Source organism: Streptomyces herbicida (assembly GCF_032656585.1).
Classification (GTDB): Bacteria; Actinomycetota; Actinomycetes; order Streptomycetales; family Streptomycetaceae; genus Streptomyces; species Streptomyces herbicida.
Window position 1 is genome coordinate 114,095 of the sequence record NZ_JAUYWJ010000016.1, and the last position, 113,051, is coordinate 227,145.

The 113,051-nt window shown below is 71.6% G+C and carries 97 protein-coding genes and 1 pseudogene (2 of these 98 running past the window's edge); 43 read left to right on the forward strand and 55 right to left on the reverse strand.

Annotation, left to right across the window (positions count from 1 at the left end; translation table 11 throughout):
- From Q8A52_RS31020 to Q8A52_RS31030, 3 genes are all read right to left on the reverse strand, one after another.
- Positions 1-600 carry the start of an NAD(P)/FAD-dependent oxidoreductase gene (locus tag Q8A52_RS31020; protein WP_316757433.1) on the reverse strand. Its footprint begins 666 nt before the window's first position, so the window shows 600 of its 1,266 coding nt (coding positions 1-600); its start codon is at positions 598-600; its stop codon lies beyond the left edge, outside the window.
- Positions 601-735: 135 nt separating this feature from the next.
- The gene (locus Q8A52_RS31025) at positions 736-2,055 is read right to left on the reverse strand and encodes a deoxyguanosinetriphosphate triphosphohydrolase (protein WP_316757434.1); all 1,320 of its coding nucleotides are present in this window, start codon (positions 2,053-2,055) and stop codon (positions 736-738) included.
- Positions 2,056-2,202: 147 nt separating this feature from the next.
- Entirely contained in the window at positions 2,203-3,057 is an 855-nt protein-coding gene (locus Q8A52_RS31030; RefSeq protein ID WP_316757436.1) for a sirohydrochlorin chelatase, read from the reverse strand.
- 159 nt (positions 3,058-3,216) lie between these two features.
- Here Q8A52_RS31030 and Q8A52_RS31035 point away from each other — a divergent pair, with 159 nt between their 5' ends.
- Both Q8A52_RS31035 and Q8A52_RS31040 read left to right on the forward strand, forming a co-directional pair.
- Positions 3,217-3,897, forward strand: coding sequence for a SanA/YdcF family protein (locus Q8A52_RS31035; protein WP_316757438.1), 681 nt, complete (start codon positions 3,217-3,219; stop codon positions 3,895-3,897).
- A gap of 118 nt (positions 3,898-4,015) precedes the next feature.
- Positions 4,016-6,181, forward strand: a complete 2,166-nt coding sequence (locus Q8A52_RS31040) for a molybdopterin oxidoreductase family protein (protein ID WP_316757440.1) — start codon at positions 4,016-4,018, stop codon at positions 6,179-6,181.
- 244 nt (positions 6,182-6,425) lie between these two features.
- Here Q8A52_RS31040 and Q8A52_RS31045 read toward each other — a convergent pair whose 3' ends face one another.
- From Q8A52_RS31045 to Q8A52_RS31065, 5 genes are all read right to left on the reverse strand, one after another.
- Positions 6,426-8,360: an SPFH domain-containing protein gene (locus Q8A52_RS31045; RefSeq protein ID WP_316757442.1), complete on the reverse strand. Its 1,935-nt coding sequence runs from the start codon at positions 8,358-8,360 to the stop codon at positions 6,426-6,428.
- The gene (locus Q8A52_RS31050) at positions 8,357-9,790 is read right to left on the reverse strand and encodes a TIR domain-containing protein (protein ID WP_316757444.1); all 1,434 of its coding nucleotides are present in this window, start codon (positions 9,788-9,790) and stop codon (positions 8,357-8,359) included. The genes Q8A52_RS31045 and Q8A52_RS31050 overlap by 4 nt, the downstream gene beginning before the upstream one ends.
- A gap of 124 nt (positions 9,791-9,914) precedes the next feature.
- Positions 9,915-10,988, reverse strand: coding sequence for a protein kinase domain-containing protein (locus tag Q8A52_RS31055; protein ID WP_316757447.1), 1,074 nt, complete (start codon positions 10,986-10,988; stop codon positions 9,915-9,917).
- 1 nt (position 10,989) lies between these two features.
- A complete protein-coding gene (locus Q8A52_RS31060; protein ID WP_316757449.1) occupies positions 10,990-11,577 on the reverse strand; it encodes a toll/interleukin-1 receptor domain-containing protein in 588 nt (195 codons plus the stop codon).
- A 47-nt stretch (positions 11,578-11,624) separates the two neighbouring features.
- Positions 11,625-12,038, reverse strand: a complete 414-nt coding sequence (locus tag Q8A52_RS31065) for a gamma-glutamylcyclotransferase family protein (protein ID WP_316757450.1) — start codon at positions 12,036-12,038, stop codon at positions 11,625-11,627.
- Between the two features lie 138 nt (positions 12,039-12,176).
- Here Q8A52_RS31065 and Q8A52_RS31070 point away from each other — a divergent pair, with 138 nt between their 5' ends.
- Positions 12,177-13,820 (forward strand): M4 family metallopeptidase, encoded by a 1,644-nt coding sequence (locus Q8A52_RS31070; RefSeq protein ID WP_316757452.1) that lies wholly within the window; start codon positions 12,177-12,179, stop codon positions 13,818-13,820.
- Between the two features lie 60 nt (positions 13,821-13,880).
- On the opposite strand, the gene Q8A52_RS31075 is transcribed toward Q8A52_RS31070, so the two are convergent.
- Positions 13,881-14,456 carry an MFS transporter gene (locus Q8A52_RS31075; protein WP_408649280.1) on the reverse strand — a complete coding sequence of 192 codons (576 nt, stop codon included), beginning with the start codon at positions 14,454-14,456 and terminating at the stop codon, positions 13,881-13,883.
- A gap of 399 nt (positions 14,457-14,855) precedes the next feature.
- On the opposite strand from Q8A52_RS31075, the gene Q8A52_RS31080 reads away from it, so the two are divergent.
- The 5 genes from Q8A52_RS31080 (at position 14,856) to nirD (ending at position 20,542) form a co-directional block, all read left to right on the forward strand.
- Positions 14,856-15,392 carry a hypothetical protein gene (locus Q8A52_RS31080; protein ID WP_316757454.1) on the forward strand — a complete coding sequence of 179 codons (537 nt, stop codon included), beginning with the start codon at positions 14,856-14,858 and terminating at the stop codon, positions 15,390-15,392.
- A gap of 109 nt (positions 15,393-15,501) precedes the next feature.
- Entirely contained in the window at positions 15,502-16,122 is a 621-nt protein-coding gene (locus tag Q8A52_RS31085; protein ID WP_316757456.1) for a class F sortase, read from the forward strand.
- Between the two features lie 243 nt (positions 16,123-16,365).
- The gene (locus tag Q8A52_RS31090; RefSeq protein ID WP_316757458.1) at positions 16,366-17,586 is read left to right on the forward strand and encodes an NAD(P)/FAD-dependent oxidoreductase; all 1,221 of its coding nucleotides are present in this window, start codon (positions 16,366-16,368) and stop codon (positions 17,584-17,586) included.
- Positions 17,586-20,195 carry a nitrite reductase large subunit NirB gene (gene nirB / locus Q8A52_RS31095; protein WP_316757460.1) on the forward strand — a complete coding sequence of 870 codons (2,610 nt, stop codon included), beginning with the start codon at positions 17,586-17,588 and terminating at the stop codon, positions 20,193-20,195. The genes Q8A52_RS31090 and nirB overlap by 1 nt, the downstream gene beginning before the upstream one ends.
- Positions 20,192-20,542 (forward strand): nitrite reductase small subunit NirD, encoded by a 351-nt coding sequence (gene nirD, locus Q8A52_RS31100; RefSeq protein ID WP_316757462.1) that lies wholly within the window; start codon positions 20,192-20,194, stop codon positions 20,540-20,542. The genes nirB and nirD overlap by 4 nt, the downstream gene beginning before the upstream one ends.
- Before the next feature lie 63 nt (positions 20,543-20,605).
- Here nirD and Q8A52_RS31105 read toward each other — a convergent pair whose 3' ends face one another.
- Positions 20,606-21,532 (reverse strand): oxidoreductase, encoded by a 927-nt coding sequence (locus Q8A52_RS31105; protein ID WP_316757465.1) that lies wholly within the window; start codon positions 21,530-21,532, stop codon positions 20,606-20,608.
- 108 nt (positions 21,533-21,640) lie between these two features.
- Here Q8A52_RS31105 and Q8A52_RS31110 point away from each other — a divergent pair.
- A pseudogene (locus Q8A52_RS31110) lies at positions 21,641-22,480 on the forward strand (sensor histidine kinase); the annotation flags it as partial.
- 42 nt (positions 22,481-22,522) lie between these two features.
- Complete coding sequence (locus Q8A52_RS31115; RefSeq protein WP_316757467.1) at positions 22,523-23,089, forward strand: DUF4232 domain-containing protein; 567 nt, start codon at positions 22,523-22,525, stop codon at positions 23,087-23,089.
- A 142-nt stretch (positions 23,090-23,231) separates the two neighbouring features.
- On the opposite strand, the gene ppdK is transcribed toward Q8A52_RS31115, so the two are convergent.
- Together ppdK and Q8A52_RS31125 are read right to left on the reverse strand one after the other, a co-directional pair.
- Positions 23,232-25,952 carry a pyruvate, phosphate dikinase gene (gene ppdK / locus Q8A52_RS31120; RefSeq protein ID WP_316757469.1) on the reverse strand — a complete coding sequence of 907 codons (2,721 nt, stop codon included), beginning with the start codon at positions 25,950-25,952 and terminating at the stop codon, positions 23,232-23,234.
- 435 nt (positions 25,953-26,387) lie between these two features.
- Positions 26,388-27,608, reverse strand: a complete 1,221-nt coding sequence (locus Q8A52_RS31125; RefSeq protein WP_316757471.1) for an ROK family protein — start codon at positions 27,606-27,608, stop codon at positions 26,388-26,390.
- Positions 27,609-27,731: 123 nt separating this feature from the next.
- On the opposite strand from Q8A52_RS31125, the gene Q8A52_RS31130 reads away from it, so the two are divergent.
- The 3 genes from Q8A52_RS31130 to Q8A52_RS31140 all read left to right on the forward strand — a co-directional run bounded on the left by Q8A52_RS31130 (position 27,732) and on the right by Q8A52_RS31140 (position 33,635).
- The gene (locus Q8A52_RS31130) at positions 27,732-29,210 is read left to right on the forward strand and encodes an MGH1-like glycoside hydrolase domain-containing protein (protein ID WP_316757473.1); all 1,479 of its coding nucleotides are present in this window, start codon (positions 27,732-27,734) and stop codon (positions 29,208-29,210) included.
- On the forward strand, positions 29,207-31,144 hold the full coding sequence (locus Q8A52_RS31135) for an amylo-alpha-1,6-glucosidase (RefSeq protein ID WP_316757476.1): 1,938 nt from the start codon (positions 29,207-29,209) through the stop codon (positions 31,142-31,144). Before Q8A52_RS31130 ends, Q8A52_RS31135 begins: the two co-directional genes overlap by 4 nt.
- Before the next feature lie 922 nt (positions 31,145-32,066).
- Positions 32,067-33,635, forward strand: a complete 1,569-nt coding sequence (locus tag Q8A52_RS31140) for a sulfatase-like hydrolase/transferase (protein WP_408649283.1) — start codon at positions 32,067-32,069, stop codon at positions 33,633-33,635.
- Here Q8A52_RS31140 and dusB read toward each other — a convergent pair whose 3' ends face one another.
- On the reverse strand, positions 33,636-34,802 hold the full coding sequence (gene dusB / locus Q8A52_RS31145) for a tRNA dihydrouridine synthase DusB (RefSeq protein WP_316757478.1): 1,167 nt from the start codon (positions 34,800-34,802) through the stop codon (positions 33,636-33,638).
- A gap of 131 nt (positions 34,803-34,933) precedes the next feature.
- Between dusB and Q8A52_RS31150 the strand changes: the two genes are divergently transcribed.
- The gene (locus Q8A52_RS31150) at positions 34,934-36,379 is read left to right on the forward strand and encodes an MFS transporter (RefSeq protein WP_316757480.1); all 1,446 of its coding nucleotides are present in this window, start codon (positions 34,934-34,936) and stop codon (positions 36,377-36,379) included.
- Here Q8A52_RS31150 and Q8A52_RS31155 read toward each other — a convergent pair.
- The gene (locus Q8A52_RS31155) at positions 36,337-37,257 is read right to left on the reverse strand and encodes a helix-turn-helix transcriptional regulator (protein WP_316757482.1); all 921 of its coding nucleotides are present in this window, start codon (positions 37,255-37,257) and stop codon (positions 36,337-36,339) included. The two genes, Q8A52_RS31150 and Q8A52_RS31155, sit on opposite strands and share 43 nt — an antisense overlap.
- 101 nt (positions 37,258-37,358) lie before the next feature.
- On the opposite strand from Q8A52_RS31155, the gene Q8A52_RS31160 reads away from it, so the two are divergent.
- The 3 genes from Q8A52_RS31160 (at position 37,359) to Q8A52_RS31170 (ending at position 40,335) form a co-directional block, all read left to right on the forward strand.
- Positions 37,359-38,786, forward strand: coding sequence for an MFS transporter (locus tag Q8A52_RS31160; RefSeq protein ID WP_316757484.1), 1,428 nt, complete (start codon positions 37,359-37,361; stop codon positions 38,784-38,786).
- 111 nt (positions 38,787-38,897) lie between these two features.
- Positions 38,898-39,116 (forward strand): hypothetical protein, encoded by a 219-nt coding sequence (locus Q8A52_RS31165; RefSeq protein WP_316757487.1) that lies wholly within the window; start codon positions 38,898-38,900, stop codon positions 39,114-39,116.
- A 58-nt stretch (positions 39,117-39,174) separates the two neighbouring features.
- On the forward strand, positions 39,175-40,335 hold the full coding sequence (locus Q8A52_RS31170) for a serine hydrolase domain-containing protein (protein ID WP_316757488.1): 1,161 nt from the start codon (positions 39,175-39,177) through the stop codon (positions 40,333-40,335).
- A 68-nt stretch (positions 40,336-40,403) separates the two neighbouring features.
- Here Q8A52_RS31170 and Q8A52_RS31175 read toward each other — a convergent pair whose 3' ends face one another.
- Positions 40,404-40,991, reverse strand: coding sequence for a TetR family transcriptional regulator (locus tag Q8A52_RS31175; protein WP_316757490.1), 588 nt, complete (start codon positions 40,989-40,991; stop codon positions 40,404-40,406).
- A gap of 29 nt (positions 40,992-41,020) precedes the next feature.
- The gene (locus tag Q8A52_RS31180) at positions 41,021-42,028 is read right to left on the reverse strand and encodes an aldo/keto reductase (protein WP_316757492.1); all 1,008 of its coding nucleotides are present in this window, start codon (positions 42,026-42,028) and stop codon (positions 41,021-41,023) included.
- A gap of 161 nt (positions 42,029-42,189) precedes the next feature.
- On the opposite strand from Q8A52_RS31180, the gene Q8A52_RS31185 reads away from it, so the two are divergent.
- Entirely contained in the window at positions 42,190-43,242 is a 1,053-nt protein-coding gene (locus Q8A52_RS31185; protein WP_316757495.1) for a chitinase, read from the forward strand.
- Between the two features lie 12 nt (positions 43,243-43,254).
- Here the strand turns inward: Q8A52_RS31185 and Q8A52_RS31190 are convergent, their stop codons facing one another.
- Together Q8A52_RS31190 and Q8A52_RS31195 are read right to left on the reverse strand one after the other, a co-directional pair.
- Complete coding sequence (locus Q8A52_RS31190; protein ID WP_316757497.1) at positions 43,255-43,866, reverse strand: LysE family translocator; 612 nt, start codon at positions 43,864-43,866, stop codon at positions 43,255-43,257.
- 126 nt (positions 43,867-43,992) lie between these two features.
- Positions 43,993-45,375, reverse strand: coding sequence for a glycine--tRNA ligase (locus Q8A52_RS31195; protein ID WP_316757499.1), 1,383 nt, complete (start codon positions 45,373-45,375; stop codon positions 43,993-43,995).
- Positions 45,376-45,536: 161 nt separating this feature from the next.
- Between Q8A52_RS31195 and Q8A52_RS31200 the strand changes: the two genes are divergently transcribed.
- From Q8A52_RS31200 to Q8A52_RS31215, 4 genes are all read left to right on the forward strand, one after another.
- Entirely contained in the window at positions 45,537-46,496 is a 960-nt protein-coding gene (locus tag Q8A52_RS31200; RefSeq protein WP_316757500.1) for a metal ABC transporter substrate-binding protein, read from the forward strand.
- Positions 46,497-46,516: 20 nt separating this feature from the next.
- On the forward strand, positions 46,517-47,281 hold the full coding sequence (locus Q8A52_RS31205) for a metal ABC transporter ATP-binding protein (protein ID WP_316757684.1): 765 nt from the start codon (positions 46,517-46,519) through the stop codon (positions 47,279-47,281).
- On the forward strand, positions 47,281-48,180 hold the full coding sequence (locus Q8A52_RS31210) for a metal ABC transporter permease (RefSeq protein WP_316757503.1): 900 nt from the start codon (positions 47,281-47,283) through the stop codon (positions 48,178-48,180). The genes Q8A52_RS31205 and Q8A52_RS31210 overlap by 1 nt, the downstream gene beginning before the upstream one ends.
- A gap of 80 nt (positions 48,181-48,260) precedes the next feature.
- Positions 48,261-48,671 (forward strand): Fur family transcriptional regulator, encoded by a 411-nt coding sequence (locus tag Q8A52_RS31215; protein WP_316757505.1) that lies wholly within the window; start codon positions 48,261-48,263, stop codon positions 48,669-48,671.
- A gap of 74 nt (positions 48,672-48,745) precedes the next feature.
- Here Q8A52_RS31215 and Q8A52_RS31220 read toward each other — a convergent pair whose 3' ends face one another.
- The 5 genes from Q8A52_RS31220 to Q8A52_RS31240 form a co-directional block, all read right to left on the reverse strand.
- Positions 48,746-50,071 (reverse strand): histidine-type phosphatase, encoded by a 1,326-nt coding sequence (locus tag Q8A52_RS31220; RefSeq protein ID WP_316757507.1) that lies wholly within the window; start codon positions 50,069-50,071, stop codon positions 48,746-48,748.
- Between the two features lie 37 nt (positions 50,072-50,108).
- A complete protein-coding gene (locus Q8A52_RS31225) occupies positions 50,109-50,945 on the reverse strand; it encodes an isoprenyl transferase (RefSeq protein ID WP_316757509.1) in 837 nt (278 codons plus the stop codon).
- Positions 50,946-50,975: 30 nt separating this feature from the next.
- Positions 50,976-51,722 (reverse strand): DNA repair protein RecO, encoded by a 747-nt coding sequence (gene recO, locus Q8A52_RS31230; RefSeq protein WP_316757511.1) that lies wholly within the window; start codon positions 51,720-51,722, stop codon positions 50,976-50,978.
- 123 nt (positions 51,723-51,845) lie between these two features.
- Complete coding sequence (locus Q8A52_RS31235) at positions 51,846-52,469, reverse strand: DUF1266 domain-containing protein (protein WP_316757513.1); 624 nt, start codon at positions 52,467-52,469, stop codon at positions 51,846-51,848.
- 16 nt (positions 52,470-52,485) lie between these two features.
- Complete coding sequence (locus Q8A52_RS31240; protein WP_316757686.1) at positions 52,486-52,701, reverse strand: hypothetical protein; 216 nt, start codon at positions 52,699-52,701, stop codon at positions 52,486-52,488.
- A 217-nt stretch (positions 52,702-52,918) separates the two neighbouring features.
- Here Q8A52_RS31240 and Q8A52_RS31245 point away from each other — a divergent pair, with 217 nt between their 5' ends.
- Both Q8A52_RS31245 and Q8A52_RS31250 read left to right on the forward strand, forming a co-directional pair.
- Positions 52,919-53,467, forward strand: coding sequence for a SigE family RNA polymerase sigma factor (locus Q8A52_RS31245; protein WP_316757515.1), 549 nt, complete (start codon positions 52,919-52,921; stop codon positions 53,465-53,467).
- A complete protein-coding gene (locus Q8A52_RS31250; RefSeq protein ID WP_316757517.1) occupies positions 53,464-54,393 on the forward strand; it encodes a hypothetical protein in 930 nt (309 codons plus the stop codon). Before Q8A52_RS31245 ends, Q8A52_RS31250 begins: the two co-directional genes overlap by 4 nt.
- A 12-nt stretch (positions 54,394-54,405) precedes the next feature.
- Here the strand turns inward: Q8A52_RS31250 and Q8A52_RS31255 are convergent, their stop codons facing one another.
- Positions 54,406-55,122, reverse strand: a complete 717-nt coding sequence (locus tag Q8A52_RS31255) for a FadR/GntR family transcriptional regulator (protein ID WP_316757519.1) — start codon at positions 55,120-55,122, stop codon at positions 54,406-54,408.
- Positions 55,123-55,337: 215 nt separating this feature from the next.
- On the opposite strand from Q8A52_RS31255, the gene Q8A52_RS31260 reads away from it, so the two are divergent.
- Genes Q8A52_RS31260 through Q8A52_RS31280 form a run of 5 tightly spaced genes read left to right on the forward strand, consistent with a single transcriptional unit; the run spans position 55,338 to position 61,863 of the window.
- Positions 55,338-56,972, forward strand: a complete 1,635-nt coding sequence (locus Q8A52_RS31260; protein WP_316757521.1) for an ABC transporter substrate-binding protein — start codon at positions 55,338-55,340, stop codon at positions 56,970-56,972.
- A gap of 4 nt (positions 56,973-56,976) precedes the next feature.
- Positions 56,977-57,936, forward strand: a complete 960-nt coding sequence (locus Q8A52_RS31265) for an ABC transporter permease (protein ID WP_316757523.1) — start codon at positions 56,977-56,979, stop codon at positions 57,934-57,936.
- Positions 57,936-59,915 carry a dipeptide/oligopeptide/nickel ABC transporter permease/ATP-binding protein gene (locus Q8A52_RS31270; RefSeq protein WP_316757525.1) on the forward strand — a complete coding sequence of 660 codons (1,980 nt, stop codon included), beginning with the start codon at positions 57,936-57,938 and terminating at the stop codon, positions 59,913-59,915. Before Q8A52_RS31265 ends, Q8A52_RS31270 begins: the two co-directional genes overlap by 1 nt.
- Positions 59,912-60,928, forward strand: coding sequence for an ABC transporter ATP-binding protein (locus tag Q8A52_RS31275; RefSeq protein WP_316757528.1), 1,017 nt, complete (start codon positions 59,912-59,914; stop codon positions 60,926-60,928). The genes Q8A52_RS31270 and Q8A52_RS31275 overlap by 4 nt, the downstream gene beginning before the upstream one ends.
- Entirely contained in the window at positions 60,928-61,863 is a 936-nt protein-coding gene (locus Q8A52_RS31280) for a dihydrodipicolinate synthase family protein (RefSeq protein WP_316757530.1), read from the forward strand. The genes Q8A52_RS31275 and Q8A52_RS31280 overlap by 1 nt, the downstream gene beginning before the upstream one ends.
- A gap of 57 nt (positions 61,864-61,920) precedes the next feature.
- Here Q8A52_RS31280 and Q8A52_RS31285 read toward each other — a convergent pair whose 3' ends face one another.
- From Q8A52_RS31285 to leuA, 6 genes are all read right to left on the reverse strand, one after another.
- The gene (locus Q8A52_RS31285; RefSeq protein ID WP_316757531.1) at positions 61,921-63,108 is read right to left on the reverse strand and encodes a sialidase family protein; all 1,188 of its coding nucleotides are present in this window, start codon (positions 63,106-63,108) and stop codon (positions 61,921-61,923) included.
- Between the two features lie 99 nt (positions 63,109-63,207).
- On the reverse strand, positions 63,208-63,873 hold the full coding sequence (locus Q8A52_RS31290) for a response regulator transcription factor (protein ID WP_316757533.1): 666 nt from the start codon (positions 63,871-63,873) through the stop codon (positions 63,208-63,210).
- Positions 63,870-65,096, reverse strand: coding sequence for a sensor histidine kinase (locus Q8A52_RS31295; protein ID WP_408649284.1), 1,227 nt, complete (start codon positions 65,094-65,096; stop codon positions 63,870-63,872). Before Q8A52_RS31295 ends, Q8A52_RS31290 begins: the two co-directional genes overlap by 4 nt.
- Positions 65,097-65,164: 68 nt before the next feature.
- Entirely contained in the window at positions 65,165-67,240 is a 2,076-nt protein-coding gene (locus Q8A52_RS31300) for an MMPL family transporter (RefSeq protein ID WP_316757537.1), read from the reverse strand.
- 143 nt (positions 67,241-67,383) lie between these two features.
- Positions 67,384-68,079, reverse strand: coding sequence for a TerB family tellurite resistance protein (locus tag Q8A52_RS31305; RefSeq protein WP_316757539.1), 696 nt, complete (start codon positions 68,077-68,079; stop codon positions 67,384-67,386).
- A gap of 185 nt (positions 68,080-68,264) precedes the next feature.
- Positions 68,265-69,986 carry a 2-isopropylmalate synthase gene (gene leuA / locus Q8A52_RS31310; RefSeq protein WP_316757541.1) on the reverse strand — a complete coding sequence of 574 codons (1,722 nt, stop codon included), beginning with the start codon at positions 69,984-69,986 and terminating at the stop codon, positions 68,265-68,267.
- A 337-nt stretch (positions 69,987-70,323) separates the two neighbouring features.
- Between leuA and Q8A52_RS31315 the strand changes: the two genes are divergently transcribed.
- The 4 genes from Q8A52_RS31315 to Q8A52_RS31330 all read left to right on the forward strand — a co-directional run bounded on the left by Q8A52_RS31315 (position 70,324) and on the right by Q8A52_RS31330 (position 74,366).
- Positions 70,324-71,394: a M4 family metallopeptidase gene (locus Q8A52_RS31315; protein ID WP_316757543.1), complete on the forward strand. Its 1,071-nt coding sequence runs from the start codon at positions 70,324-70,326 to the stop codon at positions 71,392-71,394.
- A gap of 21 nt (positions 71,395-71,415) precedes the next feature.
- Entirely contained in the window at positions 71,416-71,682 is a 267-nt protein-coding gene (locus Q8A52_RS31320; protein WP_316757545.1) for a protealysin inhibitor emfourin, read from the forward strand.
- 63 nt (positions 71,683-71,745) lie between these two features.
- Positions 71,746-73,077, forward strand: a complete 1,332-nt coding sequence (locus tag Q8A52_RS31325; protein WP_316757547.1) for a GH1 family beta-glucosidase — start codon at positions 71,746-71,748, stop codon at positions 73,075-73,077.
- Positions 73,074-74,366 carry an MFS transporter gene (locus Q8A52_RS31330; RefSeq protein WP_316757549.1) on the forward strand — a complete coding sequence of 431 codons (1,293 nt, stop codon included), beginning with the start codon at positions 73,074-73,076 and terminating at the stop codon, positions 74,364-74,366. The genes Q8A52_RS31325 and Q8A52_RS31330 overlap by 4 nt, the downstream gene beginning before the upstream one ends.
- 32 nt (positions 74,367-74,398) lie before the next feature.
- On the opposite strand, the gene era is transcribed toward Q8A52_RS31330, so the two are convergent.
- The gene (gene era, locus Q8A52_RS31335) at positions 74,399-75,352 is read right to left on the reverse strand and encodes a GTPase Era (protein ID WP_316757551.1); all 954 of its coding nucleotides are present in this window, start codon (positions 75,350-75,352) and stop codon (positions 74,399-74,401) included.
- 151 nt (positions 75,353-75,503) lie between these two features.
- On the opposite strand from era, the gene Q8A52_RS31340 reads away from it, so the two are divergent.
- A complete protein-coding gene (locus Q8A52_RS31340) occupies positions 75,504-76,814 on the forward strand; it encodes an ammonium transporter (RefSeq protein ID WP_316757553.1) in 1,311 nt (436 codons plus the stop codon).
- The gene (locus tag Q8A52_RS31345; protein WP_316757555.1) at positions 76,811-77,149 is read left to right on the forward strand and encodes a P-II family nitrogen regulator; all 339 of its coding nucleotides are present in this window, start codon (positions 76,811-76,813) and stop codon (positions 77,147-77,149) included. Before Q8A52_RS31340 ends, Q8A52_RS31345 begins: the two co-directional genes overlap by 4 nt.
- Here Q8A52_RS31345 and Q8A52_RS31350 read toward each other — a convergent pair.
- The 5 genes from Q8A52_RS31350 to Q8A52_RS31370 form a co-directional block, all read right to left on the reverse strand.
- On the reverse strand, positions 77,043-78,101 hold the full coding sequence (locus Q8A52_RS31350; protein ID WP_316757557.1) for a WxL protein peptidoglycan domain-containing protein: 1,059 nt from the start codon (positions 78,099-78,101) through the stop codon (positions 77,043-77,045). The two genes, Q8A52_RS31345 and Q8A52_RS31350, sit on opposite strands and share 107 nt — an antisense overlap.
- Before the next feature lie 91 nt (positions 78,102-78,192).
- Positions 78,193-79,521, reverse strand: coding sequence for a beta-xylosidase (locus tag Q8A52_RS31355; protein WP_316757559.1), 1,329 nt, complete (start codon positions 79,519-79,521; stop codon positions 78,193-78,195).
- 146 nt (positions 79,522-79,667) lie between these two features.
- Complete coding sequence (locus tag Q8A52_RS31360; protein WP_316757561.1) at positions 79,668-80,144, reverse strand: hypothetical protein; 477 nt, start codon at positions 80,142-80,144, stop codon at positions 79,668-79,670.
- Between the two features lie 182 nt (positions 80,145-80,326).
- The gene (locus tag Q8A52_RS31365; protein ID WP_316757563.1) at positions 80,327-80,680 is read right to left on the reverse strand and encodes a cytidine deaminase; all 354 of its coding nucleotides are present in this window, start codon (positions 80,678-80,680) and stop codon (positions 80,327-80,329) included.
- A 28-nt stretch (positions 80,681-80,708) separates the two neighbouring features.
- Positions 80,709-81,530 carry a helix-turn-helix transcriptional regulator gene (locus tag Q8A52_RS31370; protein ID WP_316757688.1) on the reverse strand — a complete coding sequence of 274 codons (822 nt, stop codon included), beginning with the start codon at positions 81,528-81,530 and terminating at the stop codon, positions 80,709-80,711.
- Positions 81,531-81,674: 144 nt separating this feature from the next.
- Between Q8A52_RS31370 and Q8A52_RS31375 the strand changes: the two genes are divergently transcribed.
- A complete protein-coding gene (locus tag Q8A52_RS31375; protein WP_316757565.1) occupies positions 81,675-83,126 on the forward strand; it encodes an MFS transporter in 1,452 nt (483 codons plus the stop codon).
- On the opposite strand, the gene Q8A52_RS31380 is transcribed toward Q8A52_RS31375, so the two are convergent.
- The 4 genes from Q8A52_RS31380 to Q8A52_RS31395 are packed head-to-tail and all read right to left on the reverse strand — an operon-like array spanning position 83,088 to position 86,335.
- Complete coding sequence (locus Q8A52_RS31380) at positions 83,088-83,447, reverse strand: MmcQ/YjbR family DNA-binding protein (protein WP_316757567.1); 360 nt, start codon at positions 83,445-83,447, stop codon at positions 83,088-83,090. The genes Q8A52_RS31375 and Q8A52_RS31380 overlap by 39 nt on opposite strands.
- Positions 83,444-84,745: a hemolysin family protein gene (locus Q8A52_RS31385; RefSeq protein WP_316757569.1), complete on the reverse strand. Its 1,302-nt coding sequence runs from the start codon at positions 84,743-84,745 to the stop codon at positions 83,444-83,446. Before Q8A52_RS31385 ends, Q8A52_RS31380 begins: the two co-directional genes overlap by 4 nt.
- Positions 84,746-84,754: 9 nt before the next feature.
- Positions 84,755-85,252 (reverse strand): rRNA maturation RNase YbeY, encoded by a 498-nt coding sequence (ybeY, locus tag Q8A52_RS31390; RefSeq protein ID WP_316757571.1) that lies wholly within the window; start codon positions 85,250-85,252, stop codon positions 84,755-84,757.
- Between the two features lie 15 nt (positions 85,253-85,267).
- Positions 85,268-86,335: a PhoH family protein gene (locus Q8A52_RS31395; protein ID WP_316757572.1), complete on the reverse strand. Its 1,068-nt coding sequence runs from the start codon at positions 86,333-86,335 to the stop codon at positions 85,268-85,270.
- Between the two features lie 242 nt (positions 86,336-86,577).
- On the opposite strand from Q8A52_RS31395, the gene Q8A52_RS31400 reads away from it, so the two are divergent.
- On the forward strand, positions 86,578-87,285 hold the full coding sequence (locus Q8A52_RS31400; protein ID WP_316757689.1) for an FAD binding domain-containing protein: 708 nt from the start codon (positions 86,578-86,580) through the stop codon (positions 87,283-87,285).
- A 621-nt stretch (positions 87,286-87,906) separates the two neighbouring features.
- On the opposite strand, the gene Q8A52_RS31405 is transcribed toward Q8A52_RS31400, so the two are convergent.
- The 3 genes from Q8A52_RS31405 to Q8A52_RS31415 form a co-directional block, all read right to left on the reverse strand.
- A complete protein-coding gene (locus Q8A52_RS31405) occupies positions 87,907-89,049 on the reverse strand; it encodes a carbohydrate kinase family protein (RefSeq protein WP_408649281.1) in 1,143 nt (380 codons plus the stop codon).
- Positions 89,050-89,149: 100 nt separating this feature from the next.
- On the reverse strand, positions 89,150-90,439 hold the full coding sequence (locus Q8A52_RS31410; RefSeq protein WP_316757574.1) for a glucarate dehydratase family protein: 1,290 nt from the start codon (positions 90,437-90,439) through the stop codon (positions 89,150-89,152).
- A complete protein-coding gene (locus Q8A52_RS31415; protein ID WP_316757575.1) occupies positions 90,436-91,392 on the reverse strand; it encodes a 5-dehydro-4-deoxyglucarate dehydratase in 957 nt (318 codons plus the stop codon). The genes Q8A52_RS31410 and Q8A52_RS31415 overlap by 4 nt, the downstream gene beginning before the upstream one ends.
- A 115-nt stretch (positions 91,393-91,507) precedes the next feature.
- Between Q8A52_RS31415 and Q8A52_RS31420 the strand changes: the two genes are divergently transcribed.
- Entirely contained in the window at positions 91,508-92,290 is a 783-nt protein-coding gene (locus Q8A52_RS31420; RefSeq protein ID WP_316757577.1) for an IclR family transcriptional regulator, read from the forward strand.
- A 176-nt stretch (positions 92,291-92,466) separates the two neighbouring features.
- Positions 92,467-93,714, forward strand: a complete 1,248-nt coding sequence (locus Q8A52_RS31425) for an MFS transporter (protein ID WP_316757579.1) — start codon at positions 92,467-92,469, stop codon at positions 93,712-93,714.
- On the opposite strand, the gene Q8A52_RS31430 is transcribed toward Q8A52_RS31425, so the two are convergent.
- From Q8A52_RS31430 to Q8A52_RS31450, 5 genes are all read right to left on the reverse strand, one after another.
- Positions 93,678-94,670, reverse strand: a complete 993-nt coding sequence (locus Q8A52_RS31430; protein WP_316757580.1) for an adenosine deaminase — start codon at positions 94,668-94,670, stop codon at positions 93,678-93,680. The genes Q8A52_RS31425 and Q8A52_RS31430 overlap by 37 nt on opposite strands.
- 20 nt (positions 94,671-94,690) lie before the next feature.
- Positions 94,691-95,596, reverse strand: a complete 906-nt coding sequence (locus tag Q8A52_RS31435; RefSeq protein ID WP_316757582.1) for a ribonuclease Z — start codon at positions 95,594-95,596, stop codon at positions 94,691-94,693.
- A gap of 6 nt (positions 95,597-95,602) precedes the next feature.
- On the reverse strand, positions 95,603-95,956 hold the full coding sequence (locus Q8A52_RS31440) for a histidine triad nucleotide-binding protein (protein ID WP_316757584.1): 354 nt from the start codon (positions 95,954-95,956) through the stop codon (positions 95,603-95,605).
- Positions 95,957-96,046: 90 nt separating this feature from the next.
- A complete protein-coding gene (locus tag Q8A52_RS31445) occupies positions 96,047-99,229 on the reverse strand; it encodes a S41 family peptidase (protein ID WP_316757586.1) in 3,183 nt (1,060 codons plus the stop codon).
- A 153-nt stretch (positions 99,230-99,382) separates the two neighbouring features.
- A complete protein-coding gene (locus Q8A52_RS31450) occupies positions 99,383-99,952 on the reverse strand; it encodes a hypothetical protein (RefSeq protein ID WP_408649282.1) in 570 nt (189 codons plus the stop codon).
- 108 nt (positions 99,953-100,060) lie between these two features.
- Between Q8A52_RS31450 and Q8A52_RS31455 the strand changes: the two genes are divergently transcribed.
- Positions 100,061-100,456: a hypothetical protein gene (locus tag Q8A52_RS31455; RefSeq protein ID WP_316757589.1), complete on the forward strand. Its 396-nt coding sequence runs from the start codon at positions 100,061-100,063 to the stop codon at positions 100,454-100,456.
- On the opposite strand, the gene Q8A52_RS31460 is transcribed toward Q8A52_RS31455, so the two are convergent.
- The 5 genes from Q8A52_RS31460 to hrcA all read right to left on the reverse strand — a co-directional run bounded on the left by Q8A52_RS31460 (position 100,398) and on the right by hrcA (position 104,963).
- The gene (locus Q8A52_RS31460; protein ID WP_316757591.1) at positions 100,398-100,790 is read right to left on the reverse strand and encodes a VOC family protein; all 393 of its coding nucleotides are present in this window, start codon (positions 100,788-100,790) and stop codon (positions 100,398-100,400) included. The genes Q8A52_RS31455 and Q8A52_RS31460 overlap by 59 nt on opposite strands.
- Before the next feature lie 17 nt (positions 100,791-100,807).
- Entirely contained in the window at positions 100,808-101,557 is a 750-nt protein-coding gene (locus Q8A52_RS31465) for a 16S rRNA (uracil(1498)-N(3))-methyltransferase (protein ID WP_316757592.1), read from the reverse strand.
- A complete protein-coding gene (locus Q8A52_RS31470) occupies positions 101,554-102,630 on the reverse strand; it encodes a nitronate monooxygenase (RefSeq protein WP_316757594.1) in 1,077 nt (358 codons plus the stop codon). The genes Q8A52_RS31465 and Q8A52_RS31470 overlap by 4 nt, the downstream gene beginning before the upstream one ends.
- A 179-nt stretch (positions 102,631-102,809) precedes the next feature.
- Positions 102,810-103,946: a molecular chaperone DnaJ gene (dnaJ, locus tag Q8A52_RS31475; RefSeq protein ID WP_316757596.1), complete on the reverse strand. Its 1,137-nt coding sequence runs from the start codon at positions 103,944-103,946 to the stop codon at positions 102,810-102,812.
- The gene (hrcA, locus tag Q8A52_RS31480) at positions 103,947-104,963 is read right to left on the reverse strand and encodes a heat-inducible transcriptional repressor HrcA (protein ID WP_316757598.1); all 1,017 of its coding nucleotides are present in this window, start codon (positions 104,961-104,963) and stop codon (positions 103,947-103,949) included.
- Positions 104,964-105,128: 165 nt separating this feature from the next.
- Here hrcA and Q8A52_RS31485 point away from each other — a divergent pair, with 165 nt between their 5' ends.
- Together Q8A52_RS31485 and Q8A52_RS31490 are read left to right on the forward strand one after the other, a co-directional pair.
- Entirely contained in the window at positions 105,129-105,851 is a 723-nt protein-coding gene (locus tag Q8A52_RS31485; protein WP_316757599.1) for an MBL fold metallo-hydrolase, read from the forward strand.
- 34 nt (positions 105,852-105,885) lie between these two features.
- Positions 105,886-106,695: a DUF3097 domain-containing protein gene (locus Q8A52_RS31490; protein ID WP_316757601.1), complete on the forward strand. Its 810-nt coding sequence runs from the start codon at positions 105,886-105,888 to the stop codon at positions 106,693-106,695.
- Positions 106,696-106,845: 150 nt separating this feature from the next.
- Here Q8A52_RS31490 and hemW read toward each other — a convergent pair whose 3' ends face one another.
- Positions 106,846-108,078, reverse strand: a complete 1,233-nt coding sequence (gene hemW, locus Q8A52_RS31495) for a radical SAM family heme chaperone HemW (RefSeq protein ID WP_316757603.1) — start codon at positions 108,076-108,078, stop codon at positions 106,846-106,848.
- Positions 108,079-108,105: 27 nt separating this feature from the next.
- Positions 108,106-110,007: a SpoIIE family protein phosphatase gene (locus Q8A52_RS31500; RefSeq protein ID WP_316757605.1), complete on the reverse strand. Its 1,902-nt coding sequence runs from the start codon at positions 110,005-110,007 to the stop codon at positions 108,106-108,108.
- 102 nt (positions 110,008-110,109) lie between these two features.
- On the opposite strand from Q8A52_RS31500, the gene Q8A52_RS31505 reads away from it, so the two are divergent.
- Positions 110,110-113,051, forward strand: partial view of a HAMP domain-containing protein gene (locus tag Q8A52_RS31505; protein ID WP_316757607.1) — the 5' portion only. Its footprint extends 1,207 nt past the window's final position; the window shows 2,942 of its 4,149 coding nt (coding positions 1-2,942); the start codon lies at positions 110,110-110,112; the stop codon falls past the right edge of the window.

Below are 113,051 nucleotides of genomic sequence, written 5' to 3' on the forward strand. Positions count from 1 at the left end.
GAAGACGTTGCCCAGCTCGGGGCCGAGGACACTGTGCAGCGGGGTCGGCGACGGCTGGATGACGGTGACCTCGGCGCCGTACTCACGGGCCGCCGCAGCCACCTCCAGACCGATCCAGCCGGCGCCCGCGATCACGAGGTGGCCGTTGTCCCGGCCGAGGGAGGTGAGCACGCCCTTGAGCCGTTCGGCGTGGGCGAGGCGGCGCAGGTGGTGGACGCCCACGAGGCCGGTGCCCGGGATGTCGAGGCGGCGGGGCTCGGCGCCCGTGGTGAGGAGCAGCTTGTCGTAGTGGACGAGCGTGCCGTCGTCGCCGAAGCGCACGGTCTTCGCGGTGCGGTCGATCGCGTCGACGGTCTGGCCGAGGTGCAGCTCGATGTCGTTCTGCGCGTACCAGGCGGGTTCGTGCACGAAGACGCTGTCGCGCTCCTCCTTGCCGAGCAGATAGCCCTTGGACAGGGGCGGGCGTTCATACGGGTGGTCGCGTTCGTCGCTGATCAGTATCACCCGGCCGGTGAAGCCCTCAGCACGCAGCGTCTCGGCCGCCTTCGCGCCGGCCAGACCTCCTCCGACGATGACGAATGTCTGATCCGCGTCGACCACTTGATGCCTCCTCGTAAGGGTGCCGCCACATGCGAGCGTCCCGCACGCAGCGTGATGCGGGAAGAGGGAGTGACCCGATCAGGCCACGGAGGGTCACTTCTTTGTCACACGTACCTCGTCAGTCTCACGTGTCGGTCACACGCGTCCCGTCAGGCGCGCGTGAAGCGAGCGGGCGGAGGCGTCGGTGAGGGAGGCGATCTGGTCGACGATCACGCGTTTGCGGGCGTGATCGTCGGGTGCCCCGTCGAACAGGGCGCGAAACTGCGGATCCAGTCCGTCCGGGGCACGGGCGGTCAGCGCCTCGGCGAGTTCGGCGACGACGACCCGCTGGTCGGCGCGGAGCAGCTCCTGTTCGGCGCGCTGCATGACGTACCGGTCGGCGACCGCCTTGAGGACCGCGCACTCCATGCGGGTCGGTCTCGGTACGACGAGCTCGGCGCCGTAGCGGGTGAGGCCGCCGCTGCCGTACGCGGCGCGCGTGGCACCCTCGGCGGCCAGGCAGAAGCGGCCGATGAGCTGGCTGGTGGCGTCCTTGAGGCGGGCCTGGGCGACCGCCGTGCCGTCGTACCCGTGCGGCCACCACTCCTGGTCCTGGAGCCGGTCGAGGGCCTCGGCGAGTTCGGCCGGGTCGGTGTCCGCCGGGACGTACCGGCCGACGGCCACCGCGAAGACCGCCTGCCGCTCGGGCTCGGCGTGCAGGCAGTTCGGGTCGATGTGGCCGGCGTGCAGGCCGTCCTCGACGTCGTGCACCGAGTACGCCACGTCGTCGGCCCAGTCCATCACCTGGGCCTCGAAGCACGTGCGCGTGCCGGGGGCCTCCTTGCGGACCCAGTCGAAGACGGGCCGGTCGTCCTCGTACGCCCCGAACTTGCCGGACTTGGGGTCGGTGGGGTGGGCGCCGCGCGGCCAGGGGTACTTGGTGGCGGCGTCCAGCGCGGCGCGGGTGAGGTTGAGGCCGACGGAGCCCTGCGCGGTGAAGCGCTTGGGCTCGATGCGGGTGAGGAGCCTGAGGGACTGGGCGTTGCCCTCGAAACCGCCGCAGTCCTCGGCGAACTCGTTGAGAGCCTGTTCGCCGTTGTGACCGAAGGGCGGGTGACCGAGGTCGTGGGAGAGGCAGGCGGCCTCGACGAGGTCGGGGTCACAGCCGAGGGCCGCGCCCAGCTCGCGGCCGACCTGGGCGCACTCCAGGGAGTGGGTCAGCCGTGTCCGGGGACTGGCGTCCCACACCTGGATGGGCGTCCCCCCTGTTCGAGCGGGGCCGAGAACTTGGGGGAGCGTTCCCGGGGTGACGACCTGTGTCTTGCCCGCGAGGCGGCGCAGGGCCGCGGAGTGCAGTACGCGTGCGCGGTCCCGCTGGAAGGCGGTGCGGCCTGGGCGTTTGTCCGGCTCGGGCGCCCAGCGTTCGGCTGACGCCGGGTCGTAGCCGGGAAGCGGTTCGGGTTCGGTGCCTTCCATGGTTCGACAGTAAGCGTCGGCAGTGACAATTGGGGGTTGTTGGGCGCCCGCTCGTCCGCCGAGTTGGGATGTGCGGCGGGTGCGGGTGCCTGGTGGCCTGCCGCGCCCACGCGGCGGAGCCCGCACATCGACGCAGCCCCGCGCCCCTCAGGCGGCTGTCGTTGCCGGTGTCGACAATGCCTGGTCGTAGCGGTGCAGTACCAGGCGGGTCATCGCCTCGTGGGCGCCCAGGGGTGCCGAGGCCATCCAGGGGGCTGCCTCGGCGCACTGTGTCGCGAAGCGGCCCGGGGCCGTGAAGCAGGAGGCCACGGCTATGCGGTGGCGGCCTCGGGACGTCAGGGAGCGTACGGCGGCTTCGACGGTCGGCGTCGCGGCGGAGGCGTAGGCGGGGACCACGGGCACGCCCAGACGCTCGGCGAGGAGGCGGGCGGTGCGGCGGGTGTCGGCCGCGGAGTCGGGGTCGCGGGAACCGGCCGCGGCGAGGACGACGGCGCCGTTGCGGCGGACGGGGTCGTCGGCGCCGGTGCGCCAGCCGGCCTCGACGAGGCGGGCGTACAGGGTCTCCACGAGGAGTGGGTGCGGGCCGAGCGGGGCGGCCACGCGCGTGCGTGCCGCGGCGGCGGCCGCCATCTCGGGGATGTCCCGCTTGACGTGGTAGCCGCGGCTGAGCAGGAGCGGCACGAGCACGGCGGGCGTGTCGCCGAGGGCGGCGAGGGTGTCGGGGAGCAGGGGCTCGTTGAGCTCGATGTGCCCGAGGTGCACCGGCACGCCGGGGCGCTGCTCGCGTACCCGCTCCATGAGCAGGCGGACGGTGTGCAGCGCGCGCGGGTCGCGGCTGCCGTGCGCCACGAGCACGAGGGCGGGCGGGCCGGGGCGGCGCCTGCCGTCGAGCGAGAGGAGGCTGAGCTGGCCGGCCAGCTGACTGCCGATGCTGCTCATGATGTGTGCCGTGCTCTCGAGGTGGATGCGGGACTCGTCGCGAGGAGGGTTCGACGCCGTCATGAAAGGATCCTGGCGGCCGGAGATTGCACCCCCGTTGCGCCGCGGTGACAGGTATTTTCCATGGGTTCACGGCACTGGCCCCGGCGGTGTGAGGCGAACCGGATCACTCCGGGCTGCGTCCTCCATGGTCGAAGGCGACCGGGGAGCTGGGGGGACCGCATGAAGATCCGTCGACCACGCCTGCCGCGCACCCGTGCCGGGCGGCGGCGGCTGGTGCAGGGGGTCATGGCCGGGTGCGTGCTCGCGCTGCTGCCGGCGACCTGGCTGTATGTGTCCACGGCAGACCGGCTGCGCACCACGGCGGACGCGCCCCGCGCCGAGGTCGCCGTCGTGTTCGGGGCGGGCCTGTGGGGGGAGGGCAAGCCGTCGCCGTACCTCGCGCACCGGCTGGACGCGGCGGCGAAGCTGTACCGCGCGGGCCGTATCGAGGTCGTGCTGGTCACCGGGGACAACAGTCGCAGGGACTACGACGAGCCCGACGCGATGCGGACGTACCTCACCGAGCACGGGGTGCCGGACGCCCGCATCGTCAGCGACTACGCCGGCTTCGACACCTGGGACTCCTGTGTCCGGGCGAAGAAGATCTTCGGCGTCGACCGGGCCGTGCTGATCAGCCAGGGCTTCCACATCCGCCGTGCGGTCGCCCTGTGCGAGGCGGCGGGGGTCGAGTCGTACGGCATCGGCGTCGAGGCCAAGCACGACGTCACCTGGTACTACGGCGGCACCCGCGAGATCTTCGCGGCGGGCAAGGCGGCCCTGGACGCGGTGTTCAAGCCGGATCCGCGGTTCCTGGGCCCGAAGGAACCGGGGGTGGAGCGGGCGCTGGCGAGCGGACGCTGAGCCGGGGCCGCGCTCGCCGCGCCTCACGGTGGCGGGGGCGGGGCGGGGAGGCCGGGTTCGCGCCCGTGTAACAAAGAGCCGTCATGGGACGTAACACGCCCGAAGCACGCTGAGGGGTATGGAGACCGCCTCGACGCCCACCCACTGCCCGTACTGCGCCCTGCAGTGCGGGATGAATCTGTCGCCCCTGCCACAGGGGGGCGTCGAGGTGACCGAGCGTGTGGACTTCCCGGTGAACCGGGGAGCGCTGTGCGGCAAGGGGCGTACGGCACCGGCCCTGCTCTCGTCCGGGGTGCGGCTGACCTCGCCGCTGGTGCGCTCCGGCGGCACTCTCGTACCCGCGAGCTGGGACGAGGCGCTCGACCGGATCACCGCGGCGCTGTCGTCGGCGCGGACCGTGTACGGTCCCGACGCGTGCGGGGTGTTCGGCGGGGGCGGACTCACGAACGAGAAGGCGTACTCGCTCGGCAAGTTCGCGCGGGTGGTCCTCGGCACCTCGCAGATCGACTACAACGGCCGCTTCTGCATGTCCTCGGCGGCGGCCGCCGGCACCAAGGCCTTCGGCCTGGACCGGGGGCTGCCCTTCCCGCTGGAGGACATCCCGCGGACCGGGTGCGTGATCCTGGTCGGCTCCAACCTCGCGGAGACGATGCCGCCGTCGCTGCGGTTCTTCAGCGAACTTCGGGAGAACGGCGGCACATTGATCGTCGTCGACCCGCGCCGCACGAAGACCGCCGAGCAGGCCGACCTGCACCTGGCACCGCGCCCGGGGACGGATCTCGCGCTGGCGTTGGGGCTGTTGCACCTGGTGGTGGCGGAGGGCCGGACGGACGAGGCGTTCATCCAGGAGCGCACGGCCGGCTGGGAGGAGGCGCGGGCCGCGGCGATGGCGCACTGGCCTGAGTATGTGGAGCGGATCACGGGGGTGTCCGTTCCACAACTCCGGGAGGCCATACGGCTGTTCTGTGAGCCGGAAACCGCGATGGTGCTCACGGCGCGGGGGCCCGAGCAGCAGTCCAAGGGCACCGACACGGTCGGGGCGTGGATCAACCTGTGCCTGGCGACCGGCCGGGCGGGCCGTCCGCTCTCCGGGTACGGCTGTCTGACCGGGCAGGGCAACGGGCAGGGCGGGCGTGAACACGGCCAGAAGGCCGACCAGTTGCCCGGCTACCGCAAGCTGACCGACCCGGCCGCGCGGCGGCATGTCGCCGCGGTGTGGGGCGTGGACCCGGACAGCCTGCCGGGGCCGGGACGCAGTGCGTACGAGCTGCTGGACGCGCTGGGCACGGACATCCGCGCGCTGCTGCTGATGGGGTCCAACCCGGTGGTGTCGGCGCCGCGCGCGGCGCACGTGGAGGAACGGCTGCGGTCGCTGGACTTCCTGGCGGTGGCGGACGTGGTGCTCTCGGAGACGGCGGAGCTGGCCGACGTCGTCCTGCCGGTCACCCAGTGGGCGGAGGAGACGGGCACCACGACCAGCCTGGAGGGCCGTGTGCTGCTGCGCCGCCTGGCGATCACACCGCCCGCCGGGATCCGCAGCGACCTGGAGGTCCTGCACGGGCTCGCGGCCCGCCTGGGCGTGGAGAAGGGTTTCCCGACCGACCCCGAGGAGGTCTTCGACGAGCTGCGCCGGGCCAGTGCCGGGGGTCCCGCGGACTACTCGGGGATCACCTACGGGCGGCTGGCGGAGGAGAACGGGGTGTTCTGGCCGTGCCCCGCGGCAGCGGGCGAGCCGGACGACGGCGAGGACGCGGCGCTGGACCCGGCGGAGGCCGACCCGGTCGGGGACGCCGCGGGGCCGGACAGCGAACCCGCCGCTCACCCCGGCACCCCCCGCCTCTTCCTCGACCGCTTCGCCACCGAGGACGGACGGGCCCGGTTCGTCGCCGTATCGCACCGCGACTCGGCCGAGGAGCCGGACGCCGAGTACCCGCTGCTGCTCACGACCGGCAGGGTCGTGGCCCAGTACCAGTCGGGCGCCCAGACCCGCCGCGTGGACGAGCTGAACGCGGCCGCCCCCGGCCCGTTCGTGGAACTCCACCCGCGGCTGGCGGCCCGGCTCGGGGCGGCCGAGGGCGACCCGGTGGCCGTGGTCTCGCGAAGGGGCCGCGCGGTGGCCCCGGCCCGCGTCACCTCCGCCATCCGCCCCGACACGGTCTTCATGCCGTTCCACTGGCCCGGCGAGGGCCGCGCCAACACCCTCACCAACCCGGCCCTCGACCCGACCTCACGCATGCCGGAGTTCAAGACCTGCGCGGTACGGGTGGAGACAGTGAAGACCTGACCTCCACGCGAGCGGCCCCCGGCGCCCGGCCGCGGCCCACCCCGCGCCACGGGACCACCACCGCCCAGCCCAACGGCTCAGCGCACATCGCCCGGCCCGCATCCCACCGGCACCCACCCCGACACGACCTCGACGCCGCTCCAAAGGCCGGGCGAGAACCGCACCAACACCTCAACCCGCCCCGCGGCGCCCGGCCGCGGGCCGACCCCATGCCACGGGACCCACCACCGCCCAGCCCGACGGCTCAGCCCAGCTCGTCCGGCTTGCGTGCCACCGGCACCCCGTCGTCGTCCCCCGGGGCCGCCTCCGTTCCCGTTGCGTCCTGCGTCGGGATCAGGTCTGCCGTTTCGATGCCGGTCAGCGTGTCGTCGGGGTGGAGTGAGGTGTCCGGGTCCTCCCGCCTGCCCGGCCCGTCCATGGTCAGTTCCTGGCGTCCCGGTCCCGTGGAGAGTTGCTGGTCGGTGCGCAGTTGTCGGAGCCGCGCCAGGAGGTCCTGCATCGCGGGCAGGGGCAGCGTCTGGATGTAGGCCGAGATGTCGCCGCCACCGCCGATGTACTGCGGGACGTCGAAGCCGGCGAACTCGCGGACGATGCGGATCATCGCCACGTTGTCCTTGCCCAGCGCCTCCACCTCGGCCTTGAGTTCGAGGCCGGCCCGGCGGGCCTCCGCGCGCGCCCGGTAGGCGTCGATGAGGTCGTCCAGCTTGGCGTTCTCGACGGCCACGCCGAGCTTTTCGCCCCGGCCCTCCTCGATGAACTTGGCCTTGAGCGTGTCGAGCAGGGCCGGATCGGTGGGCGTGAACCGGCCGAGGCTGGTGTCGAGCGTCTCCACGCCCCACTTCTCCAGCGCATGCCGGACCCGGTCGGTGAGGTCCTTGCGGACGTGCTCGTAGCTGGCGAGGAACTCCAGCACGGAGTTCGTCATGACGATCTCGTTGAAGTACCCGGCCACCGCGGCCCCGAGGACGTCGCGCACGAACCGCTTCATCGGCGCGGGGTCGTCGACCAGTCCGCCCAGTCCGGCGGTGCTCACGCCACCGAACCGGCTGACCAGCTTCGGCGCCACGTCCGGTGGGATCTGCAGGTTCTGCCAGAGGTCCACGGACAGGTCGAAGCCCTGGACGTTGACGGTGATCCGACCGAGGTCGGCGTCGTAGTTGTCGGCCTCGGACGGCCGCTTTTCGTGCCACTTGAGGATCAGCACACGGGTGGGGATCACCATCACTCGTACGAACCACGGGTTGAGCGCGCAGGTCGTGCCCTTGCCCAGGGTCTCCTCCTGGACGCCCCGCTGTCCGCCCTTCTCCAGGAAGACCCAGGGCAGCCGGAAGCTGCTGTGCCCCGCCACCCTCGGTGCCACCGCACCGTCCAGGTCCTGGTCGGGCTCGGCGCCGTCCAGGGTGATGACCACTCCGGTGTAGTCCTCCCCGATGGAGATCTCCCGGAGATGGGCCTCGGTCAGTCCGTCGCGGGCGGCGGTCACATTGTCGACCGTGACGACGTCGAAGAGTTCCGGGTTGATGTCGTAGTACGCCCCGCCGCCGAGGATGGCCAGCTGCCTGCCCTGCTCGCCACCGCCCCCGAGGAAGGTCTCCCCGTCCTGGAAGCTGTCGCACTCCATGTGCCGGCCGAACCTCCGGTCCGGCGGCCGCACGGCACCCTCCTTCGCCTGGACCAGGCCGATCGTGCCCGGCGGCACAAAGGTGCGCGGCCTCATGTCGACGCGGAACAGCCGGGGATTGATGTAGTACGACTGACCACCGCTCAGGGTCGTGACCTGGACGCCCTGTTCGCCCTTGCGTCTGCCGTCGCCGAGCAGGAACTTCTCGCCGTCCTGGAAGTCGTCGCAGTCCACATGCCGGGCCAGCCTGCCGCGGTCGGACCGGTTGTGTCCCTCCAGGGCCGTCACCACGCCGATCATGTCCGCCGGCACATGCACCCTGGGCACGAAGTCCACCGAGTTGACCACCGGCCACATCCAGTGGGTCCCGGGCAGGAGCGTGCGGGCCAGGACTCCGCGCGCGTTGGCCGGGTTGACCTGTTTGAACGTGCGGTCCGGATGCGGGGGCACATAGCGCCGGGTGATGATCCCGACGTGGTCGGCGGGCACCACGACCCGCCCCCTCATGGCCACCACCCCGGCGACGGCCAGCAGGGCTAAGAACACCAGAACGATCACGAGTCGGTCCCCCATTCCCGTAGCCGCGCGTGCAGCGCCAGCACGGTCGAACTCCAACGGTCGTACCAGTCCGGGTCGTTCTCGTGACCCGGGTCGCGCAGCGTTGGGTAGAAGCCGGTCCGTCGGCCGGGTCCCGCCCGCCGTGCGAAGTCGCGGTAGAGCCGGGGCACGGCGTCCTCGGCCGTGTCGCGCCAGCCCAGTGCGGCTCCCAGCTCGGGGAAGCGCGGGCCGCGCGGTCCCCCGGAGGGGGTGAGCGCGAGCTGGCGCCGGAAGCCCTGCCGGCCGTGCGAGCGCCGGCCCCACAGCGCGTCGACACCGGCCAGCAGTTCCCGTGGCACGGTGGCGGCGTGCCGCGCGCTCAGCCATCCCTCGGTGAGCCGGCCGGCCGACTCCATCACCAGCCGGGTGGTGAGCAGGTCGGCGTGCTCGTACTCGTCCTCCGCGAGGTGGGCGCGCAGCCGTTCCAGACCGGCGGAGGCGGTCAGCCGGACCGGGGCCGGACCTCGGCCACCCCGCGCCCGGCGCGGTTCGGGCAGCCGCGGCGGCCGGCCCCGGTCCGCGTCCTCGTGCAGCCGGCGCAGCAGGTCGAGGTGGGCGTCACCGGGCAGCGCGCCGTCGCGGGCGTCGATGTGCCAGGCGGCGGCGAGGTGGTAGTTGACCTCTCCGTCGAGCAGGACGGGGACGAACGGGCGTCCGTGCACCTGGCCTTCCAGGATCATGCGGGTGATGTCGTCGGAGTCCTGCGACTGGGGCGTCATCACGACGACGACCGCGACGGCGTGCCGCAGCTGCTGCCGGATCGTCCAGAAGTGGGCGTCCCCGGGCCGCAGATCGCCGCTCGACCAGACCGGCAGTCCGGCCTCGCGCAGCCGGCCGGCCAGCGCACGGCCGTATTCGGCGTCGGCGCGGGCGTAGCAGACGACGAAGGACGGGCGGTCGGGTGGGGTGAGCGGCCGGGGCGGGGAGGGGTTGGTGACGTCTTCGTTGTCCCGGGCGGCCGCGGCGCCGGGCACGGCGGGGCGGCCCGCGACGACGGCGGCGAGTTCGGCGGCCTTCTCCGCGAACTCCTCGTCGGTCACGTCGCTGAAGTCCCGCCAGACGCGGTTGGCGGCGAACGGCGGTACGGCGACGTGGCCGAGCAGCACCGGGATGAAGCGCAGTCCGCGCTCGGCCGACGCGGTGGCCAGCGCCGCGTACTCGTCCATGGCGCGGCCGGAGTGCGCGGACGCCGGGCTGATCACGGCGATCCCATGGGCGGAGGCGAGCAGTTCGGCGTCCAGGCGGTGGACGACCACCTCGCTCGGCTCGATGCTCCACTCGGCGAAGAAGGGCCGCAGCCCGTGCGCGGCGAGCTCCTCGGCCAGCCGTTCGGTCCAGGCGGCGTCGTCGGGCGCATAGGAGAGGAACACATTGCTCGACCGGTCGCTCAACGGCCTGGACCTCCTGGGCACGGCCGCCTGGGGCCGTACGGCTACCGGACCGGGCCGCCGGTTGCGAGGGGGACCAGGCTAGGGCTGGAACCACCCCCTCCACCCGGGCATTGAATAAGTCGTACTAACCCAACTCTTTTACGTACGAGGCCTTACGGCGCGAGGGCGAGCCAAGGACCGCCGCGGGCCGGGCGGGCCCGACGGGCCAGAGCGGCGGCTGCGATGCCGGGGGCGTCCGCGGCGGGGTGCGGGGCAGCGGCTCGACCATCGGTGCGGCGAGTGCGCCCAGCTCCGACCTGCCCGTCTCCTCCCAGTCGCCGCTTGTCGGCCGCTGCATCTCGGCCAGCAGGGACGCGGCGCGCGGGCGTAGTTCCGGGTCCTTCGTCAGGCCGGCGGCCAGCAGCGCGCGCAGTGGACGGGGTATCGCCGCCAGCGGTACCGGCGCCGTGGTGTGCCGGGCCATCAGGCTGAACAACTGCGGTACGGGAAAGGGTGGTCCGCCGGTCAGACAGCGGTACAGGACGCATGCGGCCGCGTACACGTCGGCCTGGTGCGTCGCTTCCCCGGTGCCCCGCCACAGCTCGGGGGCGCGCAGTTCCGGGGCGCCGGTGGTGAGCGCCGCGAGTCCCAGGCCGGTCACCGTCACCGTCCCGTCGGCGCCGACCAGCACCTTGCCGGGCCGCAGGTCGCCGTGGGCCGTCCCCCGCTCGTGCGCGCCCGCCAACGCGCGCAGGACACCCCGGAAGAGCACCGCCGCCGCGGGCCCGGACAAGGCTGCGTGCCGGTCCAGCAGGCGCGCGAGGGTGACGCCCTCGACCGCGTCACTGATCAGCGCCCCGCCGACGGCAACGGCCGACCGCTCGTACGCCGTCCGGAACGCGGGGGCCGCCACGAACCGGTACGGCACGGCCGCCTCGGGGACCCGCAGCCCGGCCAGCCGCCGGACGTCCGCCAGGAACGCGGCCTCGCGCGGCCGGTGGATCAGCGGCAGCGCGGGCACGTACCGCACCACGGCCGGCCGCGCGGGCCCGTGGCCGGCGCCGGGCGCACGGGTCACGGCCGGGGACCCGGCCGACGCGCCGCCGTCGTCCCCGGATTCGTGGGCGGGCCACGCCAGTACGACGCGCCCGCACCGCCCCGTGTGCAGTTCACGCACCTCGGTCCAGCGCGGCAGTCGCCACGGCCGGGTGACCACCATCTCAGGCTCCCGCCGTGTGCCGCGGTGCGCGGACGACCCGGACCAGGCGGGCGACCTCGCGGTCGTAGTGGGGGGTGCCGGGCCGGGTGAGGTCGAGCGGCTGGTGGATGGCGGCGAGCGGGGGAAGCGGGACGGCCGCGATCCGCGCCGGTACGAACCGCAGGCCGCCCTCGTACTTGCGGTGCAGCAGGGCGGCGTACTCGTCCCGGGCGCGGGGGTCGGCCGTCGTGCCGGAGCCGAACAGCAGGACCCCCAACCCGGCCTCGGTGAGCGCCCGTTCGGTCTCCAGGAGCGAGACCAGTCCCGGCGCGACCCAGCACACCAGGAACACATCCAGATCCGCGGCGCGCAGCCGCCCGGCCAGCAGCTCCGCCGCCTCCGCGTCGCCGTCCGCGTACGACACGAAGACGTCGTACGGGCCCTGCCGCTCGGGCGGCTCGGGCGGCTCGGACGCTCCGCCGCCGCCGTCGCGGGAACGGGCACCCGCTCGCCGCTCGCGGTACTCGTGAAACCCGAAGTACGTGCCCGCCACCGTGAGTATCAGACCGGCGACCGCGATCGCCAGGTTGACCCCGTCAAGCCCCGTCATGGCCTGGAGTGTAGGGGCGATACCCGCCGAAGGGACGGGGTTTGCCCTCAGTGGACCCGGTTCAGCCAGTCGCCGCCCGCGATGCGCGTGCCGCGTGCGCGCAGGAGGGCGGCGACGTGCGGCGCGGCCACGTACACCCAGGCGCGCACGGTGGTGCCGTCGCCGCGTACGACGTCCCGGCCGACCCGTTCGTAAAGGCTGCGCGGGTCGCCGGGAACGTACTCCTCCAGCCGGTCCAGCTCGACGAGCAGTTCCGGGTACGCCTCGGGCAGCGCGGCGACGAGCTCCCCGCGGACCACTCCCCCGGGTTCCTCGACGACGTACGGATAGCCGGGGCCGTCGTACAGCACCGCGTCCGTGAGCCGTCCGGGCTCCTCGGAGCGCGTACGGCCGCGAAGGAACAGGTCGTGGTTGGGCTCGCCGGGGCGGAGGGTGCCGTAGACGAAGAACGGAAGGGTCACAGGAACGATTCTGCATCCCCTCCGACCCCACACACATCTCCTTGAAGGCGCTATGGACATGACATGTCGGGGCCCTTTAAATCGTCTGTCGACATGAGCGCCACCCCACGCCTTTGAGGCGCCTTCCCAAGGAGACCGATGAGTCGGACACGGCACATCAGAGGATCCCGTCTCGCCACGGCCGGCATAGCCGCCACCACAGCGGCCCTGCTGGCCGCCGCTCTCTCCCCCGCCGCCCACGCCGACGGCAGACCGACCCGGGCCACCGCGATCGAGAACGCGGCCTCGGCGCTCGTACAGCACGCCACGAGCCTGGGCCTCTCCTCCTCGCAGGACACCAGCGTCCGGGACGTGATCGTCGACAAGGACGGCACCCAGCACGTCCGCTACGACCGCACGTACCGCCAACTGCCGGTTCTCGGCGGTGACTTCGTGGTCCACCTGGCCCCGAACGGCGCGTTCCGCAACGCGAACCGCGCCACGAAGAGCCATATTTCCCTCTCCTCGATCACCCCGAGGCTGTCCGCCCCCAAGGCCGCCGACCTCGCGGTGAACGCGCTGCGCGCCGCGAACCTCGGCGACGGCCTGAAGCGGGTCAAGGCCAAGCCGGAGCTGGTCGTCGACGCGCTGCACGGCGCCCCGAAGCTGGCCTGGCGCACCAACGCGGTCGGCCAGGACTCCCTCGGCAATCCGGTCGCCCGCACGGTGCTCACCGACGCCCGGACCGGGGCCCAGATCGACGCCTGGGACAGCATCGAGACGGCGACGGGCGACGGCAAGTCGCTCTACAGCGGCACGGTGCCGCTGGAGACGACGCCGTCGGGATCGACGAACCAGCTCAAGGACCCCACCCGCGGCAACACGTACACCGGCGACGCCGCCAACAAGACCGACCTGTGCATCTTCGGCATCTGCTTCATCCGTGCCCCCGCGACGCTGTTCACCGACGCCGACAACCACTGGGGCACGGGGGCGAACGCCGACCGCTCCTCGGCGGCGGTGGACGCGCAGTACGGCACCAACGAGACCTGGGACTACTACAAGAACGTCCACGGCCGTAACGGCATCGCGAACGACGGCAAGGGCTCGTACAACCGCGTCCACTACGGCAACAACTACAACAACGCCTTCTGGGACGACAGTTGCTTCTGCATGACGTACGGCGACGGTGACGGCTCGGTCTTCGGCCCGTTGGTGGCGCTGGACGTCGCGGGCCACGAGATGTCGCACGGCGTGACGTCCAAGACCGCGGCGCTGACGTACTCGGGCGAGTCCGGCGGCCTGAACGAGGCCACCTCGGACATCATGGGCACCCTCGTCGAGTGGTACGCCAACAACTCCTCCGACCAGGGCGACTACCTCATCGGCGAGAAGATCGTCCGCCCCGGCTTCGGCAAGCCCGCCCTCCGCTTCATGGACCAGCCGTCCAAGGACGGCAACTCCGCGGACTACTGGAGCAGCTCGGTCGGCAACCTCGACGTCCACTACTCGTCCGGCGTCGCCAACCACTTCGCGTACCTCCTCGCGGAGGGCAGCGGCGCGAAGGTCATCAACGGCGTCAGCTACAACTCGCCCACGTACAACGGCTCGACGGTGACCGGCATCGGCCGGGACAAGCTCGGCAAGATCTGGTACCGGGCACTGACGGTCTACATGACGTCCTCCACGAACTACAAGGCCGCCCGCACGGCCACCCTGAACGCGGCCAAGGACCTCTACGGCGCGGGCAGCACGGAGTACAACGCGGTGGCGGCGGCGTGGAGCGCGGTCAACGTGAACTGACCGTGCAGCACGACAAGGCCGGTGCCCGTTCGGGCACCGGCCTTGTCGTGGGCGGTGGAGTCAGGCCGCCGGTTCCGGGTGCCGGTTCGGGGCCTCGGTCGGCTGTTCCTGCCTGCTGTCCCGCATCACCACCGTGGCCAGGATCGCCGCGGCGAGGACTCCGAGGGCGCTCAGCGTGAAGGTGGTGGACATCGAGGAGGTGAAGGCCTCGCGGGCCGAGCGGAGCAGGGCCGGGTGGGCCGCGGCGACGGCTCCGGCGATGGAGTGGCGGGCCTGGTCGGGGGCGTCCGCGGGCATCCGGTCCGTGTAGCCGCTGGAAAGCAGCGAGCCGAGGATCGCGATGCCGAGGGCGGTGCCGGCCTGCTGGACGGTGTCGCTCAGGGCCGAGCCGACGCCCGCCTTGTCCGCCGGGATGGTGGCCATCAGCGCGCCGACCGCCGCCGGCATGGCCGCGCCGGCACCGAGCCCGAGGAGCCCCAGGGCGATCGCCGGGACGGTGAGGCCGGAGCCGGCGTCGACGGTGGTGAGCAGGGCGAAGCAGGCCACCATGATCAGCATGCCGGTCAGGATCACAAAGCGGTTGCCGATCCTCGCGGCCGGCTTCACGCCCGCCGTGTTGCCGACGATCGCGGTCACGGCCGGCGGCACCGACCGACCTACTGACCGACTGAAAGTTCACCCACGCCCTGGAGATCGTGCTCGACGGCCTGGCGATGCGGCTGCCGAACTAGCCGCGAACCGGGCCGCCCCGGGGCCACGGGAGGCCCGGCGCACCCCGGTCACCCGTTCACACGCGCCGGCCGCGCCGTTCGGGTTCTCTTCCACGGCAGCCCCGCCCACGCCCATGACCTGCCGGAACGCCCTCCCGGCAGTCCGTGCGGAGCTTGTCGGGGACACCCGTTCATCCCATTTCTGACACTTTGTCAGGAAGCGGGCTCGACGGACTGCCACTTACCTCGGAAGGGCAGGGACGCGACCGACTCGGCGGCACATGGGGGTGCCGCGGGCGTGCCCCCGTGAACTCGAGGGAGCACCATGCGCCGCACCGCCCGCATGCTGACCGGTACCGCGCTCGCCGTCGCCGCGGCGGGGTTCGCCGCCGCCCCCGCCCACGGCGGCGTCCGGGTGTCCTCGGTGGCGGGCAGCCTGGAGGTGTACCCCTCCACCGTGGCGCCCGGCGGTCAGGTCACGGTGAACACGAAGGCGTGCGGCGACAAGGGGACGGCGGCGGGTGACGCGAGCGCGGTGGGCGCGGGCTCGTTCATGCTGGCGCCCAGCACGCACGAGGGCGATGCGATCGGCCAGTTCCGGGTGCCGCCGAGCGCCCAGCCGGGGACGTACGAGATCGTCGCGCGGTGCGCCGTGGGCGGCCGGCAGGTGGCGGGCGACCTCATGGTGGCGCTGAGCACGGCGCGCGAAGGGGCGCAGCCTCGCGGAAGTGTGAAGACGGGGGTCGGCGGCGCGTTGGGCCCCGACCCCGTGCAGACCGCGGCGGGCGTGGCGGCTCTGGCCGTCGCCGCTGCGGGCGGTACCTGGCTCCTGCATCGCCGGGCGAGAGGCGACGGGATCTGACGGACACCCTCCGCTGTCCGTCCGCCGGTACCGCAAGTCCCGCCCCCTCCGGGTCCGACGCCCCTCGCGGCCCGGAGGGGGAGGGGGTCAGTCCGGGAGAGGGGTTCGCATGCGCAGGATCGGCGACACCGCCATAGCCGCCGTCACCGTGGTCGCCCTCGGCTCCGGTGTGTTCCTGCTGGGAGGCGGCGCCGGTACGCACGCCCCGCCCCAGCCGTCCGTCGCGGAAGGCCGCCCGGACCCGGTCGAGGAGCGGCTCGCGTCCGCGGCGCTGCCGCCCTCCCCGCCCACCCGCATCCGCATCCCCGCCATCCACGTGAACGCACCGCTGATGGGTCTCGCCCTGACGAAGTCCGGCAGCCTCGACGTCCCGCCCGCCGACCAGAAGAACCTGGCCGGCTGGTACGAGGCCGGCACCACCCCCGGCGAGACCGGCACCGCGATCGTCGCGGGGCACGTCGACAACACCGAAGGACCCGCCGTCTTCTACGACCTCGGCGCCCTCAAGCGGGGCGCCACCGTCGAGGTGGACCGGCGCGACGGCGGTGTCGCGGTGTTCACGGTGGACGCGGTCGAGGTCTACCAGGCGCGGAACTTCCCCGACGAGAAGGTGTACGGCGCGGCCGAGCGCCCCGAGCTACGGGTGATCACCTGCGGCGGCACCTACTCGAAGGCCACCGGCTACCAGGCGAACGTGGTCGTGTTCGCGCACCTCACCGGGAGCCGCTGAACCGCCGCGCCACTGAGCCGGTGAGGCGCTGACCCGCTGAGTCATCGGCCCGGGCCGCCCGCACCCGTCGTACACGATGGTGCCCACACGCAAGCCGGGGGTTCGGTCGCCCCCACCTCACAGCCCGCACCGGCCCGCCCCCAGTACCCTCACACCCCCTCCCCGATCCCGCTGAGGGCAGCGTTCCTCGCGGGAAACAACGGTGATGCTGCCGGGTAACGTCGGCACCGCACGCTGCGTTGCATGACCTCGAATACGCGTGTGGTGGTGATCGGCGCCGGCCTCGCGGGCGTCCGTCTCGCCCGCCGGCTCGGTGAGCTCGGCACGCCCGCGCTGCTCGTCGGCGAGGAGGAGCACCGCCCGTACAACCGGGTCCTGCTCGCCGAGGTGCTGGCCGGCCGGTACAGCCCGGAGGTGATCGCCCTCCCGGCACCCGCGGAGCTGACCCGCGCCCGGGTCACCGGCATCGACCGGGCCCGGCGGACCGTCGAGTGCGCGGACGGCTCGGTGATCGCATACGACCGGCTGGTGCTGGCCACCGGCTCCAACCCGGTGCTCCCGCCGCTGCGCGGTCTGTTCCGCGCGGGCGGGCACGAACTCCCCGAGGGCGTGCACGCGTTCCGCACCATGGACGACTGTCTGGGGCTGTCCAAGGCGGTGCGGCCGGGCGTGCGGACGGTCGTCATCGGCGGCGGGCTGCTCGGTGTTTCCGCGGCCCGCGCGCTCGCCGTGCGGGGCGCCCAGGTGGTCCTCGCGCAGCAGGCCGAGCGGCTCATGGAGCGCCAGCTCGACCCGAACGCCTCGAAACTCGTGCTGCGGCACCTGAAGGACCTCGGCGTCGAGGTGCACACCGAGTGCCGGGTGCGGGACGTGCGCTGTGTCGGCGGCGCGGTCCGCTCGGTGGAGATGGCCGACGGTTACGCCCTGGACGCCGACCTGGTGGTCCTCGCCTGCGGCATCCACCCGCGCGCCGGCCTTGCCCAGGACGCGGGACTCGCCGTCCACAAGGGCATCGTCGTCGACGACGAACTGCGTACGTCCGACCCGTACATCCACGCCATCGGCGACTGCGCCCAGCACGCGGGCACGGTCTACGGCCTGGCCGCTCCTGCGCTCGAACAGGCCGACGTGCTGGCCGAGTTGCTGGGCGGGAGGGCCGACTCCCGCTACACCGGCACCCGTTCCCTGACCCGGCTCACCCTGACCGGGCCGCACTCCCCCTTCGACCTCGCCGCGTTCGGCGAGACCGAGCCGCGCCCCGGCGACGACGTCGTCCAGCTCGCGGACGCCACCCGGGGGACGTACCGCAAGGTCGTCGTCCGCGACGACCGCCTGGTCGGCGGGGTCCTCGTCGGCGAACTCGGCACCGTCGGCGCGCTCGCCCGCGCCTGGGAGGGAGCAGAGCCGCTCCCGTCCGACGGCGGCCCCCTGCTCCACCTGCTCACCAACGATGGAGGCTCCTGATGTCCACGACCGCACTCGGTGGGGACCGGCCCCGCCCCACGATCGTGCTCGTCGGCCATGGCATGGTCGGCCAGCGCTTCCTCGAAGCGCTCGCCGAGCGCGGCCTGACCGCCACGCACCGCGTGGTCGTGCTGTGCGAGGAGCCGCGTCCGGCGTACGACCGTGTGCAGCTCACCTCGTACTTCTCGGGCAAGACCGCCGACGAACTGTCCATGACCGACATGGAGTTCATCAAGGACCACGGCATCGAGCTGCATGTGGGCGACCCCGCGGAGACGATCGACCGTGAGGCGCGCAGGGTGACCGCACGCTCCGGTCTGGTCGTCGAGTACGACACCCTCGTCCTGGCCACCGGCTCCTACCCCTTCGTGCCGCCGGTCCCGGGCAAGGACGCCGAGGGCTGCTTCGTCTACCGGACCATCGAGGACCTGCTCGCGATCGAGGAGTACGCCAGGTCGCGGGCGAAGACGGGTGCGGTGGTCGGCGGCGGCCTGCTCGGTCTGGAGGCCGCGGGCGCGCTGAAGGGCCTCGGGCTGACCAGCCACATCGTGGAGTTCGCGCCACGCCTGATGCCGGTGCAGGTGGACGAGGGCGGTGGCGCGGCGCTGCTGCGCACGATCGAGGACATGGGCCTGGCCGTGCACACCGGCGTGGGCACGCAGGAGGTCACCGTCGGCCCGGACGGGGCCGTCGTCGGCATGAAGCTGTCGGACGGCTCCGAACTCGCCACCGACATGGTGGTGTTCAGCGCCGGCGTGCGCCCCCGCGACCAGCTGGCCCGGGACTGCGGCCTCGCGGTCGGCGAGCGCGGCGGCATCACGGTCGACGAGCAGTGCCGTACGGTCACCGACCCGCATGTGTTCGCGATCGGCGAGTGCGCGCTGGCGGCGGACGGCCGGGTGTACGGCCTGGTGGCGCCCGGTTACGAGCAGGCGGAGACGGCCGCGGCGACCATCGCGAAGGACGAGGCGGCGTTCACGGGCGCGGACCTGTCCACCAAGCTCAAGCTTCTCGGTGTCGACGTGGCGTCGTTCGGCGACGCGCACGGCACGGCCGAGGACTGCCTCGATGTCGTCTACTCCGACTCCCGCGCGGGCCTGTACAAGAAGCTGGTCATCGGCCGGGACGGCACGCTGCTCGGCGGCATCCTGGTCGGTGACGCGGAGGCGTACGGCACACTGCGCGCCTTCACCGGCTCGGTTCCGCCGGTCTCGCCGGAGTCGCTGGTGCTGCCCGCCGGCGCGGGCGGCCCGGCGCAGCTCGGCCCCTCCGCCCTCCCCGACGAGGCGATCATCTGCTCCTGCCACAACGTGTCGAAGGGCACGATCCGCGGCGCGGTGACGGAGCACTCCTGCACCACCGTGCCCGAGGTCAAGAAGTGCACCAAGGCCGGTACGGGCTGCGGCAGTTGCGTGAAGGTGCTGGGCCAGCTGGTCACCGCCGAGCTGGAGGCGAGCGGCGTCGAGGTCGACAAGGGCCTGTGCGGCTGCTTCTCCCAGACCCGCGAGGAGCTGTACGAGATCGTCCTCGCGCTGCGCATCAACACCTACCGGGACCTCATCGACCGCTACGGCCGTGAGGGTGCCCGGGGTGGCGACGGCTGCGAGGTCTGCAAGCCGGCGGTGGCGTCGATCATCGCGTCCCTCGCCCCGACGATCGGCGCGAGCGGCTACGTCCTGGACGGCGAGCAGGCGGCCCTGCAGGACAGCAACGACCACTTCCTGGCCAACCTCCAGAAGAACGGCTCGTATTCGGTCGTCCCGCGCATCCCCGGCGGTGAGATCACCCCGGAGGGGCTCATCGTGATCGGGGAGATCGCCCGTGACTTCGGCCTCTACACGAAGATCACGGGCGGTCAGCGGATCGACATGTTCGGCGCGCGCGTCGAGCAACTCCCGCTGATCTGGACGAGGTTGGTGGACGCGGGCTTCGAGTCCGGGCACGCGTACGGCAAGGCGCTGCGCACGGTGAAGTCCTGCGTCGGCCAGACCTGGTGCCGCTACGGCGTCCAGGACTCCGTGCGCATGGCGATCGACCTGGAGCTGCGCTACCGGGGCCTGCGGTCCCCGCACAAGCTCAAGTCGGCGGTCTCCGGCTGCGCCCGCGAGTGCGCGGAGGCCCAGTCGAAGGACTTCGGCGTCATCGCCACCTCCAACGGCTGGAACCTGTACGTCGGCGGCAACGGCGGCGCCACCCCGCGCCACGCGGACCTGCTGGCCCAGGATCTGTCCGACGCCGAACTGATCCGCCTGATCGACCGTTTCCTGATGTTCTACATCCGCACCGCGGACCGTCTGGAGCGCACCTCGACCTGGCTGGAGCGGATCCCGGGCGGCCTGGACCACGTGCGCGACGTGGTCGTGGAGGACTCCCTCGGCATCTGCGAGGAGCTGGAGTCCCTGATGGCGGACCACGTGGCGCACTACGCCGACGAGTGGGCGACCACCATCAACGACCCCGAGAAGCTCGCCCGGTTCGTGTCCTTCGTGAACGCGCCCGACACCCCCGACCCGGTCGTCGGCTTCGTCCCCGAGCGGGACCAGATGAAGCCCGACCTCCCGCTGCTGACCATCGGCCACCGTCCCCTGGAAGGAAGCGCCCAGCGATGACCCTGGCACCCGAGACGACCGCCCTGAAGATCCGGCTGCGGCTGGACGAGGACTGGTTGACCATCTGTGATCTGACCGCGCTGACGCCGGGCCGCGGGGTTGCGGCACTGCTGCCCGACGGGCGCCAGGCCGCGATCTTCCTGGACCGCGAGGGCCGGGTGTACGCGATCGACAACCGCGATCCGTTCGGCGGCGCGGCAGTCCTCTCCCGCGGCCTGACCGGCACCCACCAGGGCCGCCCGTTCGTCGCCTCACCGCTGCTCAAGCAGCGCTTCGACCTGACCTCCGGGCAGTGCCTGGACGACGAGGCGGTACGGGTGGCCACATACGAGGTGCGCGCCGCCTGACGCAGGAAGGCCGCCGCCGTCCTGGTGCTGGACAGCGGCGGCACGGCCGCCTCGCGACGGCGCTCACCCCTTGAGGAGGTCGTAGGGCACGCCCGTCAGCTGCACCGAGGCGTCCCAGAGCCGCAGTCCCGCTTCGTCGTTGCGTGTCCACGGCGCCCGCCAGGACGGTTCCGGGGCGCCGCGCCACATCGCGAACGCGGGGCCGAAGAAGGAGTCGGGGCGGACGTCCGGGGCGGTGGCCGCGTACAGGGCGGGCAGGGCGCCCGTCTCCGCCGGCTGGGCGAAGAGGCGGTTGGCGAGCTCCATGAGGCGTTCGGCGCCGCGGCGTCCCTCTGCCCGGGGGCCGGCGGTCTGGAGGTTGGTGGCGGCGTAGCCGGGATGGGCGGCGGCCGCGATCACGTCCGCACCGGTCGCCGCCAGTCTGCGCGCCAGCTCGTGGGTGAAGAGCAGGTTGGCGGACTTGGAGCGGGCGTAGGCGATCCAGCGGCGGTACCGGCGCTCGCTGTTGGGATCACGGAGGTCGATGTTGGCGAGCGCGTGCATCGTGCTCGACACGGTCACCACGCGGGCGCCGGGCGCGGCGAGCAGCGCGGGCATCAGCAGTCCGGTGAGGGCGAAGTGCCCGAGGTGATTGACCCCGAACTGGGTCTCGAAGCCGTCCGCGGTCGTCCCGTACGGCGGCGCCATCACCCCGGCGTTGTTGACGAGGAGATCGAGACGGTCGTACGACAGCCCGTCCGCGAAGTCCCGCACCGACGCCAGGTCCCCGAGGTCCAGCCGCCCGAAGCCGGCCGCGGCGCCGGGCACCTCGTTCAGGACCCGGTCCACCGCCGCCCTCCCCCGCGCCTCGCTCCGGCACGCGAGCACCACCCGGGCGCCCTTTCGGGCGAGCTCCCGCGCGGTGACGTACCCGAGCCCGCTGTTGGCACCGGTGACCACGGCGGTGCGGCCGGTGAGGTCGGGGATGTCGTGCGCGTTCCAGCCTGTCATGAGGGTCCTCCTCGACCGCTCGGCACCGGCTCGCCCCTGGCTGTACGGCTTCAGCCTAGGGGCGGCCACGGCTCGGTCGCACTCGGCGCGGGCCGTGTGTCCAGGACGGAAGTCCGCAGTCTTGCCGCGGCTTTCAACAGCACGGCCGCCCGCCTCGAACACCTGCTGGCGTCCCAGCGTGCCTTCGCCGGCGAGGCCTCGCACCAGCTGAAGACCCCGCTCGCGGCCCTGCGCCTCAGGCTGGAGAGCCTGGAGCCCGACATCACCCGGCATGCCCGGCCCAGCCTCGCCGCCGCCGTCACCGAGACCGACCGGATGGCCAGGTTGGTCGAGGGCCTGCTGGCCATGGCCCGCCTGGAGGAGGACGCGGCCGTCCCCGTCCCGGTCGACGTGGGCGCGGTCTGCGCGGAGCGGCACCGGACCTGGGCGCCGCTCTTCGCGCGCGAGGACGTCTCGCTCGTCCTCTTCGCCGGCAGTGTGGGCCCGGTGCTCGCGGTACCCGGGGCCGTCGAGCAGATCCTGGACAACCTCCTGTCCAATGCCTTGCGTGTCTCTCCCCCCGGCAGCACGGTCACCATGGAGCTACGGCTCCACACCCCCGCGCACCGTCCCTTCCGCGACAGCCGCCCGTGCTGGGTCGACCTGCACGTCACCGACGAGGGTCCGGGCATGACGGCGGAACAGCGGGCCCGCGCCTTCGACCGCTTCTGGCGCGCGCCGGGTGCCCCCAAGGGCGGTACGGGCCTGGGGCTCTCGCTGGCCCAACGGCCGGCCCACGCCGACGGCGGAGAGGTGAGTCTGCGTCCGGCGGCCACGGGAGGCCTCGACGCCGTGGTCCGCATGCCGTCCGCGGAACAGCCGCCGGAGGGCGATCCCGCATCCGAGACGGACCCCGTGCCAGCTGACCACGCGCTACAACTTTTCCCGTCGAAGGTGCATCCAACATAGCGACCTGCATCTACCCATTCGCCCGATGGAGGCGGATGCGCCATGTTTCTGCATCTGCGTACTCGATTTCTCTCCCGGCGCGGCCTGACGGCCGCCCTGACCGCCGCCGCGGCGGCGCTCGCGACCGCGGGCGTCGCAGGGAACGCGACGGCAACGACCACCGCAACGACCACGGCTCAGGCGTCGGCTCGGACGTCGGCCGGTCCGCGCACCTGTGCCGTGAAGGAGCTGTACCTCTCCATGGGCCGCGGGGAAGGCGCGGCCGGCTCGCTCTACCAGCCCATCCGGTTCACCAACACCAGTACGAGCAAGTGCGCCCTGCGCGGCTACCCGGGCGTCAGCGTCCTCGACACCGCGCACCGGCAGATCGGCCCGGCCGCCGGCCGTTCCGGCTCGTCCTACGGCACGGTCACGCTCGGCCCTGGGCACTCCGCGTCGGCAATCGTCCGCACCAGCAACGGTCCCATCGGCGGGCCCTGCCTGCGCACCGGCACCTATCTGCGGATCTACCCGCCGGGCTCGTACGGCGCCACCCTCGTCCCCGCGCACTGGACCACGTGCTCCCACCTCTTCCAAGTCGGCCCGATCAACACGGAGGGCACCTTCTGACCCACCGAACACACCGAGCACGCCGAAGGGGCGGCACCCCCGCACAGGGTGCCGCCCCTCCTTTTTCGTGCGCCGGAGCCGCCGCCGATCGGTCTGAGGGTCGGGGACCGACGACAGCTCCGGGGTCTGGTGGCCGTGGCGCCTAGCGGTGGTCGCTGCCCGCCGACTGGGTCGCCGCCCGGCCGGCCTCGAGGCGGGCGACCGGGATGCGGAACGGGGAGCAGGAGACGTAGTCCAGACCCACCTCGTGGAAGAAGTGGACCGACTCGGGGTCGCCGCCGTGCTCGCCGCAGACGCCGAGCTTCAGGTCGGGGCGGGTCTCACGGCCCGCCTTGGCCGCCGCCTTCACCAGCGAGCCGACGCCGTCCTTGTCGATCGTCTCGAACGGGGAGACTCCGAAGATGCCCTTCTCCAGGTAGGCCGTGAAGAAGGAGGCCTCGACGTCGTCGCGGGAGAAGCCCCACACCGTCTGGGTCAGGTCGTTCGTGCCGAAGCTGAAGAACTCCGCCGCCTCCGCGATCTGGTCCGCCGTCAGCGCGGCGCGCGGCAGCTCGATCATCGTGCCGATCGCCAGCTTCAGGTGGACGCCCGTAGCCGCCTCGACCTCCGCGATGACCTGGTCGGCCTCCTCGCGGACGATCTCCAGCTCCTGGACGGTGCCGACGAGCGGGATCATGATCTCGGCGCGCGGGTCGCCCTTGGCGTTCTTGCGCTCGGCCGCGGCCTCGGCGATGGCCCGCACCTGCATGGTGAACAGGCCGGGGATGACCAGGCCGAGGCGTACGCCGCGCAGGCCCAGCATCGGGTTCTGCTCGTGCAGCCGGTGGACGGCCTGGAGCAGTCGCAGGTCGTTCTCGTTGGCGTCCTTGCGGGACTCGGCGAGGGCGACGCGGACCGACAGCTCGGTGATGTCGGGCAGGAACTCGTGCAGCGGCGGGTCGAGGAGGCGGATCGTGACCGGCAGGCCGTCCATCGCCTCGAACAGCTCGACGAAGTCCTTCTTCTGCAGCGGGAGGAGTTGCTTGAGGGCCTCCTCGCGCTCGGTGTCCGTGTCCGCCAGGATCAGGCGCTCGACCAGCTCACGGCGGTCACCGAGGAACATGTGCTCGGTGCGGCACAGGCCGATGCCCTGGGCGCCGAAGCGACGGGCGCGCAGCGCGTCCTCGGCGTTGTCCGCGTTGGCGCGGACGCGGAGGCGCCGCTTGCGGTCGGCGAAGGCCATGATGCGGTGCACGGCCTCGACCAGCTCGTCGGCGTCGTCGGCGCCGGCGTGCATCCGGCCCTCGAAGTACTCGACGACCGGGGAGGGGACCACCGGGACCTCGCCCAGGTAGACCTTGCCCGTGGAGCCGTCGATGGAGATCACATCGCCCTCCTCGACGACGTGACCGCCCGGCACCGTCATCCTGCGGCGCTTGGTGTCGACCTCCAGCTCCTCGGCGCCGCAGACACAGGTCTTGCCCATGCCGCGCGCGACCACGGCCGCGTGGGAGGTCTTGCCGCCGCGCGAGGTCAGGATGCCCTCGGCCGCGATCATGCCGTCCAGGTCGTCGGGGTTGGTCTCCCGGCGGACCAGGATGACCTTCTCGCCCGAGCGGGACCACTTGACGGCGGTGTACGAGTCGAAGACCGCCTTGCCGACCGCCGCGCCCGGCGAGGCCGCGATGCCCCGGCCGACCTGCTCGGTCTTGGCGCTGTCGTCGAAGCGCGGGAACATCAGCTGGGCCAGCTGGGCGCCGGTGACGCGCTGCAGCGCCTCGGTCTCGTCGATCAGGCCCTGGTCCACCAGCTGGGTCGCGATACGGAAGGCGGCACCGGCGGTGCGCTTGCCGACGCGGGTCTGGAGCATCCAGAGCTGGCCGCGCTCGATGGTGAACTCGATGTCGCAGAGATCCTTGTAGTGGTTCTCCAGGGTCTCCATGATCTGCATGAGCTGGTCGTACGACTTCTTGTCGATCGACTCCAGCTCCGCGAGCGGGACCGTGTTGCGGATACCCGCGACCACGTCCTCGCCCTGCGCGTTCTGCAGGTAGTCGCCGTAGACGCCCTGGTGGCCGGAGGCGGGGTCACGGGTGAAGGCGACGCCCGTGCCGGAGTCCGGGCCCAGGTTGCCGAAGACCATCGAGCAGACGTTCACCGCGGTGCCCAGGTCGCCGGGGATGCGCTCCTGGCGGCGGTACAGCTTGGCGCGGTCGCCGTTCCACGAGTCGAAGACCGCCTTGATGGCGAGGTCCATCTGCTCGCGCGGGTCCTGCGGGAAGTCCCGGCCGGCCTCGGTCTTGACGATCTTCTTGAACTTGGTGACCAGCTTCTTGAGGTCGGCGGCCTCGAGGTCCGTGTCGACGGTGACCTTCTTGGCCTCCTTGGCCGCGTCGAGGGCCTCCTCGAAGAGCTCGCCGTCGACGCCGAGGACCGTCTTGCCGAACATCTGGATGAGGCGGCGGTAGGAGTCCCACGCGAAGCGGTCGTCGCCGGCCTGCTTGGCCAGGCCCTGCACCGACTTGTCGGAGAGGCCGATGTTCAGGACGGTGTCCATCATGCCGGGCATGGAGAACTTGGCACCCGAGCGGACCGACACGAGGAGGGGGTTGTCGGCCTGGCCGAGCTTCTTGCCCATCCGCTCCTCGAGGGCGGCGAGGTGCGCACTCACCTCGTCACGCAGTGCCGCCGGCTCCGACCCACTGTCGAGGTAGACCTTGCACGCCTCGGTGGTGATCGTGAAGCCGGGAGGGACCGGGAGTCCCAGGTTGGTCATCTCGGCGAGGTTGGCACCCTTGCCGCCCAGGAGGTCCTTGAGGTCCTTGTTTCCCTCGGTGAAGTCGTAAACGAACTTCGCTACGTGGGGTTCTTTGTTTTCCGACACGGGTCTCGACTCCTTGAGGCCGCGGTGGCTGCCCTGACGGCGAGGAACATACCCAGATCGAAGGCGCCTGGGTACGTCTACTTGTGCGTCATGCGCCTGTAACCACTCGTCCGCCAGCGGATCGAAAGTCAAAGCTTGGCAAGCGAAGACAGCCTGATGTTTTCACTTCTTGAACGCATCCATGCCCACAGGTGCGGTTTTCCGCTCAGATGAGCGGGTCCCATGCACGTCTGTTTTCGATCGATGAACGATCAAGGGGTGGCACCGAGTGCCACCCCTTGGAGAAGTGCATTCGCCCAAGATCCGCTCATCTGAGCGCAACCCTTATCAAGGGTGGCGAGAATCACGCTGTCACAGCGAGCCGGATTTCACCATGCGGACGTGACTTGGGACGGAAACGAGGACGTCACAGGGGTGCGGGGCGAAGCACGGCGCTCATACCCCGAGCGCCGTCAGCCGCTCCTCCACCCGCTCAGGTGCGTAGAGGTACTCCACGACCAGCGCACCCGCGCCGACCAGCCCGGCCCGCTCCCCGAGCCGCGAGGTGACGACGTCCAGATGGGCCGTCGAGCGGGGCAGCGCCCGCTGGTACAGCAGTTCCCGGACACCGGTGAGGAAGGGTGTTCCGGCCAGATCTCCGGCGATCATCAGCACGCCGGGGTTGAGCAGGGTCACGACCGTCGCCAGAACGTCCCCGACCCGGCGCCCGGCCTCCCGGGCGAGTGCGGCCGCCTCCGGGTGCCCGGAGGCCAGCAGATCCCGCACATCCGAGCCCGAGGCCGCCGGAACACCGGATTCCGCGAGCCGTCGGGCCACGGCGCCACCGCTGGCGACGGCGGCGAGACAGCCGTACGAACCGCACCGGCACAGCGCCTCCGCGCCCACCCGGATGTGCCCGATGTCCCCGGCACCGCCGTCGGCGCCCCGGAAGATCGAGCCGCCCACCACGACACCGGCACCGATACCGGTCGACACCTTGATGAGCACGAAGGCCGAGCAGTCCGGGTGTCCGGTGCGCTGCTCGCCGTACGCCATGAGGTTCGCGTCGTTGTCCACGAGCACCGGCACGGCGGATGCGCCGGTGTGTTCGGTGAAGGCGCGGGAGAGTCGGCCGCGTATGTCGTAACCGTCCCAGCCCGGCATGATCGGCGGCTGTACGACCCGGCCGGTCTCGCTGTCGACCGGGCCCGGCACCGCGAGCCCGATCCCGCACACCTCGTCGGCCCGGTGCCCCGCCTTCTCCAGCAACTCGGCGAACCAGTGGCCGAGTTCACCCAGGACGACCTCGGGGCCGTCCTCGATGACCAGCGTGCCGGAGTGCTCGGCGAGGATCTCGCCGGTCAGGGACAGGACGGCCGCGCGGGCGTGCCGGGTGTCGAGGTCGGCTGCGAGCACCACCGCGTGGGAGTCGTCGAACTCCAGGGTGATGGAGGGGCGTCCGCCGAGCGGCGAGTCCACCGGACCGCCCGCTCCCTCGCGCAGCCAGCCGGCCCGGAACAGCCGGTCGAGGCGCAGTCCGACGGTGGCCCGGGACAGCCCGGTGGCCTGCTGCAGGGCACCGCGGGTGATCGCCCGCCTACTGCGCACCAGTTCGAGCAGGTCGCCGGCGCTGGCCTGACTGCCACCTTTGCCGGTCCTGCCGGGCTGTCCGGTCATGCGCACCCCCTTGTGTTTCTCAAGTTTGCATTACATATTGAGTTTTGCGTGTTAAATAGACGTAACCCTACGGTAGCCACGGCCGAACCTGATCGGCCGGACGTCTTTTTCGGGGAGCCCCGAGTGGATCGCACTGCCCAGCTCACCGCCCGCCCCACGGAGCGCGCCATTGCATACGATCCGCCACTTTCGGCGGATGCGCCGCACGTCAGGGCCGCCCGGGTGCTGGAGGACAACTGGACCGGCACCTCCACAGTGCCCTCGCGCAGTCTGTATCCGCACCAGTGGTCGTGGGACTCCGCGTTCATCGCGATCGGGCTGCGGCATCTGTCGCCCCTGCGGGCCCAGACGGAGCTGGAGACACTGCTGGCCGCCCAGTGGGCCGACGGGCGCGTCCCGCACATCGTGTTCAACCCCTCCGTACCGCTCGACGCCTACTTCCCGAGCCCCGACTTCTGGCGCTCCTCGACCGCGGGGCGTGCTGCGGGCGCCCCGCGCACCGTACAGACCTCGGGCATCGTGCAGCCACCGGTGCACGCGCTGGCGGCCTGGCTGGTGCACTGCGCCGACCCCGGGCTGTCGCGGGCCCGCGGCTTCCTGACCCGCGTCTACCCACGGCTGGCCTCCTGGCACCGCTATCTGCTGCACCGGCGGGACCTGGGCGGCGGCGGTCTCCCGTCCGTCGTGCACCCCTGGGAACAGGGTATGGACAACAGCCCGTGCTGGGACGCCCCGTTGTCCCGTATCACCCCGGCCCCGGCCCGCTCCTTCCGCCGCGCCGACCTCGACCACGGCGCACCGGAGGACCGGCCGACGGATCTGGACTACGGACGGTACGTGCGGCTGGCGACGGACTACCGGGACCGTGGATACGCCGACGGACCGGGCGAGTTCGCGGTCGAGGACCCGGCCTTCAACGCCCTGCTCATCGCCTCGGAGCATGCGCTGGCCAGGATCGCCCACGAGCTCGGCGCGACCGGCACGGCCCGGCACGCGCGCGCGGAGCGGCTGACGGCGGCGCTGGTGGAGCGGCTGTGGGACCCGGCGGAGGGGATGTTCTTCTGCCGGGACGTACGGGACGGCGAGCACGGGGCGCCGGTCCCCGAGCCCAGTGTCTCAGGACTGATCCCCCTTCTGCTGCCCAGCCTGCCCCGGGGCATCGCCGCCGCGCTCGTGCGCACGCTCACCGGCCCGCACTTCGGCCTGGGCGACGGCACCCGCCTCGTGCCGAGCTACGACCTGCTCGGCGAGGCCTTCGACCCGCACCGCTACTGGCGGGGCCCGGCCTGGTTCAACACGAGCTGGCTGGTGGAACGCGGGCTGCGGGTGCACGGCGAGCGGGAGCGGGCCGATGCGCTGCGGGCCGCGATCGTGAGCACGGCCGACGCGACCGGGTTCGCGGAGTACGTCGATCCGTACACCGGCGAGGCGTGCGGCGCGACCGGCTTCGGCTGGACCGCCGCCCTCGCGCTCGATCTGCTGCACGACCCCCCGAGCTCTCAGCTTTCGTTCGAGCAGGGGGGACCCCGATCGGAAAACGGCGTGTCCCCCACGGGCACCGGAACGTTCCACAGGAGTGACAAGGGAGGGGACCGGGGATGACGGACCGACATCACCTGCTCGTGCACGGCGAGTCCTTCGCCGCCGTCGGCGACCGCGGTGACATCAGTGGCGTACGGGGCAACAGCTCCCCGGACGGGTTATTCGTGCGTGACGCCCGGCACCTCAGCCGCTGGCAGCTGACGATCGACGGCGCGGTGCCCGAGGCGCTCACACCCGTCGCGGACGGGGACGGGGCGCGCTGTGTGCTCGTACCGCGCGGTGGCCGCACGGAGCCGCCCGCACACACCCTCTTCCGTGAACAGGCCGTCGGCGACGCGTCGTTCGTCGAGTCTCTGCGGGTGACCAGCAACCGCCCGGTGCCGACCACGGTGCGCCTGGCCATCACCGCGGACGCCGACTTCGCCGACCAGTTCGAGCTCCGCTCCGACCACCGCACCTACACCAAGAACGGCGTCGTACGCTCCCGCCAGATCCTCGACGACGGCGTGGAGTTCACTTACCGGCGCGGTGAGTGGCGCTCCTGTACGACCATCACCTCCGACCCGGCCCCGGACGGCGTCGAGGAGACCGGCACCGGCGCCCGGCGCCTCGTATGGACCCTGGACCTCGAACCGCACGGCACGACGGAGCTGGTGCTGCGGGTCATCGCCCGCCCGCACGGCGAGAAGCGCGCGCTGCGCGTGCCGAGCTCCCCGGCCGCCGTGAACGAGCAACTCCTCGCGCTGGAGGGAGAGTTCGTGGAGGGGGTGGCCTTCCCGACGGGCTGGCCGGAGCTGGCGGCGGCCTGTGCCCGCGGCCTCGCCGACCTCGCCGCGCTCCAGGTCCCGGCGACCGGCCCCGACGGCGAGGAACTGCGCGTACCGGCGGCCGGGGCCCCCTGGTTCCTGACCCTCCTCGGCCGGGACGCCCTCCTCACCTCCCTCTTCGCCCTCCCCTACCGCCCCAGGCTGGCCGCCGCCACGCTCCCCGCGCTCGCCGCCACCCAGGCGACGCGGACGGGGACGTCCTCGGTGGCCCAGCCCGGCAAGATCGTGCACGAGGTACGGCACGGGGAGCTGGCGCACTTCGGGCAGGTGCCGTTCAGGCGGTACTACGGCTCGGTCGACGCGACCCCGCTGTTCCTGATCCTGCTCGGCGCGTACCTCGAGCGGACCGGGGACTCGGCCCTGGCCCGCCGTCTGGAGCCCCACGCCCGCGCGGCCGTCGGCTGGATGCTGGACCACGGCGGGCTGACCTCGCGCGGCTATCTGGTCTACCGGGCCGACCGGGGCGGCCTCGCCAACCAGAACTGGAAGGACTCCCCGGGCGCCATCTGCTCGGCCGACGGCACCCGCGCAAGCGGCCCGGTGATGGCGGCGGGGGCCCAGGGGTACGCCTACGACGCGCTGCGCCGCACGGCGTCGGTGGCGCGCACCGCCTGGGAGGACGAGACCTACGCGGCCCTGCTCGAACAGGCCGCCGCCGACCTGCGCGACCGCTTCCAGCGGGACTTCTGGATGCCGGAGCACTCCTTCCCGGCGCTCGCGCTGGACGGGGAGGGCCGCCAGGTCGACGCGTTGGCGTCCGACGCGGGGCATCTGCTGTGGTCCGGCCTCCTGGACAAGGAGTACGGCGAGGTGGTGGGCCGGCGGCTCCTGGAACCGGACTTCTTCTCGGGCTGGGGTGTACGCACCCTGGCGTCCGGTCAGCCGGCGTACCACCCCCTCTCGTACCACCGGGGTTCGGTCTGGCCGCACGACAACGCGCTGATCACCCTGGGCCTGGCCCGCTACGGCCTGCACGACGAGGCCCGTACGGTCGCCCACGCCCTGGTCGACGCGGCCACCGCGACCGGCCACCGGCTCCCCGAGGTCCTCGCCGGCTATGGCCGCGACACCCATGCGGAGCCGGTCCCCTATCCGCACGCGTGCGTCCGGGAGTCCCGTTCCGCGGCAGCCCCGTTGGCCCTGCTCACGGCCGTCGGGGGCGCCTAGCAAGACTGTTGACGAGCCGTTTGCCGGGTGTTTGCCCGGGGCCCTGAACAGGCACCGGGGGCGAACCGTACGGGAAGGCGGCGGGCCCTTGCCTCCCCAGCGTGGCCCGCCGTTCCGTTCACGGGTCTCGCAGGGAAGGACCTTCGGGTTGCCTCAGCACACGAGCACGCGCCAGTCACGCAGTACGGCCGGGGAACCCAGCGGCTCCGCCGAGGGGATCGCGGTCAAGGAGCCGGAGGCCCGGGCGACCGAGGTCGTTCCCGCCGGAGCGGAAGCGGGCGGTACGCCGCGGGCCGAGGCGCCCGGCACCGAGGAGGCCGAGCCCACGGCGGCCGCGGCCGTGAGCAGGGCCGAGGCGCAGGAGAGCGGCCCCACGACGGGCAAGCCCCGAGACGACGAGCCCGCGTCCGACGGTGCGGCGGCTGCCGGGGCCGAGTCGGCGCGGGCCGAGTCCACGCCTGCTGAGTCCACTCGGGCCGAGTCCGGCCGTGCCGAGTCCACGCGTGCCGCGGCGGCCGAGGGCGGAAAGGCTGCCCCGCAGGAGGACGCCGGGAGCGACACCTCACGTCTGGCCCCTGCTGTTTCCGGCACCCCGGCTCTCGCCACCGAGGCCGACCGCCCGGCCGCAGGCGGGGTGCCGGCCGAGGCCGAGGAATCCGCCGCCGACACGGAACCCGACGCCGGAGCCCCCGTCGACGCGAAGCCCGACGCCGAGGCGACCGGCGACACGGAAGCCGGCGCCGAAGCCCCTGCCTCCGATTCCCCCGCCACCGCGGCCGCCCCCGAAGCCCCGGCCCTCCGTTCCGGCGGGCGCATACGGCGGTTCTGGCACGGCCGGCGGGCCAAGCACCCCACCGCCGCACGTGTCCTCTCCGTCGTCACCACCGTGCTGTCCGCCGCCCTCGTCTACATATGCCTCCAGATGCCGAGCACCCTCGGCAATCTGAAGCCCGTCGAGTTCCTGCGGCTGCCGGCCGAGGCGGTCATGGGCGCGGTGGTGCTGCTCAGCCTGCCGCGGAAGTCCCGGCTGGTGGTCTCGGCGCTGTCCGGCGCGCTGCTCGGCGCGATCACCGTGCTGAACATGCTCGACATGGGGTTCAACGAGTACCTGGGCCGGCACTTCAACATCATCCTGGACTGGTCCCTGTTCAACGACGCCCGCGCCTACCTCGACGACACCCTGGGCGGGACGGCCGAGATGGGCATCACGGTCGGCGTCGTGCTCCTCGTCTTCCTGCTGATGACGCTCGTCGCCCTGGCCACCGTGCGGCTCGGCAACCAGCTGGCGAAGCACCGGGCCAGGACCTCGAAGGCCACGCTGATCGTCGGCACGGTCTGGATCACCTGCACCGCGCTCGGCCTCACCGTGGGCGGCATCCCGATCGCCTCTCAGCACACCGCCGGTGTGCTGAAGGTCCAGGCGCGGACCGTGCGGGACACGCTCCGGGACGAGGCGGAGTTCGCGAAGGTCGCCAAGGTCGACAAGTTCGGCAACACCCCGGCCGACCAGCTGGTCCCCGATCTGCGCGGCAAGGACATGATCTTCACGTTCATCGAGAGCTACGGCCGCAGCGCCGTCGAGGACCCGATCGAGGCGCCCGGCGTCGACAAGACGCTCGACGAGCGCACGGCGGCCCTGGCGAAGGCGGGCTTCCACGCGAAGAGCGGCTGGCTGACGTCGGCGACGTACGGCGGCAGCAGCTGGCTCGGCCACTCCACCACGCTGTCGGGCCTGTGGATCAGCAACCAGCAGCGCTACCGCACCGTGATGGCCAGCGACCACCTCAGCCTGACCAAGGTGTTCAAGAAGACCGGCGCCTATGACACGGTCGGCGTGATGCCGGGCGTGCAGAAGGGCTGGCCGGAGCAGAAGTACTACGGCCTCGACAAGGTCTACAACGCCTTCCAGGTGGGCTACAAGGGGCCGAAGTTCAGCTGGTCGACCATGCCCGACCAGTACGCGCTGGAGCAGTTCCAGCAGCGGGTGCACAGCCAGAAGCGCGCCGACGGCAAGCAGCTGATGTCGGAGATCATCCTGACCTCCAGCCACCAGCCGTGGGCACCGATCCCGAAGATGGTCGGCTGGGACCAGCTGGGCGACGGCTCGATCTTCAAGGGCATCCAGGCGGCGGGCAACAAGGCGTCCGACGTCATCGCCGACACCACCAAGTCCCGGCAGGAGTACGGCAAGTCGATCCAGTACTCGGTGACCGCCCTGACCCAGTGGCTGGAGCGCTACGGCAACGACAACACCGTGCTCGTCTTCCTCGGCGACCACCAGCCCATCGCCCGGGTCAGCGGCAACCACGCCAGCCGTGACGTGCCGATCTCGATCGTCGCCAAGGACCCGAAGGTCCTCGACAAGATCGCCGACTGGAACTGGACGGACGGCCTGCGCCCCGCGCACAACGCGCCGGTGTGGAAGATGAGCTCCTTCCGCGACCGCTTCCTGACGGCGTACGGCTCGACGCCGCACCCCAAGAAGGGCTGATCAGCCGCCGGAGGTGTCCAGCTCGGCGTCCTCGCTGATGCCGGCACAGTCGTACGGGTCCTTCAGCCAGCCGTCCGGCAGCACCACTCGGTTGTTGCCGGACGTACGGCCGCGGGGCCCGTCGGCGCCGACGGGCCAGGGCTGGTCGAGGTCCAGTTCGTCGAGGCCGGCGCGCAGTTCCTCCAGCGAGGACGTGATCGCGAGCCGCTTGCGCATCTCGGAGCCGACCGAGAAGCCCTTCAGATACCAGGCGACGTGCTTGCGGAAGTCGATGACGCCCCGCGACTCGTCGCCGATCCACTCGCCGAGCAGAGTGGCGTGCCGGACCATGACGTCGGCGACCTCGCGCAGGGATGGCCGCGCACTGTATCCATCGGTGCCTCCGGCAGGGGCCTGAGTCCGCCCCTCGAAGGCCGCCACCAGGTCCGCGAACAGCCACGGCCGGCCGAGGCACCCGCGGCCGACGACCACCCCGTCGCAGCCCGTCTCCCGCACCATGCGCAGCGCGTCCTCGGCCGACCAGATGTCGCCGTTGCCGAGGACCGGGATCTCCGGGACGTGCTCCTTGAGGCGGGCGATGGCGTCCCAGTCCGCCGTGCCGCCGTAGTGCTGGGCGGCGGTGCGGCCGTGCAGCGCGATGGAGGTCACGCCCTCCTCGACGGCTATGCGTCCGGCGTCGAGATAGGTGATGTGGTCGTCGTCGATGCCCTTGCGCATCTTCATCGTGACCGGCAGGTCACCGGCCCCGGAGACCGCCTCGCGCAGGATCGCCCGCAGCAGGTTGCGCTTGTAGGGCAGGGCCGAGCCGCCGCCCTTGCGCGTCACCTTCGGGACCGGGCAGCCGAAGTTCAGGTCGATGTGGTCGGCGAGGTCCTCCTCCGCGATCATGCGGACGGCCTTGCCGACGGTGGCCGGGTCGACGCCGTACAGCTGGATCGAGCGCGGCTTCTCGGTCGCGTCGAAGTGGATCAGCTGCATCGTCTTCTCGTTGCGCTCGACCAGCGCCCGGGTCGTGATCATCTCGCTCACGAACAGGCCCTTGCCACCGCTGAACTCCCGGCACAGGGTGCGGAAGGGAGCGTTGGTGATACCGGCCATGGGGGCCAGCACAACGGGCGGCTGGACGGTGTGCGGGCCGATCTGGAGAGGGGACGCGGGCTTGGGCATTCCCCCATTGTCCCGTATGGCTCGCCGTGCTCGTCCGGCCCTGTGGACAACCGGCGGCGACGATCACGGGCAATGATCATGTATCGGTCATTAGTTAGACGCACTATTGAAATCGGCGTACGATGGAGCGCATGCCCGAGCTCAGCCCTCGCCGACGCCAACTGGTCCTCGCGGTCTGCTGTATGAGCCTGCTGATCGTGAGCCTCGACGTCACCGCCCTGAACGTCGCGCTGCCGTCGATGCAGCACGAACTGGACGCAGGTACGTCGGGGCTGCAGTGGACGATCGACGCCTACACGCTGGTGCTGGCCTCCCTGCTGATGCTCGCGGGCTCGACGGCCGACCGGGTCGGCCGCAAGAGGGTCTTCATGGCGGGCCTGATCGTGTTCTCGCTCGGCTCGCTGCTCTGCTCCCTCGCGCCCAGCCTCGACACACTGATCGCGTTCCGCATGCTCCAGGCGATCGGCGGCTCCATGCTCAACCCGGTCGCCATGTCGATCATCACCAACACCTTCACCGACCCACGTGAGCGCGCCCGCGCCATCGGCGTATGGGGCGCGGTCGTCGGCATATCCATGGCCGCCGGCCCACTGGTCGGCGGCCTGCTGGTGGAGTCGGTCGGCTGGCGCTCCATCTTCTGGGTCAATCTGCCGGTGGGCCTCGCCGCGTTGCTCCTCACCCTGCGCTACGTCCCCGAGTCACGCGCGCCCAAGGCCCGCCGCCCGGACCCCGTCGGCCAGCTGCTGGTGATCGCGCTGTTCGGCTCGCTGACGTACGCGATCATCGAGGCGCCCTCCTCCGGCCCCGGCACGGTGGCGCCGTTCGCCGCCGTGGCCCTCGCCGCACTGCTCGGGTTGCTCTGGTACGAACCCCGGCGCGACGAACCCCTCGTCGAACTGCGCTTCTTCCGTTCGGTGCCGTTCAGCGGCGCCACGGTGATCGCGATCAGCGCGTTCGCGGCGCTGGGCGGCTTCCTGTTCCTGTCCACGCTGTACCTGCAGAACGTGCGCGGGCTCGACGCGCTGCACGCGGGACTGTGGATGCTGCCGATGGCGGTGCCGACGTTCCTGTGCGCGCCACTGTCCGGACGGCTCGTGGGCAGCCGGGGACCGCGTCTGCCGCTGCTGATCGCGGGGTTGGCGATGACCACGAGCGGGGTGCTGTTCGCCGCGTTCGAGGCGGAGACGTCGGACGCCACGCTGTTCGCCGGGTACGTCCTGTTCGGCATCGGCTTCGGCTTCGTCAACGCGCCGATCACCAACACGGCGGTGTCGGGGATGCCGCGCGCCCAGGCCGGGGTGGCCGCAGCCGTGGCCTCCACCAGCAGGCAGCTGGGGCAGACGCTGGGCGTGGCCGTGGTCGGGGCCGTGCTGGCCTCCGGGGTGGGCGCGTCGCCGTACCGGGACGTGTTCGTGTCGGCGGCCCGGCCGGGGTGGTGGATCCTCACGGTGTGCGGCCTCGCGGTGCTCGTCCTCGGCATGCTCACCAGCGGCCGCTGGGCCCGCCGCACGGCCGAGCGCACCGCTCAGCGGCTTCAGTCGCCGGAGGCCAGGGAGGCGGCGGGCGTCATCGCCTGATCCTGCTGCGCGAGGGCGAGGGCGTACAGCTTCTCCAGCCGCTCCCGGGACTCCTCGTCCGCCGGCACGTACGTCACCATCCGGGCCCCGGCCTCGGGGCTCAGCCACAGGTCCGTGTGCTCCACGGTGAGCAGGCCCACGTCCCGGTTGCGGAAGTACTTGATCTTGGTGCGGGCGTTGACGACCTCGTACCGGTCCCAGTTGGCCCGGAACTCCGCCGACTCCGCCGTCAGCCGCTTGATCAGCATCTTCCAGGCGGGCTCGCCGAGATGGCCGGCCATCGAGGCGCGCAGCCGCGCGGCCATCAGCCGCCTGGTCTCCTCGAGACGGACGATCGCCTGCCGCCAGTCGGGGTTGGTGTAGACGAGCAGCATGCAGTTGCGGTCCTCGGGCGGTACGGCGTCGAGGTCGCCGAGAAGCCGGCCGTAGGTGCGGTTGTAGGCGAGGATGTCGTACCGGCTGTTCTGGATGCAGGCCGGGACCGGCTCCAGCCTGCGCAGCATCTCGCGCAGGGCCGGGGTCACGGTCTGACAGCTCGCCGCGGGCGTGGGGTCGGTGGCACCGGCCAGTTGGAAGAGGTGGCCGCGTTCGCTGGCGTCGAGCATGAGCGTGCGGGCCAGCGCGTCCAGCACCTGTACGGAGACCTGGATGTCCCGCGCCTGTTCGAGCCAGGTGTACCAGGTGACACCGACCGCGGAGAGGTGCGCGACCTCCTCGCGGCGCAGGCCCGGGGTCCGGCGGCGCGCGCCGCGCGGCAGCCCCACCTGCTCCGGGGAGATCCGCTCACGGCGGCTGCGCAGGAAGGCGGCCAGCTCGTGCCGCCGGATCTCCGAGCCCCGCACCGGCTGGGCGGGCGCCGCTTGGGCCATGGTCGTCATGCCTCCAGACTGCCCTTGCGCGAAGCCTGTTTCCAGGTACTTCTTCTACCAGGATAAGAACACTCTGGTACCAGTCTGAGCCGCGGAGCAGGCTCGGGATCATGACCGAAACCGTCACCACACCGACAGTCCGGTCCCCGGCCGTGTCTCCCTCACTCGGCGGCCTGGGACTCTTCACCGTACTGCTGGCCGCGGCCCTCCCTCTGGTCGACTTCTTCATCGTCAACGTCGCCCTGCCCACCATCGGCAGGGACCTCGCCGCGGGTGAGGCCGTCCTCGAACTCGTCGTCGCCGGGTACGGCGTCGCGTACGCCGTCCTGCTGGTCCTCGGCGGGCGGCTCGGCGACCTGTTCGGCCGGCGCCGGCTCTTTCTCGGCGGCATGGCCGCCTTCGGCCTGACCTCGCTGGCCTGCGGGCTGGCACCGGGTGCCTGGAGCCTGGTCGTGGCACGGGTCGCGCAGGGCGCCTCGGCCGCCGCGATGCTGCCGCAGGTGCTCGCCACCATCCAGGCCGCCACCACGGGCACGCGCCGCGCGAGGGCGATGAGCCTGTACGGAGCCACGGCGGGCCTGTCCATGGTGGCGGGCCAGATCCTGGGCGGGGTCCTGGTCGCCGCGGACATAGCGGGCAGCGGCTGGCGCGCGGTGTTCCTCGTCAATGTGCCGGTCGTCGTCCTCGGCCTGGTCCTCGCCGCCCGCGTCGTACCGGAGACCCGGTCGCAGCGGCCCGAGCCGGTCGACGGCCCCGGCACGGTCCTGCTCGCACTGTCCCTGCTCGCGCTTCTCGTCCCGCTCACCGAGGGCCGGGCGGCGGGCTGGCCGCTGTGGACGTGGCTGTCGCTGGCCGCGTTCCCGGTCGCGGCCGGGCTGTTCTACGCGGTGGAGCGCCGCGCGGACCGAAACGGGCGCACCCCGCTCGTCCCGCCGAGCCTGTTCGCGCAGGCGTCGCTGCGCCGGGGGCTGGTGCTGATGGTGCCGTTCTCGATCGGCTTCAGCGGCTTCATGTTCGTGATCGCGGTGGCGCTGCAGAGCGGCGCGGGCCTCGGCCCGGTCCCGGCGGGGCTGGCGCTCGCTCCGATGGCCGTGGCGTTCTTCCTCGTCTCGCTCGCCGGGCCGCGCCTGGTGGCCCGGTACGGCAGCCGTGTGGTGACCGCCGGTTCGCTGATCCAGGGGGTGGGGGTCGCGCTGATCGCGCTGGCCGCCTGGCGCGACTGGCCCGGCCTGGGCTTCGTCGAGCTGCTCCCCGGTGTCGCCGTCGCCGGTGCGGGGCAGGCGCTCCAACTGCCCGTCGTGATGCGGATCGTGCTGTCCGAGGTGCCGTCGGTCCGGGCGGGCGTCGGCAGCGGTGTGATGGTGACCACGCAGCAGTCGGCCCTGGCGCTGGGCGTGGCGACGCTGGGCACACTGTTCCTCTCCCTGGTCCCGGGGCACGGCATGCGGGACGCCCTGGTCACAACGCTGCTGGTCCAGCTGGCGGGGGTGGCCCTCACCGGTCTGCTGAGCCTGCGCCTGCCGAGAACGATCAGCTGACGCGTTGGCCACAGCTTGGCCAACTCGCCGCACAAGACCCCCTGTTGATGTTGGTCTTGCTGCACACTCCTAGCTGTTCGAGATTCACCGGACGGGGACGCTGGAGGCGTCATGCCGCAGATCAGCTCGAGCAAGGTGAGCCGCTGGGACGGACACGGGCGGGAGCACGTGGTCCTGGTGCAACGCACGGGAGTACAGCGCACGATCAGATGTGAAACGTGCGGCTGGCGCAAAGGGGCACAGTTCCTGCCCTGGCTGAAGGCCGAGGAGCATCTCGCCGAGGCGCACCAGGCCACGGTGGACCCGACGGCGGTTCAGCCGGCCCGATGAGTTCCGGCCGCGCGGAGAGTCGTACCCGGTACGACGCCCCCGCACCGGAAGGCCGGACATGACCAGCACCCTGTACGACACCCTGCGAAGGCACTTGGACGAGGGCTCGGTGCCCGGCGCCGTGGGCCTGGTCGCCCGCGGTGACGAGGTCGAGGTCGTGGCTATCGGCTCCGTGGACGCCGACGGCTCCGCCCCGATGGCCCGGGACTCGGTGTTCCGGATCGCGTCGATCACCAAGCCGGTCACCGCGGCGGCGGTGCTGATGCTGGTGGAGGACGGCCGGATCGGGCTCGACGACCCGGTGGACGCATGGCTGCCGGAGCTGTCGAAGCCGATGGTGGTCCGGACCCCGGACGGCCCCCTGGACGACCTCGTGCCGGCCGCCCGCCCGATCACGGTGGAGGATCTGCTCAGCTCGCGGGCGGGCTGGGGCTTCCCGTCCGACTTCTCGCTCCCGGCGGTGGGCGCCCTGTTCGAGGTCCAGAAGGACGGCCGCGCCCCGCAGGAGTACCCGGACCCGGACACCTGGGTGGCCGCGCTCGCCCGGGTACCGCTGCTGTACCAGCCCGGCGAGGCGTGGCTCTACCAGACGTGCTCCGACCTGCAGGGCGTCCTGGTGGCGCGGGCGTCGGGGCGTACGCTCCCGGAGTTCCTCGCGGAGCGGGTCTTCGAGCCGCTCGGCATGACGGACACGGGGTTCGAGGTCCCGGCCTCGAAGCGGCACCGCTTCACGAGCTATTACCGCCCAGGTCCCGACGAGGGCACGCTGGAGCCGGCGGACACGCCGGACGGCGACTGGAGGCGAGTGCCGGCCTTCCCGTCGGGCGGCGGAGGGCTGGCCTCGACGGCCGACGACTATCTGGCCTTCGCCCGCATGCTCCTGAACGGCGGCGAGGGCAACGGCCACCGGCTGCTGTCCCCGACCTCGGTGAGCCGCATGACGACGAACCATCTCACCGCGGCCCAGCGCGAACTGGGCGCCCTCTTCCTGGAGGGCCAGGGCTGGGGCTACGGCGGCCAGGTGGACGTCACCCCCGCCGAGCCGTGGAACGTCCCCGGCCGCTACGGCTGGGTCGGCGGCACGGGCACCACGGCCCACATCGTCCCGCCCACCGGCACGATCACGATCCTGCTGACCCAGGTGGCCATGCAGAACCCGGTCCCGCCCCCGCTGATGCGGGACTTCTGGAGGTGCACGGCGAGCGCCGCGCCGCGCTGAACGCAGCCGGCCGGAGGTTCGCGCCGGGCCCGCACTCCGGGCGGACGACGGGGATTTGACGACAGGACCTAGGCTCGCAGCCCCCGGACCAGCAGGTCCACCACCGCCGTGAACTCCTCGTCGGCTCCGGGCCGTTCCCACTCGCGTGCGTAGCCCGGGTCGTGGAAGCGGCCCGTCGCCTGGAAGACGGCGCGGGCGGTGCCGGTCGCGTCGGGGGCGGCGAAGGTGCCGGTGGTGGTGCCGTCCTGGATGATCCGGGTCAGCTGGGCGGTCAGGTCGGCGATGTGGTCGGCGACCGCCGTGACGTTCTCCTCGGCGAGCACCGTGTAGGTGCGGAAGAGTTCGGGGTCGTCGCCCGCCTTGCGCCGCTTGGCCGCGAACAGGCCGGCCAGCCAGTCCCGCAGCCGGGACTCGGGGTCCCGGTCGGCGGTGACGATGCCGGACAGCGCCTCCGACGTGCGGTCCAGCCACCGCTTGGTCACCGCCTCCCGCAGCGCGGCCTTCGTACGGAAGTGCCGGTAGACGCTGCCGTGGCTGACGCCGAGCGCGCGGGCCACGTCCACCACGGTGGCCTTCGCCGGGCCGTGGCGGCGCAGCACCTCCTCGGTCGCCTCGAGGATGCGCTCGGCGGTCAGGGTCTCGGTGCTGGGTGCCATGGCCTAGACCGTACCCGGCGCCGGTCGCACTACTTGGTCCCGAGGTGTGGCATCTGCGCGGCCGGGTAACGGTCGCCCGCCGCCGCGTCCGCCGGTACGGCCTCCTCGATCGCCCGCAGATCGGCCTCGTCCAGCGTGACGTCCAGGGCGCCCAGCGACTCGTCGAGCCGCTCCCGGGTGCGGGCGCCGATCAGCGGCACGATGTCCGCGCCGCGGGACAGGACCCAGGCGATCGCGATCTGGGCCACGCTCACGCCCTTCTGCTCGGCGATCTTGCGCAGCGCCTCGACGAGGTCGAGGTTGTGCTGGAGGTTCTCACCCTGGAAGCGGGGCGAGTGCGCCCGGAAGTCGTTCGCGGCGAGCTGCCGGTCGCGCGTGAAGTGGCCGGAGATCAGCCCCCGGGACAGGACGCCGTACGCGGTGATGCCGATGCCCAGCTCACGGGTGGTCGGCAGGATCGACTCCTCGATGCCGCGGGAGATGAGCGAGTACTCGATCTGGAGGTCCGAGATGGGCGCGGTGGCTGCGGCGCGGCGGATCGTCTCGGCGTCGACCTCGCTGAGGCCGATGTGCCGGACGTATCCCTTCTCGACCAGTTCCGCGATGGCGCCGACCGTCTCCTCGATCGGCACGTCCGGGTCGCGGCGGGCGATCCGGTAGACGTCGAGGTGGTCGACGCCCAGGCGCTGGAGGGAGTACGCGGCGAAGTTCTTCACCGCCGCCGGGCGGCCGTCGTAGCCGCTCCAGCCTCCCTCCGGGTCGCGCAGCGCGCCGAACTTCACGCTGACCAGCGCCTGTTCGCGGCGGGCCGCGGGCGCACCGCGCAGGGCCTCGCCGATCAGCATCTCGTTGTGGCCCATGGCGTAGAAGTCGCCGGTGTCGAGCAGGTTCACGCCGGCCTCCAGCGCGGCGTGGATGGTGGCGATGGCCTCACCCCGGTCCGCCTCGCCGTACAGCGCGGACATGCCCATGCAGCCGAGGCCGAGGGCGGAGACCTGGGGGCCGGTGGTTCCGAGGGTTCGGGTCTTCGTCGTCATGCATCCACCATGGCATGACAGATGACAGATTTCAATATCTGTCATCTGTCAGGCGATCGCTCGCGGGGTGCGTTTTGGTCCAGACCTATTGACGAGAGGTCTGGACCACGAGCACTGTCATGCCTACGACACCTCACCGCACCCCCACCGGGAGGCTCCGTATGCTGCGCCGCACGCTGCGCCTGTTCGCCGCCGCGCTGACCACGGCCGTCCTTGTCCCACTCTCGATGGCCGCCGCCCCCACCGCGTCCGCGGCCGACACCTGCGCGGTCAAGTCCCGCCCCGCGGGCAAGGTCCTCCAGGGCTACTGGGAGAACTGGGACGGCTCCGCCAACGGCGTCCACCCGCCCTTCGGCTGGACCCCCATCACCGACTCCCGCATCGCCACCCACGGTTACAACGTGATCAACGCGGCCTTCCCGGTCATCCGCTCCGACGGCACCGCGCTGTGGGAGGACGGCATGGACACCGGCGTGAAGGTGGCCACCCCCGCCGAGATGTGCGCGGCCAAGGCGTCCGGCCGGACGATCCTGCTGTCCATCGGCGGCGCTGCGGCCGGTATCGACCTCAGTTCGTCGGCGGTCGCGGACCGGTTCGTGGCGACGATCGTCCCGATCCTGAAGAAGTACAACTTCGACGGCATCGACATCGACATCGAGACGGGCCTCGTGGGCAGCGGCAGCATCGGCCGGCTCTCCACGTCACAGGCCAACCTGATCCGCATCATCGACGGGGTGCTGGCCCGGATGCCGGCCGGCTTCGGCCTGACGATGGCCCCGGAGACGGCGTACGTCACCGGCGGGAGCATCACCTACGGCTCGATCTGGGGCGCTTACCTGCCCGTCATCAAGAAGTACGCGGACAACGGCCGCCTGTGGTGGCTCAACATGCAGTACTACAACGGCAGCATGTACGGCTGCTCCGGCGACTCCTACCCGGCGGGCACGGTGGCCGGCTTCACCGCGCAGACCGACTGTCTCGACAAGGGGCTGGTCGTGCAGGGTACGACCATCAAGGTGCCGTACGACAAGCAGGTGCCCGGCCTGCCCGCGCAGCCGGGCGCGGGCGGCGGCTACCTGTCCCCCAGTCTGGTCTCCCAGGCCTGGCGCCACTACGGCACCTCGCTCAAGGGCCTGATGACCTGGTCCATCAACTGGGACGGCTCGAGGAACTGGACCTTCGGCGACAACGTCAAGGCGCTGCAGGGCCGTTGAGGCTCATGAGTCTCAACGGGCGGTGAGGGCGAGCTTCGCCCCCAGCGCCACGAACGACCCCGCGAAGCTCCGCCGCAGCCACGTCATCACCCTCGGCCGTGAGGTGACGTGGCTGCGCACGGAGGCGGCGAGGACGCCGTACGCGGCGAAGACGACGAACATCGCCAGCATGAAGACACCGCTCAGCCCCAGCATCCGGACGACCGCGTGCGGCTCGTCCGGGCTGACGAACTGGGGCAGGAACGCGAAGAAGAAGATCGTCAGCTTGGGGTTGAGAAGGTTGACCAGAACGCCCCTGACGATCACCTGGGTCGCCGGGACGGGGGCGGTGTCCCCCTCGACGACGAGCGCGTCCTTGTCCCGGGCCGTGGCCCATGCCATGTGGAGGAGGTAGGCCACACCGGCGTACTTGAGGATCTGGAAGGCGGCGGCACTGGCGTTCAGCAGCGCGGCCACACCGGTCACGGTGGCGACCACGTGCGGCACGATGCCGAGCGTGCAGGCGAAGGCCGCGACGACGCTCGCGCGGCGGCCGCGGGAGAGCCCGGCGGCGAGCGTGTAGACAACACCGGTACCGGGGGTGGCCACGACGACGAGGGTGGTCAGCAGGAAGGCGATGCTCATGCCGGCCAGACTGGAGCCCGCGCGGCCCGGGTTACAGGGCCAATACGGGGGCGGTATGGGGGACCACATGACGAACGCCGGACGGGCTGATCGACTCAGCGCGTCCGGCGTTCGGCTCAGCAGGTCCTAGCAGCCCAGCAGGCGCCCGGCGAGGTAGCCCTCGATCTGGTCCAGCGACACGCGCTCCTGCTTCATCGAGTCACGCTCACGCACGGTCACGGCGTTGTCCTCGAGCGTGTCGAAGTCGACGGTGACGCAGTACGGCGTACCGATCTCGTCCTGACGGCGGTAGCGGCGGCCGATGGCACCCGCGTCGTCGAACTCGATGTTCCAGTGCTGGCGCAGCGCCTGGGCCAGGCCCTTGGCCTTCGGGGACAGCTCGGGGTTGCGGGACAGCGGGAGCACCGCGACCTTCACCGGGGCCAGACGGTGGTCGAGGCGCAGCACCGTGCGCTTCTCCATCTTGCCCTTGGCGTTCGGCGCCTCGTCCTCGACGTAGGCGTCGAGCAGGAACGCCAGCATCGCGCGGCCGACACCGGCCGCGGGCTCGATGACGTACGGCGTCCAGCGCTCGCCGGCCTCCTGGTCGAAGTAGGAGAGGTCCTGGCCGGAGGCCTTGGCGTGGGCGCCGAGGTCGTAGTCGGTGCGGTTGGCGACACCCTCGAGCTCGCCCCACTCGTTGCCGCCGAAGTTGAAGCGGTACTCGATGTCGGCGGTGCGCTTGGAGTAGTGGGAGAGCTTCTCCTGCGGGTGCTCGTACCAGCGCATGTTCTCCTCACGGAGACCCAGGCCGGTGTACCAGTTCCAGCGCTGCTCCATCCAGTACTCCTGCCACTTCTCGTCCTCGCCCGGCTTGACGAAGAACTCCATCTCCATCTGCTCGAACTCGCGGGTGCGGAAGATGAAGTTGCCGGGCGTGATCTCGTTGCGGAAGGACTTGCCCATCTGGGCGATGCCGAACGGGGGCTTGCGGCGCGAGGTGGTCTGCACCTGGGCGAAGTTGGTGAAGATGCCCTGGGCGGTCTCGGGACGCAGGTAGGCGATGGAGCCGGAGTCCTGCGTCGGGCCGAGGTGGGTGGAGAGGAGACCCGAGAACTGCTTGGGCTCGGTGAACTGGCCCTTGTTGCCGCAGTTCGGGCAGTTCACGTCCGCCAGGCCGTTCTCCGGGAGGCGGTTGTGCTTGGCCTCGTACGCCTCCTCCAGGTGGTCCGCGCGGAACCGCTTGTGGCAGGAGGTGCACTCGGTCAGCGGGTCCGTGAAGGTGGCGACATGGCCGGAGGCGACCCAGACCTCGGGGGCCAGGATGACGGACGAGTCGATACCGACCACGTCCTCGCGCGACGTCACCATGTAGCGCCACCACTGGCGCTTCAGGTTCTCCTTGAGCTCGACACCCAGCGGCCCGTAGTCCCAGGCGGCGCGCTGACCGCCGTAGATCTCACTGCAGGGGAATACGAAGCCACGGCGCTTGCTCAGGCTGACGATGGTGTCGATCTTGTCGGCGGCCACGGTGCTCTCTTCATTACGACGACGGGCGACGAAGCGAGATGCTTCAGAGCGAATGCTTCAGGTTACCGGCGAGGGCTCCCCCTCAACCAAATCGGTCTCCCCTATGAGCATCCCGCCAGGCTTGTTGACAACGGTTTCCATCTTCGTTGAAAATGACTGTCATGAACGTACGACGACGTCCCATATCCGCGGCCGCGGCGACCGCGGTCACCGCCCTCGGGATCGGCACCTTGTCCGGCTGCTCCGGCGACACCGCCGCAGCGGCCCAGACGAGCAGGTTCGACGTCGTCGCGTCGTTCTACCCGATGGCCTTCCTCGCCGAGCAGATCGGCGGAAGCCACGTCCACGTCACCAGTCTGACCTCTCCGGGGCAGGAACCGCACGACCTGGAGCTCAGCACCAAGCAGATGATCCAGCTCCAGGAGTCCGACGCGGTCCTCTACCTCAGGAACCTCCAGCCCGCCGTCGACGACGCGGTCGCACAGTCCGAGATCAAGACGAAGATCGACGCGGCCTCCCTGACCACGCTGGAGGAGCACGGCAACGAGGTCGGCGGCCACGCGGTCGCGCACGACACCAGCGAGAACTCCGAGGAGTCCGGCAAGGACCCGCACATCTGGCTGGACCCGGTGAAGTACGCCGAGGTCGCCCACGGGGTCGGCGCGGCCTTCGAGAAGGCGGACCCGGACCACGCGGCCGACTACCGGAAGAACACCGCGGCGCTGGTCAAGAAGCTCGACGAGCTGAACACGCGGTTCAAGGACGGCCTGGCGAACACGAAGACCAAGGTCTTCCTCACCACCCACGCCGCCTTCGGCTACCTCGCCGAGCGCTACGGCCTCACCGAGGAGGCCGTCAACGGCCTGGACCCGGAGTCGGAGCCCAGCGCCGCCCGCGTCAAGGACCTTGAGAAGATGGCGCGGGCCGACGGGGTCACGACCGTGTTCTACGAGACGCTCGTCAGCGACGAGACAGCGAAGACCATCGCCCGGGACACGAACCTGAAGACGAATGTCCTCGACCCGATCGAGGGCATCACGAAGAAGTCCCGCGGCAAGGACTACTTCGCGGCCCAGGAGGCCAACCTCAAGGCCCTGCGGACCGCCCTGGGGGCGAAGTGACCGGCACGGAGGACGACACCATGGGCGAGCCCGTCATAACGATGCGCCGCGTGACCGCCGAACTGGGGTCGCGCCCCGTCCTGCGCGGCATCGACCTCACCGTGCACCGCGGCGAGGTCGTCGCGCTGCTCGGCGCGAACGGCTCCGGCAAGTCGACCGCGATCCGCAGCCTCATCGGCCAGGTGCCGGTCGGCGGCGAGATCGAGCTGTTCGGCACCCCGCGCCGGAGCTTTCGCGACTGGGCGCGCGTCGGATACGTACCGCAGCGCACCACGGCCGCGGGCGGGGTCCCGGCGACCGTGACCGAGATCGTCTCCGCGGGCCGGCTGTCCCGCACCCGCTTCGGGCTGTTCCGCAAGGCCGACCACGAGGCCGTACGGCGGGCCCTGGAGCTGGTCGGCATGGCGGACCGGGCCAAGGACTCGGTGAACGCGCTCTCCGGCGGCCAGCACCAACGTGTGCTGATCGCCCGCGCCCTGGTCGCCGAGCCCGAGCTGCTGATCATGGACGAGCCCATGGCCGGCGTCGACCTGGCCAGCCAGGAGGTGCTCGCGCGGACGCTCGAGGAACAGGTGGCGCAGGGCACGACGGTCCTGCTCGTCCTGCACGAACTGGGCCCGCTGGAGCCCCTGATCGACCGGGCGGTCGTCCTGCGCGACGGCTGCGTCCTGCACGACGGACCGCCGCCGCGCGCGGTCGGCCAGCACGCCCTGCCCGGCCACGACCACGTACACCCGCACGCACCGGCGGGCACCGAACCGATCCGCACGGGACTGCTGAGCTGATGGACTTCCTGAACTACGCCTTCATGCAGCGGGCGCTGCTCGCCGCCGTCCTGGTCGGCATCACCGCCCCCGCCGTCGGCATCTACCTGGTCCAGCGCCGCCAGGCCCTGATGGGCGACGGCATCGGGCACGTGGCGATGACAGGCGTCGGCCTCGGCTTCCTGCTGTCCACGTCCCCCGTGTGGATGGCGACGGCGGTCGCCGTGCTCGGCTCGGTGCTGATGGAGCTGATCCGCTGGTACGGCAGGACACGCGGCGACATCGCCCTCGCGATGCTCTTCTACGGCGGCATGGCCGGCGGCGTGATGCTCATCAACGTCGCCGGCGGCTCCAACGCGAACCTGACGTCGTATCTCTTCGGCTCGCTCGCCACGGTGTCGCAGTCCGACGTGACCGCGATCTGTGTGCTGGCCGCCTTCGTGCTGCTGGTGACGCTCGGCCTGCGCCGTCAACTGTTCGCGGTGAGCCAGGACGAGGAGTTCGCGCGGGTGACCGGACTGCCGGTGCGCGCCCTGAACCTGCTGACGGCGGTCACGGCGGCGGTGACCGTGACGGTCGCGATGCGAGTGGTCGGCCTGCTCCTGGTGTCCGCGCTGATGGTGGTCCCGGTGGCGGCGGCGCAGCAGCTCAGCCGGAGCTTCACCGCCACGTTCGCGATCGCCGTCGCCATCGGGGTGACCGTCACCATCAGCGGCACGATCACCTCGTACTACCAGTACGTGCCGCCCGGCGCGACGATCGTTCTGCTGACCATCGCCGCGTTCCTGGTGCTGACGGCACTGGCCACTCCGCTGGCCCGGCGCCGCGCCCGTGCGGCCGCGGTGGGCCGGCCTGCCGGGGACCCCGCGGAGTGCTCGATTCCGGCCACACGCGAGGCTGCCGACGAGGTCGGAGTCTGACTGCGCGCATGCCGGGCTGGCACAATGGCCCGGCAGACGCAGATGCGAGCCGCGAACGAGCCATGCATAGGAGGCAACCGGTGACGACCGCTGGACCGCCCGTGAAGGGCCGTGCGACCCGCCAGCGGGCAGCCGTGGCGGCGGCCCTGGACGAGGTCGACGAGTTCCGCAGCGCGCAGGAGCTCCACGACATGCTCAAGCACAAGGGCGACTCGGTCGGCCTGACCACGGTCTACCGCACCCTCCAGTCCCTCGCCGACGCCGGTGAGGTCGACGTCCTGCGCACCTCCGACGGCGAGTCCGTCTACCGCCGCTGCTCCAGCGGCGAACACCACCACCACCTCGTCTGCCGCACCTGCGGCAAGGCGGTCGAGGTCGAGGGCCCCGCGGTGGAGAAGTGGGCCGAGGCCATCGCCGCGGAGCACGGGTACGTCAATGTGGCGCACACGGTGGAGATCTTCGGCACCTGCGCGGAGTGCGCCGCGGGTTGAGCCGCTTGTCGACGGGCCGGCTGCGGTGACCGTGGACCTGGGGGCTGCCGCCCCCAGACCCCGCATCGGCCTGGTCAGCCGCGGCCGAAGCAGCGTTCCAGTTCGTCCAGGTCGTAGAACTTGCTGCCCTTGGAGATCGGGTGGCAGGCCGCCTTGAAGGGTGTCTCCTTCTCGTTGTAGAGCATGCGGACCAGGTAGCGGCCGTTCTTCTCGTAGACGTCCCACTGGATGTTGGAGCCGAGGGGGGCGACGTCCGCGCCCCGCCAGGGGTTGTCCGCGTAGGTGTACGGCTCCTCCGGTGTCACCGGCTCCGTGCTGCCGGGCAGGCCCATCAGGGCTGCGAGCGGGATGATCTCCTCGGCATGGGTGAAGCGGAGTTCGGCGCCGAGGCCGCTGGTGCCGGCCCGCTTGGCCTCGACCTGCTTGAAGAGGTCGTCGAGCAGGACGCCGGCCATCTTGTAGGTGATGTCGCTGTCGGCGAAGCCGGGACCCTTCTCGTAGAAGTCCTCGGTGTCGCCGAGGTAGCCGAACCAGGCCGCGTCGTGGTGCGAGATGTAGCGGTCCATGCCCCAGCCCTCGCCGTCGGGGCTCTCCTCGCTCATCGCGGGGGCGATGGCGTAGAGGTTGTAGACGGCCTGGGCGGCGGTGACCTGGTCGGTGATCTGCTCGACGAAGGCGTCCTTGAAGATCCGCCGCAGTACGCTGCGGGCGGCCTCGTGCGTGCGGGGCTGGTCGATGATGCTCTTCAGGGTGCCCGCCAGCCGCTGGTCGTTCGCGATGTAGTCGCGGTACGCGGCACCGCCCGCCGCCTTGTGGAAGTACAGCAGGTCCTTGTCGGTGCGGGTCGGACCGATCAGCGGCTTCAGGGCCGGGTCGGTCTCGGCGAGGGCACCGGTGTACTGGTTGGCGCTGTCGACGGCCCGGCCCTGCCCGGAGCTGACGACGTCGATCTTCTCGCCGTCCCGCACCATCCGCGCGAACAGCGCCGGCAGCCGCTGCTGCATCCGCCGGGCGGTCGACTGCATCTCCTGCTTGCCGCGGCCGCTGAGGTTGCCGTACCCCACCTTCGCCATCGCGTCGAGCAGCGCCCGCACCTTCGGGCCGAACTCCTCGCCGCTGCGGGTGAGTTGACCCTCCGCCTCGGCCTTGTCCCACAGGGCGAGGAGGAGGTCCCCGTCCTCGCTGTCGGTGGCCGCGCGCGACCCGTGCCGGGAGACGTTCTCCGTGAAGACGGGCGTGAATCCGGCGGGCGGCCGCTGGTAGGTACGCGGGTTCTGCCCGGGGGCGTACGGCGCCTTGGTGCCGTAACCGTCGTAGTGCGCGGGCTGGTCCGCGGCCTGCGCGGGCAGCGCCGCGACCAGCAGGGCGCACAGTGCGAGGGCGGGGCTGAGGCGTCTCATGGGCGGATCGTCGACGATCTCCGTGAACCCCCGGTGGCTACGAAGTGGACTTGCCCTCCATCGCCAGCAGTTCCTCGTTGGGGATCGCTCCGCCGAACCGCCGGTCCCGGGAGGCGAATTCGATGCAGGCCCGCCACAGGTCGCGCCGGTCGAAGTCGGGCCACAGCACGTCCTGGAAGACCATCTCGGCGTAGGCGCTCTGCCAGATCAGGTAGTTGGAGGTGCGCTGCTCGCCGCTCGGCCGCAGGAACATGTCCACGTCCGGCATGTCCGGGTAGTACATGTACTTCTGGAGGGTCTTCTCGTTGACCTTGGACGGGTCGAGGCGGCCCGCCTTCACGTCCTCGGCCATCGCCTGCGCGGCGTCGGCGATCTCGGCGCGGCCGCCGTAGTTCATGCAGAAGTACAGAGTGAGCAGATCGTTGCCCTTGGTCTGCTCCTGGGCCACCTGGAGCTCCTTGGCGACCGACTTCCACAGCTTGGGCATGCGGCCCACCCAGCGCACCCGGATGCCGAGTTCGTCGAGCTGGTCGCGGGTCTTGCGGATGAAGTCGCGGTTGAAGTTCATCAGGAAGCGCACCTCGTCGGGCGAGCGCTTCCAGTTCTCGGTGGAGAAGGCATAGAGGGAGATGTTGCGGACGCCGATCTCGATCGAGCCCTGGAGGACGTCCAGGACCCGCTCGGCGCCGACCTTGTGTCCCTCGGTGCGCGGCAGCCCGCGCTCCTTGGCCCAGCGGCCGTTCCCGTCCATGACGATCGCCACGTGGTTCGGGACGAGCTCGCCGGGGAGCTTCGGCGCGCGGGCGCCGGACGGGTGCGGCTCCGGCGCCCTGTACTCGCGGCGCTGGCGTCCCAGGATCCCGCGTACGACCATGTGCTTCTCGTCTCCCTCGTGCTTCTCGGCCTACTTCTCGACGTATCTGAGCGAGCGCAGTCCGCGCTCCAGATGCCAGTGCAGGTAGGCGGACACCAGCCCGCTCCCCTCCCGGACGTACCGCGGCTCGCATGCGTCCGCGGTCTCCCAGTCTCCCGTAAGCAGCGCGCCGAGGAGGACGAGGGTCTGCGGCGAGGGTACGACGCTGCCGGGCACCCGGCAGTCGACGCAGACGCTGCCCCCGGAGGCGACCGAGAAGAAACGGTTCGGTCCGGGCATTCCGCACTTCGCGCAGTCGCCGAAGCTGGGCGCGTAGCCGTTGACGGCGAGGGAACGCAGCAGGAAGGCGTCGAGGACGAGGTGCGGGGCGTGCTCGCCGCGGGCGAGGGTGCGCAGCGCGCCGACGAGCAGCAGGTACTGCTGCACGGCCGGTTCGCCCTCGTGGTCGGTGAACCGCTCGGCGGTCTCCAGCATGGCGGTTCCGGCGGTGTAGCGCGCGTAGTCGGTCACGATCCCGCCGCCGTACGGAGCGATGGTCTCGCTCTGGGTGCACAGCGGCAGCCCGCGCCCGACGAGCTCACTGCCCCGGGCGAAGAACTGCACGTCGACATGGGAGAAGGGTTCGAGCCGGGCCCCGAACTTGGACTTGGTCCGCCGTACCCCCCGGGCCACGGCCCGGACGCGGCCGTGACCGCGGGTGAGCAGGGTGATGATGCGGTCCGCTTCGCCGAGCTTCTGGGTCCGCAGGACGATGCCGTCGTCCCGGAAGAGACTCATCGCGCGCCCCCACGGGTCCGGTGGGACCGCGGCATGATCCGGTCCGCCCCACCCGGTCTCCGGGTGCGCAGCACGATGCCGTCGTCGCGGAACAGACTCATGCGTCCATTCTCGCGTACGGAGTCAGCGGGCGTGGTCGGGGTGACGAATGGCATCCCAGGGGGCGAGGTTCCAGGGGCTGGCCCGGTTCGCCGGGTCGAGCAGGGACCGCAGGTGCGCGTCGGCGGTGGCCTGGGGTGCGGGAAAGCCGGCGTCCTCGGTGCCCCGCAGCCCGTCGCGCCACACCTTGCGCCCCAGCAGGTAGTGATCGGCGTACTCCGGCCATGAGGCGTACGTCCCCGCCACCGGCGGCACGATGCTCTTCAGCGCGGTCCAGGCCTCGTGCTCCGTGATCATCCCGCAGGCGAAGCCCCGGCGGGCGATGTCGACGTACAGGGCGGCGTCCCACGCCAGCGGCGCCACGCCGAGGAGCTGTTGGGCGCGGGCCCGGTAGCCGGTGCGCGCCAGCCCGCCGAGCCGGCCGACGAGCTGCTCGCGCGAGGTGATCTCCCACTGGTCGGCCAGCCAGCGCCGGGCGCTGTCGTCGTCGATCCGCGTGAACGGGTACAGGGTGGTCCGGGAGGCACTGCGGTCGCGGCTCACCGGCGCGCTCAGCGACACCATCCACAGCTGGTGCATCGTGAGCGGGACGGGGTAGCGCCGCTCGGCCTTCGGTTTCCTCCACTCTCGCAGTCTCGTCAGCGCCATGAGCCCGCACCCTACGTCAGGACACCTCGCCCCGGCTGCGCGCGTTGGCGTAGGCCGTGGCCGCGCTCAGCCGCTCGGCCGGGGTGGCCCGGCGGACGGCCTCCGGCCTCGCGTCCCACTCGCGCCCGCCGCCGTAGGGCCGCAGCTGCACATACGGCCCCTCGTGACCCATCACGATGCCCAGCTTTCCGGTGTGGGTGTCGACGGCGTGGCAGCCGGGCGGGAGCTTCATCACGTTCACGTTCACGTTCACCTCGGTCCCCTCCTGCCACGACTTTCACGCTTCGCCTCCCTCCAGTGGCTCTGTGTCACTAAACTCCGCGCCCCCCCCCGCGGGGCTTCCGGTCCGCCCGGAGCGGGCCGGTTTCACCGGGGCCGCGGACGCCGCCCCCGCACCCGGGCAACCGAATCCGCCGGACGGGTGGTCTGGAGGGCGAGGGGGGTGACTGATGCAGGCCGAACAAGAGGCCCAGTTCCAGGAATTCGTCAGAGCGCGGTGGTCCCATCTGGTGCGGACCGCCTATCTGCTCACCGGCGACCGGCATCACGCCGAGGACCTGACGCAGACCGCTCTGGCGAAGGCGTACCGGTCCTGGCGGCGCGTCTCACGGACCGACCATCCGGAGGCGTACGTGCGGCGGATGCTGGTCAGCTGCAACAGCGACCGGTTCCGCAAGCGGCGGGTGACCGAGTCGCTGACCGCGGCGCTGCCGGAGTTCGCCGGGCCGGACGACGCCGTGTCGCGGGCCGACGAGCGCGGCACGCTGCTGGCGGCGCTCGCCGGACTGCCGCCCAGGCAGCGGGCGGTGGTGGTGCTGCGCTACTGGGAGGACCTGTCCGAGTCGGAGGTGGCCGAGGTGCTCGGCTGCTCCGCGGGCACGGTCAAGAGCCAGGCGTCCAAGGGCCTGGCGAAGTTGCGAACGTTTCCGGGGCTCGCCCGGGCGGTGGACGGCCCCGCCCACAGCCGTGCGGCGGCCGGGCAGGGAGGCAGCAGATGAACGAGGAGCGGCAGGGTGCGGGAACCGAGTTGGACTTCGAAGCCCAGGTCCGCGGGCTGATGGTCGAGGACGCGTATCTGATCCGGCCCTCGCCGGTGCCGTACCCCGAGATCCGGCGGCGGGGCGTGATCGAGCGCCGGCGGCGCGTGGCGGTGGCCGGAGCGGTGCTGATGACGCTCGCGGCGGTGCCGGTGGGCGCGTACGCGGTGAACGGGGGTGACGCCGCCCCGTCTCCCGCCGCGCCCAAGCCGTCGGTCGAGTCCACGCAGAGCCCGAAGCCGAAACCGACGGGGCCGGCGCGACCCGCCTCCGCGAGCCAGCTGATGGACGGGATCACCTTCGAGCAGGCCGCGGACGGGCTGACGAAGTGCATCGACCACAACCGGGCCGGCAAGCCCAAGCGGACGAACGGCCATGTGTCGCTCTACACCGAGCTGGGGAAGCCGTCCGACTACCGGATCATCCTGGCGATGCGCGCGACCGGCGACTCCAACGCGCCCGGCGACGGCAGGTACGTCGTCGCGGTGAGCGGGGGGCCGCAGGACACCCGGCTGATCTGCACCGTCAAGGACGGCAGCGCGCAGGGGCTCAACATCAGCACCGGCATCGGCACCGACACCGCCGCCCCCGTCACGGTCGACGACAACAGCGGCAAGCTCTACCAGCAGTCCTTTCTCGACAAGGGCCACTGGAAGCTGCCGTTCCGCTGGGGGCTCGTCGGCAACGTCCGCCCGTCGGTGGCAAAGCTGACGGTGTCCTACGGCGACAGCACCGCCGAGGCCGCCCTCGACCACGGCTGGTACGCCGCCGGCGGGCTGCTGCACCAGCAGGTCACCAAGGCCCCGCGCGTCAAGGGATACGACGCCGACGGCAGGCTGGTCTACGACTCCGACCACGACAAGACCTACGCGAAGGAACTGCCGTAGGCCCGTCCGGTCTCATTCCGCCCCGCGTGACTCCTGGGCCGCCTGTGCCTCTATGCCGCGGAAGTGGACCGCCATCGCATGCTGCGCGCCCTCTACATCGCGGGCGCGCAGCGCGGTGACGATGTCGCGGTGGCGGCGGACGGTGACATCCGGGGCGGGGTCGGCGGTCCATCCGCGGGCGCGCGCCACCCGCCGGAACACCGTCCAGAAGGCGCCGAGGAGCTGCGGCACGAGGGCGTTGCCGAGCGAGGCGTAGAGCAACTCGTGGAACTCACGGTCGAATTCGGCCAACGAGTGCCCGGCGCGGCCGGCCGCCTCCATCCGGGTCACCACCGACTCCAGCCGGTCCAGCTCCGCCTCGGTCAGGGTGGCCGCGATCTGCCGGACCAGCCCCACCTCCAGCACCTCCCGGATCTGGAGGATCTCGGCCAGCGCGCTCTCGTCGTCGTCCTGCCGGGTCAGCGTGCGGAAGGTCAGGCCGTCGGCCAACGGGGTGAGAGAGGCCTGGCCGACATACGTGCCGTAGCCGTGCCGGATCTCGACGATGTCGAGGGCCTGGAGCGCCTTGAGCGCCTCGCGGACGGAGTTGCGGCTGACGCCGAGGGCCTCCATCAGCTCCGCCTCGGTGGGCAGGGGGGCACCCGACCGGAGCTTCCGGTCGAGGATCAGCTGCACGACCGCGCGCTGTATCCGGCTGTTCCTGGGTTCCCCGGCAGCCATGCGCCGCATGGTACGCGCACCGGACGTCCTACGTCCCATGTCTTGGGTCCACCTGCGCCAACTCCCGCCATTTCACTGTGCCATTGGTCCAACCTCTGGCGGCTACGCCATTCGTGTGCGATCCCTTGACCGCCCCCACGGGCACTCCTATGGTCACGCTGACCGACAGGACGTAGGACGTCGTATCTCCCCCCATCCACCAGACCCTCTTCGCTGGAGGAACCGTGCGCGACGACGTGACCCACGACGTGCCGGCACTGCATCGCCGGTCGTTCCTGAAGTACTCCGGCGCGCTGGGCGCGGCCGCCGCGCTGTCCTCCTCGCTGGCGGCCTGCTCGTCCGGGCCGGAGTCCACGAACGACACCGGCGGCTCAGGCGGCGGCAAGGACCGCGCACTGACCGCGGTGATCGGCTACGGGAACGACGGCAGCTGGGACCCGACCCAGACGGCGTCCGCATTCGCCATGGCCGGCAACAACCACATCTACGAGGGCCTGCTCGACACCGACCCGATCTCCCGTGAGCCGTACGCGGCGCTGGCGACCCGGGTACCGGCCGACCTCAAGGCCACCACGTGGCGGTTCACCCTGCGGGCGGGCGCCAAGTTCCACGACGGCAAGCCGGTCACCGCCGACGACGTCGTCTTCGTCTTCGACCGGATCCTCGACCCGAAGACGCAGACCCTCGCCAAGGGGTTCTTCGCGAGCTGGCTGAAGGAAGTGCGGAAGGTCGACGCGCAGACCGTCGACCTGGTGCTCAAGTTCCCCTTCCCGGAAGGGGTCTCCCGGCTCACGCTCGCCAAGATCATGCCCAAGCACGTCTTCTCGCAGCCGGGTGCCTGGGACGACGCGATCAAGGGCAAGGCGGTCGGGTCGGGTCCATACCGGCAGACCGCGCACCACCCGAAGTCCAACACCACCTTCGAGGCGTTCGCCGACTACAACGGCCCGCGCAAGCCCGCCTTCAAACGGATGAACTGGCTGACCATCGTGGACGCCGCGCCCCGGGTGGCGAAGATCTCCGGGGCCGGCGCGGGCGCGCAGATCGCCGACAACATCCCGTACGCCAACATCTCGCGGCTGGAGAGCGGCGGGCTGTCGGTCGCGGGCGGGGCGGGGATGAACAACCTGTTCCTGATGTTCAACACCAAGCACAAGCCCTTCGACGACGTTCGGGTCCGGCAGGCACTGCACTACGCGATCGACACCGGGAAGATGGTCGAGGTCGCGCTGAAGGGCCACGGAAAGCCGTCCTCGTCCTTCCTCAACGAGGGCAACCCCTCCTACCGGCGCGCGAAGACCGTCTACGACTACGACCCCGACAAGGCGAAGGCCCTGCTGAAGGCGGCCGGGGTGAAGAACCTGAAGATCGAGATCCTGGCGGTGAACGTCAGCTGGATCGTCGACTGCCTGCCGACCGTCAAGTCGTCCTGGGACGCGATCGGGGTCGAGACGACGCTGTCGCCGCAGGAGACCACGGCCGTCTTCACCAAGATGGACCAGAAGCAGGACTACCAGGTCGTCGCCGCCGCGTCGAACCCCAACCAGTTCGGCCTCGACGCGGACCTGATCATGCACTACAACTACGGCCCGCAGAACCTCTGGATGGGCTACGCCCGCTGGGCCGACAACTCCGTCGCCAAGCAGCTCTTCAAGGACATGGACCGGGCCACCCAGGAGCCGGACGCCGAGAAGAAGAAGGCGATGATCCAGGACTACATCGACATCGTCGCCGAGCAGGCCGTGCTCTATCCGGTCGTGCACAACGAGCTGATGACCGCCTGGGACCCGAAGAAGCTGACGGGGATAAGGGCACAGCCGTACCCCGGGATCAACCTCCTCCAGGCCAAGTGGGTCTGACGCGGTGTTCACCGTCCTTCGCATTCTGCTCCGCCGTGTCGCCCTGCTGGTGCCGCTGATGCTGGGCATCGTGCTGTTCGTGTTCCTGGTGATGCGGTTCTCGGACGTCGACCCGGCGTCCGCGTTCTTCCAGGGCGCCAACCCGACGCCCGGGCAACTGCACGACTTCCGGGAGCGGAACGGGCTGCTCGATCCGCTCCCGGTGCGTTACGTCCACTTCGTCGGCGACCTGCTCCACGGCGACATGGGCACCAGCGCCCTCACCCGGGCACCGGTCCTCGACCAGGTCACCACCGCGCTGCCGCTCACCCTCCAGCTCACCTTCCTGGGGCTCGGCATCGCGGTGGTGCTGTCGCTGCTCGGCGGGGTCACGGCGGCGATCTACCGGGACCGGCTGCCCGACCAGATCATCCGGGTCGTGTCCCTGACCGGGGTCGCCGCGCCGGGCTTCTGGCTGGCGCTGCTGATGATCCAGTACCTGGCGGTGGACCAGGGCTGGTTCCCCACCGGCGGCTACATCAATCCCGCCGACTCCTTCACCGGCTGGCTGAAGACGATGACTCTGCCGGCGTTCGCGCTGTCGCTGCCGGTGGCCGCCCAGCTGACCCGGATCGTGCGGACCTCCGTGGTGGAGGAGCTGGACAAGGACTACGTACGGACCGCGATCGGCGGCGGGCTGCCGCCACGGGTGGTGGTGGGGCGCAACGTGCTGCGCAACGCCCTGATCAATCCGCTGACCGTGCTCGGTCTGCGCGTCGGCTATCTGCTGGGCGGCGCGGTGGTCATCGAGACGATCTTCTCGCTGCCCGGGATGGGCAAGCTGATGATCGACGCGGTGCAGAACGGCGACCCGGCGGTCGTCCAGGGTGTCGTGCTGACCACGGCGACCGGTTTCGTCGTCGTCAACCTCGTCATCGACATCCTCTATCTCCTGGTCAACCCGCGACTGAGGGACGCGACCTGATGTTCACGCGCGAAGACCTCACCCGGGCCCTGTCCCGGCCCGGCGTCCGGCTGCGCGGCCGGCGCCGGCTGTCCCCGCTGTCCCGGGCCGCCGTCTGCTTCGTGGCCGTGGTGGTGCTGACGGCCCTGCTCGCGCCCGTTCTCGCCCCGGACGACCCGCTCGACCAGCAGCCGCCGGTCGACGGCACCGGGCACCCGTCCGCCGAGCACTGGATGGGGCAGGACAGCCTGGGCCGGGACATCCTCAGCCGGCTGATGTACGGCGCCCGCTGGTCCCTCGCCATCGGTCTCGGCGCGACCGCGCTCGCCCTGGTCGTGGGTGCGGTCGTCGGGGCGGTGGCCGCCACCTCCCGCAAGGGCGTGGACGAGACGCTGATGCGCTGTCTGGACGTGGTGATGGCGTTCCCCGGCATCGCCCTGGCCGCCGTGCTCGTCGCCGTCTTCGGCGGCGGCATCACCGTGCTGATCTGCGCGATCGCGTTCCTGTTCACCCCGCCGGTGGCCCGGGTCGTGCGGGCCAACGTCCTCGATCAGTACGGCGAGGACTACGTCACGGCGGAACGCGTGATAGGTGCCCGCACCCCGCACATCGTGCTGCGGCACGTGGCCGTCAACTGCGCCGCGCCCGTCCTGGTGTTCTGCACGGTCCAGGTCGCCGAGGCCATCGTCTTCGAGGCGTCGCTGTCCTTCATCGGCGCGGGCGTACGGCCGCCGGACCCGTCCTGGGGCAGCGTCATCGCGGACGGCAAGAACATGGTGCTCACCGGCGGCTGGTGGGCGACCGTCTTCCCCGGGCTGCTGATGCTGGTCACCGTCCTGTCGCTGAACGTCCTGTCCGAGGGCGTCTCGGACGCGTGGGCGGCCCCGGCGGCCCGGGACGTGGCCGCGCGCAAGGACGACGACCCGGTCGAGGCGCCGGAGCCGGGCAGCGGCGAGGTGCCGCAGCTGCCCGGCCTGACCGAGGCCGCCCGGCGGCTGCGCTCGCGGGCCCGGCCCCTGCCCGACCTCGGCGCGCTGCCGGTGCTCGCGGTGGAGAACCTCGCCATCGGCTTCGACGGGCGCCACGGGGGCGTGGACATCGTCGACGGCATCAGCTTCGAGGTGCGGCCCGGCGAAGTGCTGGGGCTGGTGGGCGAGTCGGGCTGCGGCAAGTCGCTGACCGCGCTCACCGTCATGGGACTGCAGCCCGGGGACGCCCGGGTCGGCGGCCAGATCCGCTTCGGCGGGCGGGACCTGCTCGCCGAGCCGATGCGGGTACGGCGCAGACTCCTCGGCCACGAGATGGCGATGGTCTACCAGGACGCGCTGTCGTCCCTGAACCCGGCGATGACCATCCGCGCCCAGCTGGGGCAGCTCGTACGGCGCGGCGGCCGGCGCTCCCCCGCGGAGCTGCTGACGCTGGTCGGCCTCGATCCCGAACGCACCCTGCGCAGCTACCCGCACGAGCTCTCCGGCGGACAGCGCCAGCGCGTCCTGATCGCCATGGCGCTGTCCCGCGACCCGAAGCTGATCGTCGCCGACGAGCCCACGACCGCGCTGGACGTGACCGTGCAGGCGCAGATCATGGAGCTGCTGTTGCGGCTGCGGGCCGAGCTGGGCTTCGCGCTGATCCTGGTCTCGCACGACCTGGCGCTGGTCGCCGACGTCACCGACCGGGTGGTGGTGATGTACGGCGGGCAGATCGTGGAGACGGGCGTGACCGCCGACCTGGTCGCGGCACCGGCCCACCACTACACACGGGGGCTGCTCGGCAGCGTGCTGTCCCTGGAGTCGGCGGCCGAGCGGATGACCCAGATCCGGGGTGTCGTCCCGTCCCCGGCCGACTTCCCGGCCGGCTGCCGGTTCGCGGACCGCTGTCCACGGGCGAGCGAGGTGTGCCGTACGACCGCCCCCGACCTGCTCGGCCCGCCCACCCACACGGCGGCCTGCCACCACCCGGCGGTCGACCTGGTGACGACGGAGAGCGAGGCCGTCACGTGAACGCGGTCGTGGAGCTGTCGGACGCCCATGTCGTCCACAAGGCGCGCAGCGGCGGTCTGTTCACCCGGGACCGGGTGTACGCGCTCACCGGCGCCGATCTCGCGGTCGCGCCCGGTGAGACGGTCGGTGTGGTCGGCGAGTCCGGCTGCGGCAAGTCGACGCTGGCGAAGGTGCTGGTGGGCGTGGAGCGGCCGGTGTCCGGGACGGTGTCGTTCAAGGGCCGTGACCTGTGGTCCATGCCGCCCGCGGAGCGCCGGGCCGCCGCCGGTGCCGGCACCGGAATGATCTTCCAGGACCCGTCGACGGCCCTCAACCGCCGGCTGCCGGTACGGCGGATCCTGCGCGACCCACTGGACGTCCACGACCGCGGGACGAGGAAGGAACGCGAGGAGCGGGTGCGGGAGCTGATGGCTCTCGTCGGCCTTCCCCGCGCGCTCCCCGACGCGCTGCCCGGCCAGCTCTCCGGCGGCCAGCGCCAGCGCGTCGCCATCGCCCGCGCGCTGGCCCTCGACCCCGACCTGGTGATCGCGGACGAGCCGACGAGCGCGCTCGACGTGTCCGTGCGGGCGCAGATCCTCAACCTCCTGCTCGATCTGAAGGATCGCCTGGGACTCGCCCTGGTGTTCGTCTCGCACGACATCCAGACCGTACGCCGGATGAGCGACCGGGTGATCACCATGTACCTGGGCCGGATCGTCGAGGAGTGCCCGGCCGGTCAGGTCACCGACCAGGCCCGGCACCCGTACACCCGCGCCCTGTTCTCCGCCACGCCCGGCCTGCTCGACCCGATCGACCCGATCCCGCTGACCGGCCCGGTGCCGTCGGCGACCCGCCCGCCGAGCGGCTGCCCGTTCCGCACCCGCTGCTGGAAGGCGGACGAGGTGTGCGCTTCGGTCATGCCGGACTTTTCGGCCGCGTCGCGCCCGGGACATCGCTACCGGTGTCACCATCCTGTGGAGGAGGACCAGTCGACCCGCGACCTCGTGCGCCAGAGTCTTCCCAGGGAGCCTTGATGACCTTCCCCGCCCCGCTGACCGGTGTCGTACCGCCCGTCTGCACCCCCCTGACACCGGACGGCGAGGTGGACGTCCCCTCGCTCCTCAGACTCGTCGACCACCTGGTGGAGGGCGGGGTGCACGGCCTTTTCCTGCTCGGCTCGACCTCGGAGGCCGCGTATCTGACCGACCTGCAGCGCATGCTGGTGATGGAGGCGGTCGTGGGTCATCTCGGCGGTCAGCTGCCGGTGCTGGCCGGGGCGATCGACATGACCACGCCCCGGGTGCTGGACAACGTCCGGGGCGCCACCGCGGCGGGCGCCCAGGCGGTCGTCGTCACCGCGCCCTTCTACACCCGCACCCATCCGGCGGAGATCGCCCGCCACTACCGCCGGGTCGCGGCGGTCAGCAGCGTCCCGGTCATCGCCTACGACATCCCGGTCGCCGTGCACACCAAGCTGCCCGCCGAGCTGATCCTGGAACTCGCCGCCGACGGGGTGCTGGCGGGCCTGAAGGACTCCAGCGGTGACCTGGGCGCCTTCCGCCAGGTCGTCACCGGCGCCCGGAACCTCACCGACACCACCGGCTTCAGCGTGCTCACCGGCTCGGAGCTCGTCGTCGACGCGGCCCTCGCGCTGGGCGCCGACGGGGCCGTGCCGGGCCTCGCCAACGTCGACCCGCACGGCTACGTCCGCCTCTACCGGCTGTGCCGGTCGGAAGACTGGGACGGGGCGCGGGCCGAACAGGACCGGCTGTGCGCCCTGTTCGGCATGGTGCGCGTCGGCGACCCGGCCCGGATGGGCGGCAGCTCGTCGGCGCTCGGCGCGTTCAAGGCGGCGCTCCGTCTGAGGGGCGTCATCGACTGCCCGGCGACGGCCGAGCCGCAGATCCCGCTGTCCGCGGAGGAGGTCGAGCGGGTGGGGAAGTACCTGGCGGGCGCCGGGCTCCTCTAGGTCCTGTCGTCAAATCCCCGCCTGCGCGGCGATTTGACGACAGGACCTGGCAGGGGCTCACCAGAAGTCGCGGGCGGGCAGCCGTCGGAACTCGATCGTGTCGTACGTTCCCGTCACCCCCGTCTCGTACAGGATGCCCACCGTCTCGGGGTCCACCTGGACGAGGTCGGAGTAGGCGGCCTTCTGCGCGGACAGCGTCAGCACCTTGGCGAAGGTCTCCCCGCCGTCGGTGCTGCGCCACAGGGCCATCTCCCGGCGGGCCGTGGGCACGGACGGGCCGGAGAACAGCAGCGGGGCCTTCGGGCCCCGGAGCTGGAGGACGGAGGCCTCGACGACGGGGACGTCGTTCAGGGTGGGCTGGGCGGCGTAGGGGCGGTCCAGGGTCTCGGCGCCGTCGCTGGAGTAGGTGTCGAGGCGGTTGCCGGGGCCGGTGCCGTTCTGGTCACGGGAACCGAAGTACAGCCTGCCGTCCGGGAGCTGGGCGGCCGTGCTCTCGTTGGAGTTCTCCACGCCGTCGTAGGAGTCGTCGACGAAGCCCAGCCGCCAGGTGCGGCCGCCGTCGTCGCTGTAGATCGCGTGGCCGCCGTAGTACTTGGCCTCCTGGCCGGTGTCGGGAGAGCCGGCGGGCGGGGCCGCCGAGTGGTTGGCCGGGACGACCAGGCGCCCTCGGTACGGGCCCCGGGTGAGCGCGACGGCGTGCCCCGGGCCGGTCGCGTACCAGCGCCAGTCCTCCGGCTTCACCCCGGCCGTGATGTCCCGCGGGGGCGTGAACCGGCGGCCGTCGTCCGAACTGCGCTGGACGAACACCCGGCGGCTCTGTTCCGGGGTGACCTCGCCGCGCATGATCTGCGCCTCGGTCACGGCACCGCTGTTGTAGGAGGTGACCAGCACGACCGCACCGGTGCGCGGGTCGACCACCGGCGCCGGGTTGCCCCGGGTGTTCCCGTCCCCGGCGGCGACCACCCGCAGCGGGCCCCAGGTGCAGCCGCCGTCGGTGGAGCGCCTCAGGACGACATCGATGTCACCGGTGTCGCCCGCACTGTTGTGTCTGCCCTCGGCGAAGGCGAGGAGGGTGCCCTTTCTGGTGGTGACGGCGGCGGGGATCCGATAGGTGTCGTAACCGCCCTCCCCGGAGACGTACGGCACCGAGGAGGCACATCCCTCACCGGCATGGGCGGCCTGTGTGACGGCGAGCGGAGCGAGGAGAACGGCGGTGGCGAGGAGGGTGCGGCTCAGGAGTGTCATCCCTCTCCCTTACGGAGCGGCGTCCCACGCGGGACGGTGACCGTTGTCGGTCACATGCTCCCCGGCGACACCCGTTCCGACTCCCGACGCGCCTCGCCGTCAGCCGTTCCCCGGAACGATCAGGCCCGACTCGTACGCCACGACGACGAGTTGCGCCCTGTCCCTCGCGCCCAGCTTGCCCATGATGCGGCTGACGTGGGTCTTGGCCGTCAGGGGGCTCAGGCCCAGGGCCTCGGCGATCTCGGTGTTGTTGAGGCCCCGAGCCACCAGGGCCAGGACCTCGCGCTCCCGGTCGGAGAGGCATTCCGGTCCGGCCGTGGACGGCGCCGACGGGCTGCGCAGGAAGCGTTCGATCAGCCGGGCCGTGGGGCCCGGGGAGAGCAGGGCCTCACCCGCGGCCACCGTGCGGATGGCGTCGAGGAGTTCGGCCGGACGGGTGTCCTTCACCAGGAAGCCGGAGGCGCCGGCGCGCAGCGCCTCCACGATGTTCTCGTCGGTGTCGTAGGTGGTCAGGACGAGGACCCGCACCCCCGCCAGGTCCTCGGCCTCGGCGATGAGCCGGGTGGCCTCGATGCCGTCGAGGTCGGGCATGCGGATGTCCATGACGACGAGGTCGGCACGCTCCTGGCGGGCCAGCTCCACGGCCTCCCGGCCGGTGCCGGCCTGCCCGACGACCTCCATGTCCTGCGCGGATTCGACGAGCATGGCGAAGGCGGCCCGGACGAGGGTCTGGTCGTCGGCGAGCAGAACGCGGATGGGACTCATCCGGCTCCCTCCAGGGGCAGTTCCGCGGTCACCTCGAAGCCCTCCCCCTCCGCCCGGGGCCCGGCCTCCAGCGTCCCGCCCACGCTGCGCGCCCGTTCCCGCATCCCGGCCAGGCCGAAGCCGGGGATGCCGTCCGCCGCGCCCGTGCCGTCGTCGGTCACCCGGACCCGCAGGGCGCGGTCCAGCTCGTCCACGCTCACCCGTACGGACAGGTCGTCCCGCCCGCCGTGCCGCACCGCGTTGGTGAGCGCCTCCTGCACGATGCGGTAGGCGGCCGCGCCGACGGCGGGCGGCACCTCGTCGACCCGCACCGTCAGCTCCACCTGCGCCCCCGCGGCCCGCGCGGTCACCGCGAGGTCGGGCAGCCCGTGCAGGCCGGGCAGCGGGCCGCGGGTGTCCGGCGAGCCGTGGTCGCCGTCGCGCAGGACCTCCAGGGTCGTACGGATCTCACCGCGGGCCGTGCGGCAGGTCTCGGCGATGTCGTCGAGGGCCTTGGCGACGGCCTCGCGGTCCAGCCGCGTCGGGTCGGCGGCGAGGACATGCGCGGCGACCGAGGTCTGGACGCCGATCAGGGTGATGCTGTGGGCGAGGAGGTCGTGCAGGTCGCGGGCGATGCGCAGGCGCTCCTCGGCCACCCGGCGGCGGGCCTCCTCCTCACGGGTGCGCTCGGCGCGCTCGGCCCGCTCCAGGGCGGCGGACACGTTCTCCCGGTGGACACGGATGTAGCTGCCGATGACGAGCATCGCGATCACCCACCCGGTGATGCGCATGCTCTCGGCGACCCCGGCGATACCGTCGTTGATCTTCAGGATCACCATGAGCCCGATGACGCCGGCCCCGATCAGCAGGGTGCGCCGGAGGTTCCGGGTCTCGGCCACGGTGTAGAGCGCGGCCATCGAGGCGGCGGTGGGCGCGGAGTGGTTGAAGTCGAGTTCGTGGTACGTCACGATCAGCCCGATCGCGACACACAGCACCGCCATCGGCGCCCGCCGCCGCCACACCAGCGGCACATGGGCCGAGAGCAGCAGGGTCCAGCCGAGCGCGTCCGGGTCCCGCCCGCTGCCGAGGCCGGCGGCGGCGAGGACGGACGCGACGACGGCCAGGCCGGCCGCGAGGCTCGCGTCCTGCCGCAGGACGTCGCGGGGCGCGAGCCCGAGGGCGGCGCGGATCCGCCGACCGGGACCCGGCCGGGCGTCGATGAGGGTTGCCTGCACGAGGTTCATCTTCCGGTAGGCGGGCGCCCCCGCCGCGGGCAGGGGCGCCCGGTGCTTCGGCTCACCGGCTCGGTGCTTCAGCTCACCAGCTCCGGCGCGGGTCGCGGCCGTACCGGGTCCGGTGTCCGCGACAGCCGCCCCGGCCACCACACCCGCCGCCCCAGCGCCACGCTCGCGCTGGTCACCAGGTAGGTCCGGACGAGGAAGGTGTCCAGCAGCACGCCGACCGAGATGACGAAGCCGAGCTCGACGAGCGGGACCAGGCCCATGTTGGTGAGCACCGCGAAGGTGGCCGCGAGGACGAGCCCCGCGGAGGCGATCACCCCGCCGGTGGTGCGCAGCGCGGTCAGCGCGGCAGCGTCAGGTTCGGCGCCGTTCAGCGACTCCTCCCGCATGCGGTGCATGAGGAAGATGCCGTAGTCGACGCCGAGGGCGACCAGGAACACGAAGGACAGCAGTCCGAGGCCGGGGTCCGTGCCGTGGAGGCCGAGCAGCGGCTCGAAGACCAGCCCGCCGATGCCGAGCGCCGCACCCCACACCGCGACCACGGCGGTCACCAGGATCAGCGGCGCGACCAGGGAGCGCAGCAGGGCGACGAGGATCAGCAGGACGGAGAGGAGGACGACCGGCACGACGACCAGCCGGTCGCGGGCGTTGGTGTCCTCCAGGTCGATCTGCTGGGCGCTGGGTCCGCCGACGTAGGAGCCCTTGAGGGCGTGCCGGAGCTCCTTGATGGTGGCGGTCTCGGCCGCCGACTGGGGCGGCGCGGCGGCAATCACGGAGATCTCGGTCCAGCCCCCGCCGGTGCGGCCCCGCTGTGCGCCCGCGACTCCGTGCGTGTCGCGGACCGCTGCCAGGGTGGCGCCGGTCCGGTCCGCCGGGGTGATGACGTCGATGGGCTGGCCGGACCGCTCGGGGTAGGCCTTGGCGAGGGTCTCCATGGCGACGACGGAGTCGGGCTTGTCGACGAAGGTGTCCTGCTGTTTGACCGTGCCGGGCAGGTTCAGGGCGCCCAGCGCGAGCGCGCCGAGCAGGACGGCTCCCGCGGCCAGGACGGTGCGCGGGCGGCGCCCGGCGGAGCTGCCCATCGCGGCGAACAGCGACCGGCGGGCCTTGGGCGTGCTGCCGTAGGCGGGCACCAGCGGCCAGAACACCCGGCGGCCCAGCAGGACGAGGACGGCGGGCAGGAGGGTCAGCATGGCGGCCAGGGCGCACAGCACCCCGACGGTGCCGAGCGGGCCCATACCGCGGCTGGAGTTGAGGTCGGCGGCGAGCAGGCACAGCAGTCCGGCGGCCACCGTGCCGGAGGAGGCGAGCACGGCGGGCCCGCAGCCCCGCAGCGCGGCCCGCATCGCGTCGTACGCCCGCTCGTGGCGCCGCAGCTCCTCCCGGTACCGGGAGACGAGCAGCAGGGCGTAGTCGGTGCCGGCGCCGAAGACGAGGATGGTCATCACGCCGGAGCTCTGGCCCGAGACGGTGGTGCCGAAGGCCTGGTTGAGGCCGTAGGCCACCCCCATGGACAGGAAGTCGGCGGTGCCGGCGACGACCAGCGGGACCAGCCACAGCAGCGGGCTGCGGTAGATGAGGATCAGCAGGACGGCGACGACGGCGACCGTGGTGTAGAGCAGCGGGCCGCCGAGCGACTGGTAGACCTCGCCCGCGTCCGTGGCCGTCGCGCTCGGGCCGCCGACGTCGACCGTCAGTCCGTCCCGGTCGTGGGCGACCCGGCGGACGTCCTCGACGAGGGCGTCGCGCTTCTTCTCGTCGGTGCCGGGCTCGTTGCTGTTCACCGGGTACATGAGGGTGGTGCCGTCCTTGGACGGGATCCCCCGCGGGGTGCCGGTCAGCGTGTGCTGCCGGGCGATCGTGACGATCTGCTGCCCCGCCGTGGCCTTGTCGGCGGCGGTGAGGCCGCCGTCGCGGTGGTAGACGAGGACCAGTTCGGTGGTCTCGCCGCCCGGCAGGCGGTCCTGGATCTTCGCGACCTGGGTGGAGTCGGCGCTCGCCGGCAGATAGTCGGTGACCCGGTTGCGCTGTACGCCGGCGAGTTCCGAGGCGAACGGCGAGGCGACGGCCAGGACGCCGATCCACAGCGCGAGCAGCAGCCACGGGATGGCGCGTCGTCGTGTGCTTGTCGTTTCTGCGGCCCCCATGGTGACGGGCTCTCCCTCCGGCGCGGATGTCTGGGTGTGCTGTCCAGACTTCCGGCGCCGGGGGCGGGATTCGTCGCGCGGGAGGGCGAGTTCGGGGCTACTGCCACGGGTGACCGGGGGGCCCGATTACTCCCCGGGGAGTATCAGGAGGGCGTACGCGCCGCCGCGAGGAGCCGGGTGACGTCGTCCGCGCAGATGGTGAGGGCACCGCCGATGGTGGTGAGGACGTCGCGCTCGGCGGGCGTGTAGGGCCCGTCGGCGAGGGCGATGCGGGCGGCCTGGAGGAGGACCGACTCACGGCCGGCGGGGGCGAGGTGCGGGGCCAGCGGGTCGAGGGACTCGTGCAGCTCTATGGCCAGGCCGGCACCGCACGGCTGGTCGTAGAGCCGCCCGGTGTCGGCGGCGAGGGCCTCGACGAGCGCGCTGAGCTGTTCCTCGGTGCAGTCCTCGAAGCCGGCGGCGCGGACCGCTCCGGCGGCGGCGTCCAGGGACGTACGGGCGCAGGTACCGCCCGCGGCCAGGACGGCCAGGGCGACGGTGTGCACGGCGTCGCGGAGCATCGCGGAGAAGCGGGAGGTGGTCGGATGGTCGAGGACGTCGGTGCCGAAGTGGCGGCGGCAGGCCGCGCACTCGACGACCGGTCCGGTCGCCCCGCGCGGCAGCACCGGCACGCCGAGGAAGGTGAAGCGGCGCCGGCCGGTGAGCCGCTGATAGTTGCGGTCCCCTCCGCACCCGGGGCAGAAGAAATCGCCGTCTCCCACGGGTGTCCACGCGGTGCGGGTCCCCAGAATGCGCACAGGCCTGGTGGCACGGTCGTCTCGTCCCCGTACTGGCAGCACGTCGCACCTCCGTAACGCCGCGGCAACATCGCCGCGCTGGCGTGATGTTAGCCACATTGTCGAGGTGGAGTCAGTACCCCGTACGAGACCTGTCCGTGACCTCCACGTTCCCATGGCTGAGAAACGATGCTGCCCCGACCGCCACACGCAGCGGTCGGGGCAGCGAAATGCCCGGTCAGACGGGGTCAGCGGGCCGCGCGGTTGACGGCGGACACGACTGCCTTGAGCGACGCACGCGTCGTGTTCGCGTCGATGCCGATGCCCCACAGAACCTTGTCGTCGATCGCGCACTCGATGTACGAGGCGGCCTGCGCGGAGGCGCCCTCGCTCATCGTGTGCTCCTGGTAGTCCAGCAGTCGTACGTCGATGCCGATGGACTGCAGGGCGTCGAAGAAGGCCGAGATCGGACCGTTGCCGGTACCGGTCAGGACGGTGTCCACGCCGTCGACCGTCGCCTCGACGGTGAGGGTGTCCACGCCGTCGGTGTCCGTCGTCGACTGGCCGGTGCGGACCTGGATGCGGCCCCAGGCGTTGTCCGGGTTCGGCAGGTACTCGTCCTGGAAGACCGACCAGATGTCGGCGGCCGTGACCTCGCCGCCCTCGGCGTCCGTCTTGGCCTGGATGAGCTTCGAGAACTCGATCTGCATCCGGCGCGGCAGGTCCAGCTTGTGGTCGTTCTTCAGGACGTACGCGATACCGCCCTTGCCGGACTGCGAGTTGACCCGGATGACGGCCTCGTAGGAGCGGCCGACGTCCTTCGGGTCGATCGGCAGGTACGGGACCGCCCACTCGATGTCGTCGACGGTGACGCCCTTGGCCGCGGCGTCGGCCTCCATGGCGTCGAAGCCCTTCTTGATGGCGTCCTGGTGGGAGCCGGAGAAGGACGTGTAGACCAGGTCGCCCACGTACGGGTGGCGCGGGTGGACCTCCATCTGGTTGCAGTACTCCCACGTACGACGGATCTCGTCGATGTCGGAGAAGTCGATCTGCGGGTCGACGCCCTGCGAGAACAGGTTCATGCCCAGGGTGACCAGGTCGACGTTGCCGGTGCGCTCGCCCTGGCCGAACAGACAGCCCTCGACGCGGTCGGCGCCGGCCATCAGGGCCAGCTCGGCGGCGGCGACGGCCGTACCGCGGTCGTTGTGCGGGTGGACGGACAGGCAGACGTGCTCGCGGCGGGACAGGTTGCGGCCCATCCACTCGAAGCGGTCGGCGTGGGTGGAGGGCGTGGAGCGCTCGACGGTGGCGGGCAGGTTCAGGATGATCTCGCGGCCCGGGCCGGGCTGCCAGACGTCCATGACCGCTTCGCAGACCTCCAGGGCGAAGTCCAGCTCGGTGTCGGTGAAGATCTCGGGGCTGTACTGGTAGCCGAACTCCGTCTCGGGGCCCAGCAGCTTCTCGGCGTACTCCATCACCAGGCGGGTGCCGTCGACGGCGATCTGCTTGATCTCGTCCTTGGAGCCGCGGAAGACGACCCGGCGGAAGACCGGGGCGGTGGCGTTGTAGAGGTGGACGGTGGCGCGCTTGGCGCCCTTCAGGGACTCCACCGTCCGCTCGATCAGGTCCTCGCGGGCCTGGGTCAGTACGGAGATCGTGACGTCGTCCGGGATCGCGCCCTCTTCCTCGATGATCGAGCGCACGAAGTCGAAGTCGGTCTGGCCGGAGGCCGGGAAGCCGACCTCGATCTCCTTGTAGCCCATCTTGACCAGCTGGTCGAACATCCGGCGCTTGCGCTCGGGCGACATGGGGTCGATCAGGGCCTGGTTGCCGTCACGCAGGTCGGTGGAGAGCCAGCGGGGGGCGGCGGTGATCCGCGTCTCGGGCCAGGTACGGTCCGGAATTGCGACCTGCTCGTACCGGCCGTACTTGTGGATCGGCATGGAACTGGGCTGCTGGCGGTTCGCCATGATTGCGTGGGCTCCTCGAGAAGTCCGGTGTGTCCGGTGTCCGGAAGGACGGCCGACGACGCAACACCAAGCTCCGCGGGGAGGGAGTCGGCCTTTGACTACAGGCCCTCGCCGCGGCAGCTAAGGAGAAGCAGCCCGAAACGCATGATGCTCCGCAGCCTAGCCGAGCCGCGCCGGGTGCGCGGGCCTGTTTCAGTATGCGGGACTCGGGGTGCAAATAGGACAAAACGTGCTCCATACCACTTCACTACGGAACCTGGGGGGTCTTGTCACCACATTTCACCAATCATGGTTGCGGGTAGTGACAGAGGCATAACTGAGTGCAAGGGTGCCGGGCATGACCACCAACGGGGGCTTCGAGCCCGTTTTCTGCACGATCGTGCCACCGCACGTCCTCGACAAGCTCGCCCAGACCGAGGACCCCGCGATCGCCCGTCCCGCCCGCCGCACCCTGGAGCGCGACGCCTTCGAGCGCACCCGCCGGCGGCTGACCACCGTCATCGGCGCACCGTCCGTCGCCCTGCCGGCCGCGGCCGAGGCCGGCAAGCCGCACCGCACCATCTGCGACCTCCACCACGGCACGGACCTGCCCGGCAAGAAGGTCCGCGCGGAGGGCGCCGACCCGGTCAAGGACGCCACCGTCAACCGCGCCTACGACGGCCTCGGTGCCACCTTCGAGCTGTATCTGAAGGCCTTCGAGCGCGACTCGATCGACGCCAACGGACTGCCGCTGGACGCCACCGTCCACTACGACAAGGACTACAACAACGCCTTCTGGAACGGCGAGCAGATGGTGTTCGGCGACGGGGACGGGGAGATCTTCCTCGACTTCACCATCCCGATCGACGTCATCGGCCACGAGCTCACCCACGGCGTCACCCAGTACACGGCCAACCTCACCTACTTCGGCCAGCCCGGCGCCCTCAACGAGTCGGTCTCCGACGTCTTCGGCTCGCTGATCAAGCAGTACTCGCTGGGCCAGACCGCCGCGGAGGCCGACTGGCTGATCGGCGCGGGTCTGCTCGCCCCGCGTGTCACCGGCACCGCACTGCGCTCGATGAAGGCCCCGGGCACGGCGTACGACGACGACGTCCTCGGCAAGGACCCGCAGCCCGCGACGATGGACGACTTCGTCCGCACCGGCCGGGACAACGGCGGCGTCCACATCAATTCGGGCATCCCCAACCACGCCTTCTACCTGCTCGCCACCGCCCTCGGCGGCAACGCCTGGGAGCGGGCCGGACAGATCTGGTACGACGTACTGACGAGCGGCCGCCTGAAGAAGGACGCCCTGTTCGCGGACTTCGCCACACTGACCGTCTCGGCGGCGCGGGCTCGCTACGGCACGGGCGAGGAACTGGACGCCGTCACCAAGGCCTGGGAGCAGGTCGGGGTGCGCACTCTCTAGATCCGTACTAGACAGAGACCCATGCGTATTCAGGTGAGTCGCACGGGCGGATTCGCGGGCATCGAGCGGCATGCCGAGGTGGACACCTCGGGACGGCCCGACGCACCCGAGTGGGAGGCCCTGGCCGGGCAGGCACTCGCCGCCGGCCAGGGCACACCGCCGCTCGGGGTGCCGGACGGCTTCAGCTACGCGATCACGGTCGACGGCAAGACCGTGTACGCGGCGGATCCCCGCCTGACGCAGGAACAGCGCAAGCTGATCACGTGGGTGCTGAAGGAAGGGGCGTGAACCGCCGGGGTCTTTGACTGCGGGTTCACGCCGGGGCGTTGACTTCCGTTACCGGCGGTAAGGATGATCGCGCCCATGGCGACGAACCCGATACCTCAGTTCCCGGCCGGTTTCCTGTGGGGCGTGTCGACCTCGGCCCATCAGATCGAGGGGGCGGTGGACGAGCGCGAGCGGTCCGTGTGGGACGCGTTCACGGCAGAGCCGGGACGGGTGAAGGACGGCTCGACGGCGACGGTGGCCTGCGACCACTGCCACCGCTACCGCGAGGACGTGGCGCTCCTGGCCGGCCTGGGCGTGGACGCGTACCGCTTCTCCATCTCCTGGCCGCGGGTGAACTCCCCGAACGGCCTCGACTTCTACGACCGCCTGGTGGACGAGCTGTGCGCGGCGGGCGTACGCCCCGTCCCGACCCTCTTCCACTGGGACCTGCCGGTTCAGTACGACTGGCTGGACCGGGACACGGCGGCACGCTTCGCCGAGTACGTCTCGGTGGTCGCCGCCCGGCTCGGCGACCGCGTCACCAAGTGGATCACCCTCAACGAACCCGCGGAACACACCCTGCTGGGCCACGCCATCGGCGCCCACGCCCCCGGCAAGCAGCTGCTCTTCGACGCGCTCCCGGTGGCCCATCACCAGCTCCTGGCCCACGGCCTCGCGGTACGGGCGCTGCGCGCGGCCGGGGCGGCGGACATCGGCATCGCCAACTCGCACGGACCGGCATGGCCCGCCTCGCAGGAGCCGGCCGACCTGGAGGCGGCCGGCTTCTACGACCTGCTGCTCAACCGTCTGTTCGCCGAGCCGCTCATCCTCGGTGAATACCCGGACGGAATGGGCGAGTTGATGCCCGGCGACGTTCAGTCGGACCTGAAGGCGATCGCCGAGCCGGTCGACTGGTACGGCATCAACTACTACGCCCCGACGAAGGTGGGCGCCCCGCAGGGCACCGACACCGAGTTCGGCGGTCTGACGATCCCCTCCGAACTCCCCTTCTCCGTCCGGGAGATCGAGGGCCGCCCGGTGACCGACTTCGGCTGGCCCGTCGTCCCCGAGGGCCTCACGGAGCTGCTCACCGGCTTCCGCGACCGCTACGGCGACCGGCTGCCGCCCGTCGTCATCACCGAGAACGGCTGCTCGTACGAGGGCATCGACGACCAGGACCGGATCGCCTACCTGGACGGCCATGTGCGGGCGCTGCACCGGGCGGTGGAGGCCGGGGTGGACGTGCGCGGCTACTTCGTCTGGTCGCTGCTCGACAACTTCGAGTGGGCGGAGGGGTACGCGCGCCGCTTCGGCCTCGTCCACGTCGACTACGAGACACAGCGACGGACCCCGAAGGCCTCGTACCGCTGGTTCCAGGAGGTGCTGCGGGCGCAGAGACAGGGGGCGGGGGGATGACGACGACCCGTCCGCCGGCCGCCCTCGCCGAGCCGGTCGAGCGGGTCGGCCGGGGCTGGACGGCGGCGCTCTCGCTGGCCAACGCGGCGATATGGGTGGGCTGGTTCGGCCCGCTGCAGATCCTGCTCGCCTCCCAGGCCAAGGACTTCGCGCCCGGCTCCGGCATGTCCAAGGAGACGATGCTGGCGTGGGTCACGGGCGTGGGCGCGGTCGTGTCCCTGGTCGCCAACCCGGTCTTCGGCGCGCTGTCCGACCGGACGACGTCGCGCCGGGGCCGCCGCACGCCGTGGATCGTGGCCGGGACGGTGGGCGGTGCGCTGTCGCTGCTGCTGCTCGCGGGCGCGGGCGGGGTGTGGACGATGGCGCTGGGCTGGTGCCTGGTCCAGCTGACGCTCAACGCGGCCTTCGCGGCGGTCACGGCGGCGGTGCCGGACCGGGTGCCCCGGCTGCAACGGGGTGCGGTGGGCGGCTGGTTGGGGGCGGCGCAGATCCTCGGCGTGGTCGGCGGGACGGGCCTGGCGACGGCGGCGGGCGGGATCGGCGCCGGGTATGCGGCGTGCGCGGTGTTCACGGCGGTGGGCGTGCTGCCGTACGTCCTGCGCTACGAGGATCTGCGGCTGGCGGACGAGGACCGGCCGCCCTGGGACCGGCGGGGCTTCCTCGCGGGCTTCTGGCTGAGTCCGCGCCGCCACCCCGACCTCGGCTGGGCCTGGCTGACCCGCTTCCTGATCAACCTGAGCAACTCCCTGGTCCTGCTCTACCTCCTGTACTACGTGCGCGACCGCCTCCTCCCCCAAGATCTCGACTCCGCTCGAGCAGGGGGGACCCCCATCCACGACCCCGCCGAGGGCGTGCTGATCCTGACGGCGGTGAACGGCCTGACCCTGCTGGGCACGGTCGTGGTCGGCGGGGTCTGGTCGGACCGGGTGGGCCGGCGCAAGCCGTTCGTGCTCTGGTCGGGCGCACTGATGGCGGTGGCGACGGGGCTGCTGTCGGGGTGGCAGACCTGGCCGGGCGCGATCGTGGCGGCGGCTGTCCTGGGCATCGGCTTCGGCGTGTTCACCTCGGTCGACTTCGCGCTGATGACGGACGTCCTGCCGAAGGCGCTGGACCGGGGCAAGGACCTGGGGGTCATCAATGTGGCCAACGCCCTCCCCCAGGTCGCGGCCCCCGCCCTCGCCGCGCCGATCGTGACGTACCTGGGCGGCTACCGGGTGCTGTACCTGGTGGCGGCGGTGATCGGGCTGGTGGGGGCGGGGCTGGTGGGCCGGATACGGGGGGTGGACTAGCCGCGGGTCACGTCACCTGGAACCCCAGGCGTCTAGAACCCCAGGCGTCGCAGCTGCTTCGGGTCCCGCTGCCAGTCCTTGGCCACCTTGACGTGGAGGTCCAGGAAGACGGGTGTGCCGAGCAGGGCCTCGATGTGCTTGCGGGACTTCATGCCGACCTCCTTCAGGCGCTTGCCCTTCGGGCCGATGATGATGCCCTTCTGGCTGGGGCGCTCGATGTAGAGGTTGGCGTGGATGTCGAGGAGGGGGCGGTCCGCGGGGCGGTCCTCGCGCGGGAGCATCTCCTCCACGACCACCGCGATGGAGTGCGGCAGCTCGTCACGGACGCCCTCCAGGGCGGCCTCGCGGATCAGTTCCGCGATCATGACCTGCTCGGGCTCGTCCGTGAGGTCGCCCTCGGGGTAGAGCGCCGGGCCCTCCGGAAGCAGCGGGACGAGCAGGTCGGCCAGCAGGCCCACCTGCTTGTCGCCGACCGCCGACACCGGGACGATCTCCGCCCACTCGAAGCCCAGCTCCTTGCCGAGCTGGTCGATCGCGATCAGCTGCTCGGCGAGGGCCTTGGAGTCCACCAGGTCGGTCTTGGTGACGACGGCGACCTTCGGGGTCTTCCGGATCCCGGCCAGCTCCTTGGCGATGAAGCGGTCACCGGGGCCGATCTTCTCGTTCGCCGGAAGGCAGAAGCCGATCACGTCGACCTCGGCCCAAGTGGTGCGGACCACGTCGTTGAGGCGCTCTCCGAGCAGTGTGCGCGGCTTGTGCAGACCGGGGGTGTCCACCAGGATCAGCTGGGCGTCGGGCCGGTGCACGATGCCGCGCACCGTGTGCCGCGTCGTCTGCGGCTGGTTCGCGGTGATCGCCACCTTCTTCCCGACCAGAGCGTTCGTGAGGGTGGACTTGCCCGCGTTGGGGCGGCCCACGAAGCAGGCGAAGCCGGCGCGGTGGACGGCCTCGGCCGACTGCTCGGATGACTGGGTGCGAACGCTCATGCCGCCCATTCTCCCTGATCCACAACGCCGGGCCGCACCGTGAGGTTCCGGAAACCCCCCGGCAACGAAACGTCACCGAAACACACCCGTACGCAACCGGAAACGCGTACCCGGGAATCTCTGACGAGCCCCCGCACCGTTGGAGACGACCGTGACCCTCGCCGCAGCGAACGCAGACACGGGTGACACCGCCTGGCTGCTCGCCGCCACCGCCCTGGTACTGCTGATGACCCCGGGCCTGGCCCTCTTCTACGGCGGCATGGTCCGCACGAAGAGCGTGCTCAACATGCTGATGATGAGCTTCGTGTCGATCGCCCTGGTCACGGTGGTGTGGCTGGCGGCCGGCTACTCCCTCGCCTTCGGCGACGACGTCGGCGGCGGCCTCATCGGCGGGCTCGATCACGCGGGTATGAGCGGTCTCGGCCCGGACAGCGTCCAGGGCACGGTCCCCACCCTTCTCTTCGCCACCTTCCAGCTCACCTTCGCGATCGTCACGGCGGCGCTGATCAGCGGTGCGATCGCCGACCGGGCGAACTTCGGCGCGTGGTTGATCTTCGTACCCGTCTGGGCGCTGCTCGTATACGTTCCCGTCACCCACTGGGTCTGGGGCCCCGGCGGCTGGATCCTGCACCGCCTCGGCGCCCTCGATTTCGCGGGCGGCCTGCCCGTCGAAATCGCCTCCGGCGCCTCCGGCCTCGCGCTGTGCCTGGTGCTCGGCCCGCGCCTGGGGTTCAAGAAGGACGCCATGCGGCCGCACAACCTGCCCATGGTCGTCCTCGGGGCCGGTCTGCTCTGGTTCGGCTGGTTCGGCTTCAACGCGGGATCGGCCCTGGGGGCCAACGGCCTTGCGGCCGCCGTCTTCCTCAACACCCTCGCCGCGGGCTGCACCGGCCTGCTCGGCTGGCTCTTCGTCGAGCAGCGGCGCGACGGCCACCCGACCACGCTCGGCGCGGCCTCCGGTGCCGTGGCCGGTCTGGTCGCCATCACCCCGTCCTGCGGCTCGGTCTCCCTGCTCGGCGCCCTGGTCGTCGGCCTCGCCGCCGGTGCCGTCTGCTCCTACGCGGTGAGCTGGAAGTTCAGGCTGAACTACGACGACTCCCTGGACGTCGTCGGCGTCCACCTGGTCGGTGGCATCATCGGCACCCTGCTGATCGGCGTCTTCGCGGAGAAGGCGATGACCGGCGGCACGGAGGGCCTCCTCTACGGCGGCGGGCTCGCCCAGCTCGGCAGGCAACTGGTGGCGGTGGTGGCCGTGGCCGCGTACGCGTTCGGCGTGACGTACGGCATCGGCAAGGCCCTCGACAAGGTCATCGGCCTGCGCGCGAGCGAGGACCAGGAGCACACCGGCCTGGACCTTACGGTGCACGCCGAGACGGCTTACGATCACGGGGTCCTGGGCCACGGAGCCCCGGTCGCCCACTCCGTCGTCCCCACCGCCCAGAAGGTCACCCCCCAGGCATGAAGCTCATCACCGCGATCGTCAAGCCGTACCGGCTCGACGAGGTCAAGACCGCCCTTCAGGAGCTCGGCGTGCACGGCCTGACCGTGACCGAGGCGAGCGGGTACGGCCGCCAGCGCGGCCACACCGAGGTGTACCGCGGCGCCGAGTACCGCGTCGACCTGGTGCCCAAGGTCCGCATCGAGGTCGTCGTGGAGGACGCCGACGCGGAGGCCGTCATCGACGCGATCGTCAAGGCCGCGCAGACGGGGAAGATCGGGGACGGGAAGGTGTGGGCCGTGCCCGTCGAGACGGTCGTACGGGTACGGACCGGCGAGCGCGGCCCCGACGCGCTCTGACCAGCAGCGCCCCGCCGACCACCCCCGCGGCGAACGCCACCGCCACCACCAGCCACGGCAGCGCGAAGAACGACGCGCTCGCCGACTCCCGGGTGCCCGTGGCGCTCGCGGTGAGCGTGATGTCCCCCCAGTCGAGCTGGGGCGCGTCCCGCCACGGCTCGGTGAGCCGGACCCGCTGCCCCGGCAGCAGCTCGGAGGGGATCCGGCTCAGGTCGCGCGCCAGGAGCGTACGGCCGAACAGTCCCCGGGCGCGGAGCTCCACCTTCGGGTCGAGGGTGACGTTGCCGGTGTTGTGCAGGGTGTAGGAGATCGTCGCGCCGCTGTCGCCGAGGCCGGGGACGAGCGGCTGGTGGTGCGTGACGTGCATGTTCTCGACGGAGATCGCGGGCAGCGTGGGCCCGCTCACCCGCAGGTAAACCCGGGCGCCGACGGCCCGCTGCACCCCCAGCGCCAGTGCACCCGAGCCGGGATCGATCCTCCCCCAAGCTCTCGACTTCGCTCGAGCAGGGTGCACCCCCATGTCGAGCGCCACGATCGCGCCCGGATGGTCGCCCGGTTCGGCGCCCTGCGGAACGTGCAGGGTGAAGGGCACGGTGACCGTCTTGTGGCCCGGCACGGTGATCCGGGAATTCGCGGGCTTCGCCCATGCGCCGACCCCCCGCATCCGCTCCTTCACCGTCCGCACGGCGAAGCCTCCGTCACGGGCGGTGTTGTAGGCGTCGGCCGCGTAGAGCCGGAAGGTGAGCGGTTTGCCGGTCTTGTTGGCGACGGCCACCTTGTCGGTGATCGTCTGCCCGGGGTCGGCGGAGAGATAGAAGTAGGGCCGGGCGGCGAGCTGGGAGGCGACGGGGTAGACGGACCAGCTGCCGTTGTCGGCGGCGTGCGCGGGCCCGGCCGTCAGCCCGCAGAACAGGCCGATGAGGCTCAGGAGGAGGACATACGGCTTGCGCATGGGTGCGGACCCCCCACGGGCGGAGTCGGGACGGCGGTCGGGCGGGTGCGGCCCGGTGCGGTCGGGCGCCCGGCCACCGAGGGAGGGCGGATCAGCTGAGCGTGAGGGTCAGGACGCCGGAGTACGAGCCCGGAGGCGTGAACGCCGGTACGTCCAGGGAGAGTCCGGCATCCACGGTGAACTCACCACCGGTGACCGTGCCGTTGGGGGTCGACGCGAGCGTCGCTCCGGAACCGCCCACCGCGCCCGCCGAACCGGCCTTGCAGGTGCTCGGGCTGCCCGCCTTGGTCGCGCAGGCGGGGGTCCAGCTCAGCTTCCCGGCGTCGATCTTGGCGCCGGGACCGGTGAAGTCGGTGACCTTGCCGGTCAGGGACCAGCCCGCGGGCCCGCCGCGGAAGTCCTTGACGGTCACCGTCCGCAGGGCGCCCGTGGAGGCTCCGCCCTTGCCGAAGTCGACCGCCGAGAGTGCGACGGAGTCCCCGGCCTGGGACATGGACAGGGTTCCCGCCTTGACGGTGGTGGTCAGCTTCTGGCTGCCGTCGGGGACGGGCGTGGTGTCGTTCACGACGTAGGCGGCGGGACCGGCGCCCTTGTCCGGGTTCCACGAGCCGCCCTCGTACGCCACGATCCCGGTCGTCGTCTTGTCGTTGACGGTGATCGTGCCGCTGAAGGAGCCCTGGGCGGTCGCGGTCGCGGTCGCCTTGTCCGCCGTCAGGGTGTCACCGGAGCGGCCGGCCAGGGTGACCGTGGCGCCCGGCGTGAAGTTGCTGCCGCTGACGGTGACACCGGCACCGGGGTTGCCGGATGCCGAACTCAGCGAGATCGCCCGCGTGTTGGTGGGCGTTCCGGAGGTCGCCGTGACGGTCTCCGACACCGGTGCGGGCGGCGTGATGACCGTGCACGGGGTGTCCAGCTCGAGGATGTAGCTGGTGTGGATGTTGTAGTCGCCGGGCGAGAGGGTGATCGCGCCGGGCGTGGTGACGGTGAACGTCCCGGTCATGGAGAAGGACGGGAAGGTGCCCTTGCCCGGCACCGGGGTGTTCTTCTTCGGACCGGCGACCGTGACGGAACCGGTCTGCGCCCCGCCGAGGGTGACCTTGCCGGTCGGGGTCATGATGTCGGCCGGCAGGGCGATGTCGGTGGGGTTGCTGGCGGCGGGTGTGACGACCGTGTAGGTCACGGTGACCGTGTCGCCCACCTTGGGACTGGTGTTGTCCACCGAGACGCTTGCGGTGGTGGTGCCGTCGATCGGCGGGATGCCCGCGACCGCGGGCGGGATGCAGTGCGTGGCGAAGTCCACGTTCGTGCCCACGGCACCGGCCGGGCAGGCCAGCGCTCCGCCCGCGGTGACCGCGAGCGCGGTCGCCCCGAACAGTGACGCCCAGCGCCACCGTCGGGATCTTCGGACTGTCGAACCCATGGGATGCCCCCTCCTGAGGGTTGCGGGCGCAGCGGCTCGTCTGCGCCGACAGGGGGCCATTGATGTGCAGGTCCCGTGAGAAGTCAATGGAGATGCCGCAGAGAACTGACGGTTCATCAGTTTCTGCGGCATCCGGAACGGACCGCTCAGTCGAAGACGAACGGACCAGGCGACTGGTTCGCCGTCGCCGTGCAGGTGATCGTGATGCCGAAGACGGTCATCTGCAGCGAGCCGCCGTGCGCCTCCAGGCTGTCACCGGAGGCCACGGTGCCACTGAGCGGGCCGACGCTGACGGGGCTCCCGGCCGCCATGGCCGGGTTCTTCTTCCCGCTGAAGACGGTGGTGCCGCCACTCGCCTTCACCAGGGTGAGCTTGGACGTGATCGAGTCGGCCGACACGGCGAGCGGTGCGGTGACCGCGCTGGACGTGAGGGTGATGGTGGCCGAGGTGCCGCTCTGGGTGGCGGTGAGCGTGGCCGCCCCGCCGCCGAAGACACCGCAGTCCGCGGTGATGGTCGCCGACTGGGGGGTGACGGCGACCGCGGTGGGTGCGAACGCGAGGCCGGTGACCGCGAGGGCCCCGACCGTCAGTGCCGCTCCGGTTCCTAAGCGCTTGCCTCTCATGGGGAATCCGGCTCCCTTCCCGTGCGGGAATGCCATGTGGGGATGGACGGGATGCCTGTCTCAGGTGGGTGCGGACACACTGAAAGGCTCGGACCTGACGGCCCGTCGGAACTTACGTTCCCATTGATGCGCGAGAGGCAAGCGACGACAAGGATGAATTCCGGACTACTCCGGTACGGGAGTCAGCCGGCCTGGACCGTTGTCCGGACCGTGCCGTCCGGCCCGGCCACCAGCACCGGCGTCCCGGCCCCGCCGAGGTCCCGTACCGCCGCCAGATCCTCCGCCGAGGCACTGTCCGCCGACGTGACGACAGCCGCCGCCTCCAGCGACTTCGCCCCGGACGCCACCGCCATCGCCACCGCCGTCTGCAGAGCACTGAGCTTCAGCGAGTCGAGGGCAACGGTCCCCGCGACATACGTACGGCCCGTCTCGTCCCGTACGGCCGCGCCCTCGGGCACGTCATTGCGGGCCCGTGCGGATCGGGCCAGGGTGACGATCTTGCGGTCCTCGGGGTCAAGCGCGTTGCTGTCGGTCATGCTCCGAGCATACGGAGCGCAGCCCCGCTCACCCCGCCACGGGGTACATCGCCCCGCGCCTGCCCTCCGGCGAGGCCAGCCACTCCAGCTTCGCCGCGGTGCCCGCCTCGTCCAGCGGGGTGTGCAGCACGATCGTCAGGTCGGGCCGGGCGGGCACCTTCATCGCCGTCGACTCCACCACCAGCAGCCCGACCACCGGATGGTCCAGCTCCTTGCGGATCTGCCCGGCGTCCTCGATGTCCCGCTCCGCCCACATCACCGCGAACTCGGGGCTCGCGCCCTTCAGCTCCGCCAGCAGCTCCTGGAAGCCCTCGTCCTCGGGGCGGGCCGAGGAGGCCGCCCGGAACTGCGCGACGACCGTGCGCGCGTTCCGTTCCCAGCTCTTGGCCCGGGACCGGTAGAGCGGGTCGGTGAAGAAGTCGACCACGCAGTTCTGCGTGATGTCCGGACGCATGCCGAGCACCATCGCGGCGGCGTCGTTGTACATCACGCAGTTGTAGTACATGTCCATGATGTGGGCCGGATACGGCATCCATGTGTCGATCAGCCGCCGCAGCCCGTCGCACATGTCCCGCTTCTCCGGCGCCACTTCGGGGGCGGGCGGGTTCAGCCCGGCGAGCACGTACAGATGCCGGCGCTCGGCGTTGCTCAGCCGCAGCACGCGCGCGACGGAGTCGAGCACCTGCGGGGAGACCGAGATGTCCCGCCCCTGCTCGAGCCACTGGTACCAGGACGCGCCCACCCCGGCGAGCACGGCGACCTCCTCGCGGCGCAGTCCGGGTGTACGGCGCCGGGCCCCGCCGTCCGGCAGACCCGCCTGAGCCGGAGTCACCCGGGCCCGGCGGCTCATCAGGAACTCCCGCAGTTCACGCAGCCGATGGCTCTTCGGCGCATCCTCAGCCACGAATCGATCCCCCTCGAAGTGTCCGGTGGTGCCACCACCACCATAAGTTCCGACTCCCCACGCTTGTTCCGATCGCCGGAAGCTCCTGTCATGGCGATCGACACCACCACCTCGTCCACCGCTCCCGCAGAAGACCCGCTCGGCACCCCCCGGTTGTCGATGCGCGACAAACTCGTCCTCTTCGTCCTGTGCGCGGCCCAGTTCATGGTCGCCCTGGACTTCTCCGTGCTGAACGTGGCCCTGCCCGACCTCGGCAAGGACCTCGGCATGAGCCGGTCCGCGCTGCAGTGGGCGGTCACCGCCTTCGCACTCCCTTCGGGCGGCTTCCTGCTTCTGTTCGGCCGCATCGGCGACCTGTACGGCCGCCGGAAGCTGTTCCTGACCGGCCTGGCCCTCTTCGGCGCGGCCTCGCTGCTCGCCACGTTCGCCTGGGACCCGGCGTCCTTCCTGGCCGGGCGGGCGCTGCAGGGCCTGGGCGCGGCGGCGATCGTGCCGACGGGCATGTCCCTGCTCACCACCACCTTCCCGGAGGGCCCGGCGCGCGACCGGGCGCTGGGCATCTCGGGCACGCTGCTGTCACTCGGCTTCACGGTCGGCATGATCGCGGGCGGCCTGCTGACCGACTCCCTCGGCTGGCGCTCCACGATGGGCCTGCTCTCGGTGTTCGCGCTGCTCGTGCTGCCGCTGGCGCCCGGTCTGCTGCCCGAGTCCCGCACCCCGGACCGCCCGCGCCTGGACGTGCCCGGCGCGATCACCGTGACCGGCGGTCTGCTCTCGCTGATCTACGCCCTGTCCACGGCCGCCGACCGGGGTTTCGGCCACGCCGAGGTGATCGCCGCGCTGGTCGGGGGCGTTGTGCTGCTGGCCGCCTTCACCGCCGTCGAGTCCCGCGCGCAGACGCCGCTGGTCTCGCTCCCGATGCTGCGCCGCCGCACGGTGGCGTGGGGCAACGTGGGCGGTCTGGTCACCTTCTCGATGATGTCGGCGGTCATCTTCGTCCTGACCCTGTATCTGCAGGAGACCCTGCGTCTGTCGGCCTTCGAGACGGGACTGGTCTTCGGCGTCCAGGGCGTCCTGTCGGCGGTCGCGGGCACCTACGCCCCGAAGGTCATCGGCCGCTTCGGCGCCCGCCGCACCCTGGTCGGCTCGCTCGCCGGTCAGGGCGTGCTGATCGCCGCCCTCCTCGGCGTGAACGCGCACACCTGGTCGGTGTGGCTCGCCACGGTCGCCGTCTCGCTGGCCAGCATGTGCCACCTGGGCGCGATCATCTCGTACGGCCTGACGGTCACCTCGGGCGTCCCGGACGAGGAACAGGGCCTGGCCACCGGCCTGGTCACCTCGACCCAGCAGGTCGGCATCACCGTGGGCATCCCGCTGCTCGGCGTGCTGGCGACGACCTCGGACGACCTGCTGTCCGGTGTGCACACGGTGCTGGCCCTCGACGCGGCGATCGTGCTGGCGGCGGCGGTGCTGGTCGGGCTCGGGCTGCGCGGCCGCGGGGCCTCAGGGGCGGTCGAGACGGAGCCGGTCGGCGCGCGGTAGTCCGGCCACGACCAGGTCGTACGAATCCTCGATGAGCTCCCGGACCAGACGGTCCGGGAGTTCGCCGTCGACGGTGACCGTGTTCCAGTGCCGCTTGTTCATGTGATAGCCGGGGGCGATCAGGCCCTCGTACTCACCGCGCAGCCGGACCGCGTCCTCCGGGTCGCACTTGAGGTTGACCGTGAGGGGCCGCTCCTCCAGCGAGCTCAGGGCGAACATCTTGCCCCGGACCTTGAAGACCGAGACCCCCGGGCTGAACGGGAAGTCCTCCACCACCGCGTTGAACGACAGACAGAAGGTGCGCAGCTCCTCGGGTGTCACTCGGACTCCTCTTCCTGCTCCGCCGGCTGTCCCACCGGCTGCACCAGCACGGTCACGATCTTGTTCCGGCGGCCGGCGGCGGCTTCCGCCGTCAGGCGCAGCTTCCGTCCGTCGGGGAGCTCGACCTCGGCCGAGGCGCCGGCGATGGGCACCCGGCCCAGCGCCTTGGCCAGCAGTCCGCCGACGGTCTCCACGTCCTCGTCGTCGTACTCCTCGAGGCCGTACAGCTCACCGAGGTCGGTGATGTCGAGGCGGGCGGTGACCCGGTAGCAGTCGTCGCCGAGCTCCTCGACGGGCGGGAGTTCACGGTCGTACTCGTCGGTGATCTCGCCGACGATCTCCTCGAGGATGTCCTCGATGGTGACGATGCCCGCGGTCCCGCCGTACTCGTCGATGACGACGGCGACGTGGTTGCGTTCCTTCTGCATCTCGCGCAGCAGGTCGCCGGCGTTCTTGGTGTCGGGCACGAAGAACGCCGGCCGCATGGCCGTGGACACCAGGTCGTTCTCGGCGTCCCGGCTGATGTGCGTCTTGCGGACCAGGTCCTTCAGATACACGATCCCGACGATGTCGTCCTCGCTCTCCCCGGTGACCGGGATGCGCGAGAAGCCCGAGCGCAGGGCGAGGGTGAGGGCCTGGCGGATGGTCTTGTAGCGCTCGATGACGACCAGGTCGGTCCGGGGGACCATGACCTCCCGGACGAGCGTGTCACCGAGTTCGAAGACCGAGTGCACCATGCGGCGCTCCTCGTCCTCGATCAGGGACTCCTGCTCGGCGAGGTCGACCAGCGCGCGCAGCTCCGCCTCGGAGGCGAAGGGACCGCGGCGGAAGCCCTTGCCGGGGGTCAGGGCATTGCCGATGAGGATCAGGAGCGGGGGGATCGGGCCCATGATCCTGGCCAGCGGCAGCAGTACGTACGCCGCCGCCGTCGCCGTGTTCAGCGGGTGCTGGCGGCCGATGGTGCGCGGGGAGACGCCGACGGCGACGTACGACACGAGGACCATGACGCCGATCGCGGCGAGCAGCGCCTGCCAGGTCACGTCGATCTCCTGGAGGCAGGCGTAGGTCACCAGCGCCGCGGCCGCCATCTCGCAGGTGACGCGGACCAGCAGCGCCACGTTGAGATAGCGGGTCGGGTCGGCGGCGACCTGGGCCAGCCGGGCGCTGCCCCGGCGGCCCGACTTCACCGCCTCCTCCGCGCGGAAGCTGGAGACGCGCGCGATACCGGCCTCGGCGCAGGCGGCGAGCCAGGCGACGACGACGAGGGCGATCGCGCCGATGACGATCTGCGGACTCATCGGGGCCGCTTACGAGACCGTCGGCGCCGGGGACGGGCCGGTCAGGCCCTTCTCGTGGCGCCAGCCGTCCACGATGGCGGCCTGCAGGCCGAACATCTCGGCCTTCTCGTCGGGCTCCTCGTGGTCGTAGCCGAGCAGGTGCAGCACGCCATGGACGGTGAGCAGTTGGAGCTCCTCGTCCATGGAGTGCTGCGTGGGCGCCTCGGCCCCCTGCTTGGCGGCGACCTCGGGGCAGAGCACGATGTCGCCGAGGAGTCCCTGCGGGGGCTCCTCCTCGTCCTTGGACGGCGGCCGCAGCTCGTCCATCGGGAAGGACATGACATCGGTCGGGCCGGGCAGGTCCATCCACTGGATATGGAGCTGCTCCATGGCGTCGGCGTCCACGACGATCACCGAGAGCTCGGAGAGCGGGTGGATGCGCATCCGCGCGAGCGCGTAGCGGGCGATGTCGAGGATCGCCTGCTCGTCGACCTCGGTGCCGGACTCGTTGTTGACGTCGATCGACATGGTGGCGCCGTGTCTCTACTTCCCCTTGTGCCCGGACCTGCCCCGGCCGCCCTTGTGGGTGCCGTTCTCGGTGCCGTGCTTGCTGTCGTACAACTCGTACGCGTCGACGATACGGCCCACCAGCTTGTGCCGTACGACATCGTGGGACGACAGCCGGGAGAAGTGGACGTCCTCGAGGCCTTCGAGGATCTCCTGCACCTGCCGCAGACCGCTCTTCGTGCCGTTCGGCAGGTCGACCTGCGTCACGTCACCGGTGATCACGATCTTCGAGTCGAAGCCGAGGCGGGTGAGGAACATCTTCATCTGCTCGGGGCTCGTGTTCTGGGCCTCGTCCAGAATGATGAAGGCGTCGTTGAGCGTGCGTCCGCGCATATAGGCGAGCGGCGCGACCTCGATCGTCCCGGCCGCCATCAGGCGCGGGATGGAGTCCGGGTCGAGCATGTCGTGCAGCGCGTCGTACAGCGGGCGCAGATAGGGGTCGATCTTCTCGTAGAGCGTGCCGGGCAGGAAGCCCAGCCGCTCGCCGGCCTCGACCGCGGGGCGGGTCAGGATGATGCGGTTGACCTGCTTGGACTGCAGGGCCTGCACCGCCTTGGCCATGGCGAGGTAGGTCTTGCCGGTACCGGCGGGGCCGATGCCGAAGACGATCGTGTGCTTGTCGATCGCGTCGACGTAGCGCTTCTGGTTGAGCGTCTTGGGGCGGATCGTGCGGCCGCGCGAGGACAGGATGTTCTGTGTGAGCACCTGGGCCGGGGTCTCCTCCGGGCCCTCCCCGTTCTCGCTCGCCCGCAGCATCGCGATCGAGCGTTCCACTGCGTCCTCCGTCATCGGCTGCCCCGTGCGGAGCACCAGCATCATCTCGTCGAACAGGCGCTGGATGAGGGCGACTTCACCGGAATCGCCGACCGCGCTGATCTCATTGCCCCGGACGTGGATGTCGGCCCCCGGGAAGGCCTTCTCGATCACGCGCAGGAGGGAGTCGCCGGAACCCAGCACGGTGACCATCGGGTGCTGGGCGGGGACCGTGAACTGTGCTCTCGCCTGTCCCTGCGCGGGGGTGTGAGCTGTGGGTGTCTGAGTCATGGGCCGGCGCTGTAGGCCTGCGGTTCCTCCTCGTCACGGCCGCGTAGCTGAGGGCGGCCTCGCGATTCCAAGGGTACGACGGGGTACTGACAACGCCGTAGGGCTTTTCGGCGTCCGGCTGTGCAGCCGTGAGCCCTGCATGCGCTCCCGGGCGCGTGGGCAGAATGCGCCGTGTCACGCCGCACGTGGTCGTGGGCCACGTCACCCAGGGCCACCTGTCCGAAGAAAGCAGGTCGGCCGCCATGTTGCTGCGTCTGCCCACGTCCGTGCCCGAAGCGCAGGGGTCTCTGGCCGAGGGGGCGATACCCATCGGCGGCGCCACGCTGGTGTGGGCGGCCTGGCAGCGGGACGGTTTCCCCGAGCAGGCGGTGTCGCTGCGCAAGGTTCCCGAGGCGCGGGTGATCGGGGCCGAGGAGGTGGGCGGGGCGGTGCTGCTGCACCAGGTCGACGAGCGGGTGCCGGAGGTGCTGTGGCGGGCGGCGGCCGGGGTGGGTACGGGTGCGGTGCGCCGGACCGCGACAGTCGGTGGCAACCTCGTCGGCAGCACGTTGCGCGACCTGCTGCCCGCGGCTCTCGTGCTGGACGCGCGTGCCGTGGTACTGGCGACGGACGGTACCTATGAGACCGACCTCACCGAGGTCCTGGCGAAGCGGCCGGTCCTGCTGAAGCTCCGCTGGCGCACGCCCCTGGCCAGCGGCTACCGCAAGCTGCCCGGCGAGGCGGGCGGTGCGCCCCCTCACATCGTCGCGGTCGCCGCACACCCCACCGAACTCCGCGTCGCCGTCCGCGACGGCTACGAGGTGCTCTCCGAGACCCTGCCCCGCGACGCCACCCCCGCCCAACTCCTCGACGCCCTGAGCCACACCCCCCTGGACGCCCTGCCCGACCCGGCCCGCGAAGCCCTCCGGGACCAGATCACGACGGTCCTGTCCCAGGCGTCGGACCACTGACCTGCGGGGAGCTGGTTGGCAACGGGGGGCGGGGAAGCAGCGAGCCGATGCGGGACCGACCCGCGCCCGGGACGACGGCCGTGTACTCGGCACCCTCGACAGCCGAAGGAGCCGGGAACCGAGCAGCCGCTCGCGCGCGCAACCCCCCGGACCGGGGCCCGTCCGCCACGGCTGCCCCGCGCTTGGCGGGAGCCCGAGGCGGAACAGGCCCTCGGTGACGCGGGCCACCCCACCACGGCAGGGAAGCCACCAGGATCCGGAACCAAGAAGCGGTGCCCACCTGCGCGGGGGCGCCTCATCGACGGGTGCCGAGGAAGCAGCGAGCCCAGGCGGGACCGACCCACGACCGGCACGACAGCCGCAGGCTCGGCACCCGACGGCACGACCCACGCCACCACCCGCGCACGGCGGCAAGGAAGCCGACGGAGCCGGGAACCGGGCAGCCGCTCGCGCGCGCATCCCTGCCCAGGACCGGCCCCAGCCCACCACCGCTGCCCCCGCCCACGACCAGCTCCCGGGGTGCAACACCGACGGGTCCGATCCTCGGCGACCGGCCCACGCCACCGCCGCGGCGCGCGCCCTTCGGGGCCCGGGAGCCGTGCCGTTCGCGGGAGCCGGGGCTCAGGTCGGGCGGCGGAAGCCGATTGTCGGGACCGCTCTGCGTCGGGGCCAGGGTCGGAGCGGTTCCTCCGGGACCAGGTGCTCCAGGAATGCGTAGCGGCGCAGCGCGGCCGGGTTCTGGCCCTCCACCGACTGGACCCGGCGCCACCATGCCCCGATCTCCGACCATCCGGGGGCCGAGAGCGAGCCGCCGAACTCCTGGACGGACAGCGCGGCCGTCAGCCCGGCGAACGCGAGGCGGTCGGCCAGCGGCCACCCGGCCAGGGTCCCGGTGACGAAGCCCGCGACGAACACGTCCCCGGCGCCGGTCGGGTCGAGGGCCTCGACGGCGATCGCGGGCACCTCGGCGGCCTCCCCGGTCCGCCGGTCCACGGCGTAGGCGCCCTCCGCGCCCAGGGTGACCACCGCCAGCGGTACGAACTCGGTGAGGGCGTGGGCCGCCGCGCGCGGGCAAACGGCGCCCGTGTAGCGCATGGCCTCCTCGGCGTTCGGCAGGAACGCCTCGCAGTGCGCCAGGTCGACGAGGCCGGACAGATCCCAGGTGCCCGTGTCGTCCCAGCCGACGTCCGCGAAGATCCTCGTACCCTCGCTCGCGGCCTGCGCGATCCAGGGGGCGCTCTTGCCCGGCGTCAGGGACGCGACCGCGGCACGCGCGTGTGGCGGGCAGTCCGGGGCGGGCTCCTCGGGGGGCGGCTCGTGGCCGTGCGAGACCATCGTGCGCTCGCCCTCGTACGCCATCGAGACCGTGACCGGGGAGTGCCAGCCGGGGACCGTGCGCGACGGGGACAGATCGATGCCCTCGCCCCGGGCGAGCGCGTCCCAGCAGTAGTCGCCGTAGTGGTCGTCTCCGAAGGCCGCCGCGAGGGACGTTTTCAGGCCGAGGCGGGCCAGGGCCGTCGCCATGTTCGCCACACCTCCCGGGCTCGAGCCCATGCCCCGCGCCCAGGACTCGGTCCCGCGCACGGGAGCCGAGTCGAGGCCGGTGAAGATGATGTCCAGGAAGACGGTGCCCGTGAGGTAGACGTCCCAGGGCGGGTCGTCCGACATGCGCAGGACGGCCAGCGGATCGACCTGGGCCGGACTGTGCTGCGGGTCTCCGAGGTGCTCCGGTTCCTCCCCGGCAAACGCGTTGGACGCGGTCACGGTGCGCTCCCTGACTGGTGCGGATCTGGCCAGTGTGCACCACGTCACGGACAGCACGGCGGCTCTCGCAGCGGAGCCCCTCGTACGGAGACCGGCCGCCCTACCAACGCGGCATAGTCGGCGTCACCCACCCCGGTTCGGCCACCCGCATCGCCGCCGCGTCGTCCCGGTCCCTGAGCGACCCGTCGTTCCCCGCCCACCTGCGGTGCAGGACGGCCAGCCGGTCACGGTCCAGTTCGACACCGAGGCCGGGGGCGTCGGAGACGGCGATCCGGCCGCCGGAGAAGGTGAGCCGCTCGGTCAGGACGTCCTCCGACTGCCAGGGGTAGTGGGAGTCGCAGGCGTGGTGGAGCCGGGGCACGGTCGAGGCGACGTGGGTCATCGCGGCCAGGCTGATCCCCAGGTGGGTGTTGGAGTGCATGGACACCCCGACGCCGAAGGTGTCGCAGATCGCCGCGAGGTGCTGGGTGTTGCGCAGCCCGCCCCAGTAGTGGTGGTCGGAGAGCACCACCTGCACGGCGTCGCGTGTGAACGCCTCCCTGATCTCGGCGAAGGTCGTCACGCACATGTTGGTGGCCAGCGGCACGTCGGTCCCCGCGGACACCTCGGCCATTGCCGGGGTGCCGAGCGCCGGGTCCTCCAGGTACTCGAGGACGTCCCCGAGTTCCTTCGCGACGCTGAGCGAGGTCGCCACGGACCAGGCGCCGTTGGGGTCGAGGCGCAGCGGGTGCCCGGGAAACGCCTCGGCCAGCGCGCGTACGGCGGCGATCTCCTCGTCGGGCGGGAAGACACCGCCCTTGAGCTTGAAGGAGGTGAAGCCGTAGCGGTCCTTGAACGTCCGTGCCTGCTCGACGACTCCGGCCGGGTCGAGCGCGGCACCCCAGTCGTCCGCCTCGGCCGGCCCGCCCGCCGGATGGGCCGCCCACTTGTAGAAGAGGTAGGCGCTGTACTCGACCGAGTCCCGCACCCTGCCGCCGAGCAGCGCATGCACCGGCAGGCCGAGCGCCCTGCCCTGGGCGTCCAGGCAGGCGACCTCGAAGGCGGAGAGGACGGAGAGCCTGAGTTTGTCGGCGGTCTGGACGCCACGCAGCCCGCCGACGTCGACGGCGTCCTCGACCCGGGAGTCGTCGACGGCGACGTCGAGGGTGAACAGGCCGTTCACATCGGTGACCGTGCGGCCGACCAGCCGGTCCGCGAGCGGACGGGCCAGCTCCAGGTACTTGGTGTCGCCGTAGGTCTCGCCGAGCCCGGTGGTCCCGTCGGCCGTCACCACCTCCACGATCAGCCGGGGGGTGTACGGCTGGTGCACGCCCTGTGTGTTCAGCAGCGGCGGGTCGGCGACCAGGATGGGCGTCAGCCGTACCTCGGTGATGGTCAGGTCACGGGTCACAGGGCGGCTCCTACGAGGTCGAGTCCGGTGATGAGCAGGGTCTTGAGTCCGGCGAGGTCGTCGGGTGACGGCTCGGTGAGCGGGGCGCGGACAGGGCCCACCGGGCGCCCGCGCAGCCGGGCCGCCGCCTTCACCAGGGACACCGCGTATCCGGGCACGTGGTCGCGGAGTTCGACGAACGGGACGTAGAACTCGCGCAGCAGCTTGTCGACGGTGCCGTGGTCGCCGTCCCGCAGGGCGGCGAAGAAGGCGTCCGCGATCTCGGGGGCGAAGGCGTGCACGGCGGAGGAGTAGGCGGGGACACCGACGGCGGCGTAGGAGCGGGCCTGGATCTCGGCGGTGGCGGCGCCGTTGAAGAACAGGAAGCCGTCGGGGGCGGCGAGGGTGAGCCGCTGGAGGCGGTCGAGGTCGCTGTGGCCGTCCTTGAGGCCGATGACCCCGGGGATCTCCGCGATCCGTTTGAACGCCGGTACGCCGTAAGCCACTTGGCCTCGCTGGTAGGCGACGATCGGCAACCGGGTGCGGGCGGCCAGCTGCTCCAGCTGGGCGGCCAGGCCGTCCTGCGGGGCGGCGAGGAGGTAGTGCGGGAGGACGAGCAGCGCGTCGGCACCGGCCTCCTCGGCGATCCGGGCGAATCTGGCGGCCTGCGCCCAGCCGTACCCGGTCCCGGCCACCACGGGCACCCGGCCCGCCGCCTCCTCGACCGCGATCTCGACGACCCGCCGGTATTCGTCCTCGTCCAGCGAGAAGAACTCGCCGGTGCCGCAGGCGGGGAAGACGGCGCCGGGCGCCGTGGCGAGCTGCGCCGCGACATGGGCGCGGAAGCCTTCGGGGTCGAGGGAGCCGTCGTCGTGGAAGGCCGTGAGCGGGAAGGACAGCACGCCGTTCGCCATACCGTCCCGCAGCCTCCGCGCCACGGTCTCCGTCTGCGTGTCACCGGCCACCCGCGCCATCTCCCCATGTAGATGCCATCCAAGTATGAGAATCGAGATTAGATACGCGAACAACAGTCGTCAACGGCACCCCCGCCGCCCCCTTCGCCCGCCGACCCCCACTTACGATCGGCGCATGTCCGACACAGCAGGCGTCCGAGAGGTGAAGTCCGCTGCGCGCACGGTCGAGCTGCTGGAGCTGCTCGCGGCCCGCGGCGACCGCCCGGCGCGGCTGCAGGAGCTGGCGGACGGGCTCGGCGTCCCGCGCAGCTCCATGTACGCCCTGCTCCAGACCCTGATCACCCGGGGCTGGGTGCGCACGGACGTCACCGGTTCGCTCTACGGCATCGGCATCCGCGCTCTGCTCACCGGCACCGGCTATCTCGACTCCGACCCGCGCGTCCGCGTCGTACGCCCATATCTCGACGAGGCGTCCGAGGCGCTCGGCGAGACGATCCACCTGGGGCGGCTCGACGGCCGGGACGTGGCCTATCTGGCCACCCGGGAGTCGCACGAGTATGTACGCACCATCAGCCGGGTCGGACGCCGGCTGCCCGCGCACGCCGGCGCGCTCGGCAAGGCGCTGCTTGCGGAACGCCCCGACGCCGAGCTGCCCGAGGGCCCGTACGAGGCACTCACCCCCAGCTCCCGCACCACCCGGCAGGCCCTGGCCGCGGACCTCGCCGAAGTCCGGTCTCGCGGCTACTCGGTCGACCGCGAGGAGGGAGTCCTTGGCATCGTCGGCTTCGGCTTCGCCCTGCGCTACGACTCCCCCGCGCGGGACGCCGTCAGCTGCTCGGTGCCGGTGGCCCGGCTGACGCCCGCGCACGAGGAGCGGATCGTGGCCGTCATGCGGGAGATCAGGGCGAAGATCGAGGCGACGGCACCGGGGACGGCGGGCGCCCCGCACTGGCGATAGCGGCCACCTCTACCCGCCTTCCCTCACCCCAAACAGAAGGTGACCCACATCACACCCGACGCGCTTTTTTCCCCAACCGCCTGATTGATACAACTTGCTCGCGCGTTCCTGTCCGTCGACGGTCGTCGCCCACCCCCCTTTCTGAGCCGCTCCTTTCGCATGCCCCGGGAACGCCCGTGTCCGCCCCCCGCACCACTGCCTGGCCCCTCGTCGCCCTTTTCACGGCCGGGTACCTCGCTCCGTATCTGCTGCCCACCGCCGTCGGCAGACTCGACACGGGGCTGCCCCTCTCCCCCACCCAAGCCGGTGCCATCGGCAGTGCCCTGCTGCTGAGTTCGGCGGCCGCGGGCTTCCTGCTGGCATCCAGGGTCGACCGGATCGGGGCACGCACGCTCGCCCGCGCCGGACTCCTGCTCGCCGTCCTCGGCTACGGCGGGGCCGCCCTCACCACGCTCGTACCGGCCGTCGTCCTCGGCGCGCTCGTCGGCGGGTTCGGCTCGGGTACGGTCACCGCGGTCGCCGCCACCGGCATCGCCGCGATGGGGGCGCCCCCTGCTCGAGCGGAGTCGAGAGCTTGGGGGAACGACCCGCACCGCACCTCCACCCTGGGCCTGCTCGGCGTCTCCGCGCTCGCGGGCGCCGTCTATCTGACGGTCCCGCACCTCGGCGCGGGCCACGGACAGCCCCTGGCCGCGATCGCGCTCACCGCGCTGGCCGTGTGGCCGCTCACCGGCCGGCTGCCCCTCCGTACGGCACCCGTGCGCACCCTGCACGACAGGATGCCGCTTCCCCACCGGCGCTCCGGCCTGGTCCTGGTCGCCGCCATGCCGTGCTGGTCCCTCGTGCAGAACTCCCTGTGGGGCGTCAGCGGCCGTATCGGCCTCTCCCAGGCGCACCTCACGGAGGTCACCGTCGGCGTGGTCTTCGCGGTCGCGCTCGGCGCCGCGCTGATCGGGGTGGTGGGCGCGGGGGCGCTCGGCCCGCGGCTGGGTCTGGCGACACCCATCGGTGCCGGTACGGCGCTGATCGCGGTCTGCATCGCGCTCAGCGCGTCCGCGACCGACCTCATGACCTTCGCGGCGGGCGAGATCGCCTGGAACGTGCTCTATCCGATCGTGCTGTCGTACATGATCGGCCTCGCCGCCTCCCTGGACCCGCGCGGCCGCTGGGCGGTCCTGGTCGGCTCGGCCGCCTCAGTGGGCACGGCGGCGGGACCGCTGACCGGGAGCGTGCTGTCGGCGCAGGCGGGGTTCCCCGTCATGGGCGCGATGCTCGCCGCCGGTCTGCTCGTGATCGCCGTACCGCTGACGGCCGTGGCTCTCAAGCGCCGGCCCGTCGCGGCCCGTCCGGCATGCGAGGACGCGGTCGTGCAGATCGAGATCCCGGCTTACGAGAACTCGTACGCATCCACCGCGGCGATATAACGCGCTCGCCGCTCCTCGTCGTCCTCCAGGAAGGACGCGAGGAAGGAGTTGCGGGCCAGCTCGCGCATCTGCTCCTTGGTCAGCCCGAGGGCGTCGCGCACGGCGTGGTAGTTGTCGGCGACGTAGCCGCCGAAGTAGGCGGGGTCGTCGGAGTTGACCGTGCACAGCAGCCCGGCCTCGATCATCGCGCGCAGCGGGTGCTCCGGCAGGACGTCGACGGCCCGCAGCCGGACGTTGGAGAGCGGGCAGAGGGTGAGCGGGATCCGCTCCCGCACCAGCCGCTCCACCAGCGCCGGGTCCTCCATGCAGCGCAGGCCGTGGTCGACGCGCTCGACGCCGAGCGCGTCCAGGGCCTCGGTGATGTACGCGGGCGGCCCTTCCTCGCCCGCGTGCGCCACGCGCCGCAGCCCGAGCTCGGCGGCGGCCTTGTACACCTCGCGGAACTTGACCGGCGGGTGGCCGACCTCGGCCGAGTCGAGGCCGACACCGGTGATCCGGTCGAGGTACGGCCGGGCCGCCTCCAGCGTCTCCAGCGCCGAGTCGGCCGACTCGTCCCGCAGGAAGCACATGATCAGCCGGGTGGAGACGCCATGCCCTTCCTCGCTGCACCCGAGCGCCCGCCACAGCCCCTCGACGACCGTGCCCATGGAGACACCCCGGGCGATGTGCGCCTGCGGGTCGAAGAAGATCTCCGCGTGCCGCACACCCTGCGCGGCGGCCCGGGCGAGGTACTCGTTCGCGAGGTCCTCGAAGTCCTGCTCGGTACGCAGGACGGCCATGAGCTCGTAGTACAGGTTCAGGAAGGACTGAAGGTCCTCGAACTGATACGCCTTGCGGAGCTCGTCCGTGTCCGCGTACGGCAGCCGGACGCCGTTGCGGCCGGCGAGCCGGAACGCCAGCTCGGGCTCCAGGGTGCCTTCGATGTGGAGGTGCAGTTCTGCTTTCGGGAGGGGCATCGAAGCATCGTAAGCGGGATCTATCGGCGCTTCGGGACCGGCACTCGCAGAAGATCGTGCGCCACCGTCAGCTCGCCCTCGAACCCGGCCGCCCGCGCCTGCCGCTCGAACTCCTCCGGTTCGGAGTAGCGCTGGCTGAAGTGGGTGAGCACGAGGTGCCGCACACCCGCGTCCCGGGCCGCACCCGCCGCCTGGCCCGCCGTCAGATGCCCGTGCTCGACGGCGAGTTCCAGGTCCTCGTCGAGGAAGGTGGACTCGATGACGAGCATGTCGCAGCCCTCGGCGAGCGCATGCACCCCGTCGCACAGCCTCGTGTCCATGACGAACGCGAACCGCTGCCCGCGCCGCACCTCGCTGACGTCGTCGAGGCTCACACCCCGGAGGACTCCCTCGCGCTGGATCCGCCCGACGTCCGGCCCCTTGATCCCGTGCTCGGCGAGCCGCTCGGGCAGCATGCGGCGCCCGTCGGGCTCGACGAGCCGGTAGCCGTAGGACTCGACGGGATGGGACAGCTTCCGGGCCTCCAGCGTGTACGACGCGGTCACCGCGAGCTCCCCGTCGGCGTCCACCGGCGCCTCGATGAGCTCGACCGTCTCCCGGTAGGCGGTCGCGTACCGCAGCCGCGCGAAGAAGCGCTGCCCGGAGCGCGGATAGTGGGCGGTGACCGGGTGCGGCACCTTGTCGAGGTTGATCCGCTGGATGACACCGGCCAGGCCCAGCGAGTGGTCCCCGTGGAAGTGCGTGACGCAGATCCGGTTCAGGTCGTGCGCGGCGACCCCGGCACGCAGCATCTGGCGCTGCGTGCCCTCGCCGGGGTCGAACAGGATGCCCTCGCCGTCCCAGCGCAGCAGATAGCCGTTGTGGTTGCGGTGCCGGGTCGGGACCTGGCTGGCGGTGCCGAGGACCACCAATTCACGTACGGACACAGTGACTTATCCGGGGGGCCACTGCATGCCACGGCCGCCGAGGACGTGCGCGTGGGCGTGCCAGACGGTCTGGCCGGCGCCGCTGCCGGTGTTGAAGACGACGCGGTAGCTCTCCAGCTTGTCCTCGTCGGCGACCACCTGGGCCTCGCGCAGTATGTCCGCGGCGATGGCCGGTTCGGCCGCGGCGAGTTCGGCCGCGTTCTTGTAGTGCACCCTGGGGATCACCAGGACGTGGGTGGGTGCCTGTGGGTTGATGTCCCGGAAGGCGACGGTCGTCTCCGTCTCACGGACGATCGTCGCCGGGATGTGCCCTTCGACGATCTTGCAGAACAGGCAGTCGTCCTGCGGCTCCCCTGCCATTCGGTTCCCTCCGGGGGTTCGGCGGTCGCGGTACCGGGTGGCATCGTATCGTCGTCGGCCGACGGGCCGTCCGTGGCTTGGCGCGCGGCCCTAGCCGGGCAGGCCCGGCGGAGTCTTGGCCGGCCGCTCCTCCAGTGCCGCCAGCGCCAAGCGGATCGCCTCGTCCAACTGGGGGTCCCTGCCCGCCGCCCAGTCCTGTGGGCGTTGGGGTACCTCCACGTCCGGGTCCACCCCGTGGTTCTCCACTCCCCAGCCGTAACCCTCCAGCCAGAACGCGTACTTGGGCTGGGTGATCAGCGTCCCGTCGACCAGGTGGTAGCGGCTGTCGATGCCGATCACGCCGCCCCAGGTGCGCATGCCGACCACCGGGCCGATGCCGAGCGCGCGGATCGCCGCGTTGACGATGTCGCCGTCGGAGCCGGAGAACTCGTCGGCGACGGCGACGACGGGGCCCCGGGGCGCGTCCTGGGGGTAGCTGTAGGGCCGCAGCCCGCGCGGCAGGACCCAGCCGACGATCCGCCGGGCCAGCTTCTCCACGACGAGCTGGGAGGTGTGGCCGCCCCGGTTCTCCCGGACGTCGACGACGAGCCCCTCGCGGGCCACCTCGACGCGCAGGTCCCGGTGGATCTGGGCCCAGCCGGGGGCCTGCATGTCGGGCACGTGCAGATAGCCGAGCCGGCCCCCGGAGCGCTCGTGGACGTAGGCGCGCCGGCCGGTGACCCAGTCGTGGTAGCGCAGCGGCTCCTCGTCGGCGATGGGGACCACGACCGCGTGCCGCAGATCGCCGCCGCCCGAGGGCGAGATGGTGAGCTCGACCGGCTGTCCCGCCGTACCGACGAGCAGCGGCCCCGGCCCGGTCACCGGGTCGACCGGGTGGCCGCCGACGGCGACGACCGCGTCCCCGGCGCGCACGGCGACGCCGGGCGCGGCGAGCGGGGAGTGGGCCTCGGGGTCGGAGGTCTCCGAGGGCAGGATCCGGTCGATGCGCCAACTGCCGTCCGGGTGACGGGAGATGTCGGCACCGAGCAGGCCCTGCCGGGCCACGTCGTCGTATCCGCCGCGCGGCTGGACGTACGCGTGCGAGGTACCGAGTTCGCCCTGCACCTCCCACAGCAGGTCGACGAGGTCGTCATGGGTGGCGATACGGCCGAGCAGCGGGCGGTAGCGGGCGAGGACGCCGTCCCAGTCGACCCCGCTCAGATCGGGCCGCCAGAAGTGGTCGCGCATGATGCGCCCGGCCTCGTCGTACATCTGGCGCCACTCGGCGGCCGGGTCGACGGTCTGCCGTACCCGGGCGAGGTCGACCGTGACGCTGGTGTCGCCGTCGTCGTCGTGGGCGGCGCGCCGGTCGCTGGGTACGACCCGGAGCCGGCCGTCGCTCCACAGCAGGACGCGCTTGCCGTCGCCGCTCACCTCGAAGTGGTCGGCGTCGGCGGCGAGATGCTCGATGCGCCGCTGGGCGAGGTCGTAGCGCTCCAGCTCGGTCTTGGGGTCGGGGGCGTCGGGGGTGGCCCGGGAGACGCCGAGGACGCCCTGCACCGGGTGGCGCAGCCACAGCACGCCGTCCTTGGCCGCGCGCAGATTGGAGTAGCGGGCGGCCTCGACCGGGAAGGGGACGACCCGCTCGGCAAGTCCTTCGAGGTCGACGCGAGTGGTCGGGGTGCCCTCGCTGTCGGGGGTCTCGTCCTTGTCCGGGGTCTCGAAGGGGCGGCCGTGCCGCTGCGGGCCGAACGGGGACGGTGTGGTCGCGGCGAGGGTGATCAGATGAGGGCGGTCGCCGACGACGAAGGCCAGGTCGAAGACGTGCTCGTCGTAGACCGGGTCGAAGGAGCGGTTGGACAGGAAGGCGAGGTGCTTGCCGTCGAGGGTGAACGCGGGCGCGTAGTCCTGGAAGCGCAGCGGGGTCGCCTCGGTGACCGACAGGTCGGTGGTGTGGGCGAGCTTGAGCTGGGACAGGGGGCGCGGGCCGGGGTGCGACCAGGCGAGCCAGGCCGAGTCGGGCGAGAAGGCCAGCCCGGACACCTCGCCGTCGGCGCTGCGGTCGACCTCGCGCACCTCGCCGGTCTCCCGCTCGACGAGCAGCATCCGCCCGTCATGCGCGGCGACGGCGGCCCGGCTGCCGTCGGGCGCCATGGCCAGCTCCAGGACCCGGCCGAGCTGTCCCGCGGCGAGCCGTCTGGGGATCGCGCCGGGCGCGAGTCCGGTCGCAGGGGCGAACTCCAGGGCGTCGTCGCCCTCGGCGTCGGTCACCCACACCACCCATTCCTCGCCGTCGGCGCGGAAGGTGCGCGGCAGCCGGGCCCGTACGCCGGGCTTGGCCGCCAGTGCGCGGGCGGGACCGGAGCGGTGGGTGATCCAGTGGATCGCGCCCCGCACGGAGACGGCACTGCCGCGCGCGCCGTGGTCGGGGGACGCGGCCCCGAACCACCGGGACGCGTCCACCGGGTACGGCTGCAGGTCGACGCGCGGGCCGCCCAGCCGGACGTCCAGCCTGCGCGGCTCGGCGCTCTCCAGGTCGTCGAGCAGCCACAGTTCACCGGCGCTGGAGTAGACGACCCGGCTGCCGTCGGTGGCGGCGTGCCGGGCGTAGAAGCCTCCCCCACTCTCGGCTTCGCTCGAGTGGGAAGTGCCGCCAAGGGGGGTGTGCCGCCGCAGCCCGGAGCCGTCGGCGAGGGAGGAGTACAGCGCACCGGTGCCCTCGTGGTCGGACAGGAACGCGATCCGGTCCCCCACCCACAGCGGGTACTCGAGGTTCCCGTCCAGCTCCTCGTGCAGCCGTGCGAACTCGCCGGTGCCGCCCGCGTCGATCCACAACTTGCCCGCCGTACCGCCCCGGTACCGCTTCCACCAGGCGGCCTCGCGGCCCATCGGCGCGGACAGCAGCACGGTGCGCGGCCCGAAGGCGACGTCGCCGACGGGACCGTAGGGCAGGGTGCCGGCCGGTCCGCCGTCGAGCGGGACGGCGTGTGCCCAGGAACGGCGCAGGCTGGGCTGGCCGTGGGTGGTGAGTGCGAGGACCTGACCTTCGGGGGTCCAGCCGCGTACCTGGGTCCGCCAACTGCCCCAGTGCGTGAGCCGCTTTGCCGGGCCGCCGGTGACCGGGGCGATGTGTGCCTCGGGGGCGCCGTCCCTGGTCGAGGTCCAGGCGACGGTCCTGCCGTCGGGCGAGATGCGCGGATGGGACACCGGCACGTTGTCGGCGCTGACGCGCCAGGCCCGGCCGCCGTCGAGGGGCGCGAGCCAGACGTCGTCCTCGGCGGTGAAGGCGACCAAGTCGCCGTGCAGGTGAGGGAATCGGAAATACGCCGTTGATCCTGCCGATCGTGCCGATCCGGCCGATCGTGTCGAACCCGCCGAACCCGTCGATGTGGACTCAGTCACCCGATCACCATATGCAGCGGGCGGAGTCGGTGAATCCCTTTCCGATCACTTGCCCTCGACGGGCCAGCAGGTCGGGTCGCCCTTGCACCAGATGGTCCGGGTGACGGTGACGGTGGGAACGGGCTGGTGCCCGTCCGAGGGCCGGTAGGTGACGGGCGGGGTGTACGTCGGTCCGGGCTTCGCGTCGCAGTTGCCGAGGCCCTTGACGTGGAACCACTCCTTGCCGCCGACCTTGGCGACGAGGTCTCCGCGCACGCACGCGCCGTCGACGGCCTTGGTGACCTTGCCGGTGACGGTGATCTTCCGGCCGTCGTTCGTCTTTCCCTGGCAGTCGACGGAGACGACGGTGGACTCGGTGGGCGAGGGCGTCTTCCCGGGCGTGTATCCCTTGTTGCCATTGCCGTAGTTGCCCGTGCAGGTGAGCCAGCGCACGTCGGCGTGCTGCCGTTCCAGCTCCGCGGTCGCGGTCTTGTCGGTGGTGTACGCCACCGACGCCGTACTCAGATCACCCGGCTGACAGGCCACGGCGCCGCCCACGGCCACCACCGCGAGCCCTGCCACGGCCGCCACCCGCGTCCCGCGCGGCCGACGCCAAATCCTCCTCAATGCCCCCATGGAGGGCAGCCTCCCACCGACACCGGCGTCGCGGAAGAGCACAAACGGCCACTCAAGTGTTCGCGCACGTCACCGTCGAGTGGCACACGGCTCACCCAACCTGAGCGGATGCGCAGCGACCGCAGGCTCAGAAGGCTCGTCGTCGAGGGGGCGGTCTACCGGTGGACCGTCCGGCACCGGCACACGGACGGCGAGGACTGCCGCGAAGTGCTGACGCTGTACCGGGACGGGGTCCCGACCCGGATCGTCTTCCGGGCGGGCGAGGGGCGCATCGTCTCCGCCGGAGCGTACTGGCACTCGGGATGCGTGGCCGAGGCCGGCGGCGTCCCGCTCAACCTGCACGAACCCGGTGTCGTACGCGCCTTCGTCGACGAGGCCCGGCGGCGTGGGACGCTGCCGGGCCCCGCGGAGCTGGACGGCTGGGAGCTCTGCTCCGCCGTGGTGGTCAGCTGCGCAGCAGCAGCCACTCCTGGAGCTCCACCAGGTTGCCCTCCGGGTCCTTGAGGTGGGCGACACGCATCCGGTCGGTCATGGGGGCCGGGCCGTGGATCAGGACGGCTCCGCGAGAGGTGATCTCCTCGCAGTACGCGTCGAGGTCGTCGACGCGCAGGACCACCAGGGAGCGGTGACCGGTGGCCGTCTCGCCCAGTTCACCCAGCACCGAGGCCATCATCGAGCGGTCCTGGAGCGCGATCCCGGCGGAGCCGGAGTGCGGGCTGAACTTCTCGTACGGGCCCCCGGTCGCGCCGGACTGCGGCTTGAGACCGAGGACTTCGGCGTAGAAGCGGTAGCAGGCGGCGAAGTCGGTGACGAGCAGCCGGACCTGTGCGAGTTCCACGGTGTCTCCCCCTGGTGTCAGGACCAGCGGCCGGTACGGCCCAGGAGGAGGGCCGCCGCCGCGGTCCCGGCGGTCGATGTACGCAGCACGGTACGCCCCAGGACGTACGCCTTGGCGCCGGCCTCTTCGAAGAGCCCCAACTCCTCCCTGGTGACGCCTCCTTCGGGCCCCACGACCAGCACGATCTCGCCCTCGGCGGGGAGTTCGGCGGTGGCGAGCGGTGCACTGAGGTGCTCGAAGTCGGAGTGGAGCACGGCGGCGAAGTCGGCTTTGGCGAGAAGTGCGGCAACCTGCTTGGTGGTCGCCGCGTCCGCGACCTCGGGGAAGCGGACCCGGCGGGACTGCTTGCCGGCCTCACGGGCGGTGGCCCGCCACTTGCCGAGCGCCTTGAGCCCGCGGTCGCCCTTCCACTGGGTGATGCAGCGGGCGGCCTGCCAGGGCACGATCGCGTCGACGCCGACCTCGGTCATGGTCTCGACGGCGACCTCCCCGCGGTCGCCCTTGGGGAGGGCCTGGACGACGGTGATCCGGGGCGACTGCGCCGGCTCCTCGTCCACGGAGCTCATATGGACGATCAGCCGGTCCTTGCCCTCGGTGCCGATCACATCGCACACCGCGTAGCGTCCGGCGCCGTCGGTGAGGACGACCTCCTCGCCGGGCTGGAGCCGCTTCACGGAGACCGCGTGCCGTCCCTCGGGGCCGTCCAGGACGTACTGCCCGCCGCCGCCCGCGCGGAAGTGCTCGACGACGAAGACCGGGGCCGTCATCGCGAGCCACCCCTGGTCGGCAGCGCTGTCCCGGCCTCGGCGAGTTCGGCCGCCAGCACCTCCACCAGCTGTCCGGCCGGCAGGTCCCGGGCCATCCGGTGCCCCTGGCCCGCCCACAGCGCCATGCCCTGCGCGTCACCGGCCTTGGCGGCCGCCTTGCGCAGCGGCGCGGTCAGATGGTGGACCTCCGGGTAGGCGGCGGGGGCGTACGGCCCGTGTTCGCGCATGAAGCGGTTGACCAGGCCGCGGGCCGGGCGGCCGGAGAACGCGCGGGTCAGCTCCGTACGGGCGAAGAGCGGGTTGGTCAGCGCCTGCTTGTGCAGGGCGTTCGCGCCGGACTCGGTGGTGGCGAGGAACGCGGTGCCGAGCTGGGCCGCGCTCGCGCCCGCCGCGAGGGCGGCGGCGATCTGGCCGCCGCGCATGATGCCGCCGGCGGCGACGATCGGGATGTCCACGGTCTCGCGGATCTGCGCCACGAGGGAGAGCAGTCCGATGCCGGAGCCGTCGTTCTCCGGGATGTCACGGTGGGTGCCCTGGTGGCCGCCGGCCTCAACGCCCTGCGCGATCACCGCGTCGGCGCCGGCCCGCTGCACGGCGAGGGCCTCCTCGGCGGTGGTCGCGGTGACCAGGGTGAGGGTTCCCGCGCGGCGGAAGGACTCCAGCACGTCACGGGTCGGGACGCCGAAGTGGAAGGAGACCACCGGCACCGGGTTGTCGAGGAGCACGGCGAGCTTGACGTCGTAGCCGTCGTCGCGGCCGCTGTCCGGGTCACCGAGCTCGATCTCGTACCAGGCGGCCTCGCCGGCCAGCTGGTGGGCGTAGACCTCCACGGCCGACGGGTCGGCATACTCCGGCTGCGGCATGAAGAGGTTCACGCCGAAGGGGCGGTTCGTGAGCCCGCGCAGCTGTTTGATCTCCTGGTACAGGCCGTCGGCGGTCTTGTACCCGGCGGCGAGGAACCCCAGACCGCCCGCCTCGGACACGGCAGCGGCGAGCTGCGGGACGGAGACACCGCCCGCCATGGGGGCCTGCACGATCGGATGGGGGAAGAGATCGGTCAGTGCGGAGGACATGACGGCATGTTGTCACGTCCTCCGATCAAGTCCGAATCCGGCCTTCCCTTGGCATAAGCCATCGGCATGCGGCCGGATCAGCGACCGTTGAAGGCGTCCTTCAGCCGGGAGAACAGTCCCTGCCGACCCGGCTGACCGTGCCTTCCCGGGGGCCGACCCGCGGACCCCCGGTCGACCCGTCAGCGACCGTTGAAGGCGTCCTTGAGTCGCGAGAACAACCCCTGCTGACCCGGCTGGAACTGGCCCTGAGGCCGCTCCTCGCCGCGCAGCTTGGCCAGCTCACGCAGCAGGCGCTCCTGCTCGGGGTCCAGCTTGGTCGGGGTCTGGACCTCGACATGGACCACGAGGTCGCCCCGGCCGCCGCCGCGCAGATGCGTGACGCCCCGGCCGTGCATCGGGATCGACTGGCCGGACTGGGTGCCCGGGCGGATGTCGACCTCTTCGAGACCGTCCAGGGTCTCCAGCGGGACCTTGGTGCCGAGCGACGCCGCCGTCATCGGGATCGTCACCGTGCAGTGCAGATCGTCGCCGCGCCGCTGGAACATGGGGTGCGGCAGCTCGTGGATCTCGACGTACAGGTCGCCGGCGGGACCGCCGCCGGGCCCGACCTCGCCCTCACCGGCGAGCTGGATGCGCGTGCCGTTGTCGACACCGGCCGGGATCTTGACCGTGAGCGTGCGACGGGACCGCACGCGGCCGTCACCGGCGCACTCCGGGCACGGGGTGGGCACCACGGTGCCGAAGCCCTGGCACTGGGGGCACGGGCGGGACGTCATGACCTGGCCCAGGAAGGACCGGGTCACCTGCGACACCTCACCGCGGCCGCGGCACATGTCACACGTCTGGGCGGTGGTGCCCGGCGCCGCGCCCTCACCGTTGCAGGTGTTGCAGACGACGGCCGTGTCGACCTGGATGTCCTTCGTCGTACCGAAGGCCGCCTCGTCGAGCTCGACGTCGATACGGATCATCGCGTCCTGGCCGCGGCGGGTACGCGAGCGCGGCCCGCGCTGCGACGCCGTGCCGAAGAACGCGTCCATGATGTCGGAGAAGTTGCCGAAGCCACCGGCCCCGAAGCCGCCCGCACCGGCCCCGCCGGCCTGTGAGAGCGGGTCCCCGCCGAGGTCGTAGACCTGCTTCTTCTGCGGGTCCGACAGCACCTCGTAAGCGGCGTTGATCTCCTTGAACCGCTCCTGGGTCTTCGGATCCGGATTGACGTCCGGGTGCAGCTCGCGCGCGAGCCGACGGAAGGCCTTCTTGATCTCTTCCTGCGACGCGTCGCGACGCACGCCGAGCACGGCGTAGTAGTCCGTGGCCACTTACGACTCCGCCAGGATCTGTCCGACGTAACGTGCCACTGCGCGTACCGCTCCCATCGTTCCCGGGTAATCCATGCGGGTCGGTCCGACCACGCCGAGCTTGGCGACTGCCTCGCCGCCCGAACCGTAACCGACCGACACGACGGACGTGGAGTTGAGTCCCTCATGGGCGATCTCGTGGCCGATGCGCACGGTCACACCCGGATCCTTCGCCTCGCCAAGGAGCTTGAGGAGCACGACCTGCTCCTCCAGTGCCTCCAGGACGGGCCGGATCGTGAGGGGAAAGTCATGTCCGAAGCGGGTGAGATTGGCGGTGCCGCCGATCATCAGCCGCTCCTCGTTCTCCTCGACGAGCGTCTCCAGCAGGGTGGAGAGCACCGTCGAGACCGTGCCTCGGTCCTCGACCTCGAAGGCGTCCGGCAGGTCCTCGACCAGCTGGGGCACGTCCGTGAAACGACGGCCCGCGACCCGGCTGTTCAGCCGCGCCCGCAGATCCGCCAGGGACGATTCCCCGAAGGGTGCCGGGCAGTCGACCATCCGCTGCTCGACCCGGCCGGTGTCCGTGATCAGCACCAGCATCACCCGCGCGGGCGCGAGCGACAGCAGCTCCACGTGCCGCACGGTCGAGCGGGTCAGGGAGGGGTACTGCACGACGGCGACCTGCCGGGTGAGCTGGGCGAGCAGCCGGACCGTGCGTGCCACGACGTCGTCGAGGTCGACGGCGCCGTCGAGGAAGTTCTGGATCGCCCGCCGTTCGGGGGCGCTCATCGGCTTGACGCCGGCGAGTTTGTCGACGAACAGCCGGTAGCCCTTGTCCGTCGGGATCCGCCCCGCGCTGGTGTGCGGCTGGGCGATGAAGCCCTCGTCCTCCAGGGCAGCCATGTCGTTGCGGACGGTGGCCGGGGACACGCCGAGGTTGTGCCGCTCCGTGAGCGCCTTGGAACCGACCGGCTCCTCCGTGCCGACATAGTCCTGGACGATGGCGCGCAGCACTTGGAGCCTGCGTTCGCTCAGCATTCGCGCACACCTCCAGAAATGTCGTGATCTTGACGCCCTGCCTGGCACTCTGCTCGTCCGAGTGCCAGAGTTCCCCGGCCCAGTGTACGGCGGTGGGGTACGCCCCGGGCAAGGCCGGTCATGCGCCTTCGTGCCCGTGGTGGCCGTCACGGCTAGCGTCGCCGTATGACGGTGACTTGGGAAGAGCTGGGGTGGGAGCGGGTGGCCGCCGGGGTGGGCAGGTGCCGGCTGCCGGGCTGGGACTGCACGGCGGGGCTGGTTCTCGGTGAGGGTACGGCGCTGGTGGTGGACGCCGGGTCGAGCCTCGGGGAGGGCGCGTGGTTGCGTGCGCGGGCGCAGGAGCTCGCCGGTCACCGTGTGACCCATCTCGCGCTCACCCACCCCCACTTCGACCATGTCTTCGGCGCGGCGGCGTTCGCGGGCGCGGAGGTGTTCGCCGCGGTCGGCACGGACGCGGTGTTCGCGTACGAGCGGGAGGAACTCCGCCTGGACGCGGTCCGCAACGGGCTGCCCGCCCCGGAGGCGGAGGAGGCGGCCGACGCCCTCGTCCTGCCCCGCCATCTGGTCTCCGGCGAGTGGACGCTGGACCTGGGCGAGGGCCGCCAGGCGCTGCTGGCGAACGTCGGCCCGGGCCACACGGCCCATGACCTGGCGGTCCTGGTTCCGGGCGACCCCGAGGTGGTGTTCTGCGGCGACCTCGTCGAGGAGTCCGGCGAGCCCCAGGCCGGCCCCGACGCCGTACCGTCGCAGTGGCCCGCGGCCCTCGACCGGCTGCTCGCCCTGGGCGGCGAGGACGCGCTGTACGTGCCCGGTCACGGATCGTTGGTCGACGCCGGCTTCGTCCGACGGCAGCGCGACGAGCTGGCGGCGCGGTTCGGCGTGTCGTGAGCGGGGGTCCGGCGGTTCTCCTATCGTCATCCGAATGCGCCAGTACTCGCCGGATCTGACCCCGCCCTGGAAGAAGCCCAAGCCGGTCCCGGAGGTCCCGGCGGACCCCGGTCTGGTGGTGGAGGAGCCCGGCACCGGCTTCTGCGGTGCGGTGATCCGCTGCGAGGCGGGCACGGTGACCCTGGAGGACCGCTTCGGCAAGCACCGGGTGTTCCCGCTGGAGCCGCGCGGCTTCCTGCTGGAGGGCAGGGTGGTGACGCTGGTGAGACCTTCGGCCGCCCCGGTCCGTCCCACCCGTACCGCTTCCGGCTCGGTCGCCGTCCCCGGCGCACGCGCGCGTGTCGCCCGCGCCGGTCGCATCTACGTCGAGGGCCGGCACGACGCCGAGCTGGTCGAGAAGGTCTGGGGTGACGACCTGCGCGTCGAGGGCGTGGTCGTGGAGTACCTGGAGGGCGTGGACGACCTGCCGTCGATCGTCGCGGACTTCGCCCCGGGCCCGGACGCGCGGCTGGGCGTGCTCGTGGACCACTTGGTGCCGGGCACGAAGGAGTGGCGCATCGCGGAGTCGGTGACCAGCGAACACGCGCTGGTGGTCGGCCACCCGTACATCGACATCTGGGAGGCGGTGAAGCCGGCCTCGCTGGGGATTCCGGGATGGCCGCGCGTGCCGCACGGGCAGGACTGGAAGACGGGCGTGTGCCGGGCACTGGGGTGGCCGGAGAACACGGGGGCTGCTTGGCAGGGGATTCTGGGGCGGGTGCGGTCCTACAAGGACCTGGAGCCGGAGTTGCTGGGGAGGGTGGAGGAACTGATCGACTTCGTCACGGCCAGCGGTGAGGCTTGACGCCCTTGTAGGTGCCGAATTCGGTGGCCACGCTCGTCCACAGCGGTCATCTCCGTGGCCCTCCACATCCGCCGCGTCCTTTTGGCGGCAGCCTACGAACCAGGTTAGGGACCGAACCCGCGTTCCGCGGCGATTCGCTCGCCGGAGTGATCAGTCCACCAGATCCCGCACCACCGCATCCGCGAGCAGCCTCCCCCGCAACGTCAGCACCGCACGCCCCTCCTCGTACGGCCCCTCCTGCAGCAGCCCGTCCGCCAGCGCCCGGCGCGAAGCCGCGAGCCCCTCCTCCCGCAGCAGCTCCAGCGGCGCCCCTTCCCGCAGCCGCAGTTCCAGCAGGATCCGCTCCACCCGGCGGTCCTCGTCCGACAGCAGCTCCCGGCCCGCGCCCGGCGTCCGCCCCGACGCCAGGGCCGCCGCGTACGCCCCCGGGTGCTTCACGTTCCACCAGCGGACGCCTCCGACGTGGCTGTGGGCGCCCGGACCCGCGCCCCACCAGTCGGCCCCGCGCCAGTACAGCTCGTTGTGCAGGCAGCGGCCCGATTCCGAGGTGGCCCAGTTGGACACCTCGTACCAGTCGAAGCCCGCCGCCGACAGGGCCTCCTCGGCGATCAGATAGCGGTCCGCGTGGACGTCGTCGTCCGTCATCGGGACCTCGCCCCGGCGGATGCGGCGGGCCAGCTGCGTGCCCTCCTCGACGATCAGGGCATAGGCGCTGACGTGGTCCGGCCCGGCGCCGATCGCCGCTTCCAGCGACGCCCGCCAGTCGTCGTCCGACTCGCCGGGCGTGCCGTAGATCAGGTCCAGGTTCACATGCTCGAAGCCCACGGCCCTCGCCTCCGCCACGCAGGCCTCGGGGCGACCGGGGGTGTGCGTCCGGTCGAGCACGCGCAGCACATGCTGCTTCGCGCTCTGCATGCCGAAGGAGACGCGGTTGAAGCCGCCCTCGCGGAGTGCGGCCAGATAGGCCGGGTCGACCGACTCCGGGTTCGCCTCCGTCGTGACCTCCGCATCGGACGCCAGACCGAACTCGTCACGGATCGCCCCCAGCATCCGTACGAGATCGTCCGCGGCCAGCAGCGTCGGCGTACCGCCCCCGACGAACACCGTGCGGACCTCGCGCGGGTCGTCGCCCAGCACCTTGCGGGCCAGCCGGATCTCGTCGATCAGCGTGTCCGCGTAGTTGTCGCGGGAGGCGAGGACGCCGCCCGTGCCGCGCAGCTCGGTCGCGGTGTAGGTGTTGAAGTCGCAGTAGCCGCAGCGGGTCGCGCAGTACGGAACGTGCAGATAGAAGCCGAGGGGCCGGTCGGCGGCCCCGGCGAGCGCGGACGCGGGCAGCGCACCGTCGGCGGGGACGGTCTCGCCGTCGGGGAGTGCGGAAGGCATGTCCTCCATTGTCCCGTACGACGACGGTTACTCCGCCTGGAGCACCAGCAGCGCCAGATCGTCCTCCGGCGCGCCGCCGCCGAACTCGTGCACCAGCCGTCTGATCCGCTCCGCGATCAGCTCGGCGCTCAGCCCCATGCAGCCGGACAGCGCCTGCGCGAGCCCGTCGCCGTCGTCGAACTGGCGCGTGCCGGAGCGCCGCTCGGTCACCCCGTCGGTGACGCAGAGCAGGCTGTCGCCGGAGCGCAGCGCGATGGTCTCGCTGGTGTACGTGGCGTCCTCGACGACCCCGAGGAGGGTCTGCGGCTGCGCGGCCGTACGGACCTTCCCGTCGGGCCCGAGGAGCAGCGGCAGCGGGTGTCCGGCGGAGGCGAGGGTGCAGCGGACGCCGCCGGCGAAGGGGACGAGTTCGCCGTAGAGGAGGGAGAGAAAGCGGGTCTGCGGGCCGTCCCCCGGGTTCATGGGACGGCCCCCGGCGGCCGCCAGCGCGCGGGCCGCCGCGTCCGCGGCCTCCGTGGCGTCGTCGAGGAGGAGCTGGTTGAGGCGGTCGAGGACGTCGGCGACCCGGTAGCCCTCGCGGGCGAGGAGCCGCAGCCAGGGGCGGGCCAGCCCGATCACGACCGCGGCCTCGGGGCCCTTGCCCTGCACGTCGCCGACGGCGAAGCACCAGCGCCCGTCACCCGCCGGGAACAGGTCGTAGAAGTCGCCGCTCGGGCCGCCCTTGTCGCACGGCTCGTAGACCAGCGCACTGCGCAGCCCGGGGATCTCGGCGACCGCGCCTGGCAGCAGCCCGCGCTGCAGGACGGCGCTGATGGTGGCCTGGCGGGCGTACTGGCGTGCCGCGCCGATGGCGAGGGCCACCCGGCGGCCGAGGTCCTCGACGAGCCCGGTGATCTCGTCCGGGAAGCGCAGCAGCCCGCACCGCCCGATGACCAGCGTGCCCAGCGGGCGGCCACCCGCGATCAGCCGGTACGCGAGCGCCGTGCCGTCGATGCCCTGCGGCCCGAGCGCGTCACCGGGCCAGGGGTACGGCTCGGGCCCGGACCTGAGCCCGTCGCGGGGGCGCGGCGGGTCCTTCTCCAGTGCCCGGCGCAGGTCCTCGATGCGGTTCTCGCTGCTGTGCCAGACCCGGGCGAGGCGTGGTCCCGCCGCACCGGTGCCGTCCGCCCAGCCCCCGCGGACGGTCGACTCGTCCTCCAGCCACACCGCGCACCAGTCGGCGAGCCGCGGCACGATCAGCTGCCCGGTGAGCGCGGCGACCAGGTTCTCGTCGAGCTGCCCGGCGAGCAGGTCGGAGGCCTCGGCGAGGAAGGACAGGGCGCCACGGCCCAGCCAGTCCCGGTCCCGCTCGGCCCGCTGCGGCTCGGGCGCCAGGATCTCGGCGACCTTCAGCCCGCGTTCCAGGGCGCACTCCCCCGCGTACGCCTCGATCTCGTCGGCGGCCGCGGTGCCCTCGGCGGGCAGCCGCGCCCACACCGTCTTGGCGCCGGTGCGGTAGCTGACGCCCCAGGACTCGGCCAGCGTGGCGACCAGGCGCAGGCCGCGGCCGTACTCCGGTGTCTCGTACGGCGAGTCGCCACCGTGCTCGCGTGGCGCGCGCGAGGGGTGGTGGTCGCAGACCTCGATGACGAGCGCCCCGGTGTCCTCCAGTCGGCAGGTCAGTTCGACCTCGGTGCCCGCGTGCACGACGGCGTTGGTGACGAGTTCGCTGACCGCGACCATGGCGTCGTCGGCGAGCCGCTCGGAGTGCACGAGCCCGAGCTCGGTCCACTCGGTGAGGGCCGAGCGCATCAGTCCGCGGGCGGAGCCCGGGGCGAGGGGGCTTCCGGGCAGGGTGGTGCGCACCTCCGTGCACTCCCCCGCGCTGGGATGCACAGGCGCACCACGGCCATGGGCAACGGTCTCCCGTTGCGTCGGTATGGCCCCCATCTACAGCTCCCGGAGCAGTTCGGACGAATACGCCTCGGTCGATGCGGACAGAGTGACAGACTGACTGCGCCCATAAGCGCCGAGTTACCGAAGTGGGCCGCCATGAGTGAGAACAGTGCTACGCGTGTGCTCGAAGAAGGACAGAAAGCGGAACAACTCCGAGCATCCGTACTGCGCCCTCTGCTCGCCGCGATGACCGCGCTGCGGGACGGCGACTTCGCCAAGGTGCCGGAAACCGGTCACGGCATCGACGCCGAACTCGCCGCGGTCTTCAACCAGATCGTGGACCGGAGCCTGCACTTCAACTCCGAACTGCGGCGCGTGAAGCGGGAGCTGGCGCGGCACGGCCGGCTCGACGAGCGGCTCTCGGCCAGCCCGGGCCAGGGCTCGTGGACGTCCCGGGTCAACGACGTGAACCAGATCCTGGACGCCCTGGTGGCCCCGGTGGCCAATGCCACGCGGGTCCTGGACGCGGTGGCCGGGGGCGATCTGACCCAGCGGGTCGACCTGCACGACGGAACCCGGCAGTTGCGCGGTGACCTGCGGCGGCTCGGCACCGCCGTGAACAAGATGGTCGACCAGCTCTCCCTGTTCACCGGCGAGGTGACCCGGGTGGCCCGCGAGGTCGGCACCGAGGGCCGGCTCGGCGGGCGGGCCAAGGTGCAGGGCCTGTCGGGCAGTTGGCGGGCCGTGACCGAGGCGGTCAACACGATGGCGTCCCGGCTGACCGCCCAGGTCCGCGACATCGCCGTGGTGACCACGGCGGTGGCCCGCGGCGACCTGACCCGTACGGTCACGGTGGAGGCGACCGGCGAGCTGCTGGAGCTGAAGCTCACCGTCAACACGATGGTGGACCAGCTCTCCGCCTTCGCCGACGAGGTCACCCGCGTGGCCCGCGAGGTCGGCACCGAGGGGCAGCTGGGCGGGCGCGCGCAGGTGCGCGGGGTCAGCGGGGTCTGGAAGGACCTCACCGACAACGTCAACTTCATGGCCTCGAACCTGACTTCGCAGGTCCGCAACATCGCCCAGGTGACGACGGCCGTCGCCAACGGTGATCTGAGCCAGAAGATCATGGTCGACGCGCAGGGCGAGATCCTGGAGCTGAAGTCGACCATCAACACGATGGTGGACCAGCTCTCCGCCTTCGCCGACGAGGTCACCCGCGTGGCCCGCGAGGTCGGCACCGAGGGCAACCTCGGCGGACGCGCTCAGGTGCGGGGCGTCTCCGGGGTCTGGAAGGACCTCACCGACAACGTCAACTTCATGGCGGACAACCTGACTTCGCAGGTCCGCAACATCGCCCTCGTCTCGACGGCCGTCGCCCAGGGCGACCTCGGCAAGAAGATCACGGTGGAGGCGAAGGGCGAGATCCTGGAGCTGAAGTCCACGATCAACACGATGGTGGACCAGCTCTCCGCCTTCGCCGACGAGGTCACCCGCGTGGCCCGCGAGGTCGGCACCGAGGGCAACCTCGGCGGTCAGGCCCAGGTGCGGGGCGTCAGCGGGGTCTGGAAGGACCTCACCGACAACGTCAACTTCATGGCGCTGAACCTGACTTCGCAGGTGCGCAACATCGCCCAGGTGACGACGGCCGTCGCCAACGGCGACCTGTCCAAGAAGATCACGGTCGACGCGCGCGGCGAGATCCTGGAGCTGAAGGACACCGTCAACACGATGGTGGAGCAACTGCGCGCCTTCGCCGACGAGGTGACGAGGGTGGCGCGCGAGGTCGGCACCGACGGCCGTCTCGGCGGCCGGGCCCAGGTGCTGGGGGTCTCCGGCGTCTGGCGCGATCTGACGGACAACGTCAACTACATGGCGGACAACCTCACTTCGCAGGTCCGCAACATCGCCCAGGTGGCGACGGCGGTGGCCTCGGGCGACCTGTCGAAGAAGATCGACGTGGACGCGCGCGGCGAGATCCTGGAGCTGAAGACCACCATCAACACGATGGTGGACACGCTGTCCTCCTTCTCCTCCGAGGTGACGCGCGTGGCCCGCGAGGTGGGCAGCGAGGGGCAACTCGGCGGTCAGGCCCGGGTCGAGGGCGTGTACGGCACCTGGAAGCGCCTGACGACGAACGTGAACGAGCTCGCCCTGAACCTGACCACCCAGGTCCGCGCGATCGCCGAGGTCGCCTCCGCCGTGGCGCAGGGCGACATGTCCCGCTCGATCACCGTGGAGGCGCGCGGCGAGGTCGCCGAGCTGAAGGACAACATCAACCTGATGGTGGCCAACCTGCGCGAGACGACCCGCGCGAAGGACTGGCTGGAGTCCAATCTGGCCCGGCTGGCCGCGCTGATGCAGGGCCACCGCGATCTGATGGAGGTCGCCGATCTGATCCTGCGCGAGCTGACACCGCTGGTGAACGCCCAGTACGGCGCGTTCTTCCTGGCCGACCCCGACGAGGACGGCTCCTCGCTGCGTACGGCCGTCCCGGCGAAGGGGCTTGCCTTCATCGCCGGATACGGCTCCGCGCAGGGCGCCACGGTCGAGACGGGCGGCCTCCCGGTGCACGGTCTGGTCCGCCAGGCGGCCCGGGAGAAGAAGCGGATCCTGGTGGAGGAGGCCCCGCCCGACTACATCAAGATCAACAGCGGGCTCGGGGAGGCGGCGCCCACGACGATCGTCATCATCCCGATCCTGTTCGAGGACAAGCTCCTCGGCGTGATCGAACTGGCCTCCTTCTCCCGCTTCTCCGACGTACACCTCGCGTTCTTCGACCAGTTCGTGAACACCATCGGCGTCGCCATCAACACGATCATCGCCAACTCCCGCACCGAGTCCCTGCTCGGCGAGTCCCAGCGCCTGGCGATGCAGCTCCAGGAGCGCTCGGACGAACTCCAGAAACAACAGGCGGAGTTGCAGCGCTCCAACGCGGAACTGGAGGAGAAGGCAGCGTTGCTCGCGACGTCGTCCCAGTACAAGTCGGAATTCCTGGCGAACATGTCGCACGAGCTGCGTACGCCGCTCAACTCGCTGCTCATCCTGGCGCGGCTGCTCTCCGACAACCCGGACGGCCATCTCTCCGAGCAGGAGGTGCA

Excerpts from the sequence above, each read along its gene's own strand:
- Q8A52_RS31025 (WP_316757434.1), bottom strand. The coding sequence starts at position 2,055 with ATGGAAGGCACCGAACCCGAACCGCTTCCCGGCTACGACCCGGCGTCA.
- Q8A52_RS31030 (WP_316757436.1), bottom strand. The coding sequence starts at position 3,057 with ATGACGGCGTCGAACCCTCCTCGCGACGAGTCCCGCATCCACCTCGAG.
- Q8A52_RS31035 (WP_316757438.1), top strand. The coding sequence starts at position 3,217 with ATGAAGATCCGTCGACCACGCCTGCCGCGCACCCGTGCCGGGCGGCGG.
- Q8A52_RS31040 (WP_316757440.1), top strand. The coding sequence starts at position 4,016 with ATGGAGACCGCCTCGACGCCCACCCACTGCCCGTACTGCGCCCTGCAG.
- Q8A52_RS31055 (WP_316757447.1), bottom strand. The coding sequence starts at position 10,988 with ATGGTGGTCACCCGGCCGTGGCGACTGCCGCGCTGGACCGAGGTGCGT.
- Q8A52_RS31060 (WP_316757449.1), bottom strand. The coding sequence starts at position 11,577 with ATGACGGGGCTTGACGGGGTCAACCTGGCGATCGCGGTCGCCGGTCTG.
- Q8A52_RS31070 (WP_316757452.1), top strand. The coding sequence starts at position 12,177 with ATGAGTCGGACACGGCACATCAGAGGATCCCGTCTCGCCACGGCCGGC.
- Q8A52_RS31080 (WP_316757454.1), top strand. The coding sequence starts at position 14,856 with ATGCGCCGCACCGCCCGCATGCTGACCGGTACCGCGCTCGCCGTCGCC.
- Q8A52_RS31085 (WP_316757456.1), top strand. The coding sequence starts at position 15,502 with ATGCGCAGGATCGGCGACACCGCCATAGCCGCCGTCACCGTGGTCGCC.
- Q8A52_RS31090 (WP_316757458.1), top strand. The coding sequence starts at position 16,366 with ATGACCTCGAATACGCGTGTGGTGGTGATCGGCGCCGGCCTCGCGGGC.
- nirB (WP_316757460.1), top strand. The coding sequence starts at position 17,586 with ATGTCCACGACCGCACTCGGTGGGGACCGGCCCCGCCCCACGATCGTG.
- nirD (WP_316757462.1), top strand. The coding sequence starts at position 20,192 with ATGACCCTGGCACCCGAGACGACCGCCCTGAAGATCCGGCTGCGGCTG.
- Q8A52_RS31105 (WP_316757465.1), bottom strand. The coding sequence starts at position 21,532 with ATGACAGGCTGGAACGCGCACGACATCCCCGACCTCACCGGCCGCACC.
- Q8A52_RS31115 (WP_316757467.1), top strand. The coding sequence starts at position 22,523 with ATGTTTCTGCATCTGCGTACTCGATTTCTCTCCCGGCGCGGCCTGACG.
- Q8A52_RS31125 (WP_316757471.1), bottom strand. The coding sequence starts at position 27,608 with ATGACCGGACAGCCCGGCAGGACCGGCAAAGGTGGCAGTCAGGCCAGC.
- Q8A52_RS31135 (WP_316757476.1), top strand. The coding sequence starts at position 29,207 with ATGACGGACCGACATCACCTGCTCGTGCACGGCGAGTCCTTCGCCGCC.
- Q8A52_RS31140 (WP_408649283.1), top strand. The coding sequence starts at position 32,067 with ATGCCGAGCACCCTCGGCAATCTGAAGCCCGTCGAGTTCCTGCGGCTG.
- dusB (WP_316757478.1), bottom strand. The coding sequence starts at position 34,802 with ATGCCCAAGCCCGCGTCCCCTCTCCAGATCGGCCCGCACACCGTCCAG.
- Q8A52_RS31150 (WP_316757480.1), top strand. The coding sequence starts at position 34,934 with ATGCCCGAGCTCAGCCCTCGCCGACGCCAACTGGTCCTCGCGGTCTGC.
- Q8A52_RS31155 (WP_316757482.1), bottom strand. The coding sequence starts at position 37,257 with ATGACGACCATGGCCCAAGCGGCGCCCGCCCAGCCGGTGCGGGGCTCG.
- Q8A52_RS31160 (WP_316757484.1), top strand. The coding sequence starts at position 37,359 with ATGACCGAAACCGTCACCACACCGACAGTCCGGTCCCCGGCCGTGTCT.
- Q8A52_RS31165 (WP_316757487.1), top strand. The coding sequence starts at position 38,898 with ATGCCGCAGATCAGCTCGAGCAAGGTGAGCCGCTGGGACGGACACGGG.
- Q8A52_RS31170 (WP_316757488.1), top strand. The coding sequence starts at position 39,175 with ATGACCAGCACCCTGTACGACACCCTGCGAAGGCACTTGGACGAGGGC.
- Q8A52_RS31175 (WP_316757490.1), bottom strand. The coding sequence starts at position 40,991 with ATGGCACCCAGCACCGAGACCCTGACCGCCGAGCGCATCCTCGAGGCG.
- Q8A52_RS31180 (WP_316757492.1), bottom strand. The coding sequence starts at position 42,028 with ATGACGACGAAGACCCGAACCCTCGGAACCACCGGCCCCCAGGTCTCC.
- Q8A52_RS31185 (WP_316757495.1), top strand. The coding sequence starts at position 42,190 with ATGCTGCGCCGCACGCTGCGCCTGTTCGCCGCCGCGCTGACCACGGCC.
- Q8A52_RS31190 (WP_316757497.1), bottom strand. The coding sequence starts at position 43,866 with ATGAGCATCGCCTTCCTGCTGACCACCCTCGTCGTCGTGGCCACCCCC.
- Q8A52_RS31200 (WP_316757500.1), top strand. The coding sequence starts at position 45,537 with ATGAACGTACGACGACGTCCCATATCCGCGGCCGCGGCGACCGCGGTC.
- Q8A52_RS31205 (WP_316757684.1), top strand. The coding sequence starts at position 46,517 with ATGGGCGAGCCCGTCATAACGATGCGCCGCGTGACCGCCGAACTGGGG.
- Q8A52_RS31210 (WP_316757503.1), top strand. The coding sequence starts at position 47,281 with ATGGACTTCCTGAACTACGCCTTCATGCAGCGGGCGCTGCTCGCCGCC.
- Q8A52_RS31220 (WP_316757507.1), bottom strand. The coding sequence starts at position 50,071 with ATGAGACGCCTCAGCCCCGCCCTCGCACTGTGCGCCCTGCTGGTCGCG.
- Q8A52_RS31225 (WP_316757509.1), bottom strand. The coding sequence starts at position 50,945 with ATGGTCGTACGCGGGATCCTGGGACGCCAGCGCCGCGAGTACAGGGCG.
- recO (WP_316757511.1), bottom strand. The coding sequence starts at position 51,722 with ATGAGTCTCTTCCGGGACGACGGCATCGTCCTGCGGACCCAGAAGCTC.
- Q8A52_RS31235 (WP_316757513.1), bottom strand. The coding sequence starts at position 52,469 with ATGGCGCTGACGAGACTGCGAGAGTGGAGGAAACCGAAGGCCGAGCGG.
- Q8A52_RS31240 (WP_316757686.1), bottom strand. The coding sequence starts at position 52,701 with ATGAAGCTCCCGCCCGGCTGCCACGCCGTCGACACCCACACCGGAAAG.
- Q8A52_RS31245 (WP_316757515.1), top strand. The coding sequence starts at position 52,919 with ATGCAGGCCGAACAAGAGGCCCAGTTCCAGGAATTCGTCAGAGCGCGG.
- Q8A52_RS31250 (WP_316757517.1), top strand. The coding sequence starts at position 53,464 with ATGAACGAGGAGCGGCAGGGTGCGGGAACCGAGTTGGACTTCGAAGCC.
- Q8A52_RS31255 (WP_316757519.1), bottom strand. The coding sequence starts at position 55,122 with ATGCGGCGCATGGCTGCCGGGGAACCCAGGAACAGCCGGATACAGCGC.
- Q8A52_RS31270 (WP_316757525.1), top strand. The coding sequence starts at position 57,936 with ATGTTCACGCGCGAAGACCTCACCCGGGCCCTGTCCCGGCCCGGCGTC.
- Q8A52_RS31280 (WP_316757530.1), top strand. The coding sequence starts at position 60,928 with ATGACCTTCCCCGCCCCGCTGACCGGTGTCGTACCGCCCGTCTGCACC.
- Q8A52_RS31285 (WP_316757531.1), bottom strand. The coding sequence starts at position 63,108 with ATGACACTCCTGAGCCGCACCCTCCTCGCCACCGCCGTTCTCCTCGCT.
- Q8A52_RS31290 (WP_316757533.1), bottom strand. The coding sequence starts at position 63,873 with ATGAGTCCCATCCGCGTTCTGCTCGCCGACGACCAGACCCTCGTCCGG.
- Q8A52_RS31295 (WP_408649284.1), bottom strand. The coding sequence starts at position 65,096 with ATGAACCTCGTGCAGGCAACCCTCATCGACGCCCGGCCGGGTCCCGGT.
- Q8A52_RS31300 (WP_316757537.1), bottom strand. The coding sequence starts at position 67,240 with ATGGGGGCCGCAGAAACGACAAGCACACGACGACGCGCCATCCCGTGG.
- leuA (WP_316757541.1), bottom strand. The coding sequence starts at position 69,986 with ATGGCGAACCGCCAGCAGCCCAGTTCCATGCCGATCCACAAGTACGGC.
- Q8A52_RS31315 (WP_316757543.1), top strand. The coding sequence starts at position 70,324 with ATGACCACCAACGGGGGCTTCGAGCCCGTTTTCTGCACGATCGTGCCA.
- Q8A52_RS31320 (WP_316757545.1), top strand. The coding sequence starts at position 71,416 with ATGCGTATTCAGGTGAGTCGCACGGGCGGATTCGCGGGCATCGAGCGG.
- Q8A52_RS31325 (WP_316757547.1), top strand. The coding sequence starts at position 71,746 with ATGATCGCGCCCATGGCGACGAACCCGATACCTCAGTTCCCGGCCGGT.
- Q8A52_RS31330 (WP_316757549.1), top strand. The coding sequence starts at position 73,074 with ATGACGACGACCCGTCCGCCGGCCGCCCTCGCCGAGCCGGTCGAGCGG.
- era (WP_316757551.1), bottom strand. The coding sequence starts at position 75,352 with ATGAGCGTTCGCACCCAGTCATCCGAGCAGTCGGCCGAGGCCGTCCAC.
- Q8A52_RS31345 (WP_316757555.1), top strand. The coding sequence starts at position 76,811 with ATGAAGCTCATCACCGCGATCGTCAAGCCGTACCGGCTCGACGAGGTC.
- Q8A52_RS31350 (WP_316757557.1), bottom strand. The coding sequence starts at position 78,101 with ATGCGCAAGCCGTATGTCCTCCTCCTGAGCCTCATCGGCCTGTTCTGC.
- Q8A52_RS31355 (WP_316757559.1), bottom strand. The coding sequence starts at position 79,521 with ATGGGTTCGACAGTCCGAAGATCCCGACGGTGGCGCTGGGCGTCACTG.
- Q8A52_RS31360 (WP_316757561.1), bottom strand. The coding sequence starts at position 80,144 with ATGAGAGGCAAGCGCTTAGGAACCGGAGCGGCACTGACGGTCGGGGCC.
- Q8A52_RS31365 (WP_316757563.1), bottom strand. The coding sequence starts at position 80,680 with ATGACCGACAGCAACGCGCTTGACCCCGAGGACCGCAAGATCGTCACC.
- Q8A52_RS31370 (WP_316757688.1), bottom strand. The coding sequence starts at position 81,530 with ATGAGCCGCCGGGCCCGGGTGACTCCGGCTCAGGCGGGTCTGCCGGAC.
- Q8A52_RS31375 (WP_316757565.1), top strand. The coding sequence starts at position 81,675 with ATGGCGATCGACACCACCACCTCGTCCACCGCTCCCGCAGAAGACCCG.
- Q8A52_RS31385 (WP_316757569.1), bottom strand. The coding sequence starts at position 84,745 with ATGAGTCCGCAGATCGTCATCGGCGCGATCGCCCTCGTCGTCGTCGCC.
- ybeY (WP_316757571.1), bottom strand. The coding sequence starts at position 85,252 with ATGTCGATCGACGTCAACAACGAGTCCGGCACCGAGGTCGACGAGCAG.
- Q8A52_RS31395 (WP_316757572.1), bottom strand. The coding sequence starts at position 86,335 with ATGACTCAGACACCCACAGCTCACACCCCCGCGCAGGGACAGGCGAGA.
- Q8A52_RS31400 (WP_316757689.1), top strand. The coding sequence starts at position 86,578 with ATGTTGCTGCGTCTGCCCACGTCCGTGCCCGAAGCGCAGGGGTCTCTG.
- Q8A52_RS31415 (WP_316757575.1), bottom strand. The coding sequence starts at position 91,392 with ATGGCGCGGGTGGCCGGTGACACGCAGACGGAGACCGTGGCGCGGAGG.
- Q8A52_RS31420 (WP_316757577.1), top strand. The coding sequence starts at position 91,508 with ATGTCCGACACAGCAGGCGTCCGAGAGGTGAAGTCCGCTGCGCGCACG.
- Q8A52_RS31430 (WP_316757580.1), bottom strand. The coding sequence starts at position 94,670 with ATGCCCCTCCCGAAAGCAGAACTGCACCTCCACATCGAAGGCACCCTG.
- Q8A52_RS31440 (WP_316757584.1), bottom strand. The coding sequence starts at position 95,956 with ATGGCAGGGGAGCCGCAGGACGACTGCCTGTTCTGCAAGATCGTCGAA.
- Q8A52_RS31450 (WP_408649282.1), bottom strand. The coding sequence starts at position 99,952 with ATGGGGGCATTGAGGAGGATTTGGCGTCGGCCGCGCGGGACGCGGGTG.
- Q8A52_RS31455 (WP_316757589.1), top strand. The coding sequence starts at position 100,061 with ATGCGCAGCGACCGCAGGCTCAGAAGGCTCGTCGTCGAGGGGGCGGTC.
- Q8A52_RS31465 (WP_316757592.1), bottom strand. The coding sequence starts at position 101,557 with ATGACGGCCCCGGTCTTCGTCGTCGAGCACTTCCGCGCGGGCGGCGGC.
- Q8A52_RS31470 (WP_316757594.1), bottom strand. The coding sequence starts at position 102,630 with ATGTCCTCCGCACTGACCGATCTCTTCCCCCATCCGATCGTGCAGGCC.
- hrcA (WP_316757598.1), bottom strand. The coding sequence starts at position 104,963 with ATGCTGAGCGAACGCAGGCTCCAAGTGCTGCGCGCCATCGTCCAGGAC.
- Q8A52_RS31485 (WP_316757599.1), top strand. The coding sequence starts at position 105,129 with ATGACGGTGACTTGGGAAGAGCTGGGGTGGGAGCGGGTGGCCGCCGGG.
- Q8A52_RS31490 (WP_316757601.1), top strand. The coding sequence starts at position 105,886 with ATGCGCCAGTACTCGCCGGATCTGACCCCGCCCTGGAAGAAGCCCAAG.
- hemW (WP_316757603.1), bottom strand. The coding sequence starts at position 108,078 with ATGCCTTCCGCACTCCCCGACGGCGAGACCGTCCCCGCCGACGGTGCG.
- Q8A52_RS31500 (WP_316757605.1), bottom strand. The coding sequence starts at position 110,007 with ATGGGGGCCATACCGACGCAACGGGAGACCGTTGCCCATGGCCGTGGT.